This window comes from Mesorhizobium sp. M8A.F.Ca.ET.218.01.1.1 (genome assembly GCF_004791165.1).
Classification (GTDB): domain Bacteria; phylum Pseudomonadota; class Alphaproteobacteria; order Rhizobiales; family Rhizobiaceae; genus Mesorhizobium.
In genome coordinates, this window is the sequence record NZ_SRUZ01000004.1 from 56,464 (window position 1) to 171,806 (window position 115,343).

Below are 115,343 nucleotides of genomic sequence, written 5' to 3' on the forward strand. Positions count from 1 at the left end.
TCGTCTGGTTTTCCTCCGAGGGCGAGAAGGACAGCGCCTCGTTCGCGCAGGAAACCGGCGAGTTCGTCGCCAATCTGGTCAGCCGCGACCTTGCGGAGAAGATGAACTACACGTCCGTCGCCGCGCCGCGCGGGGTCAACGAGTTCGTCTATGCCGATCTCGCCATGGCGCCGTCGCGTCTCGTCAGGCCGCCGCGCGTGGCGGCGGCACCCGCGGCGCTCGAATGCCGGGTGACGGAAGTGTTTCGCCCAAAGGCGCTCGACGGATCGCCGACGAGCGCCGTCGTCGTCGCAGGTGAAGTGATCGGCGTGCACATCGACGATGCCTTCCTGAAGGATGGCCTGTTCGACATCACCAAGGCCGGCAATGTCGCTCGTCTCGGCTATATGGACTATGCCAGCGTCGACGAGGTCTTTTCGATGCGCCGACCGCGCTGGGAACAAAAGTAGCTGTCAGACGTGTATACCGGCCGCCCTTGCGCGCGCCAGTAGGCGTTCGGCCAGCCGCAGATGCGGGCGGTCGAACATCTTGCCGTCGATGCCGACGACGCCGGGATTTCCCGCTGCCTCGAACGCCGCAACGATGGCCGCCGACTGTTTCACCGCCGCGGCCGAGGGCGTGAAGGCGGTGTTGATGACGGGCACCTGATCCGGGTGGATCGCCATCTTGCCGGTGAAGCCGTCGCGTTCGGCCTCGGTGCATTCCACGGCGAAGGCCGCCATGTCGCGAAAATTCGGAAACACGGTGTCGATCGCGGCGACCTCCGCGGCCCCGGCCGCGAGGATGGTTGTCAGGCGGGCGTGACGGAAGAGGTCGGTGTAGTGGCCGCGCTCGTCGCGGGCCGCACGCGCGCCGACCGCGGCCGACAGGTCTTCCGCGCCCCAGGTCAGGCCGGCAAGCCGCACGCTTGCGCCGGCATAGGTCGCGGCCGCCAGCAGGCCCGCCGGAGTTTCGGTGATGATTGGCAGGATTTTTATCGAACCGTCGGGCAGATCGTTCTCGGCCTCGCGGACCCGGAGCTTGGCCGCGAGCTGCTGCACATCCTGGCCGCTGTTCGATTTTGGCAGCATGATGCCGTCCGGCCTTGCCGGAACGAGCTTGGCAAGATCATCGTCCGTCAGCCCGGTCGAGAGGTCATTGACCCTGACATAGATCGCCGGGTTGGTTTGCCCCCTGCGTTCGAGGATGAAGCGCGCCGCTATCTCGCGCGCCTGCGCCTTGTTCCGCGGCGCCACGGAATCCTCGAGATCGACGATGACCACGTCGGCGCCGGCGCCGAATCCCTTTTCCAGCTTCCGCTCGGAATCGCCGGGAACGAACAGCAGCGAGCGCATCAGGCCGCCTTCTTCAGCATCATCGCTTGCCTGGTGCATTTGGCGACCAGATCGCCATGCTGGTTGTAGGCGCGGTGCTCGAATTCGACGATGCCACGGTCGGGCTTCGACTTGGACTCGCGCACCGAGACGACCGATGTTTCGACACGGATGGTGTCGCCATGGAAGACCGGGTGCGGAAACACGGTTTCCTTCATGCCGAGATTGGCGACCGTGGTGCCGACCGTGATGTCGTTGACCGAGATGCCGATCATCAGGCCGAGCGTGAACAGCGAGTTGACCAGCGGCTTGCCCCATTCGCTCTTGGCGGCGAAATCGAAGTCGATATGCAGCGGCTGCGGGTTCAGCGTCATCACCGAAAACAGCATGTTGTCGCTCTCGGTGACGGTCTTGCGCAGCGTGTGCTGGAAGACATGGCCGACAACAAACTCCTCGAGATATAGCCCGGCCATTTCCGTCTCCTGCGCTGTCTGACGGTTGATAGGCGCTGCATCCAGCGCTCGCAAGCCAGTTAATGAACATGGTGAACCGTTCGTAAACCATTTCTGCCTACCGTCCTCACGGGGCCGGAAACCTTCCGGCTAGGGGCGTAAGCAGACGGGCATGGTTGTTGTTTCGCATTTTCTGAAATGGATCTACACGGCCAGGGTGTCGGAGCGCGCCGCCGCGGCCAATGCGCTGGCCCGGGCCTATGTCAATTCCGAATTGCCGTTCGAGGACCGCTGCGCCGCCGAAGCGGCGCTGACGCTGCTGCTCGACGACGCCTCGTCGAAGGTGCGCCTGGCGATGGCGGAAGCGCTCTCGATGAGCCACCACGCGCCGCTGCAGATCATAAGCGTGCTTGCCGCCGACCAGCCGGAAGTCGCCGGTGTCGTGCTGGCGCGCTCGCCACTGCTCACCGACGCCGATCTGATCAACCGCGTGGCGGCGAGCCAGAAGGCAACGCAGAAACTGATCGCCGATCGGCCGCTCGTCTCGATGGCGCTGTCGGCGGCCATCGCCGAGATCGGCGAGGCGGAGGCCTGCGCCGTGCTTCTCGCCAACACCGGTGCCGCCATCGCTTCGATGAGTTTCCGCCGCATGGCGGAGCGCCATGGGCATCTGCCTTTGGTGCGCGAGGCGCTGATATCGGATATCAGGCTGCCCGCCGACTGCCGGCACATGCTGCTCATCAAGCTTGGCGAGACATTGAAGACATCGCCGCTGGTCATGGCGTTGATGGGAGCCGCGCGTGCAGAACGCGTCATGCGGGAGGCCTGCGTCAAGGCCTCGGTGACGCTGATCGAAGGCACGCGCCAGGAAGAGCATGCGGCGTTGATCGAGCATCTCAGGCTGCGTGGCGATCTGACCGCGAGCTTCCTGATCCGCACTATCGCGCACGGCAAGGTCGATTTCTTCGGCTCGGCGCTGGTCGCGCTCAGCCAGCAGTCCGAGCCACGGGTGAGGGCGCTGCTGGCCAGCGGGCACGACGTGGCCCTGCAGGCGTTGTTCCGCAGTGCCGGCCTGGCTGCCGCCACGCATGCGGTCATCCTGCGCGCGCTGAAGATCTGGCGTGAGGTTGCCAACGGCAAGCGCGTCGCCGGCGTTCAGGAGGTCAGCTGGCTGATGCTCAAGGAGTTGGGCGGGCAATCCGCCGAAGGCGATCTTGCCGCTCTGGTCAAGTCGATCCATCTCGATGCCCTGCGCGAGAACGCGCGCGGCCACGCGCTGGCGATCGCCGCAGCCTAGGTTTTATCCCTCGCGAAGAAATCCGGGAAATCCTCCATCGCCGCGGCGATGATGCGCAGGGACGCCGCGATTTGCAGCATGTCGCCGGTGGCGTTTCGCTGGGCGATGGCCGCCGCGTACTGCCGGGCAACAGCGACGGTCGCTGTTTGCGGATCGCCAGGGGCACGGAAAAGCAGCTCGCGCGCCAATCCCCTCAGGAAGTTGGCGATTGAAAGCGCCGTTTCCGATGGGATGGCGTGGTTTTGGCTGGCACTGCGCAGCCGCAGGATTTCCAGGCCGACCGTGACCGAGGCGACCCCGCCGCCCAGCACAGCCTCGCCCTTCCCGCCGGAATTCTGCACCAACGGCATCAACTGGTTGACCCGGTCATAAGCGAGGCTCTCGAAAGCCGAACGTCTCGGCACGCGCTCATGCAGGCAAAGCCGCGCCAGATCCTCGCGCATGGCCCGTACGATGCGGTCGGCCGCGAGCCACGGATCCGCCGGCAACACGACGATGAAGACGCCGATCGCCAGCAGGATGCCGACCAGGATCGATGCCGAGCCGGCGAAGAAGGGGCCGGGATCATAGGTCATCGCCTGATGCGGGCTGAGGAAAGCCAGGAAATTGATGGCGAAGGCCGTCGCCACGCCGACATAGCGCGGATTGGCCATGGCGAGTGCCGCCGGCACCATGATGGGCACCACGAACAGCATGAACCACCCGAAGCCGGGCAGGGCGGGAAGCGCGATCTGGCCGACGAGAAAGGCGAACGGCAAAGCGAGCAGCGTTCCCTTGAAGAAACCCCATGATACCTGCACGGGATCGGGGCGAGCGGCAAACAGGCTCGACACGACGGCAACCAGGATGACGGTGCCGGCCGCCTCCGACCACTTCGTCGTCAGCCAGAAAGCCGCGACCAACAGCGTGGCAACGGCCGCGCGGATGGCGTTGCGTGCGGCACCGGGATAGTCGCGATGCACCACCAGGGCCGGCTGCTGGCTGCCAGGACCTGGTCGGCGGGTCACCGGCGCGCGCAGCGCGTCCAGGCCACGAAGCACCTGTTTCAGCGCCTCGGCGAAATCGGCCGCTATGGTGAGGCGGGTGATGGTTCCGACCCTGTCCTCACCCTGATCGACCGAGGCATCGGGCATTTGCCGGGCCTTGGTTGAGATCGCGTCGAGCCGCGCCAACCAGGGCGAGGTATCGTCCAGCGCTCCCGGCTTGGTTGCCAGTTCGCCTACAAGGGCTTGCAGCTCCGAGCGCACCGGGATGAGGGCCGCGTTTTTCGGAGCGGCATGCGAATAGAGCGCGCGCGCCGCCGAAAGAGCCGAGAGCAGTTGTCCGATCGTGCGTCGCACCGGATGCGCGCGCGGTGCGAAACTCGGCGCTTCGAGCCTGGCATAGGCGCGCATCTCGCCAAGCGTCTGGGTGTCGGCGACAAGCTTCCGGTGCAGGCCGATCAGCGTTGCCCGATCCCCGCCGGAAAACGCTCCGCCGGCGTAAGTGGCGAGGTCGAGAATGCAGCGTTTCAGCCGCGAGATGATGGCGTCGCTGGCCAGTTTGGGCAGGATCAGCCGGCTGGTGAGGCCGGCGCAGACGATGCCGAGCACGATCTCGGCACAACGCGCGACCGCTAGGTCAACGACCAGATGCGGTTGCCCGAAAGCGGGCAGGCCGATGATCATGGCGGTGTAGCCGGCAAGGGCGGCGCCATAGGCTTCGGGATTGCGCAGCAGCGACGAGACGAAGGTGCAGATGCCTATCCAGACGGCAAGCACCGTCACCAGAATCCAGGGGCCGGTGCCGAACGCCGTGGTGATGCCGATTGCCGCGACACCCCCGGCAAGCGTGCCGAGCAGCCGGTAGAAGCCTTTCGCCAGCACCATGCCGGCAACCGGCTGGGCGACGATGAACACCGTCATCATCGCCCATTGCGGATGGTCGAGCTTCAGCGCATAGGCGGCGAGAAGCGCGATCATGCCAGCCGAAACGGTGCGCAGGGCAAAGATCCAGTCCGATCGCGTCGGTTGCGTCAGGCCGGCCAGGCTCGTCTCGAAATAGGTTTTCAGCCGCGCCCAGGTCACATGCCGGTCTCCATGTCAGGGACGCAAGCTAAACTCGCCAGCGGCTAGATATCCAGCACTTCCGTCTCGGCGAATTCGGCGCGTTCCTGGATGAAGCGGAAGCGGGCTTCGGGCTTGGTGCCCATCAGTGCATCGACCGCATCCTTGGTCGCCGCCTCGGCGTCGATCACGTCGACCCTGAGCAGCGTGCGCTTCCTGGGGTCCATGGTGGTCTCCTTGAGCTGCGAGGCCATCATTTCGCCCAGGCCCTTGAAGCGGCCGAGCTCGACCTTGCCGCGCCCGGTGAATTCGGTGCGCAGAAGCTCGTCCTTGTGGGCGTCGTCGCGGGCATAGGCGACCTTGCCGCCTTGCCTGATCGAGTAAAGCGGCGGCACCGCCAGATAGAGATGGCCGCCGCGTACCAGCGCCGGCATCTCCTGGTAGAAAAAGGTGATCAGCAGCGAAGCAATGTGGGCGCCGTCGACATCGGCGTCGGTCATGATGATCACGCGGTCGTAGCGCAAATCCTCGTCGCGATACTTTGACCGCGTGCCGCAGCCAAGCGCCTGGATCAGGTCCGATATCTGCTGGTTGGCGGCCAGCTTGTCATTGCCGGCGCTGGCGACGTTGAGGATTTTTCCGCGCAGCGGCAAGACGGCCTGGCTGGCACGGTCGCGCGCTTGCTTGGCGGAGCCGCCGGCGGAATCGCCTTCGACGATGAAGAGTTCGGCACCTGCCGCCGCGTTCTGCGTGCAGTCGGCGAGCTTGCCCGGCAAGCGCAGCTTGCGCACCGCACTCTTGCGCGACACCTCTTTTTCCTGGCGGCGGCGCACCCGTTCGTCAGCGCGCGCGATCACCCAGTCGAGCAGTTTCGAGGCTTCTTGCGGATTGTCTGCCAGCCAATGGTCGAACGGGTCGCGTATCGCGGTCTCGACGATGCGTATCGCTTCGATCGTCGCCAGCCTGTCCTTGGTCTGGCCGACGAATTCCGGCTCGCGGATGAACACCGACAGCATGCCGGCGGCCGAGATCATGACGTCTTCCGACGTGACGATCGAGGCGCGCTTGTTGCCGACGAGGTCGGCATAGGCCCGCAGGCCGCGCGTCAGGACATTGCGGAAGCCGGCCTCGTGCGTGCCGCCTTCACCGGTCGGAATGGTGTTGCAGTAGGAATTGATGAAGCCGTCGCCGCCGAACCAGGTCACCGCCCACTCGAGCGAGCCATGGCCGCCTTGCCTGTCGCTCTTGCCGGCGAAGATTTCGCGCGTCACCTGGAATTCGTCGCCTAGCGACGCTTTCAGATAATCCTTGAGGCCGCCGGGAAAATGGAATTCCGCCTTGGCCGGCGTCTGATCCTTTTCCTTGATGAGGGAAGGATCGCAGGTCCAGCGGATTTCGACGCCGCCGAACAGATAGGCCTTGGAGCGCGTCATGCGGTAGAGCCGTGCCGGCTCGAAGGCCGCACCCTTGCCGAAGATCTGCTCGTCGGGATGGAAACGCGTCCTGGTGCCGCGGCGGTTGTGCACCTCGCCGAGGTGCTCCAGACCGCTTACCGGAATGCCGCGTGAAAACCGTTGGCGATAAAGCTGGCGGCCGCGCGCGACTTCGACCTCGAGATGGTCCGACAGGGCGTTGACGACGGAAACGCCGACGCCGTGCAGGCCACCGGAGGTCTCGTAGACCTTGGAATCGAACTTGCCGCCCGAATGCAGCGTCGTCATGATCACTTCGAGCGCCGGCTTCTTGAATTTCGGATGCGGATCGACCGGGATGCCGCGGCCATTGTCGGTGACGGTGAGATAGCCGTCGGCCGAAAGCTCGACATCGATGAAGGTGGCGTGGCCGGCAACCGCTTCGTCCATCGAATTGTCGATGACCTCGGCGAACAAATGGTGCATCGCCTTGTCGTCGGTACCGCCGATATACATGCCAGGCCGGCGGCGCACCGGCTCCAGGCCTTCGAGCACCTCGATGTCGGCGGCGCTGTAACCCTCGCTGCCATCCTTGGCCGCGGCCGGGCGCCTGGCGGCCGCTTGCACCAGCGGATCCGCTGGGCGCGCCGGCGCGCGAACCGGCTGCGGCTGCTTGTCGATGTTGCCGAAGAGATCGTTGTTGTCGTCCATGCCAACCATAAGGGTCCGGTGCTGCGAATCACCCGTCGATACTGCCACGCTTTTCGGCGCCAAGCGACGGAGGTTCCTGTTACGTTCGGGGATTTAGCCCTTCTTACCCTAAAACCATTCGATAACCAAGCGGGCGGAAATAGGTCGAATGCCACCGCACAAGATTCCTGATTCTTTAACAATGCCGACTAGCGTGAGCCCAACATAACAAGAAACTGCAGGCGTCAGGGGTTTAGGTGTGAGGGGCAAGGCCATAACGATGATCGGCATCGCCGCCGTTTTCGGCGCGATCTCGATCTTTGCCGCGGATTTCTGGGTCAAGAGCCAGGCCCAGGCCGATGCCCAGGAAAAGACGGCCTCGATCGCCGCTCCGGCCTCACCCAGGATCGAATTCAAGACGATCGTGGTGGCGACCGCGCCATTGCGTTATGGCATGGAGCTCGATCGCACCAAACTCAGCGAAATCCCGTGGCCGCAGGATTCCCTGCCGCAGGGCGCCTTTGCGACCATCGACGGGTTGCTCGGCGAAGGTGGCCGGGTCGTGCTGTCGCCGATCGAGGTCAACGAGCCGGTGCTGCTCACCAAGCTGTCCGGACCGAACGGCCGCGCGACGCTGTCCAATATGCTGACGCCCGGAATGCGGGCGGTCACCATCCGCACCGACGAGATCGCCGGCGTCGGCGGCTTCGTCACGCCGGGCGACCGGGTCGATGTCGTGCTGACCCGCGATGCCGGCGAAATCCAGGAAGTCGCCAAGAACGCGCAAGGCGCGGCCGGTTCGACCATCACCTCGGAAATCGTCGTTGCCGACGCCAAGGTGCTGAGCGTCGGGCAGGGCGCCGACGAGCGCCAGACGACGCCGCAGGTGGCCAATTCCGTGACCATCGAGGTGACGAGCGACGGCGCGCAGAAAGTGGCGCTGGCCCGCACCGTCGGCACGCTGTCGCTTTCGCTGCGCTCCGCCAGCGAAGGCGGCGACGGCAAGAACGGCGTCACCACCATCTCTTCCTTCGGCGGATCTGTGGCTTCCAAGGCCCAGGCGGCGGCCGGCTCCCTGTTCGATGCCGTCGCAAAGGAGCCGGAGAAGCCGAAGTTCAAGACGGTCATCGTGACACGCGGCACGCAGGCCGAGGAATACAAGGTTCCTTCGCGGGATCAGAAGTAAAGACCGGTGGGGACCGGGCGGGACGGGATAATGGCGATGCATACCCTATATCGAATGACGGATCGGTTGCGTTTGGTGCGCGCCTTGGCGATGGCGGCTTCACTGGCCGCGAGCGGCATGCTCGCCTTCGTCGGCGCGGCCAACGCGGACAACGACATCGTCCATGTCTCGTCGACCAGGAATGCGTCGATCAAGGTCGCCAAGGGCAAGCCCAAGACGATCATGACGAGCGCGGCCTTCTACCAGATCGTCATCGGCGATCCGGAGATCGCCAACGTCAATCCGCTGACCGACAAATCCTTCTATGTGCTGGGCAACAATCTCGGCACCACCGGCATTGCGCTGTTCGACGAGAACAAGCAACTCGTCGGCACCATCGACATCGAAGTGACGCTCGACACCGACCAATTGGCGAGCACCATCCGCGCCAGCGTGCCGGACGCCAAGATCAAGGTCGGCTCGGCCAATGGACGCGTGGTGCTTTCGGGCGAGGCGGATGACGCGGTCGCCGCCGAAAAGGCAAACAAGATCGCCACCCGCTTCTCCGGCAATGAGGAGGTGATCAATTCGGTCAATATCTCCTCGTCGCAGCAGGTCCAGCTCAATGTCCGCTTCGTCGAGATCAATCGCCAGGCCGGGCAGGATCTGGGCGCGAAATACAGCGCCAATTTCGCTTACGGCTTCGGCGGTCGCGACGTCTCTATCAATCCAGGCCCGGTCCCGGCGGCCGGCACCGGCGAGATCATCGGCCGGCTGCTGTCCAATGGCGTCTCGATCGATATCGCCATCAAGGCGCTGGAGGAGCGCGGCCTTGCCCGAAGGTTGGCCGAACCGAACCTGATTGCTCGCTCCGGCGAAACGGCGAGCTTTCTCGCCGGCGGCGAATTTCCCATCCCGGTTTCCGAAGACAATGGCAATATCTCCGTCAGCTACAAGAACTACGGCGTCAGCCTGGACTTTACGCCGACCGTGCTGAAGGACGGATTGGTCAGCCTCGACATCGCGCCGGAAGTCTCCTCGATCGATGCGTCGGCATCGTACAATATCGGCAACATTTCGGTGCCGGGGTTCATCGTGCGCCGCGCCAAGACTTCGGTCGACCTGAAGAACGGCCAGAGCTTCATGATCGCCGGGCTGCTGCAGTCCCAGAACGACATCATCACGTCTCGCATACCCGGTCTCGGCAAGATGCCGGTGCTGGGGTCGCTGTTCTCGTCGAAATCCTATCAGCGGCGCGAGACCGACCTGGTCATCATCGTCACGCCCTATCTGGTCAAGCCGGTCGATCCGTCGAAGAAAATGGCTGAGCCGACCGATGGCACACAGCCCGCCAGCAATGTCGACTATTTCCTCAACAACACCGAGGAAGTGAAGGCGCCGGACACCAACCGTGCGCTGGCGCTGGCTGACGGCAGCGCTGCGCGGGGCGCTTCCGCGACCAAAGTCGGCCATTTCCTCGACCTGCCGAAGGACTGAAGCCATGCGTCTGGTCCTGAGATCGAGCATCGCACTGCTTCTTGCCGGTTTGGCAAGCGGCTGTACCAGCGACGACTATGTGCGCAGCGAAGGCGTGACGACAGCCGCCGGTGAGGCGCAGGCCGCCAACACCGTCATGCAGATGGTCGACCCGTGGAAGTACGGCGTCCAGAACACGAGGCTTCTCGTGCCTGCCAAGCGTGGCGATGCCGGGGCCGCCACGCCCGATCAGGCGGCCGGTGCCAAGGCAGCGCAAACGACCACCGGCAACTGATCCAGACGGCGATCGACCTCATAGGCGGCAAGAATGGCAAACAGCACCAAGAAGATCCTGCTCGTATCGACAGACCGGACCTTCGCGCAGGACACGAAGACGGCCTTTGCCGCCTCCGAGATCATCCAGCTCATGACGGTCGAGAAGAACGTCACCGAACTGCGCGGCGAGGTTCAGGAGGCCGAGTTCGGCGTCGTTATCGTCGATATGGATGCGGCGAAGCTGGAAGAAATCGAGTCACTGCAACGTGTGATGCGCCGGCTCGAGGGCAAGGCACCGGTGGTCGTGGTCACGCAGGAGTTCAACGCCGCCGCTGTCCGCATCCTGGTCCAACTCAAGGTCGCCGACTTCCTGGTCAAGCCGATCACCACGGCCGACCTCGTGCGTTCGGTCGTGCGAGCGTTGCAGGGACCCGGCCGCGAGGAAAACACCGAGTCGCAAATCTACACCTTCATGCCCGCCGCCGGCGGCGTCGGCACCACGACACTGGCGCTGCAGACCGCGTTCCAGCTGCATCATTCGGTGACGCGCGGCGCCTCGACCTGTGTGGTCGACCTCAATTTCCAGCAAGGTGCCTGCGCCGAATATCTCGATCTGGAGCCGCGTTTCGACATCACCGAAATCGAGAACCAACCCGAGCGCCTCGACCGGCAGCTGCTCGATGTGATGCTGTCCAAGCACGCCAGCGGACTTTGCGTGCTGGCGGCGCCGACCCATCCGGCCGAAATGCGCTCGTTCAAGACCGATGTCGTGGTGCGCATGCTGGACCTCGTCTCGGCCTATTTCGACAATGTCGTCATCGACATGCCGCGCACCTGGTTTCCGTGGACGGAAACGGTGCTGCTCGGTTCCAACAAGCTCTACATCGTTGCTGAAATGACGGTGCCGTGCCTGCGCCATACGCAGCGGCTGATCCAGGCCGTCTATGAGACCGCCGGCAAGGAAGTGAAGCCGAACGTGATCGTCAACCGTTTCGAGCAGAAGATGTTCGACAACGGCATCAAGCAGGCGGATGTCCAGGAAATCCTTGGCGAGCATTTTGTCGGCGGCATCGCCAACAACTACCGGCTGGTGCGCGAGGCGGTCGACCGCGGCGTGCCGCTGCACGAGATCGATCCCAACGCCAATGTCGTCAACGACCTGAAGAAGATCATCCTTCCGGAAGAGTCGGTGGCGACCGCGAGCAAGTCGAAGTCGCTATTCGGTTTCGGCAGGGGCCTGTTGAAAAGGAAAGCTGGATGACCAGCCGTTTTTCCACCCTGCAGAATCGCGACGCCCGCCCGCAGCGACCGGCGGAATCGACACCGGTCGCGCATCATGCCGTCGTTATCCCGACCAGCCGAAAGGCTTTGCCGGCGAAACCGGAAGCGGCACCGGCAAAGAATGCCAACAAGGTGCTCGATGCCCGGGTGCGCATCCATCGGATGCTGCTCGAGGAGATCAACCTCGTCGCGCTGGAGCGCTTGCCCAAGGACGAGATGCGCCGGCAAGTGCATGATTTCGTATCGGAAAAAACCCGCCAGGAGCGGATGGCGATCAATACCGCCGAACTCGACGCGCTGGTCGACGATATCGTCGACGAGATGGTCGGCCTCGGCCCGCTCGAGCCGTTGCTCAAGGACCCCGACATCAACGATATCCTGATCAACGGCCACCAGAACTGTTTCGTCGAAAAGAAAGGCAAGCTGCAGCAGGTCCACATCCCGTTCAAGGACGAGGCGCATCTGCTCAGAATCGTCAACAAGATCGTGGCCGCCGTCGGCCGCCGCGTCGACGAATCGCAGCCGATGGTCGACGCACGCATGCTGGACGGCTCGCGCTTCAACGCAGCCATCCGCCCGGTGGCCGTCGACGGTCCGCTGGTGTCGATCCGCAAGTTCTCCAAGAACAAGCTTGGCCTGCACAGGCTGGTCGAATTCGGCGCCATCACGCAGAACATGGCCGAAGTGCTGGCCGCGGCCGTGCATGCCCGCAAGACGACGATCATTTCGGGTGGCACCGGCACAGGCAAGACGACGATGCTCAACGCGCTGTCGGCCTTCATTCCGGAAGACGAGCGGCTGATCACCATCGAGGACGCGGCGGAGCTTCAATTGCAGCAGCCGCACGTCGCGCGCATGGAAACGCGCCCGGCCAACATCGAAGGCCATGGCGAGCTCAAACAGCGCGACCTGGTCAAGAACGCGCTGCGCATGCGTCCCGACCGCGTCATCCTCGGCGAGTGCCGCGGCGAGGAGGCATTCGACATGCTTCAGGCGATGAACACCGGCCATGAAGGGTCGATGGCGACCATCCATGCCAACACGCCTCGCGATGCCATTTCACGCCTCGAGCAGATGCTGGGCATGACCGGCATGCCGATGACGGTGCAGTCGATCCGCAGCCAGATCGCCAGCGCCATCGACATCATCGTCCAATTGACCCGGCTTTCCGACGGCAAGCGCAAGGTGACGAGCGTCGCCGAGGTGACCGGCATGGAGGGTGATGTCATCCAGATGCAGGAAATCTTCCGCTTCGTGCGCACCGGCATGGATGCCGACGGCAGCATTCTCGGCTACTTCGAGGCAACCGGGATCCGGCCGCGCTTCCTCGAGGACCTGCGCGCCATGGGCATCGACTTTCCGGGACGCTATTTCGAACCCGGCCGGCCGCAGGAGTAGCCGGGGTGTTCGACGGGTTCAGCGCGATCTATGTCGTCTATGCCGGGGCCGCACTGACCGGCATCATGGTCGCCGAGGCGGTCTACCTGCTCTATGCCGGCCGCAGCGACAAGCGCACCGCCATCAACCGGCGCATGAAACTTCAGGAAAACAAGATCAGCCAGGAGCAGGTGCTGATCCAACTGCGCAAGGAGCGCGGTCTCGACGCGGGAACGTCGCTGTTCTCGCCGGACCGGTTCCGTGCCTTGCGCACGCAGTCGGGCATGGTGATGCCGCTGTCGAAATTCCTGACGATCACCTGCGGCGTGGCGATGGCCATGACGCTGTTCGCCATCTCGCGCGGCTTGCCGTTGTTGATGGGGCTCATTCTGTTCGTCATGCTGGTGCCGCTGCTGCCGGTCATGGCGATGCGCTCCATGCGCAAGCGCCGGCTGAAACGTTTCGGCATGCAGTTGCCGGAGGCGCTGGAACTGATCACGCGGGGCCTCAAGGCCGGTCATCCGGTTCCGGTGGCGATTGCCATGGTGTCGCGCGAGATGCCCGATCCGATCGGTACGGAATTCGGCGTCATTGCCGACGAAGTCACCTATGGTTCCGACCTGGTCTCGGCGCTGAACTCGCTTTTCGACCGGGTAGGCCACGAGGACCTGCCGTTGTTCGTCACCGCCGTGTCGATCCAGACCAGTTCGGGCGGCAATCTGCGCGAAATCCTCGATGGGTTGTCGACGACGATCCGCGAACGCGGCAAGCTGCGCCGCAAGGTGCGCGCGATTTCGACCGAAGGCCGCCTGTCGGCCTACATTTTGACTGCCGTGCCGGCGCTGCTGTTCACCGCCATCATGGCCATGATGCCGGGATATTACAGCGACGTCTGGGGCGTGCCGAAGACGTGGTACATGATCGGCGGCTCGGTTACCTGGCTGATGCTGGGCAATCTGATCATGTTCAAGATGTCGAACTTCAGGTTCTGACATGCAGAGCGTCATCGAATTCCTCGCCTCGCTCGCGCCGGCCTCGCTGATGCCGGTTGCGGTCCTCTTGCTGCTCGTCGGAGTCGCCGCGGTCGCCTGGCCGATGGTGGCGGCGAAGGGTGACCGCAATGAAGTCAAGCGCCGGCTCAAGGTCGACCACGGTCCGGTGGCGGCCAAGCCCGAACCGGTGCAGAAGAAGAATAGCGGCGTCGTGCGCGAGAAGGCGGTGAAGAGGGCGCAGGAATTCTACGCCAAGAGCGACCCGGAAAATGTCGCCCGCCTGCGTTTGAAGCTCATCCAGGCCGGTTACATGGAGCCGCGCGCCGTTGGCATGTTCTTCCTCATCCGGTTCACGGCAATGATCGGCACGACGTTCGCCGTCTTCGTGCTCAACCGGTGGATGGCCAGCCCGGACGCTACCATGACCAGCCGGTGGACCTTCATCATCCTGTCGGGCGCTGCCGGCTATTTCTTGCCGGGTCTGGTGCTGACCCAGAAGGTTCGGGAAAAGATGCGCGAATACCGCAACGGCTTCCCCGATTTCATGGACCTGATGATCGTCTGCTCCGATGCCGGCATGAGTATGGAAGCGGGCGTCGAGCGCGTTTCGAAAGAACTCGCCAAGACCTATCCGTCGCTCAGCCAGAATTTGCAGCTCGTGTCGCTGGAGCTTCGGGCGGGACGCAGCCTCGACGACGCGCTGAAGGCGCTCGCCGATCGCCTCAGCCTGGACGAGGTGCGCTCCTTCGCCACGCTCCTGCAGCAGTCGAAGGAACTCGGCACCAGCCTGTCGGGCGCGCTCAGGGTGTTTTCAGATGAAATGCGCCACAAGCGCATGTCGCTGGCCGAGGAGAAGGCGCACGCCTTGCCGGCAAAGATGTCCGTGCCGGTCGTGGTCTGCATCCTGCCGGTGGTGCTGATGATCGCCGTCATTCCCATCATCGTCAAAATGACGGGTCACTAAAGCGCGCCGGTCGCGACCGATTCGCGCGACATGCACGCAATCTGGACCTGTAACGTCCGTAATCAGCGAGAAGTCCATGCGAATACTGTTGCCCCCCCCTGTTGCTGGGCCTCGCCGCGGCGGGCTTGTCACCCGCCCAGGCCGCGGCTGGCGATTGCGGCGATGCCGCCGCGTTGGTGCAGCAGGCCTATCCGAAGGCTCTCAAGAGCGCCGATGGCGCCTCATTCACGCTCGAGCCCCACACCAGCATCGCCTTGGCGCCTCAGGACAGCGATTCGCCATTCCGCCTGATCTGCAAGATCTGGCCCGCCCATGACGATCTGCTGCTGGTCGCGGTGCCGCTGACCGACAGCGCCCAATCCAGGGACGACGGGCATGTTGGCGATATCGAGCTTCTGGTCGTCGACAGGAACAGCAAGCAAGTGCGCCAGCGCTTGCTCCAGCCCGGGCTGATAACCGACGATGCCATCGCTATCCGCAAGATCGAATTCGATACCGGCCGCTATGGGTTGGCGCCCGGTGTCACCGCCTTTGGCCTGCGTATCGAGATGGCCAATCATTCGCAGGCCAATCCCTTCAGCGAAACCGACCTGCGGCTCTATGCCGTCGCCGGCGATGCACTGCGCATGGTGCTCGATGGCCTTGTCGTTGCCGGTAATGGTGGCGAAGGCGATACCAATTGCGCGGGATCCTTTCATTCCAGTCGGGTCAGCCTGACGATGGGCGCGGCGAGACATCACGGCTATCGTGACATCACCGCGGTCGAACGGACGGATACCGACGAGCCGTCCCCCGACACGGATGGCGAGTGCCAGTCTCATCCCGGCAAACCTGTGAACCGAACCTACCGGCTGCGCTATGACGGCAGCCGTTATCCGGTTCCGGGCGAGCTCAGGGCCATGGAGCCGTAAGAACCCTGCGGTATCGAGGGCGTCGCGACCCGTGGTTAATGGCCGGTATTCGGGACACTAAAAGTTAGCCGCATTTCGGCACCGAAGCTTAATCGCTGTGCTGTAGTGTCTTTCCCTGAAGAACGACCCGGCAAATCGGGCGACGGGGCAGGGCATGCGTCAGATAAAATTTGCGGCGGTGGCCACGATGGCAACCGTCCTGATGATCACCGGGTGCACGACGAACACCAACGTCGACACGACCAAGACAACCGCCATCCAGCCGACTGCCAAGGATGTCGACACATCCGACCTGGCGGAAGGCAAGGCGCAGTTTCGCGACGCCAATTATGGTCTTGCCGAACAGCATTTCCGCAAGGCCGTCGAATTGAAGGCCGACAATGCGGAGGCCTGGATGGGGCTTGCGGCTTCCTATGACGAACTCGGCCGCTTCGACTTCGCCGACCGCGCTTATGGCCAGCTTTTGAAAGTCGCCGGCCGCAAACCGCGGATCGTCAACAATATGGGCTATTCGCAATTGTTGCGCGGCAACAAGACGAAGGCCAGGGCACTGCTGCTGGAGGCGAAGGCCGGCATGGCCGATCCCACCGTTGTCGATGCCAACCTCGCCTTGCTCAACAAGGGCTGATGCCGGTTGATCCGCGCGCCGGCCAGGGGTGCGGTTTCGGCACAGGTGGCATCGACGCTTTGTAAACCCTATCCGCAGGTTGGGTCGAGAGATTGCCTGAAAACCATGTCCGAGGGCTGCCGCTGACCTAGAATGCGGCGCAACCGCCGACGCTCGAGAGGCCCCCGCCCGATATGCTGGATTTCAGTTCGCTCCTGCTCGCAGCCGCGCTGTCGGGCATCTGTCTCAGTGTGACCATGTTCGCGATCTGGGCCACCGCGCCGCGGGCCGGATTCGTGCTGACGGTGGCATGCGGCATTCTCGTGCTCGTCGCGCATGTAATCCTGTTTTGGCGCTATACCAGGGAGCCCGATCCGCTGCTTTGCCAGATCGCGCTGGCGCTGCTCAGCCTGGGTTTTCTGATCATCTGCATTTCGGCCATGCAATATCTCGGTGTGCCGGACCACAGGCGTGTGATTGCTCCGACATTTGCCGCCATGGCCGTCTGTGCGGCCGTGACCTTCATGAGCCTTGACGGTATCGGTTTCGTGATCACCTACGCGACGGTTACCGTGCTGCTCTCGACGATCGGGGCCATGTTCTGGATCAATGGCAGTCACGATCGCCGCATCCTGCTGGTGGTTTCGTTCCTGAGCGGCACCTGTGCGCTGTCGTTTGCCCTTTGCGGCGTGGTTCTGATGGCCAAAGGGCAGTGGACGCTCGGTGTCGCGCCCGACAATTGGGCTGAACGCCTCAACTCTGTCGTGGCGGTGGCCTGTATGACCGGCCTCGGCGCTTTGACGCTTTCGCTCCACCATTTGCAGGCGCAGATCGAGCTGAAGGCCGAGACCATGACCGATCCGCTGACCGGGCTGATGAACCGCCGGGGCCTGACGTCGCTTTATGGCGAGCGCACCTTCGGCCCGTTCATGGCGATCGTCATGTTCGATCTCGATCACTTCAAACGGACGAACGACATCTATGGACACCCGGTCGGGGATCAGGTCCTGTGCCGTTTCGGTGCCGTCATCCGGAAATATGCCAGGACCGGGGTCGACGCCTTTCGCCTGGGCGGCGAGGAGTTCGCGATCGTCATGTCGCGGGTGACGGAAGAGCGGGCCTATGATCTTGCCAGCAAGATCGGTGTCGCTTTCGGCACGGAAGTCGTGCCCACGCCGCTCGGCCCCTTGCGCAGCACGGTCAGCGGCGGGATCGGGTTCGGCGAGGCCGACGGCAGCACCCTCGACGAGGTGCTGGCCAGGGCCGACTCCACGCTCTACGCGGCCAAGCGCGCCGGCCGAAACTGCGTCATCAGCCACAATAGGATGGGCAAGGCCGAACCGATCAAGCCGGCCTTGCGCTCCGCGTAGCTATTCCGCAGCACCCAGATAATCCGACAGCGGCGGGCAGGAGCAGACCAGGTTGCGGTCGCCGGCGACATTGTCGATGCGCGATACCGGCGGCCAGTACTTTGCGGCGGTGTCGGCGTCGCCGGCGGGATAGGCCGCTTCCAGGCGCGAGTAAGGGTGGGTCCATTGACCGGCCAGCGCCTCGGCTGACGTATGCGGTGCGTTGACCAGCGGATTGTCGGCCAAGGGCCATTCGCCTTTGGCCACTTTCGCCGCTTCGCCGGCTATGGCGATCATGGCCTCGCAGAAACGGTCGAGTTCGCGCTTGGGCTCGGACTCGGTCGGCTCGACCATCAGCGTGCCGGCGACCGGGAACGACATGGTCGGCGCGTGGAAACCATAGTCGATCAGGCGCTTGGCGATGTCCTCGACACCGATGCCGGCGCTCTCCTTGAGCACGCGGGTGTCGAGGATGCACTCATGGGCGACACGATCGCTCCTGCCCTTGTAAAGCAGCGGGAAGTGCGGGGCGAGCCGCGTCGCCACGTAGTTGGCCGAGACGATCGCCGTCTCGGTCGCCTGCTTGAGGCCGGAAGCGCCCATCATGCGGATGTACATCCAGGTGATCGGCAGGATGGAAGCGCTGCCGAACGGGGCGGCCGCCACGGCATGCGCCGAGCCTTCGCTGACATGGCCGGGCAGATAGGGCTTCAGATGCGCCCTGACGCCGATCGGACCGACGCCCGGTCCGCCGCCGCCATGCGGGATGCAGAAGGTCTTGTGCAGGTTCATGTGGCAGACGTCGGCGCCGATGTCGCCGGGACGGGCAAGTCCGACCAGCGCGTTGAGGTTGGCGCCGTCGAAATAGACCTGGCCGCCATGCTCATGGATGAGCGCGCAGAGATGGCGCGCGCCTTCTTCGTAGACGCCATGCGTGGAGGGGTAGGTGAACATCAGCGCCGCGAGATTCCTGGAATGCTCATTGGCCTTGGCGCGCATATCGTCCATGTCGATGTTGCCGTCTTCCAGGCAGCGAACGACGACGACGCTCATGCCAGCCATCGCGGCACTCGCCGGATTGGTGCCATGCGCGGAAGAGGGGATCAGACAGACGGTGCGATGGCCCTCACCGCGCGAGCGGTGATAGGCGCGGATGGCCAGCAGCCCGGCATATTCGCCCTGGCTGCCGGCATTGGGCTGCAAGGTCACGGCGTCGAAGCCGGTGATCTCCGCCAGCCAGCCTTCCAACTCGCCGATCATGGCGCGGTAGCCGGCCGAATGCGCTGCCGGCGCAAAGGGATGCAGGTTGGCGATTTCCGGCCAGCTCACCGGCATCATCTCCGCCGCGGCATTGAGCTTCATGGTGCAGGAGCCCAGCGGGATCATGGCGCGGTCGAGCGCCAGGTCCTTGTCGGCCAGCCGGCGCAGGAAGCGCATCATCTCGGTTTCCGACTTGTTCTCGTGGAAGACCGGCTGGGTCAAAAACTCCTTGCCGCGCGGCTTGCCGGGCACCGTGCTGTCGGCCGAAGAAGCAGCCTTGGCGTCGAACAGGGCTGCGATCGCCTCGAGATCGGCATTGGTCGAGGTTTCGTCGAAACTGATGCCGACATGGTCGGCGTCGAGCACACGCAGCAGCCGGTGGGTCTTTTCGGCGGCGGCGGCGATCTGGGCGGCCTTGCCTTTGGTCTCCACCGTCACCGTGTCGAAACGGCTGGAACCGAGCACCGATACACCCGCAGCCTCGAGGCCGCTTGCCAGGCGGTTGGCCAGCGCGTGGATGCGCCCGGCGATTGCCTGCAAGCCGACCGGACCATGCCAGATGGCGTAGGCGGTCGCCATATTGGCAAGCAGCGCCTGCGCGGTGCAGATGTTGGAGGTCGCCTTGTCGCGGCGGATATGCTGTTCGCGCGTCTGCAAGGCGAGGCGGTAGCCCGGCCGGCCCTTGCTATCGGTCGACTGGCCGACCAGGCGACCGGGCATCAGGCGCGTCAGCTTGTCGGAGACGGCGCAATAGGCGGCGTGCGGGCCGCCAAAACCCATCGGCACGCCAAAGCGCTGCATCGGGCCGACCGCAATGTCGGCGCCGAGCTTTGCCGGCGCGTCGGTCAGCGTCAGGCCAAGCGGATCGGCGACGAAAACGACCAGCGCGCCGGCAGCGCGAGCCTTGGAGATCGCCGCCTTGTGGTCGCCATAGACGCCGAAGGTGTCAGGCCATGAGACGAGCAGGGCGGCGGTGTTGTCGTCGATCTCCTCGCCGTCAATCTCGATGCCGAGCGGCTCGGCGCGGGTGCGCACCACGTCCAGTGTCTGCGGATGCGGCGTGCCGGCGAGCGCCACCTTGGTGCGCCTGTCGCGATGGTGGCGCAGGGCAATGCCGACCGCTTCGGCGACTGCTGTTGCCTCGTCGAGCAACGAAGCCGACGCCACCGGCAGGCCGGTCAGTTCCGTGACCAGCGTCTGGAAGTTGAACAGCATTTCCAGCCGGCCCTGGCTGATCTCGGCCTGGTAAGGCGTGTAGGCAGTGTACCAGGCCGGATTCTCGAACAGATTGCGCTGGATGACCGGCGGCACGTGGACACCGTGGTAACCGGCGCCGATGAAGCTCTTCAGCACTTTGTTCTTCGCCATGGTCGCGGACAATTCGGCAAGCGCTTCGGCTTCGCTGGCTGGCGCTGGCAGGTCGAGCGGCTGGTCGAGGCGGATCGATCTCGGCACGGCCTGACTGATCAGCGTCTCCACCGAGGGAACACCGATGACGGTGAGCATGGCTCGAACGTCGGCAAGGCTGGGTCCGATGTGGCGGGCCGAGAACGGGTAGGGGGCAGCGGTCATGTCAACAAGTTCCTGATGTCAGGCGATATGGGCTTTGTAGGCGGCCTCATCCATGAGGCTGGCGAGCTGGCTTTCGTCGGCGAGCTTCATCTTCCATAGCCAGCCGGCGCCGGTCGCCGCCGAATTGACCAGTGATGGGTCGGAAGACAGCGTGCCGTTGGCCTCGGTGACTTCACCGTCGACCGGCGCGTAGACGTCGGAGGCCGCCTTGACGGATTCGACCACGACGGCGGTATCGCCCTTGGCGAGCTTCTTTCCCGTTTCCGGCAGTTCCACGAAGACGAGGTCGCCGAGCTGCTCCTGCGCATAATCGGTGATGCCGACGGTAGCGGTGCCGCCTTCGACGCGGAGCCATTCGTGGTCTGATGTGAAATAGGTTGTTGCCATGGAATTCATCCTTTGCGGTAGCGATGAGGGGTGAAGGGCAGGGAACTGATTTCGACTGGGATCTTCGTGCCGCGCACATCGGCGAAAACTCGCGTTCCCGTCTTTGCCAACGATGTGGTGACATAGCCCATGGCCACGGGATGGCCGGCGGACGGGCCGAAGCCGCCCGAGGTGACATGGCCGACCGGGTTGCCGTCGGCGTCGAATAGCGCCGCGCCCGCGCGTACCGGCTGGCGGCCTTCGGGCTTCAACCCAACGCGCTTTTGCGCCGGGCCCCGCTCCACGGCGGCGCGCAAGGCGTCGGCACCGATAAAGGCGCCGGAAGCCCTGGTATCCCTTGGGATTGCCCACATCAGCGCCGCCGCGGCCGGGTCGGTCTCCGGTGTGATGTCCTGGCCGTGCAGGCAGAGGCCGGCTTCGAGCCGAAGGCTGTCGCGCGCGGCAAGGCCGATCCAGAGCACGCGCTCGTCCTCGAGCAGTTTGGCGACCAGGTCCCGTGCGTCCGCCTCCGGCAGGCCGATCTCGAAACCGTCCTCGCCGGTATAGCCCGACCGGCTCATGAACCAGTTTTTCCGTGGCTCGACGCCGTGCATGAACAGCAGCGAGCCGGTCTCGATGCCTGCGCGGGAAAGGGCGGCCCAGGCTTCAGGGCCCTGGATGGCCAGGAACACACGGTCGAGCGGCTCGACCTGCACATCGAAATCAGCCGCCAGCGCGCGCAGATGCTTTTCATCGGCGATGGCGTTGCCGGCATTGGCGACGACCATGAAGCGGTCGTCGCCAAGTCGGGTGACGATCAGATCGTCGAGAATGCCGCCTGCCTCATTCAGGAAGAACGTCAGTTTGGACTGCGAAATCTCGAGCGTGCCGGCGTCCAGCGGGCAAGCGCGGCTCAACAGCGCAGCCGCTTCCGGCCCGCCGACCTCGAACAGCTTCATATGCGAGATGTCGAACAGCCCCACATGTTCGCGGGTGTGAAGATGCTCCTTCATGACGCCGGCCGGATAGGTCAACGGCATCGACCAGCCGGCAAAGGCGCCGAAGCGCGCACCGGCGGCTGTATGGATGTCTTCGAGGGGAAGGTGTTTGTCGTCGCCCGTCATGTCGTCTCCAGAGTCGCACGCAATCGGCCGCTGATGGCGACCAGTCCGTGCCCCTCTGTCTGAAGCCTGAGAGACTCGCGCAGCCGGAACTCTGTCAGCGGCGCTTACACCTTCGGCGCGGGGGCAAGCCCCGACTTTCCAGAGTGTCTTTCCCGTCTACGGTTCTTTTGCCTGAGAGATTTCGGGCGATTTCCCCTTCGGCGGCAGCTCTCGCTGCTCTCTCCCGCAAACAGGTAGGACTCAAACCCTGAGCCCTCGACGCGCCATCCATAGCCCGTCGGCGACACCTTGTCACCTCCCAGCGACATCTAAGCGCGTCCCGCGCTTTAGATCTTTGTTGATGCATGTCGTTCTCCCAAAACCGCTGCACACTTTTGGTCGACATTGATCTCACAAGTCTTCGCTAACCACGCCATTTGGCGGTTTTTCAAGACACTCCTGATATAGCAGGCCGATGTGACGCGTTGGGCGGACGGGGACGACAGATGGGCGAATTGATCATGAGCGCTCCGGTGGCGGGGCTGACGTCGAAGAACCGGATTACTGCGGAGGATGTCGTGATGCTGCGCCGCGACGTGTTCGCCGACGGCGTGGTGACCCGGGGCGAAGCCGAGGCCTTGTTCGCGCTCGATCAGACGGCGCGAGACAAATGCGCGGAATGGGCACCGTTCTTCGTCGAGGCGGTCACCGACTACATCGTCCACCAGGAAAAGCCCTCGGGCTATATTTCGCAGGAAAACGCCGATTGGCTGGTCCGCACGATTTCGCGCGACGGCATGGTCGACAGCCGGACCGAACTCGAATTGCTGGTCCACGTGCTGGAAGAGGCGAAATCATCGCCGAGCCGGCTTTGCGTCTACGCGCTGGAGCAAGTCGCCCACGCGGTCGTCGACGGCAAGGGGCCGCTGATGCTCGGCGGTGTGCTGGTGCCCGGACTGATCGCCAAAACGGAAGTCGAGCTTCTTCGCCGTATCCTCCATGCCCATGGCGGCGATGGCAACATCGCCATCACCCGGGCCGAGGCCGAGGTGCTGTTCAGGATCAACGAGCGGACAGCCCAAGCCAACAACGATCCGTCCTGGAACGACTTGTTCGTCAAGGCGATCGCCAATTTCGTCATGTGCTCGGCCGGTTACGAGGCGCCCACCCGCGAGGTGGCGCTGCGCCACGAAACCTTCCTCGATCACGCGGGCCCGGAAATCGGCGGTTTCTTCAGCCGCATGGTCTCCGGTGGTCTTGCCGGCATTATCGAGGCCTATCGGTCACCTGACGACATAGAGACCGAGTGGGAGGCGAAGAACAGGGCCACCGAGGCGCTGGCCCGACGCGCCGAGACGATCGATGCCGGTGAAGCCGGCTGGCTGGTCGGACATATCGGGGTGAACCGGCCTCTGTACGAGAATGAGCGTGCACTGCTGACTTTGATCAAGCATGCCTCGCCGGAAATCCATCCGGCGCTGAAGCCGTTGCTCGACAAGGTTGCCTAAGCCGCGCCGGCCGCCGCTACCGTTTTACAAAGGATGATGTTGGAATGGCCTTCGGGCCATCCCGCCAGTTCGGCCATGCGCTCGAAGCCGGCCTTTTCATACAGGCCTGGTGCCTGGAAGTCGTGGCTGGCGACCCAGATCTTCTTGACGCCGCGATCGGCCGCCTCGGCGACAAAAGCGTCGAGCAATCGCCTTGCGTGGCCGCGGCCTCGGTGAGCCTCGTCAATCCACATCAATGTGAGCTCGCACGTGCCCGCCCAGGAATAGCCGGCGGCTACTCCGATCGCGTGTCCCGCATCATCACGGATGACAAAGGCCAGTTCCCGGTCGTCGTCGCGGTCCGTCATACGCCGGTTGTCGCGATGGAGACGCTCCTCGAGCGAACTCAACTCGATGGGCGACAGATCGTGCTCGGCCTCTATGCGGGCGGCCATCAAATCCCGCCGTACCAGTCGTAGCCGTTGTCCTCCCAATAGCCGCCGCGGCCGCCGCCAATATTGGCGAAGCCGTCGACCAGTTCGATCTTGTAGAGATATTTCGGCATCTTGTAGCCGAGCTGGCGCTCGACACGGACGCGCAGCGGCGCGCCGTTCTCTACCGGCAGCGGCTTGCTGTTCAGGCCATAGGCAAGGATGGTCTGGGGATGGCGGGCATCGATCAGGTCGATCGTCCCGTAATATTTGATGTCGCCCGACAGGCTGCGGTCGATCGTGTCGAGGCAGTGGAACATGACATAGCGCGCCTGCGGCTTGACCACCGCCTGGTCGAGCAGCAGCGACAGCGGCGTGCCGGTCCATTTGGCGATGCAGCTCCAGCCCTCGACGCAGTCATGGCGCGTGATCTGGGTGCGGCTCGGCATGTTCATGAGCTGCTCGCGGGTGAGCGACAGCGGCTTTTCGACGAGGCCTGAAACCTCTAGGCGCCAATCGGCGAAGTTGTTGGCGAGCAGGGCCTTGTATGCGTCGTCATCCGGCGCGGTGACGCCGTTCGGCCGCATTGGCTGACGAATATCGGCTTCAGTGAATTCCGGCGCCAGCGAACTGCCACCGCCCAGCAACCGTTGTGCCCTGTGGGTCAGGCCATTGGCGTTTTCGAGGAAACCGCGCAGGCCGCTGCCGATGCTGAGCTGGCTGTCGAAGGCGTCGCAACCCGACAGCATGATGCCGGAAGCGCCAAGGCTGGCGGCGGTGAGGAATTTCCGGCGGCTGATCTCGAATTTTGCCATGTCAGGCACTCCTCTCGGATGTGTTGTCGTCATGCGCGGGAGGATCGGTGCGGTACCAGCCGGTGATGATCGAACGCAGCTCATTGATCGGGCCGGCGGCCAGAATCATCAGGATGTGAATGATGAAGAAGGCAACCAGCAGAGCCATGACGGTGAAATGAATAGTGCGTGCCGTCTGCCGCCCGCCGAGCAGATCGTTGAGGAAGGGCAGCACCGAATCCATGCTCGGCGACATGGCGAGGCCCGTGATAATCATCAGAGGCAAGAGCACGAACAGCACGCCGCCATAGGCCATTTTCTGCAATGTGTTGTATTCGCGCGTGTGGTGGAATTTGAGCCTGGCGTGATTGGCGATGTCCTGTGGCAAGCGTTTGAGGTCATCCAGGCGCGGCGCCAGATCGCGGCGGATGTGGCCGTTGATCAGGCCGGCGACCAGCCAGACCAGCAAAGTCGCAGTCAGGATCCAGGCAAAGAAGAAATGGATCACACGGGCGGTGCCGAGGTCATAGTAGGAGGGGATCGTCGCCCAGGATGGGAAACCGCGCGCCGTCTCGTTACCGGCAGGACCCGACCAACCGAGGACGCCTGTCGTGTCGAAGCGGTGCCCGAAGATTTCGGTGTAACCGCGCGGACCGGCATTGGTGTTTTCGGCGCCTATGGCGAAAATGGTGTTGCTGTAGCCGAAGCCGGATTGCTTGCCGATGTAGAGCTGCGGCCGGGCATTGAAAATCTGCAGGCCGGATAGCAGCATGAAAAACAATGAGATGGCCCAGAGCCAGTGTGTCAGCCGCGTCCATCGCGACTGCCGGTAGATCAATGTTTTCTCTTTTGAAGCGGGGACACCCGGTCCAATTTCGGATTGGCTTCTGGCAACCGATTCCATCTTGTCTGGTCTCCCGGCCTTGCGGCTTGGCCTACGTGTTCATTGTCCTCCTGATACGTCGCGATCCAAACCGATGTTTCATCCGATCACGGATTTATTACGGACCGCCCAGGCTGACGGCGAGATTGACGGCCGCGGCCACGATGACGGTGTTGAAGAAGAACGACAGGACCGAGTGGACAAGCACGACACAACGCATGTGCGTCGTGGAAATGTTTGTGTCGGCGGTCTGTGCCGTCATGCCGATGACGGTCGAGAAATAGAGGAAATCCCAGCCCTCGGGGCGTTTGTCGCCCGGGAACAGCAGACCGCCGACCGGGATTTTCTTGTTGGTCTCGGCGTCGACCGCATCGCCGTCCATCCAGTAGACATGGGCATAGTGGAGCGCCGCCATGGCATGGATGGTGAACCAGCCGAGCGGGATCGACAGCAGCGCGAAGCCGAGTTGGATCGGGTGATCCCCATCTTTCCGATTGATCAGCAGGAACAAGGAGACAACGGCAAAGCCGACGACAACGAGCGTCACCGCGAAGATGACCAGCACCGGCTGATCGGTGGCGCGTGCATTCTTGCTGAGATACTTGCCGGTGAGTTTGGGCATCTGGCTGACGACAAGAACGACGTAAGCGGCAAAAAATGCGTTGGCGCCGATCGAATAGGCGAGCGGGGCGTGCAGCAGCAACGCCACAAGCAGCGCAAACGCACCGAGACACGCCGATACCGCAAACAGCATGTGGCGCTGCATGGGTTTCTCGATCGGGGTTTCGGCGGCCATGGCGGTCTCCACCTGGATGGCGCTTTGTTGCTAGTCCGGTGTGGCGGATTTCAGCGCGCGCCGCAAGATACGGTCGAGTTCGCCGAGGAAGCGCGAGCGGTCCTGCGGCGCGAAGGAGGCATTGTAGCCCTTGCTTTCGCCGGTTTCGCGCAGATGCTGCTTGAGGTCCCGCATCGCTACCGCCATGCCGATCGTTTCCGGTGTGAAGGGCCGCCCGGTCGGTCCCAACACATGCGCGCCGAGCGCCACCGTGCGGGCGGCAAGCGGAATATCCGCTGTTACCACGATGTCGTTTGATTTCGCGTTGTCGACGATCCAGTCGTCAGCGGCATCGGCGCCCTTGGAGACGACGACATTGCGGATCATCGGGTCGCGCGACGGCCGCAGGCCGCCATTGGAGACGTAAGTGACCACGACGCCATGGCGTTCGGCGACCTTTTCGACCTCGGCCTTGACCGGGCAGGCGTCGGCGTCGACGTAGATGGCGGGTGCGGGCATCGTCTCTCCAGAAACAAGCAGGGGCCGGAAACGCAACCGGCCCCATACCTGAAATGTCACAGTTGTCAGGCGGGCAGCGCGCCGGACTTCTTGGCCGTCCAAGTGGCGATGTAATCCATCAGGCCCGGATTGAGGCAGTCATAAGGCTCCAGCCCGATTGTCTTCAGCCGGGCCCGGATGCCGTCCATACGCTTGGGATCAACTCCGGATTCGATGATCGACGAGACGAAGGCGGTGAAGCCCGGTGGCGACCAGCCATCCTCCTCGAAGCGCTCGGGATGGATGAAGGACAGGCCCTTGAATGGATGGTCGCGCTCGACCGGCCCGTGCATGTGGACGCCGCAGCCGGTGCAGGCATGGCGCTGGATCAGCGCAGAGGGGTCGACCACTTTGAGCTTGTCGCCGTTCTCGGTGACGGTGACGTCGCCGGTGCCGGCAACCGCCACCACCGAGAACACCGCGCCGTCAGGCTTCCAGCATTTGGTGCAGCCGCAAGCATGGTTGTGGGCGATCTGGCCCTTGACCTTCACCTTGACCGGCTTGCTGGTGCAGGCGCAGACCAGCGTGCCGCCGGCAAAGCTCGCGCTTTCCCTTGGCAGCCCATTGTCGATTTTCGGATGCAGTTTTTCCGCCATTCCATTTCCTCCCATGTTTCACCACAGAGGTCGCTGGCCGATTGGCAGGCGGCATGTGGCCGTCTTCAGTAAACCACGACACTCCGGATCGACTTGCCCTCATGCATCAGGTCGAATCCCCTGTTGATGTCCTCTAGCTTCAGCGTATGGGTGATCATCGGGTCGATCTGGATCTTGCCGTCCATGTACCAGTCGACGATCTTGGGCACGTCGGTGCGGCCACGCGCGCCGCCGAAGGCGGTGCCCATCCAGCTGCGGCCGGTGACCAGCTGGAACGGTCTTGTCGAAATCTCCTGGCCAGCGCCGGCGACGCCGATGACGACGGACTTGCCCCAGCCGCGATGCGAAGCCTCCAGCGCCTGGCGCATCACCTTGGTGTTGCCGGTGCAGTCGAAGGTGTAGTCGGCGCCACCGATCTGGTCGGCGCCGCGCTTGGTCATGTTGACGAGGTGGGGAACGATGTCGCCCTCGATCTCCTTCGGATTGACGAAATGCGTCATGCCGAAGCGCTCGCCCCAGGCCTTCTTGTCGTTGTTCAAATCGACACCGATGATCATGTCGGCGCCGGCAAGTTTCAGGCCCTGGATGACGTTGAGGCCGATGCCGCCGAGGCCGAAGACCACTGATGTGGCCCCTTGTTCGACCTTGGCGGTGTTGATGACCGCACCGATGCCTGTGGTCACGCCACAGCCGATGTAGCAGATCTTGTCGAAGGGAGCGTCGGGGTTGACCTTGGCGACCGCGATCTCGGGCAGCACGGTGAAGTTGGAGAAGGTCGAGCAGCCCATATAGTGAAAGATCTTGTCCTTGCCGATCGAGAAGCGCGACGAGCCGTCGGGCATCAGGCCTTGCCCCTGGGTGGCGCGGATGGCGGTGCAAAGGTTTGTCTTGCGCGACAGGCAGGACGGGCACTGCCGGCATTCGGGCGTGTAGAGCGGGATGACATGGTCGCCCTTCTTGACAGAGGTAACGCCCTTGCCGACATCGACCACCACGCCGGCGCCTTCATGGCCGAGAATGGCCGGGAAAATGCCTTCGGGATCGGCGCCAGACAGCGTGAATTCGTCGGTGTGGCAGATGCCGGTCGCCTTGATCTCGACCAGCACCTCGCCATCGCGCGGTCCCTCGAGGTCGACCTCCATGATCTCCAGCGGCTTTCCGGCGGCGACAGCGACTGCGGCGCGGGTTTTCATCGGGCAATTCCTCCAAGGCGATTTTTGTGTCCAAGTTTTCAGGTTTTGGGCTGCTCATCAACTGTCAGATGAGACGAAATGTCGGCTTTGTTGACGCAGATAGCACACCATTCGACAACCGGTTCGGCAGAGAGCGCAATGGCGCGTCGCTGGCGCGGCTTTCATGTCGTCCATCGCGGTACTTGAGACATGGCGACATAGTCCATAGAACTGAACCGTTCGCCGGAGGGGAATTCTGCCCGCATGTTCACCAAGATCCTGATCGCCAACCGTGGCGAGATCGCCTGCCGCGTCATCAAGACGGCGCGCAAGATGGGCATTGCCACGGTCGCCGTCTATTCCGACGCCGATCGCGATGCCGTGCATGTCGAGATGGCCGACGAAGCCGTTCATATCGGGCCATCGCCCGCTGCGCAGAGCTATCTCGTGCCGGAAAAGATCATCGCCGCCTGCAAGGCGACCGGCGCCCAGGCCGTGCATCCGGGCTACGGGTTCCTGTCGGAACGGGCCGCCTTCTGCGAAGCGCTGGAAGCGGAAGGCATCGTCTTCATCGGGCCGAAACCCAAAGCCATCAAGGCGATGGGCGACAAGATCGAATCGAAGAAATTCGCCAACGCCGCCAAGGTTTCCACCGTGCCCGGCTGGCTCGGCGTCATCGAAAATGCCGACCATGCCGAAAAGATCGCCGGCGAGATCGGCTATCCCGTCATGATCAAAGCCTCGGCCGGCGGCGGCGGCAAGGGCATGCGCATCGCCTGGGACCAGTCTGAAGTGCGCGACGGGTTCGATCGGGCACGCTCCGAGGCCAAGAGTTCGTTTGGCGACGACCGGGTGTTCATCGAGAAATTCGTCGTCGATCCCCGCCATATCGAGATCCAGGTGCTGGCCGACGCGCATGGCAACGCGCTCTATCTCGGCGAGCGCGAATGCTCGATCCAGCGCCGCAACCAGAAGGTCGCCGAGGAGGCGCCATCGCCCTTCCTCGATGCCAAGACCAGGAAGGCCATGGGCGAACAGTCGGTGGCGCTGGCAAGGGCCGTCGACTACCAGAGCGCCGGCACCGTCGAGTTCATCGTCGACAAGGACAAGAACTTCTATTTCCTTGAAATGAATACACGATTGCAGGTCGAGCATCCGGTGACGGAACTCGTCACCGGCATCGATCTGGTTGAGCAGATGATCCGCGTCGCCGCCGGCGAAAAGCTTGGCCTCAAGCAGGGCGACATCAAGCTGGACGGCTGGGCGGTGGAAAGCCGGCTCTACGCCGAGGATCCCTATCGCAATTTCCTGCCTTCGATCGGCCGGCTGACGCGCTACCGGCCGCCGGAGGAAGGGCAATTCGGCGACATCGTGATCCGCAACGACACCGGCGTCACCGAAGGCTCTGAGATTTCGATGTTCTACGATCCGATGCTCGCCAAGCTGTGCACCTGGGCACCGACGCGGCTCGAGGCCATCGACGCCATGTCGGAAGCGCTCGACAGCTTTGTGGTCGACGGCATCGAGCACAACATCCCTTTCCTGGCGGCACTGATGCAGCATCCGCGCTGGCGGGAAGGGGCGATATCGACGGGCTTCATCGCGGAGGAATATCCCGACGGTTTTGGCCCCGTCGTGCCGAACAGCGGGGAAAGGGCCGTGCTGGCGTCGATCGCCACCGCGGTGGAACTGCTGCGCCGCGACCGTCTCGACCGGCTGGGCGGGCGGCTGGCGCCGCATTCGGGAGCGCTCAAGCGTGATTGGGTGGTCAAGATCGGCGAGGACTATCTCTCGGCGTCGATCCTCGAAGGCATGATTTCCATCCCGATGGAGATCGACCTGTCGATCGACGGCGGCAAGGCGCTGACCGTTGCATCTGACTGGCGGCCCGGCGACCTGATCTGGCGCGGCACGGTCGGCAAGCACAGGGTCGCCGCCCAGATCCGGCCTGTCGCCAATGGCCTGCGCATCGCCTGGAAAGGCATGTCGGTGACGGCGCGTGCCATGCTGCCGCGCACCGCCGAGCTTGAACGGCTGATGCCGGAAAAGGTGGCGCCGGACACGTCGAAACTGCTGGTCTGCCCGATGCCCGGCCTAGTGGTGTCGATTGCCGTTGCCGTGGGCCAGGAGGTCAAGGCCGGCGAAACCTTGGCCGTGGTGGAGGCAATGAAGATGGAAAACGTGCTGCGCGCCGAGCGCGATCTTGTCGTCTCGAAACTCAACGCCAAGCCGGGCGACAGCCTGGCTGTCGACGCGGTAATCATGGAATTCGCGTGAGCGGGCTGGAAGCCTGTGGTCAGTAGTCGTTTGTGCTGGACTGGTATCGCCCGGTCCCGGACAATACATTCTCATCGACTCAAAGACCTTCGGCAGCTCGAAAAACCATGGCGGACGACAGACTTCCACGCGACCCACTGAAGCGCGAAGCCGCGATTGCTGCCGCGCGGCCTGAAATACCGGCACGGCCGTTCGTCCATCTGCGCGTGCATTCGGCCTATTCGCTGTTGGAAGGCGCGCTGCAACTCGGCAAGATCGTCGGCCATGCCGTCAAGGACGAAGCGCCGGCCATCGCCGTCACCGATACCAACAATCTGTTCGGCGCGCTGGAGTTCTCGCAGAAGGCGGTGAAGGACGGCATCCAGCCGATCATTGGCTGCCAGATCGCTCTCGCCTTCTCCGGCGAAAACAGCGATGGCCAGCGCGACCGCCGCCGGCAAGGTCCCGACATGCGGCCGGTCGTGCTGATCGCGGCCACCGAAGCCGGCTATTCCAATCTGGTCCGGCTGGTCAGCCGCGTATACCTCGAAACACCGCCCGGCGAAGCGGTGCACCTGACCACCGAAATGATGGACGGCCAATGTGACGGCCTGATTTGCCTCAGTGGCGGGCCGCGCGGTCCGATCGGCATAGCCCTGAAGGAAGATCGCCGGGATCTCGCCGAGGCGCGCCTGCTCACGCTCAAGGCGATGTTCGGCGACCGCCTCTATGTCGAACTGGACCGGGTTTCGGGTTATGATCGCATGATCGAGAAATCCTCGATCGATCTCGCCTATTCCCATGAATTGCCGCTGGTCGCCACCAACGAGGCCTTCTTCTCGTCGCGCGACGAGTATGAGGCGCACGATGCGTTGATCGCCATCGCCGAAGGTTCGGTCGTCGCCGTCGACACCCGCCGCCGGCTATCGCCGGACAATTTTCTGCGCAGCCAGGCCGACATGGCGAAATTGTTCGCCGACCTGCCGGAAGCGATCGACAACACGGTCGAGATCGCGTTGCGCTGCTCCTACTATCCGAAAACCCGTAGCCCGATCCTGCCGCGTTTCACGGGCGGCGATGCCTCCGACAAGGACGCCGCCGAAAAGGCCGAGGCCGAGGAACTGGCCCGCCAGGCGCGCCAAGGGCTCGATGCCCGGCTTGCCCTGCACGGACCGACACCGGGCTACACGGTCGAGCAATATCGTGAGCGGCTCGAATTCGAGCTTGGCATCATCGAGAAGATGAAATTCCCCGGCTATTTCCTGATCGTCGCCGACTTCATCAAATGGGCCAAGGCACAAGGCATTCCGGTCGGGCCGGGGCGTGGTTCGGGTGCCGGTTCGCTGGTCGCCTATTCGACGACCATCACCGACATCGATCCGCTGCGTTTCTCACTGCTGTTCGAACGCTTCCTCAATCCGGACCGCGTGTCGATGCCCGATTTCGACATCGACTTCTGCCAGGATCGCCGCGAGGAGGTGATCCGCTACGTCCAGCAGAAATACGGCCGCGACCAGGTCGGCCAGATCATCACCTTCGGTACGCTGCAGGCGCGCGCGGTGCTGCGCGACGTCGGCCGTGTTCTGCAGATGCCCTATGGCCAGGTCGACAAGCTCTCAAAAATGGTGCCTCAGAACCCGGCCAATCCGGTCAAGCTCGCCGATGCCATCGCCAACGAGCCACGCTTTGCCGAGGAGGCCGAGAAGGAGCCGATCGTCCAGACGCTGCTCGACATGGCGCAGAAGCTGGAAGGCCTCTACCGCCATGCCTCAACGCATGCCGCCGGCATCGTCATCGGCGACCGACCATTGTCGGAACTGGTGCCGATGTACCGCGATCCGCGCTCGGACATGCCTGTCACCCAGTTCAACATGAAATATGTCGAGCAGGCCGGGCTGGTGAAGTTCGACTTCCTCGGCCTGAAGACGCTGACGGTGCTGGAGACCGCCGTAAAGCTGATCCGTCGCCGCGGCATCGACATCGATCTCGCGACCATCCCGCTCGACGATCCCGAGACCTACGCGATGCTCTCGCGCGGCGAGGTGGTTGGCGTGTTCCAGGTGGAAAGCGCCGGCATGCGCAAGGCGCTGATCGGCATGCGGCCCGACTGCATCGAGGACATCATCGCGCTGGTCGCGCTCTACCGGCCGGGCCCGATGGAAAACATCCCGACCTACAACGCCAGAAAGCATGGCGAGGAGGAGATGGCCTCGATCCATCCCAAGATCGACCATCTGGTGAAGGAGACGCAAGGCGTCATCGTCTACCAGGAACAGGTGATGCAGATCGCGCAGGAGCTGTCCGGCTATTCGCTCGGCGAAGCCGACCTTCTGCGCCGCGCCATGGGCAAGAAGATCCGCGCCGAGATGGACAAGCAACGCGAGCGCTTTGTCTCCGGCGCGGTCGAGCGCGGCGTCGCCAAGCCGCAAGCCGACTTCATTTTCGACCTGCTGGCCAAGTTCGCCGACTATGGTTTCAACAAGTCGCACGCGGCCGCCTACGCTGTCGTCTCGTACCAGACCGCCTATCTCAAGGCGCATTATCCGGTCGAGTTCCTGGCAGCGTCGATGACGCTCGACATGGGCAACACCGACAAGCTCGCCGACTTTCGCCAGGATGCGCTGCGCCTCGGCATCGAGGTCCTGGCGCCGTCGGTGATGACCAGTTTTCGTGCCTTCGAGGTCGGCGAGAACCGCATCTATTACTCGATGGCTGCCCTCAAGGGCGTCGGCGACGCCGCGGTGGAGCACATCGTCGCCGTTCGCGGCGAAAAGCCGTTCAAGAGCCTGGCCGATTTCTGCGAGAGGGTCGACCCGAAGATCGTCGGCAAGCGGGTTTTCGAAAGCCTGATCATGGCCGGCGCGCTCGACTGCTTCGGCCACGATCGCGCCCAGATGTTGGCTGGCGTCGAGCGGATGATGGGGCTGGCGTCACTCGCCCAGCAGAACGCCGTTTCCGGCCAGGCCGATATTTTCGGCGCCTCGCTCGGCGCCCAGTCGCAGGCGCTCAACCTGCCGCCGACCGATCCGTGGCTCGCCGCCGACCGGCTGCACCGCGAATTCCAGGTCGTCGGCTTCTATCTCTCGGCGCATCCGCTCGACGAGTACAAGGCGGCGCTGCAGAAGATGCGGGTGCAGAACTGGGCGGAGTTCTCCGCTGCCGTCAAGCGCGGCGCTTCCGCAGGCAGGCTTGCCGGCACCGTTACCAGCAAGCAGGAGCGCAAGACGCGCACCGGCAACAAGATGGGCGTGGTGGCCTTTTCCGACACCTCCGGCCAGTACGAGGCCGTGTTGTTTTCAGAAGGATTGGCCCAGTACCGCGATCTCCTCGAAGCCGGCCGCTCCGTTGTCATCACCGTCGCGGCGGAAGACAGGCCCGAGGGTGTCAACCTGCGCATCAACTCCGTCCAATCGCTGGAAGACGAAGCAAGCCGCATCCAAAAGGCGCTGCGCATTTTCGTCCGGAACGATGGGCCTGCCTCGATGATCCAATCCCAGCTCACCCAGCGCGGTGAGAGCCAGGTGAGCATCATCGTGATCAAGGAAGAGGCGCAGGGCGAGGTCGAGATTGCCTTGCAGGGCGGCTATCGCGTCTCTCCGCAGATCGCCTCGGCGATGCGCGCCGTGCCGGGCGTGGTCGAAGTGGAACTGGTGTGATCTGCGCACTTGCCAGACGGCAATCCCAGGGAAGGCATCCGCTGCTCACGCTGTCGCGATCGGCATGACAGGCGCCGACAGCAAGGCACCGCAGGGTCTCTCCGTGACGGCACAGCTGCGCGACACGCTGCGCAGGCTCTATCATGGACGCTCGCCCGCCGCGTTCCGGTTCCAACTGATCGCTGTCATCATCGACCTCGCCATCATCGCCTTCTTCATCGCCACGCCGGTCATCCAGCAATCGGCCTCGTTTCTGTGGCTGGACTATGCCGTGGCGGCCCTCGTCGCCGCCGATCTGGGCGCCAGGCTGCTGGCCTCAAACGACATGCTGCGCCTGATGAAGCAGCCGACCTTCTGGGTGGATGCCTTCATCCTTCTGACGTTGCTGATGCCGACGGCGCTCGCAAATCTAGGCTTTCTGCGCATACTGCGGCTGTGGTCGCTATCGCGCAGCGGTTCGATCTGGCGGCATTTCGAGATGCGCGGCCTGAGACCCTGGCGCGAGGCAAGCCACGCGGTCATCAATCTTTTGACCTTTCTCTTTGTCATCACGGGCTTCGTCTACACATTCTTCTTCCGCAACGGAGCCGGGCTGGAAAACTACATCGACGCGCTCTACTTCACCGTCGCGACCGTAACGACGACCGGCTTCGGCGACATCGTGCTGCCGGGCATCGCCGGCAAGCTGACGGCGATCGTCACCATGATCGTCGGCATATCGCTGTTCGTCAGGCTGGCGCAGGCGATCTTTCGGCCGGCCAAGGTGTTCTTTCCATGCCCGCAGTGCGGGTTGCAGCGGCATGAACCGGACGCCGTGCACTGCAAGGCCTGCGGACACGTCCTCAACATACCGAACGAGGGCGACTGATCGGCGGCGGTTTTACGAAGCGGCCACTTCCGCCGGCCTTGCCGGTTTCCGCTGTAGATTGAGCAGGTTGCCCATCAGGATGAGCAGTGCGCCGCCGGCGGTGAAAGCGTCGATCTGTTCGCTGTAGAGCAGCCAGCCGATCAGCGCCGACAACGGCACGCGCAGGAAATCCATCGGCGAAATGACGGTGGCGTCGGCATAGCCAAGCGCGCGGGCCATGCAGAAGTGGGACGACATGCCGGTGAAGGCAATCAGCACGATCCACGGCCACAGTTGCAGTGGCGGGTTGCGCCACTCGTAAAGGGCTGGAACGAGGCCGACCACCGACTGGATGATCAGCATCCAGAAGATGATGCGTACGACGCTGTCCGTCCGCGTCAGCGATTTGACCATGACCACCGAGATGCCGAAGCAGACCGCGGCGCCGAGCACGACGAGATGGCCCGGATCGACCGAGCCCACACCGGGCCGAACGATGACCACCACGCCGATCAGGCCCAGCACGATCGCGGCAAGCTTTGGCCTGGACAGCCTTTCACCAAGAAAAGTCACCGCCAGGATAGCCGTCCAGATCGGTGTGGTGAATTCGATCGAAATCAGCACGGCCAGCGGAATCAAGGTCAAGGCGTAGAGCCATGCCGCCTGCCCGGTATAGTGGATGACGTTTCGGGCGAGATGGGCGAGGGGACGTTGCGTGCGCATCGCCGCAAACCCGCCGCTCGCAAACACCAGCGGCAAGAGGATAAAGAAGCCGATCACCGAGCGCAGTTCCAGCACCTGGAAGACGTTGAGTTCGGCCGTGGTGGCGCGGCCGGCGACGGACATCGCCAGGAACGACGTGATCGACAGCGCCATCCAGAACGCTGCCTTGGGGATCGAAGGGGTGGGTGCCATGTCCGCTATGTCGCAAGCCGGGGTTTTTGCCGCAACCACTAGCCGCCCCATTTGACTGGGCCAGAGACTTTGCGCGCTGTTGCAAAACAGTCTTGTCGGAACCTGACATGGCAAGGTGCGTTGAGTCGCGGTATCCGCCTGAGCATCGCCGATTGCCCTTCCACCCGTCACAAGGAGACCTTCGATGACATCACTCACGCGGTTTGCGCTTGCTGGATGCCTGCTCGTCGCGGCCACTGCCGCGCGTGCCGACGACAGCAAATTTCTCCAGTCCTTCCAGGGCAGTTTCGCCGGCAAGGGAACTGTTCAGGTGACGACGCAGGCGCCGACGGTCAGCGTTTCCTGCACATTCAAATCGGATGCGACATCGTCTTCGCTGTCGCTCGACGGCAACTGCCGCGGCCTGATCCTGGTGACACGCGCCATCAGCGCCCGTCTGAAGACCAGCGGCGCCAAATACAGCGGCGTCTATGTGGGATCGCGCACCGGACCGGCGCAGCTGAACGGAAATCGTTCTGGCAATGCCATAAACCTCGCCATCCGCTGGGCCAAGGAGGTCAATGGCGACCGCACCGCGCAGCTTACCGTACAGAAAAACGGGGCGGACGGCATTGTTTTGACCGTGGTCGACCGTGATCCCAAGACCGGAAAGAGCGTCGTGACCAGCCGCATCGACCTTCGACGCAGCTGATCTGGTTCAATCCTCAAGCGGCTCCGGCGGATGGGCGTCGCGGCCCTTGCCGAAGGTGTAGCCGGTTTGCACCGCCTTGCGCCCGAATTTGTCGCGCAACGCATCGATGGCGCCTTCGGCCATGGCGCGCTTGCGCGACTGGACATCGACCAGATCCGGTGGGTCGGCCTTGTCGTCATCCGAAAGGTCGCTGACGCCGATGCCAAGCAATCGAAATTTTGTCCCGTCCGTCTCCTTGCGAAGAAGCTCCACGCCGGTCGAAAAGATGCGGTCCGCGAGCCGGGTCGGGTCGCCAAGCTGACGGTTGCGCGTGCGCAGCTTGAAATCCTGGGTCTTCAGCTTCAGCACCACGGTGCGACCCGCAATGCCTGACTTCTTCAGCCGCGCCGAGACTTTTTCAGAAAGGCCCCTCAGCACCGAGGTCAGCTCGTCCAGCGAGGCGATGTCGGTGTCGAAAGTGGTTTCGGCCGATACGCTCTTGGCATCCTGGTCGGGGTCGACGCGGCGGACATCCTCACCGCGCGAAAGCCGGTAGAGCCGTTCGCCCATCACCCCGTAGCGACGCATCAGGTCGCTACGCTCCATCTTCTGGAGCTGACCGATGGTGCGGATGCCATCCTGTTCCAGCGTGGCGTTGAACGCCTTGCCGACGCCCCAGATCATGGTCACCGGCTGCGTTGCCAGGAAGCCGACCGCCTCGGCCTCGCCAATTACCGAAAAGCCGCGCGGCTTGCGGAAGTCCGATGCAATCTTGGCGAGGAACTTGCAATAGGACAGGCCGGCCGACACGGTGATGCCGATTTCCTTCTCCACGGCCAGCGCGAAGCGCGCCAGCACCACCGCCGGCGGCAGGCCGTGCAGCCGCTCGGTGCCGGCGAGATCGAGGAACGCCTCATCGATCGACAGCGGCTCGACCAACGGCGTCAACGCCTGCATCATGGCGCGCACCTCGTGGCCGACACGCACATATTTTTCCATGTTGGGCGCGATTACCACCGCCTCGGGGCAGGCCTCGAGCGCCTTGAACATCGGCATGGCGGAACGCACGCCGCGAATGCGCGCTATATAGCAGGCGGTGGAGACGACCCCGCGCTTGCCGCCCCCGACGATCAGCGGCTTGTCCTTGAGCGAAGGGTTGTCGCGCTTTTCGACCGCCGCGTAGAAGGCATCGCAATCGATATGGGCGAGGTGCAGCCGGTAAAGCTCGGGATGGCGGGCCAGGCGAGGGCTGCCGCAGCGTTCGCAGCGGCGCGTTTCACCACGCTGAAACGTCAGGCAGTCACGACAAAAACCGTGATCGGGATTGTTGACAGGAGCCGCCATCACTGCGAACATAAAGAGAACAAATGCAATGGTACGACAGCGCAGGGCCAGCGACAAGCCTGGCCTGGGGAGAACGCATGAGCACGACCATAGTGCCGCTGGCGCCAGAGCTCTGGCCTGATTTCGAGGACCTTTTCGGCAAGCAGGGCGCCTGCTACGGCTGCTGGTGCACGCATTTCCGGCTGGCGCCGGCGGCGCGGCGCGAGAGCAGCCGCGAACGCAACAAGGATCACATCAAGGCGCGCATCGAGGCCGGCCCGCCGCCCGGGCTACTGGCCTTCGAGGACGGCAAGGCGGTTGGCTGGATGCAGATCGGGCCACGCGCCGACGTGCCCGAATGGAACAACAAGGGCAGGGGTTCGGCGCCGATCGAACCCGCCGACGCCTCCGATCCGGCCGTTTGGGCGATCTCATGCTTTTTCATCCGTGCCAAGGCGCGTGGCCGTGGCATCACGCACCGCCTCGTCGAAGGCGGCATCGATTTCGCCCGCAGGAACGGGGCACGGCTTGTCGATGCCTGTCCGATCGACCTGTCCCGCGATTCGCGCTCGATCGGCCTGTTCGTCGGCTCATCCGGGGTGTTCGAGAAGGCCGGGTTCGAGAGGCTCGTGGAGCGCAAGGCCGGTCGGCCGCTGATGCGGCTGACGTTGAAGCCGATTGCCTGACTGTCATCGTCTTGCAGTCGGGATGGTATTTCCGTACCAGAGATGCGAAACGATTTTTGCCTTCGACCGAACGGAGAATTCCCGTGAACCCTATGTTGCCAATTGCGTTTACCGCGCTTCTGCTCAGCGCACCTGCTTTCGGCCAGACCGTCGACAGCCAGGGCGCCAAGCAATTGTCCGATGACCTGTCGCGCTATGTCGGCAAACAGGCGCTCGACAAGGGTATCCTGAAGGTTTCGGCCGAAGGCGACGCCTACAAGATCGTGTTTGATTTCAAGGCGCTTGCCGCGACCTTCCCCGACCAGAAGATGGTGAAATTCGACTTTGCGCCCTACGCCCTGCTGGTCAAGCCGCGCAGCGACGGGTCCTGGGATGTCTCGATGGACTTTTCGCAGAGCGCCTCATTCGAGTTCAACGGTCCCGAGGGAAAGCAGAGCACGCGGTTTTCGATCAAGGACGGCAAGGGCAGCGGCGTCTACGACCCCAAGCTGGCGGCGTTCAGCAGCGCCACCAGTTCGATTGCCGGGATGACGATGTCGTCGCAGGACGCCAAGCAGCAGATGGATGCGAGCGCCGGTGCCGGCACCGCGACCCTGTCCGCGGCCAAGGCAGCCAATGGCGGCGTCGATTTCACGACGACGCAAAAGATTGCGAACTTCGTCGAAGCGATAAAATTCAATGATCCCGAGAGCGGGTTGAATTTTCCCGTTACCGTGAAGTCGCCGGAATTGTCGGTGGAGGCCAGCGGCAAGGGCGTCGAGACCAAGCCACTGCTCGATCTCCTGGCGTTTGCCGTGGCCAATGAGGACGAGAAGACGCTGAAGGCAAACCAGGCGCAGCTCAAGTCGCTTCTGCTTGCCGCGCTTCCGGTGTGGGAGCGTATCGACGGAACCTATGGCTTCAAGGATTTCGCCGTCGACAGCCCGATCGGCACGTTCGGGGCGACCCAGCTCGGCATAGCGTTCGGCTCCGACGGCGTCGCCCAGAATGGCAAGATCAGCTATGGCATCAAGGCTTCGGGACTGACCGTGCCGCAGCAGCTCTTGCCAAGCTGGAGCGTGGCACTGCTGCCCACCGATATCGACCTGAACTTCGGCGGCGCCAGCATCGATCTCGACAGCATGGCGAAGAAGGCGATCGAAGCCTTTGATCTCAATCAGGATCCGCCGCTGCCGGCCGAGTTCGGCGACCAGCTCAAGGCCGACTTCCTGGCCAAGACGCCGAAGGTGGTCATCGGCCACAGCACCGTGAAGAACAAGGACATGGAGATCGCGCTCGAAGGCGAGATGACGACCTTCGGCCAGAAGCCCGATGCAAATCTCACTGTCGACGTCGCCGGCTTCGACAAGATCATGGAGCATCTGCAGGAAGCGGCGAAGGCGGAGCCGGAGGTCGGGCAGTACGTGCCTGTCGCTCTCATGGCAAAGGGTTTTGCCAAGACGCTGCCGGACGGCAAGCTGGAATGGGCTATCAACACCAAGGCCGACGGTTCGGTCACTGTCAACGGCGTCATGCTGAAGCCCGCCGATCCGGCGGTGGATGACAGTGTCGATGATGGTGGCGGCGCGGACGATGAGAGCGGCGATGACAATGGCGGTGGCGCTAACGGCGGTAGCGCTAACGAAGGCAGCAATAGCGGCGGCACCGATAATAATGGCGGGGCAGGGGCCAAGCTGAACCCTTGAGGGGGTAGCCCTCCAGCAATTCCCCCCGGAATTGCGTCAAAGCGCCTGTAGTCCCAGAGCGTTCGCGATCTTCGGCGCGGCTTCGTGCCAGTCCTGGACGACGATGACATCGTCCGAGACCGGGGGCAGGAACGCGCGCAGCGAATTGTCGGCCATCAGGTGGAAGAGATTTGCATCGGCGATCGATTCCCGCACCGACGCCAGATTGTGTGGCTGGTCGTCGACGAAGACCACGGGCCGCCCGGTCTTGCCGCGCAGCCTGGCCACCGCCGGGCCCTTGGCCATCTCGGTGGTCAGCAGCGGATAGGCTAGTCCCAGCGCATCGAGATGGGCGCGGCGCGCGGCGCGATGCCTGTGCGGCATGGCCGTCAGCAATATGATTTCCGCGCGACCTCCAAGTCCCGTCAGGGCCTCCGCGGCGCCATCGGTGATGCTTTGCCAATCAGCTTGCGCGTCGAAGAAATCGCCCAGGAGTGCCGTGACTTCGGGTTGTTCGATCAGGCGGCCGCTGGCCGTTTCGGCAATGTTGCCGGTCAGCCGGAAGGAAGCCAGTGTCAGGCCATAGCCGCGTGCCTTGAGGAAATGCGGAAACGGGCGGATGAATTCGAGCACCACATCGTCGACATCGAGCACCAGCAGCGGCCGGTCGTCGGCCGCAAGTTCCCCGATCTGGCGCGCGGTTTCGGGATCATCGCTCATGTGGAACGCTCGTGATTGTCGTCGCCGAGCGGCAAGGCGCGCAGCGCCTTGCCGACTGCCGCCGGCGGGGTGCCGGTTTCCTCCGCAAAACGCATCAAGGTCGGCTCGTGGGCGAGAATGAACTGCAGGACGCCGGCCAGGAAACCCGGCTCGCCTGCCGCCCGGCGGATCGAATGCGCCTCTATTCCCGTGATCGCCAGAAAGCGCGGTAGAAGCTCGGGATCGGCGGCAACGAAGCCCAATGCCTTCACGGCAATGTTTTCCGCCTCTTCGCGCATTGACGCTGCGTTTGCCATCACTACCTTCGGTGTGTGGAATGAGTCTCTCCCGCAGTAATGGCAAGAGTTGCTTGCGGCAAGCCATTAGAGTGTGGCGCGCCTTTTGGACGCGCAGGGAGGCGAGGCGGAATTCGTGCTGCTTTGCAGGCCGCGGGTTTCCGTTTCGTCAATCATATTGCCGTATAGTGAAGCAGGGTTTGGTGCGTTCAAGGAAAGAGCGCATGACGGCCACCTCCGGGCGGAGGATGGCCGGGACGGGATGTCGATGCCTAAGAAGGTCATGATCGTCGAGGACAACGAGCTCAATATGAAGCTCTTTCGGGACCTCATCGAAGCAAGCGGCTACGAGACGGTGCGCACCCGCAACGGTCTCGAGGCGCTCGACCTGGCGCGCCAGCACCGGCCGGACCTTATCCTGATGGATATCCAACTGCCCGAAGTGTCGGGGCTGGAAGTGACCAAATGGCTGAAGGAGGACGATGATTTGCACGTTATCCCGGTCATTGCCGTGACTGCCTTCGCGATGAAAGGCGATGAGGAGCGCATCCGCCAGGGTGGCTGCGAGGCCTATATTTCGAAGCCGATCTCGGTGCCGCGCTTCATCGAAACCATCAAATCCTATCTGGGCGATGCCTGATGTGCCCTTCCAGCCGAGCCGGAGCCTTGTGAAATGACCGCGCGGATCCTCGTCGTCGACGACATCCCTGCCAATGTGAGGCTGCTGGAAGTCCGGCTGCTGGCCGAATATTTCGAGGTGCTGACCGCCACCAACGGACCCGACGCGATCGAGACCTGCGAGAACGGCAAGGTCGATGTCGTGCTGCTCGACGTGATGATGCCCGATATGGACGGGTTCGAGGTTTGCCGGCGGCTGAAGAGCGATCCGGCGACGTCGCACATTCCGGTGGTGATGATCACCGCGCTCGACCAGGTCTCCGACCGCGTGCGCGGGCTCGAGGCCGGCGCCGACGATTTCCTGACCAAACCAGTCAACGACCTGCAACTGATGACGCGCGTCAAGAGCCTGGTCCGCCTGAAGTCGCTGACCGACGAGCTTCGGCTGCGCGCCTCGACCACACGCAACATAGGCATCGAGGAACTTTTGAGCCGCAATTTCGCGTCCGAGGACACGACGCCGAAAGTGCTTTTGATCGATGAGCGCAAATCGTCGGTCGAGCGCATCCAGAAGATGTTGCGCGACCGTGCCGATCTCGACGTCACCGGCGATCCGCATGCCGGGTTCTTCCAGGCCGCCGAAACGCCCTATGAATGTGTGTTGATCTCGACGGCCTTCGCCGATTTCGATCCGCTCAGGCTCTGCTCGCAACTGCGCTCGCTCGACCGCACCCGTTTTGTGCCGATCATCCTTTTGGCGGAGGAGGGCGAGGAAGAGCGCCTCATCCGAGGGCTCGAACTCGGCATCAACGACTATCTGATGCGGCCGATCGACCAGCAGGAACTGACGGCGCGGCTGCGCACCCAGGTGCGCCGCAAGCGCTACAACGACCAATTGCGCGCCAGCGTCACCCAGACCATCGAAATGGCCGTGACCGACGGCCTGACCGGGCTGCACAACCGCCGCTATCTCGACAGCCATCTGCAGACGCTGTTCGACCGCGCAGTGGCGCGGCGCCGGCCACTGTCGGTGATGATCACCGATCTCGACCGCTTCAAGTCCATCAATGACGCGCACGGCCATGATGGCGGCGACGAGGTGCTGCGCGAATTCGCGCGGCGGCTGCGCAAGAACGTCAGGGGTATCGACCTTGCCTGCCGGTTCGGCGGCGAGGAGTTCGTGGTGGTGATGCCGGACACCGACGGCACCGTGGCCGAGAAGGTGGCCGAACGCATCCGTGCCGAAATCGCCCAGAAGCCTTTCGCCATCGGCGCCGACGGCAAGACGATCGAGGTCACCGTCAGCGTTGGCGTGTCATCGGTGCTGAAGGGCGTGGATACGGCGGCCGCGCTGATGAAGCGCGCCGATCTCGCGCTCTACGAAGCCAAGAGCGGCGGCCGCAACCGCGTCGTTGCCAAGGCGGCCTGACGGTCCGGGCCCGATTATCCGGTCAACCCAACAGGGTTACCCATTTACCTTAATCCAAGCGATTCGCGAGCCTTGGTTAAGAAACTGTTGATTTTCATAAGCTCTTGCGCAAATGTGCAGGCCAAGACGAAGCCGGCACGAGGGTAGACAGCCGGCTCGGTCCCTCAGGAATACCCCATGATGCTCAGGTCCGCCGCATCTCCTGGGTCCGTGGGGTCGGCCGGCCGGCGCTGGCACATAGTGGCCTCCTCGTACCGCTGCCAAACGCCGACCGGCCCCCTCTTGTCCGACATGACATCAGGATTCCGCGCCAAGCCCCGGAAGTGCCGGGGCTTTTTTGTGCGCGGCAGGATCTGAAGAACGCTTTCCTGGGTTCTAACGGCACCTCGCGCGCTATCGCTTCGCAACGCGCGACCTTTTCACTGCCGTATGCAGAGGGGAAGGCGAGAGGCTACCCCCTCCATTTCATACATATGGCGTACAAGGGGCTTGCGGCAAGACCTGGCTGTTCCCGTAAAACCACGACCCAAGTTAACCGAAACGGGAGTGGCGAATGCCGGAATTGTTGCCAAGAGGCCAAGTAGGTCGGGACCGTGCAGTGGTGATCGCCGGAGGCGGTCCGACCGGGTTGATGCTGGGTGGCGAACTCGCATTGGCGGGCGTCGATGTGGCCATTGTCGAGCGGCGGCCCAACCAGGAACTCATCGGCTCGCGAGCGGGTGGCCTGCACGCACGCACCATCGAGGTACTCGACCAGCGTGGAATTGCCGACCGGTTCCTGTCACAGGGACAGCTATCGCCGTCCGTGGGCTTCCACATGATCCGGTTGGACATCAGCGATTTTCCCACGCGGCACAATTATCTGCTGGCGCTGCGGCAAAACCATATCGAGCGGCTGTTGGCCGACTGGATCAGCCAGTTGGGGGTGCCGATCTATCGCGGACAGGACGTCACGGGCCTCGCACAGGATGACGATGGCGTCGACGTCGAACTGTCCGGTGGTCGGTGCCTGAGAGCGCAATATCTCGTCGGCTGCGACGGAGGACGCAGCATCATCCGCAAGGCGGCGGGCATCGCGTTCGACGGGTGGGATCCGACGATGAGCTGGATGATCGCCGACGTCGAGATGTCTGAGGAACCTGCATGGGGCTTTCGCAGCGACGCCTACGGTATTCATGCGATAGGCAAGATTGAAGAAAGCGACCGCGTGGGTGTGGTGTTGACCGAGAGGCATCTGACCATTGGCGGCGAACCTACGCTGCGCGATCTCAGCGAGGCGCTTGTCGCGGTTTACGGCACCGATTACGGGGTCCACAATCCGACCTGGATTTCCCGGTTCACCGACATGACACGCCAGGCCGCGTCTTACCGCAACAAACGTATTCTGCTCGCCGGCGATGCTGCGCACATCCATCCCCCAATGGGCGGACAGGGCCTCAATATCGGCGTGCAGGACGCGGTGAACCTGGGATGGAAGCTGGCCCAGGTGGTCAAGGCGACGTCCCCTGAAAGCCTGCTCGACAGCTACCATGCCGAACGCCATCCGGTTGCCGCCCGCGTGCTGCGCAATGCGATGGCGCAGGTCGCGCTTCGTCGCAGGGACGACCGCACCAAGGCTCTGGGCGACACGTTTGCCGAACTGCTCGCCATGGACGGGCCACGCAAACGAATCGCCGCCGAGATGTCCGGCCTGGGTGTCCACTACGACCTCGGGGAAGGGCACGCGCTGCTTGGGCGGCGAATGCCCGACCTCGATCTGCTCACCGCCAACGGGCCGTTGCGGCTGTTTACCTTGCTGCACGACGCGCGGCCGGTGCTCCTCCATTTCGGTGAACCAGGCAGACTGGACAGTGCGCCTTCGGCCGGCCGGATCCGGCAGATCGACGCCAGGTATGCCGGTGCCTGGGAGCTTCCCGTACTCGGAACGGTCGCTGCGCCCGACGCGGTTTTGATCCGGCCCGATGGATATGTGGCCTGGGTAGGAGTTGGGACTCCACAGGGATTGGCCGATGCGCTGACCAGATGGTTCGGACCGGCTGCCGCAGCCGGGTGTCCTTCCGAACGCAGCGCGTCACACTCTTCCACGGACTGAAGGCTGGCTTCCACAGGCTGAAGGCGGCTGCCTCCTGACAAGCGATTGACAGGAGGCTCCATCTATGCAGAAATTGGTTGGACCATTGGACCACTTGGAGGAAGTGTGGACCAGAACAGCCTGCCACCCATTCAGACGACGGCGCGCGACGACGCCGTGCTGAAGGCATTGGTGGGCTTCGTCCGCGCCGAGGCCTTGCAGCCTGGTGAGCGACTGCCGACCGAGCGCATCCTGGCCGAGCGGCTCAAGGTCAGCCGCAACACGGTGCGCGAGGCGCTGACGCGGTGGGAGGGATTGGGCCTGGTCGAGCGCCGGCAAGGCAGCGGCACCTATCTCAAGGCGGCCGTATCGCCCGATATGCTGCATCTGCCGCTGACGCTGGCGGGCGGCAATGATTTCACCAGCCTGATGCAGACGCTGGAAATCCGCCGCGCACTGGAAGCGGAAGCGGCGGCACTGTGCGCCGAGCGGGCAAGCCCCGCCGACATTGCCGAGATCGAACGCAAGCTCGATATCATGGAGCAGGCGTTTCGCACCCTAGACGGCATGTCATCGGAAGAGGACTGGGAATTCCACCAGGCGATCTACCGGGTCTCCGGCAATCCGCTGTTCGAACAGATCATCGCGGCCATGCACGAACTGTTCCACCGTTTCTGGGAACATCCACTCGGCGTGCGCGATTTCGGCCATGCCAGCTTTCCCTATCACCGCACCATCTACGAGTGCATCGCCGCGCGTGATCCGCAAGGCGCCCGCGGCGAGGCGCTGAAGCTCATCGCCACCGTCGAGGACGACCTGAAGCGCGGTGCGGCCAAACTCAAACTTTCGGACCTGAGATGAACGAGCACCCAGCCGGTTTCGATCAAGACTATCTCGCCGAGGCGGCGACGCTTTTGGCGCATGATGAACCGTTCCCCGGCGGCGCCGTCGTGCCGCCTATCTACCAGACGTCGCTGTTCACCTTCGCCAATTACGCCGAAATGGCCGATACCTTTGCCGGCAAGCGAAAGCAGCCGATCTATTCGCGCGGCGACAATCCGACGGTCATGGAGTTCGAGGCGCGTGTCGCGGCGCTCGAAGGCGCCGAGGCCGCGCGCGGCTTTTCAAGCGGCATGGCAGCGATCAGCGCCACCGTGCTTGCCTTCGTCGGGGCGGGCGAGCGCATCGTCGCGGTACGCAATTGCTATGGCGATGCCTACCGGCTGTTCGAGCGGCTCCTGCCGCGGCTCAACATCAAGGTCGATTATGTCGACGGCTCGGACCCGGATGCGGTGGCGGCGGCATTGCCCGGCGCAAAGCTGCTTTATCTGGAAAGCCCGACCTCGATGATGTTCGAGCTTCAGGACCTGCCGCATCTGACCCGGCTGGCCAAGGAGCAGGGCATCATCACCACCATCGACAATTCCTGGGCGACGCCGGTGTTCCAGAAGCCGATCTCGCACGGCGTCGATCTCGTGCTGCACTCGGCCTCGAAATATCTCGGCGGCCACAGCGACACCGTTGCCGGCGTGGTGGCGGGCTCGGCCGCGCACATCAAACACATCAACGAGCAGACCTATTCCTATCTCGGCGGCAAGCTGTCACCGTTCGAGGCCTGGCTCTTGCTGCGCGGCCTGCGCACGCTGCCGCTGCGCCTGCCGCACCACATGAAGAGCGGGCTCGCCATCGCCGAACGGCTGAAGGCGCATGGCAATGTCGAGCGGGTCAACCACCCCGTCTATTCGAACCATCCGGGCAAGGCGACGCTTGCCGGCTATGGCGGGTTGTTCTCGTTCGAAGTTACCGACGATATCGACATTCCCGTCTTCGTCGACGCGTTGAAATATTTCCGCATCGGCGTCAGCTGGGGTGGGCATGAGAGCCTGGTCGTGCCGGCCAAGGCGTCGCTGGAGCAGACGCCGGGACTGAATTCGATGGCGCGCTTCGGCGTCAGCCCCCGAACCATCCGCTTCAATGTCGGATTGGAAAGTGTCGAGGATCTTTGGGCGGATGTCGCCCAGGCCTTCGAAAAAGCCAGAAAATAACAAGCGGGTTCAAAATGGGAGTCTTGAACATGAAAAAACTGACCGTCATGCTTGCCACCGTCGCGGGGCTGGCAATTTCCGCCGGGGGCGCGCTCGCCGATTCGACCCTGAAAATGGTCGAGGTCATCACCAGCCCGCCGCGCACGGAGTTCCTGAAAAAGCAGATTGCCGAGTTCGAGGCGGCCAATCCGGGTGTCAAGGTCGAGCTGGTCTCGCTGCCCTGGGGGCAGGCGTTTGAAAAATTCCTGACCATGGTGCAGGCCGGCGATACGCCCGATGTGGTCGAGATGCCGGAACGCTGGATGGGGCTTTACGCCAACAACGCTCAGCTCGAGGATCTCGGCCCCTATATGGCCAAGTGGGACGACGCCAAGACGCTCGGCGACCGCGCCAAGCAGTTCGGCTCGACGGTCAACAACACCCAGTTCATGATCCCCTACGGCTACTATGTGAACGCGCTGTTCTGGAACAAGAAGCTGTTCAAGCAAGCCGGCCTCGACGGTCCGCCGGCGACGCTTGACGAATTCGTCGCCGATTCCAAGAAAATCTCGGCCATTCCCGGCAAATACGGCTACTGCCTGCGCGGCGGGCCGGGCGCCTTCAACGGCATGCACATGTTCATGAACATCGCCGCCGGCAAGGGTGGCTATTTCAACGAGGACGGCACCTCGACCATCAATGAAGAGGGCTCGGTCAAGGGCCTGCAGATGCTGGCCGACATGTACAAGGACGGCCTGGCGCCGAAGGATGCCGTGAGCTGGGGTTTCAACGAAACGGTCACCGGCTTCTATTCCGGCACTTGCGCCATGCTCAACCAGGATCCGGATGCACTGCTCGGCATCGCCGACAAGATGAGCGCCGACGACTTCGCCGTGGCGCCGATGCCGACCGGTCCGAGCGGCAAGTCCTATCCGACGCTCGGTTATGCCGGCTGGGCGATGTTCGCCAACTCGCAGCACAAGGATGATGCCTGGAAGTTGATGGCGACGCTGCTCTCGCCGAAGGACAATCTGGAATGGGCCAAGGAAGTCGGCGTCATCCCGATCCACAAGGGCGCCGACCAGGACGCCCACTTCAAGACCGAGCAGTTCAAGGGCTGGTTCACCGAGCTCAGCGACGGCGCCAAATATGAGATGGTGACGCCGCCGACGCACCTCGAAAACCTTGGCAACTTCGTCGACCAGGTGGCGATCAAGAACTTCCAGGAAGTGCTGCTCGGCCAGAAGACGGCCAAGGACGTCGCCGACCAGTGGGCTGCCTTCCTGACCAAGGAACAGCAGGACTGGCTGGCGAAGAACAAGAAGTAAGCGCAGGCTTTTCCTTCTCCCCGTTCACGGGGAGAAGGTGGCCCGACAGGGCCAGATGAGGGGCAGCGCTGAGTTCTCAGAAGCTGGCGCCGCCCGTGATCTGCCTGCCGGCATCTTCTCCCCGTTGAACGGGGAGAAGGACGCTTGTCGCCAACGCCGCGCTCCTAAAGGACGTTCCACAGCCAATGACCTATGCCGTGTCCGAAATACGATCTGTCGGCAAGCCGCGACGTAAGTGGCTCACACACGCTGCCATCGAGCCCTGGCTCTATCTCAGCCCGGCGATCATCCTGCTGGTCGTGGTGCTGCTCGTGCCGCTGGTCATCGGCATCAGCTATTCCTTCCGCAAGTTCTCCGCCTTCAAGTCGGAATATGTCGGGCTCGGGCAGTATCAGGCGATGTTTTCGGACCAGGTGCTGGGGCAGGCGCTGGTCAACACGCTGTGGTGGACGGTCGCCAGCCTGTTCTTCCAATTCTTCCTCGGCCTTGGCCTGGCGCTGCTGCTCGACAAGCCGTTCCCAGGCCGCAAGGCGGTGCAGGCGCTGGTCTTCCTGCCCTGGGCGGTGCCGTCCTTCCTGTCGGGCCTGACCTGGGCCTGGCTGTTCAACCCGATCATCGGTCCGCTGCCGCACTGGCTGTTCGCCTTGGGGCTGAAAGCCGAGCCGACCAACGTGCTTTCCGATCCGGCCACCGCCATGTGGGGGCCGATCGTCGCCAATGTCTGGTTCGGCATTCCGTTCTTCGCCATCACGCTGCTGGCGGCGCTGAAGTCGATTCCCTCGGAGCTGCATGAGGCGGCGGCGATCGACGGCGCTTCGCCCTGGCAACGCTTCACCAAGGTGACGCTGCCGTTCCTGGCGCCGACCATAGCCATCACGGTGATGCTGCGCACGATCTGGATCGCCACCTTCGCCGACCTGATCTTCGTCATGACCGAGGGCGGGCCGGCCGGCTCGACCAACACGGTGCCGGTCTACATCTATGTCAGCGCCTTCAAGTCGCTGGACAAGGGCTATGCCTCGGCTGTGGCCGTGCTGCTGCTCGTCCTGCTTATCGCCTATGCGATTGCGCTGATCGCCATCCGCCGCTCGCTTGTGAGGCACGTCTGATGATCGCGGGACGCTCTGCTTCACAACGGTTTTTCGGCGGCGTCGGTCTCTACGCGGCAATCGCGGCCTATGTGGTCTTCGCACTGTTCCCGATCTACTGGACGCTGAAGATCTCGGTCACGCCGGAGCGGCTTCTCTATTCCGAAGGCATAACCTTCTGGCCGTCGCACATGACGCTACAGAACTTCATCACCGTGCTCGAAGCCACCGATTTCCCGCGCTATTTCATCAACAGCGTCATCGTCTCGGTGTCGACGGCTGCCCTGGTGACGGTGATCGCCACGCTTGCCGGCTACGCCATGTCGCGCTTCACCTTTCGCGGCAAGGCGGCGCTGGCGCTGATGCTGCTTTTGACCCAGACCTTTCCGCTGGTGATGGTCATTCCGCCGATCTACCGCGTGATGGGCCAGATCGGCCTGATCAACAGTCTGACCGGGCTGATCATCATCTACACCGCCTTCAACACTGCCTTCGCCACCTTCCTGATGCAGTCCTTCTTCGACGGCATCCCGAAGGACCTCGAAGAGGCGGCGATGATCGACGGCTGCACGCGTGCGCAGGCAATGCGCCGGGTGATCGTGCCGCTGACCCTGCCAGGCATGGGCGCGACACTGGGCTTCGTCTTCACCGCGGCATGGAGCGAGCTTCTGTTCGCGCTGATGCTGATTTCCAGCGACGACCAGAAGACCTTCGCCGTCGGCCTGCTCACCTTCATCGGCAAGTTTGCCGTCGACTGGGGGCAGATGATGGCGGCGTCGATCCTGGCGCTGATCCCGGTCTGCATCTTCTTCGCCTTCCTGCAACGCTATCTCGTCACCGGCCTGACCGCCGGCGCCGTCAAAGGATGATCGATGGCCTCTGTCACGCTCGAAAAGGTTCGCAAGGATTACGGCGCCGTGCGCGTCCTGCATGCGGTCGATCTCGAGATCGCCGACGGCGAGTTCGTCGTGCTGGTCGGACCGTCAGGTTGCGGCAAGTCCACGCTTTTGCGGATGATCGCCGGGCTGGAGGAGGCCTCCGGCGGCGAAATCCGCATCGGCGAGCGGCTGGTCAACGATGTCGCGCCGAAGGATCGCGACATCGCCATGGTGTTCCAGTCCTATGCGCTCTATCCGCATATGGACGTATCGAAGAACATGGGCTTCAGCCTGATGTTGCGAAAGGCCGAGAAGCCGGCGATCGATGCTCGCGTCGATGGTGCTGCCAGGCGGCTGGGGCTGGATACGTTCCTGCAACGCCTGCCCAGGCAATTGTCAGGTGGCCAGCGGCAGCGTGTCGCCATGGGCCGCGCCATCGTGCGCGATCCCAAGGTTTTTCTCTTCGACGAGCCGCTGTCGAACCTCGACGCCAAGCTGCGCGTCCACATGCGCGCCGAGATCAAGGCCCTGCACCAGCAATTGAAGACCACTTCGGTCTACGTCACCCACGACCAGATCGAGGCGATGACCATGGCCGACCGGATCGTCGTCATGCATGACGGGCTGATCCAGCAGGTCGGCGCGCCGCTCGATCTCTATGACCGGCCGGCCAACATGTTCGTCGCCGGCTTCATCGGCTCGCCGGGCATGAATTTCCTGCCGGCGGTGGTGGAGAAGGGTGGCAAGATGGACGCCGTATTGTCCGATGGCCAGAAGCTTCGGCTGCCGGACGGATTGCCGCTCGGGGATGGCGACGTCATCACCGTCGGCCTGCGGCCCGAGCATATAAGGCTGGCCGATGACGGTGCGCTGCAAGGCGAAGTCGGTGTGGTGGAGCCGCTCGGCCTGTCGACGCAGTTCTATGTCAAGCTGGCCGGCCAGCAGCTTTGCGTCTTTGCCATGGGCCGCGCGGGCGTGAAACCCGGCGACGTCGTGCGGCTGGCGGCCGATCCGGCGTCGCTGCATCTGTTTGACAGGGAAAGCGGCGACCGTATCGGCTGAATGAATTCAGTCAGGCTGAATGAATTCAGCCGGGCTGAGCGCACCCAGCCGTAGCCTTCCGCCTTGCAAACAAAAACGCCGCCCATCGGGCGGCGTTTTTGCATTCCAGAGGGAAAACCCAGATTACTTGATCTTGGTTTCCTTGAATTCGACGTGCTTCTTGGCGACCGGGTCGTACTTGCGGAACGACAGCTTGTCGGTCTTGGTACGGCTGTTCTTGCTGGTGACGTAGAAGAAACCGGTGTCGGCGGTCGACAGAAGCTTGATCTTGATGTTTGCGGCTTTGGCCATGATCTCAGTCCGTTATGTTCGTGGAGTTTTGGCCGCTGGAGCACGGGGAAAACACCCGGACGCGGGAAACTTGGCGCGACACATAAAGAACGTGCCTGGAAAGTCAAGCCCGGCGGACCCGATGTGGCCCGCTCAAGCTGCCCGGTATGCATAAATCAGACGGTTTGCGCCTCTGATACCGCGACCTTCTTCCAGTCTCCGGTCGTGTTCCACCAGCGATTCGGATTGGCGCGGTCGTCCAGCCCCTTGGAGCGGCTGGCAAGGATCGGCTGGATGCGGATCACCGGCTCCTGATAGGAATGGGCCTGGAAAATCGCCTCGACGACGCGGGCCGCCAGCGCCTGGTCGTCGGGTAATTCGAAGGAAACCTCGACCGTGCCCGGGCGGCGGCGCAATTCGGTTTCGGCGCCGGCCGCTTCCCCTTCAAGGGGCCTGTAGCGCTCGATGCCGCGCGCCGACTGATAGGCATTGCGGTCATACTTGCCCATGGCAAGCGGTGCGATCGCCACAACCGCGTCCATGATGCGGTCGACGTCGGCAGCCGGAGCCTGGAAGCTGACGAGCAGCAGGAGGGTCATTCGCAGCGAAGTGGTTTCAAAGCCGCTGTCGATCATCGGAGTGTCCTCGGTTCAGGTGTTTTAGGACACCCTTTTAACCGGTGGCTGCTGACACGGTTCTGTCAGCAGCCTGTCGCTGGGCAGTGCCGATAAGCGACGGGTTGGGCTCTACAGCAGGATCTTGCGAACGAGCCTGAAGCAGACCAGGGCGATGTAGGCGCCGAAGAAAAGGCCGAGCGACCAGCCGAAGCCGGAAGGCCCGAAACTGTCCATGCCGATGCCGATCGCCTGCGGCCCAAGCACCATCCCGACGCCATAGCACAGCACGAAAGCAGCATTGGCCGACGCCAGTTCGTGGCCGGAGAGCTGCGATCCGAGATGGGCAAGACCGATCGTGTACATGGCAGCAACGACACCGCCCCACACGAAGAGAAGCGCTGCCATCAAATGCCAGTTCGCGGCAAAGAACGGCATGAATATCGTGCCGACGAGACCAACCGTGGCACAGGCGAGCAGCAGATAGCGCCGGTCCGAGACGCGGTCGCTGATCATGCCGATCGGGATCTGCAACAGCACATTGCCAAGGCCGATCATGGTCAGCAGCAACGCCGCGTCGGCCTCGGAATATCCGATGCGGTTGCCATAGACCGGGAACAGCGCGAAGCCGCCGGTCTCGACCGCGCCGAACACCAGCACGGCGAAAGTCGCGGTCGGCACCAGCCAGATGTAGCGCAGGAAGTGGCTGGTCTCGCTCTCCGCCACGATGGTAGGGCTTTCGTTGCGGGCGGCCAGAACCGGTATGGCGGCGAGCGTCACCAGGGCGATGATGACGCCAAACGGCCTGAAGCCGGAACTGCCGAGATGGGCGAACAGCCACGGCCCTGCGGCAAAGCCGAGCGACAGGACGGTGGCGTAGATGCCAAGCACAAGGCCGCGCCGGTGCGGCGGCGCCGATGTGCTGATCCAGAATTCCGACAGGATGAACAGCACCGTCAGCGCGATGTGCAGCACGACGCGCAGCGGAAACCACATCCAGAAATCAGGCGCGAAATGGAAACCGACGAAAGCCAGCGCGCCGGTAGCAATCATGGCGATCATGGTCCAGGCGACGCCAAAGCGCATGGCGAGCGGCGTGGCGAGCGGCGCCCCGGCGATCGAGGCCAGGCCGGCGACGGCCGTGTTGAGGCCGATCATCGAGGCCGAATGGCCGCGTGTTTCCAGGATGACGCTGAGCAGCGGCATGCCGAGGCCGATGGCAATGCCGACGACGCTGATCGACGAGATCGCCGCCACCATCGGCAGCCAGTGTACGCGTTCGTCGCCCTGTGGTTGGGTATCGACCGTCATGAGATGCTGAATACTCTGTCTGTTTGATCTTACGCAATTCCCAAGGGCAAGTGCTTCGCTCTTGTCCCGGGAAAACCGGGTCACACTTTTCCTGGAATTGCTCTAGAGAAGTTCGCGGGTGAAGCGGTTGCGGACAAGCCGGTAGAAGGGGACGGGGCCACCCGGACGCAGCAGCGGATCGTGGGCGAGCCGCCTTTCCAACTCGTCCAGGATCATTCGGGTGATGTCGGGTATATCAGCCTGCTTGGCCTTGGCGAGCGGCAGCCAGACCAGTTCCTCCAGCTCGTTGGTCGGGCCGCCATCGGGCAATTCGATGGCGACGTCGCCACGCCAGGCGCTGAAGAAGCGGGTGTCGAATCGGCGCACCCGGTTCGGCGGCGTGATGGCGCGCGCGACGAAGCGCAACGCCTCCAGCGACGGTGCCACGCCATGTTCGACGAAACCCTGCCAGTCGCGCCTGGTCGTCGCAAAGGCGCCTTTGCGGCCGATCAGCAGGCCGGCTTCCTCATAGGTTTCGCGGACCGCCGACAAAGCGATGGCACGGGCTCGGGCGTGGCTGGTGCGGCCGGGGCCGGCCGTCAGCTTGGCTTCTTCGTGCTGGTTAAGGGCGGTCGCCGTCGGGATGCGGCTGTCGGCAGGGTCGGTACGGCCGCCCGGGAAAACGAATTTCCCTGGCATGAAGGCGTGCGCGGCGTGGCGGCGTCCCATCAGCACCAGGACGTCGTCGCCTTTGCGGTCGAGCAGGATGAGCGTCGCGGCATCACGCGGACGCAGGGGCCGGCCGTCATGCACGGCCAGGCCCTTGTCGATCTTGTCGACGTCCGCCTTGGTCATAGCTTCCATGCGCGGGACCTAGCGGAAACTTCTTGCATGCGAAAGTGGCCTTAACGATTGGCATGTTGCGCCAGCCAACACCTCAGGCCCCGGGATGCGGCTCGATCACATCCTTTTCGCCACCAAATCCGTGCATATAGAACGCCCATTGCAATCCGATGACGGCGCCTTTGACAGGCTGCAGCAACGCGATCGAGAGAAGGATGGTCAAGGGCACCCAGATGAGGATGTGTTGCCAGGTGGAGAGCGTCGAGGTCGCCTCGACACCCATGAAGGCGCCGAGCACGATGTGGCCGACGATGACGATGACGAGATAGGCGGGCAAATCGTCGGCGCGATGGTGATGAATCTCCTCGCCGCAGACGCTGCAGGTTTCGACGGTCTTGGTGAAGCCGCGGAACAGCTTGCCTTCGCCGCAATTCGGGCAGCGGCCCAAGAGCCCCCGCTTCATCGCCGTCCACAATGGGCGGGCAATCCGGCCCGAGTGATGTTCGCCACCAAAAACCTGTTGTTCCATTATCGTCTCCTGCCGCGCGACCCCGGTCGCGATTGCGACGCACGGGCGCGGCCCTTAGCCTTGTGAAACGACCTGCTGGAGCCTGGCAGGGGCTTTGGGTCGGTCAACATCTCGAAGCGCATCGCGCCGGCCATTGGCGCCACCTCGACGAGCCGGACCTCGACGCGGTCCGCCAGTTGGTAGCCTTTGCCCGAGCGTTCTCCGAACAGGGAGCGGGCCGTTTCGTCGTATATATAGTAATCGCCGCCCAGAGTTGACACCGGGATGAAACCATCGGCGCCATACTGCGGCAATTGGACAAAAAGTCCTGATTTGGTGACGCCGGAGATGCGGGCATCGAAGCGGTCGTCGATGCGCTCCGCGAGATAGGCGGAGATCAGCCGGTCGACCGTGTCGCGCTCGGCAGCCATTGCGCGCCGTTCCGTGCCGGAGATCAGCACCGCAACGTCTTCGAGGCGCGCCTCCTCATCTTGCGTCAATCCTCCGGGGCCAAGACCCAGTGCGGCAATAAGCCCGCGATGGACGATCAGGTCGGCGTAGCGGCGGATCGGCGAGGTGAAATGCGCGTAGCGCCTGAGGTTGAGGCCGAAATGGCCGATGTTCTTGGGTGAATATTCGGCCTGGCTCTGCGAGCGCAGCACCACTTCGTTGACCAGCGCCTCATTGTCGGCGCCGCGTACGCGGTCCAGGATGCCGTTGAACTGGCTGGGCCGCATCTGGGCGCCGCGTGCCAGTGACAGGCTAAGCGTCTGCAGGAATTCGCGCAGCGATTCCTGTTTGGCCAGCGACGGCGCGTCGTGGATGCGGTAGACCAGCGCCTGCTTTTTGCCCTCCAGCGTTTCGGCCGCGGCGACATTGGCCTGGATCATGAACTCTTCGATCAGCTTGTGGGCGTCGAGCCGCTCCGGCACGATGACGCGGTCGACCGTGCCATCCGGTTTGAGCAGGATCTTGCGCTCCGGCAGGTCGAGTTCGAGCGGCTGGCGGCTGTCGCGGCCGCGCTTGAGGATAGCGTAGGCGTCCCACAACGGCCTCAGCACCGTGTCGAGGATCGGGCCGGTCTTGTCGTCCGGCACGCCGTCGATCGCCGCCTGGGCTTGGCTGTAGGCGAGCTTGGCCGCCGACTTCATCATGACGCGGTGAAAGGAATGCCTGATCTTGCGGCCATCGGCGGAGAAGGTCATGCGCACCGCTAGCGCCGGGCGATCCTGGCCCTCGCGCAGCGAGCAGAGATCGTTGGAGATGCGCTCGGGCAGCATCGGCACGACGCGATCCGGGAAATAAACCGAATTGCCACGCTTCAGGGCCTCGCGGTCGAGCGCCGTGCCGTAGCGGACATAGGCGGCGACATCGGCGATCGCGACGGTGGCGATAAAGCCGCCGAGATTTCTCTCGTCGAGGTCAGGGGTGGCGAAGACGGCGTCGTCATGGTCCTTGGCATCAGCCGGATCGATGGTCACCAGGGGCAGGTCGCGCCAGTCCTCGCGATGGGCAAGCGTCGCCGGCTTGACGGCTTCGGATTCGGCTATCACCTCGGCCGGGAAGATATGCGGAATGTCGTGCGCGTGGATGGCGATCATCGAGACCGCCTTTTCGCTCGTCAGCGAACCCAGCACGTTGAGCACCTTGGCTCTCGGCAGCCCATAACGCGAGGCTCGCGCGGGCTCGACCTCGACAAGGTCGCCGTTTTTGGCGCCGTTCTGGAATTCCTTGTCGACGATCAGCTCGGGCTGGCGCCGTTCCACCGGCTCGATGCGGAAGCTGCCGTCCTGAAGCACGCGAAAGACACCGAGGACGGCATCCGTGCGCTTCTCGAAGATCTTCATCACCCGGCCGGTATAGGCAGGCCCTGACGGATCGTCGGTCGGGAAGGTCTTGGCCAGCACACGGTCGCCGATGCCCGGCGCCGGTCCGTTCCCCCCGCGCGAAACACGGATCGAGACCACGGGAGGTTCGCCCGGGCCGACCGCTTCGGCCGGATGCGCCAGCAAGACCCCGTCGCCATCGCGGCCAAAGATGTCGAGCACTGCGACATGGGGCAGGGCGCCGACGCGGGCCAGCCGCTTGCGTTCCTTGGTCAGAACGCCTTCGTCCTGCAGGTCGCGCAGGAGATCCTTTAGCCAGATTCGGTCGTCGCCGCGCAGCGCGAACGCCTTCGCGATATCGCGCTTTCCGGCACGATCGGGGTTTTCGGCGATGTAGCGCAGGATTTCATCGCGCGAGGGCCGGTAATCGTCCTTGACCTTGGCCCTGGTGTCGGCGGTGCGCGGATCGCCGTGGCTTCTTCCGGTGATCCTGCGCGCCACGCCGTCCTATCCTTTTTTCTTCGCGGCCGGCTTCTTGGCGGCTGCCTTCTTGGTCGTGGTTTTCTTGGTTGTGGGGGCCTTGGCCGCGGCCGCCTTGCGGAACGGCTTCTTGCCACCGCCGCCCTTGGCTTCCTTCTCGGCAATCAGCGCCAGCGCATCCTCGACGGTCACCGATTGCGGATCCTTGCCCTTGGGCAGCGTGGCGTTGACCTTGCCGAAATTGACATAAGGGCCGTATTTGCCGTCGCGCACGACGATCTTGCCGCCGCCGTCCGGATGGTCGCCAAGCTCCTTCAGGGCTGCCGGCGTGCCGCCGTTGCGGCCGCCCTTGCCCTTCGACTGCTTCTCGGCAATCACGGTGACCGCGCGGTTGAGGCCGATCGAGAACACGTCCTCGATGCTGTCGAGATTGGCGTAGGTGCCATCGTGCAGCACGAATGGGCCGTAGCGGCCAAGACCGGCCGAGATCATCTTGCCGCTTTCCGGATGCTGCCCCACGTCGCGCGGCAGCGCCAGCAAGGCGAGCGCCTTCTCGTGATCTATGGATTCAGGCGTCCAGCCCTTGGGCAGGCTCGATCGCTTGGCTTCCTTGCCGTCACCGCGCTGGATGTAGGGGCCGAAGCGGCCCGAGCGCAGCGTGATTTCCTCGGCCGTATAAGGATCCTTGCCAAGCAGCTTGGTGCCGTCCTCGCCACCGCCGTTCTCCCCATTGGGATTGGCGGCGTCGCCGAGCTGGCGGGTGAAGGAGCATTCGGGATAGTTCGAGCAGCCGACGAAGGCGCCGAACTTGCCGAGCTTCAGCGACAGATTGCCGGTGCCGCATTTCGGGCAGATACGCGGATTGGAGCCGTCCTCGCGGGCAGGGAAAACCAGCGGCGCCAGTTCTTCGTTCAGCGCATCGAGCACGTCGGTGACGCGCAGCTCCTTGATGTCGGCGACGGCACCGGAAAAATCCTTCCAGAAGTCCCGCAGCACGTCCTTCCAGGCGAGCTTGCCGTCGGAAATCTCGTCGAGCTTTTCCTCCAGCGAGGCGGTGAAGTCGTATTCGACATAGCGCTCGAAGAAGCTTTCGAGGAAGGCCGACAGCAGGCGGCCCTTGGCCTGCGGCACCAGCCGGCGCTTGTCGATCGTGACATAATCACGGTCCTCGAGCGTCTTCAGGATCGCCGTATAGGTAGAGGGACGGCCGATGCCGAGTTCTTCCAGCTTCTTGATCAGCGACGCCTCGGAGTAGCGCGGCGGCGGCTCGGTTGTGTGCTGGGTGGCATTGATTGCGCGGCGGGCAAGCTGCTCGCCGGCGCGGATTTCGGGTAGACGGCGGTTTTCCTCGTCTTCCGCGTCGTCGTCCTTCTGGTCGGTGTAGGCGGCGATGAAGCCATCGAAGCGGACGACCGAGCCAACGGCGCGGAGCTCGGCGGTGCGGGCGCCGTTCAGCGCCTCGATTTCGACGGTGGTGCGCTCGATCTCGGCCGACTGCATCTGGCTGGCGATGGCGCGCTTCCAGATGAGTTCATAGAGCCGTGCCTGGTCGGCATCGAGATATTGCCGGACCGACGCCGGGGTGCGCATGAAATCCGTCGGCCGGATCGCTTCGTGCGCTTCCTGGGCGTTCTTGGCCTTGGCGGTGTATTGGCGCGGCTTTTCCGGCAGGTATTTCGGGCCGAATTCCTTGGCGATGGCGTCGCGAGCGGCGTCGATCGCCTCGGGGGCCATCTGCACGCCGTCGGTTCGCATATAGGTGATGAGGCCGGCGGTCTCGCCGCCAATGTCCATGCCTTCATAGAGCCGCTGCGCCACCTGCATGGTACGCGTGGCCGAGAAGCCGAGCCCCGACGAGGCGGCCTGCTGCAGCGTCGAGGTGGTGAAGGGCGGGCCGGGGTTGCGCTTCGTCGGCTTGGCTTCGACGGACAGCGCCTTGAAGGTAGCCCCCTCGAGCATCGCCTTGATGTCGTCGGCCTGCGCCTTGTTGGCAATGTCGAGCTTTTGCAGCTTCTTGCGCTCGAATGCGGTCAGGCGGGCTTCGAAGGTCTCGTTGCGCGGTGTGCCGAGGATGGCAGCGATCTGCCAATATTCCTCGCGGATGAAGCGTTCGATTTCGGATTCGCGGTCGCAGACCAGGCGCAGCGCCACCGACTGGACGCGGCCGGCGGAGCGGGCGCCCGGCAATTTGCGCCACAGCACCGGCGACAGCGTGAAGCCGACGAGATAGTCCAGCGCCCGGCGGGCGAGATAGGCATCGACGAGAGGCGCATCGATCTGGCGCGGATTGGCCATCGCCTCCAGCACCGACGCCTTGGTGATGGCGTTGAAGACGACGCGGCTGACGGGCTTGTCCTTCAGCGCGCGCTTCTGCTTGAGCACCTCCAGCACATGCCAGGAGATAGCCTCGCCTTCGCGATCCGGGTCGGTGGCGAGGATCAGGCCGTCGGCATCCTTGACCGCATTGGCGATGTCGGTAAGGCGCTTGCCCGAGGCGGTGTCGACCGCCCAGGACATCGCGAAATCCTCATCCGGGCGCACCGAGCCATCCTTGGCCGGCAAATCGCGGACGTGGCCGAACGAGGCAAGAACCTTGTAGTTCCTGCCGAGGTATTTGTTGATTGTCTTCGCCTTGGCCGGCGATTCGACGACGACGACGTCCATGAGGTCTCATATCAGCTGTGATGCGGCAGAAGAATTCCGCTGCGCGCGACGAAATCTCGGTTCTGTTCGTCGCTCACATGGCCGCGCTTTTGCATCCGGTCAAGGGGAAGGGGCCAAATTGCGGGGGTGCCGCCAGCAATACACTCTAAGAGTGTATGGAGAAATCACAGAATTTCGGTCAGGCTGGATGATCGTCACCAGTCTCGAAAGATGACCCGGTTCATTTTTCGGTGAGTCGAGGAAAGATCCGCCGGAATGCCGGACCGGGGCGCGCCATGGTTCACAAAAAAGCCAATCGCCGGATCGGGCAAGGATGCCGGCGACCAACCCATGTCCCCCAGCGGGCAGGATATGGCGTTGAGGGGTTCAGTCGGCTTTGGCGATGTGCCAGACGCCGGCGACGCCATCGCCGCTCACATCTCCGGCTTTCTTGTCCTTGATGAAGGTGTAGACCGGCTTGCCGTCATAGGCCCACATCTTGGTGCCGTCGGTGCGCTTGACGGTCGTCCATCCTTCGGAGGCCTTTGCGCCGGCTTCGGCCTTCAACGGTGGCCAGTTCGCGGCGCATTTGTCGTCGCAGTTCGACTTGCCCTTCTCATCCTTGTCGTAGGTATAAAGCGTCATGCCCTTGGCGTTGGTGTAGATCTTGGTGCCTCCGACATTGGCTTCCTTCCACGCATCGGCGGCGAGGGATGCGACGGTGCTGAGCAAAAGCGCGGCTAGCCCTACAGTTATGGTCTTCATGGAAATCTCCCTGGCTAATATGTGGAGGTGCGCGGGAAATCGCGGCCTCGTCGTGTCAACGCCTGCCGGTCGGGTTTTCTTCCCGAGAGGCTTGAGGACATTGGCAGCTGGCGGGCCTCGTTGCCCGTAACAATTCTCTCGGTTCGGTCGTACTAAGATGGGTGGCGCAGCTGAATTCGGGGCGAGTGCGATTGCCCGAACGGCGACCGGTTGCCACACATTGGTGATTGGCGCACAGGTCGGCGCGTCGCTATATCGGCGCCGGAACAGTAGGAGCTTTGGAATGGCATTGGACATCGGCTATGTCAGCGCGGTCGGGGCGGGGGCCATCTCGTTCCTGTCGCCATGCGTGCTGCCGCTGGTGCCGCCCTATCTCTGCTACATGGCCGGCATATCGGTCGACGATTTCCGCGGCAATGCGGGCGCGACCGCAAGTCAGGGCGCACGCGGCGCGCTGCTCTACTCCTCGATCGCCTTCGTGCTCGGCTTTTCGACCGTGTTCGTCGCGCTCGGCGCCGGCGCCTCGACCATCGGCCGGCTGCTGCGCGTCTGGCAGGAGCCGCTGGCGATGGGCGCCGGGGTGCTGATCATCCTGATGGGCCTGAATTTTCTGGGCATCCTGCGCATCCCCTTGTTGTCGCGCGAGGCGCGCTTCCAGTCGCAGGGCAAGCCGGCCAGCGCCGTCGCCGCCTATGTCATGGGCCTTGCCTTCGCCTTCGGCTGGACGCCCTGCATCGGCCCGGTGCTGGGACCGATCCTGACGCTGGCCGGCGGTCGTGAAACCGTGGGCGAGGGCGCGCTGCTGCTCGCCGCCTATTCGCTCGGCCTCGGCATCCCGTTCCTGATCGCCGCGCTGTTCTCCGGCGCTTTCATGCGCTTCCTCGGCAAATTCCGCGTCCATCTCGGCCGCGTCGAAAAGGCGATCGGCGCGCTGCTGGTCGTCGCCGGCGTGTTTTTCCTCACCGGCGGCGTGCAGGCGGTGTCTTATTGGCTGCTGGAGAATTTTCCGCTGCTGGGGCGGCTGGGGTAAGCCTACTGATTAGAAGTCAGTTGCTCTTCCGTCTGCATCTCACCGGAATTTAACCGCATTGGTGCAGCATCGCGCCACTGCTAGCATGATTTGATTCCCAACCCTTTTCATATGGTTGCATTCATGAGCCAGAGAACCTGCCTGTCCGTCATCCTCGCCGCCGGCGAAGGCACGCGCATGAAGAGCGCGCTGCCGAAGGTGCTGCACCAGATCGCGGGGTTGCCGATGGTAGCTCATGTGGTGAAGGCGGCCGAGGCCGCTGGCGCCAGCGGCCAGGCGCTGGTCATCGGGCATGGCGCGGATGAGATGCGTAAGGCGGCGGCGAAATTTGCACCGAAGGCGGAGACCTTCGTTCAGGACAAACGCCTTGGCACGGCGCATGCCGTCCTCGCCGCTCGCGAAGCGATATCAAAGGGTTATGACGATGTCCTCGTCATGTTCGGTGATACGCCGCTGATCGATGCGGATGCCCTGACGGTGGCGCGACTGAAACTGGCTGAAGGTGCCGCTGTCGTGGTCATCGGTTTCCGACCGCCCAGCCCGACCGGCTATGGCCGGCTGATCGAAAAGGGAGGCAAGCTGATAGCGATCCGCGAGGAAAAGGATTGCTCCGAAGAAGAGAAGAAGATCGGCTTCTGCAATGCCGGCATGATGGCGGTGGCCGGCGCGCACGCGCTCAAACTGCTCGACGCCGTCGGGAACAAGAATGCCAAGGGCGAGTATTATCTCACCGATATCGTCGAGATCGCCAGTGCACAGGGCCTTGATGTCGTTGCCACCGAAGCCAGCTTCGAAAGTGCGCTGGGCATCAACAACCGCGCCGAACTGGCGCAAGCCGAAGCCATCTGGCAGGCGCGTCGGCGCCATGAGGCGATGCTGTCGGGCGTGACGCTGATTGCTCCGGAAACCGTCTATTTCTCGCACGATACCGAAATTGGCGCCGACACGATCGTCGAACCCAATGTCTGGTTTGGACCGGGTGTCAGGGTTGCCTCGGGCGCCAAGATCCATGCCTTCAGCCATATCGAGGGCGCCACCATTGCTTCCAATTGCGATGTCGGGCCATTCGCACGGCTGCGGCCGGGCGCCGATCTCAAGCAGAAGTCCAAGGTCGGCAATTTTTGCGAGGTCAAGCAGGCCGTTATCGAGGAGGGCGCCAAGGTCAACCATTTGACCTATATCGGCGATGCCCGCGTCGGCGCCGGGGCCAATATCGGCGCCGGCACCATCACCTGCAACTATGACGGCTATTCGAAATTTTTCACCGACATCGGCGAGGGCGCCTTCATCGGCTCGAATTCCTCACTGGTGGCGCCGGTCACCATCGGCAAGGGCGGCTATATCGCCTCGGGCAGCGTCATCACAGAAAGCGTGCCCGACGATGCGCTGGCCTTCGGCCGCGCCCGCCAGAAGACGATTCCCGGCAAGGCCAAGGAATTGCGCGAACGGTTTGCTTCCGCAGCGGCGGCGAAGAAAAAGGCGGCTGGCGCCGACCATTAGCGATTGGTCGACGGGGCTGCTTTCTCGCCGAAGCAATCGAAAAACCGAGCGATTGCAGTAACCGGATTGCAAGGGCGGGCTGTCATGGTGCATGCCTGCAGAAGCGTCCGTTACACGGGACGAAATGCAATGTGACTTTCGCGGCAGGCCGGCCACCCCTAAATAGCGCTGGTTTTCCATGGGCAATCGGGGACTGTCTGCATGTGCGGTATCGTTGGAATCGTCGGCCACTCCCAGGTTGCGCCGCTTATCGTCGATGCGCTGAAGCGGCTCGAATATCGCGGCTATGACTCGGCAGGCGTCGCCACCATCGAAAAGGGCGTGCTCGGCCGCCGCCGCGCCGAAGGCAAGCTGGTCAACCTCGAACGCCGGCTCAAGGACGAGCCGCTCGACGGCATGATCGGTATCGGCCACACGCGCTGGGCGACCCACGGCGTGCCCAACGAGACCAACGCGCACCCGCATTTTTCCGACGGCGTCGCTATTGTCCACAACGGCATCATCGAGAATTTTGCCGAATTGCGCGACGAGCTGATCCGCGACGGCTATTCCTTCTCGTCGCAGACCGACACGGAGGTCGTTGCGCATCTGGTGGCGCGGGAGCTCGCCAAGGGGCTGAAGCCGGTCGAGGCCGCGCACAAGGCGCTGAAGCGGCTGGAAGGCGCTTTTGCGTTGGCCATCATGTTCAAGGGCGACGAGGACCTGATCGTCGGCGCCCGCAACGGCCCGCCACTGGCGGTCGGCCATGGCGATGGCGAGATGTTCTTGGGGTCCGACGCCATCGCGCTCGCTCCGTTCACCAACTCGATCACCTATCTCGAAGACGGCGACTGGGCGGTGGTGCGCCGCGACAGCGTCGCCATCTTCGACATCGACGGCAGACAAGTCGACCGCAGGCGCCAGCAGTCGCTGTCGACCAGCTTCATGGTCGACAAGGGCAACCGCCGCCATTTCATGGAGAAGGAAATCCACGAGCAGCCCGAGGTGATCTCGCACACGCTGGCGCATTATGTCGATTTTGTCTCCGGCGTGTCCAAGCCGCTCGACCTGCCATTCGATTTCGCCAAGATCGGCCGCTTGGCCATCTCCGCCTGTGGCACTGCCTATCTCGCCGGCCTTGTCGGTAAATACTGGTTCGAGCGCTATGCGAGACTCCCGGTCGATATCGATGTCGCATCGGAATTCCGTTACCGCGAGATGCCGCTGTCGGCGAACGATGCGGCCTTCTTCATCTCGCAGTCCGGTGAGACCGCCGATACGCTGGCCTCGCTGCGCTATTGCCGCAAGGCCGGCATGAAGATCGGCGCCGTCGTCAACGTGCGGGAATCGACCATGGCGCGCGAATCCGACGTGGTGCTGCCGACGCTCGCGGGGCCGGAGATCGGCGTCGCTTCGACCAAGGCTTTCACCTGTCAATTGTCGGTGCTCGCGTCGCTTGCCGTGCGCGCCGGCGTGGCGCGCGGGGCGATCTCGACGGAGCAAGAGAAGACGCTGGTGCGAGCGCTTTCGGAAGCACCGCGCTATGCCAACCAGGTGCTGAAGCTCGAAGAGCAGATCGAACGGATCGCGCGCGAGCTGTCGCGCTACAAGGACGTGCTCTATCTCGGGCGCGACACCAATTTCCCGCTGGCCATGGAAGGCGCGCTGAAGCTCAAGGAAATCTCCTACATCCATGCCGAAGGCTATGCGGCGGGCGAGCTGAAGCACGGGCCTATCGCGCTGATCGACGAGAACATGCCGGTGATCGTGATTGCGCCACATGACCGCATCTTCGAAAAGACCGTGTCCAACATGCAGGAAGTGGCGGCGCGCGGCGGCAAGATCATCCTGATCACGGACAGCAAGGGCGCGGCACAGGTGAGCGTCAAGACGATGGAGACGATCGTGCTGCCGGATGTGCCGGAAATCATCTCGCCGATCATCTATGCGCTGCCGATCCAGATGCTCGCCTATTTCGCCGCCGTGTTCATGGGCACCGACGTCGATCAGCCGCGCAATCTGGCGAAATCGGTGACGGTGGAATAGGCACTCTTAAACAGGCGCCTTTAAAAACTTCGCAGTTCCAAACCGTCTTCCGGTTCACTAATGTTGCGGCGCAATCCGCGCGCCCGGTGAACCATGTCCGATGCTCCGAAGACCTCCGGCATGACCCGGCTGAGGAACTATTTCCTCACGGGCTTCGTCGTCTGCGCCCCACTGGCGATCACCGCCTATATCGCATGGTCGTTCATCGGCTGGGTCGATTCCTGGGTCAAACCCTATATCCCGGCGCGTTACAGCCCCGATACCTACCTGCCGTTCCCGGTTCCGGGGTTCGGGCTGATCGTCGCGCTGATCCTGATAACGCTGATCGGTTTTCTCGCCGCCAACATTGTCGGCCGCGCCATCGTCGGATTTGGCGAGCGCCTGCTTGGCCGCATGCCGCTGGTGCGCGGCATCTATGGCTCGCTGAAGCAGATTTTCGAGACCGTGCTGTCGAACAAGGGCGACATGTTCCGTCAGGTTGGGCTGGTCGAATATCCACGCAAGGGTGTGTGGTCGCTGGTGTTTGTCGCCAGCGAGAAGGAAACCGAGATCAATCAGAAGCTCGACCAGGAAGGCGATCCGCTGATCGCCGTGTTCATGCCGTGCACGCCGAACCCGACGACCGGTTTCCTGATGTATGTGCCCAAATCCGAAATCGTGCCGCTCGACATGACGATCGAGGACGGGGCCAAGCTGATCGTGTCGGCCGGGTTAGTGGCCCCTGAGGTAAAGACGAAATTGGTGACGCTGAACGGTGAGCCGATCAACGGAACCCTGGCCAATCCGCCGCTAGGCCCTCATCCGGCGCGCAGGAGCCGGACGGCCTCGTCGCGGCCAAACAAGTAGAGCAGGAGCCGCAGCGCCTCGCCGCGATCCGATTGCAGTTCGGGGTCGCGTGACAGGATCAGCCTGGCATCGTCTCGCGCGGCTTCGAGAAGGTCGGCATGCGCCTCGATCCGCGCCACCTGGAAACCCGGCGTGCCGGACTGGCGCGTGCCGAGCAATTCGCCTTCGCCGCGCAATTTCAGGTCCTCCTCGGCGATCAGGAAGCCATCCTCGGTCTCACGCATCACCGACAGCCGGCGTTTGGCGGTTTCGCCGAGCGGGTCCTTGTAGAGCAGCACGCAGGATGACTTGATATCGCCGCGCCCGACCCGGCCGCGCAGCTGGTGCAATTGGGCGAGACCGAATCGCTCGGCATGCTCAATGACCATGATCGTGGCGTCAGGCACGTCGACGCCGACCTCGATGACCGTGGTGGCGATCAGGATGCGCGTCTCGCCCTGCTTGAAGGCGCGCATCGCCTCGTCCTTCTCGGCACCCTTCATGCGGCCATGGACAAGGCCGATGCGGTCGCCGAACAGCGGCTTCAGCGAGGCGAAACGATCCTCGGCCGACATCAGTTTTATCTCTTCGGACTCCTCGACCAGGGGACAGATCCAATAGATTTTCTGGCCATCCGCGACGGCATCGAGCATACGGCCGACCAGTTCGTCGAGCCGTTCGAGCGGCAGCGTGACGGTGCGGATCGGCTGGCGGCCGGCTGGTTTTTCCGTCAGCTTCGACACATCCATGTCGCCGAAAGCGGTCAGCACCAGCGTGCGCGGGATGGGGGTCGCGGTCATCACCAGCATGTCTGGCGCGTCGCCCTTGGCGGTGATGGCAAGCCGCTGGTGGACGCCGAAGCGATGCTGCTCGTCGATGACGGCCAGGACCAGATCGTGGAAGCTGACCGTTTCCTGAAACAGCGCATGGGTGCCGACGACGATGTCGATTTCGCCGCTGGCGAGACCCGCCAGTGTTTCGACTCGCTCGCGGCCCTTTTCGCGGCCGGTCAGGATGGCGATGCGCAATCCGACCTTGGCGGCAAGCGGAGTGATCGTCGCCAGATGCTGGCGCGCCAGGATTTCGGTCGGCGCCATCAGCGCTCCCTGGCCGCCGGCCTCGACGGCGCGTGCCATGGCCAGGAGCGCCACGACCGTCTTGCCCGAGCCGACATCGCCTTGCAGCAGCCGCAGCATGCGCTCGGGGTCGGCGAGATCGGCGTTGATTTCGGCGAGCGCGAATTCCTGCGAGGGGGTAAGCGAATAGGGCAGGGCCGCACGCAGCTTCTCGACGATGCGGCCATCGCCGACGAGCGGTCGGCCTGACAGCCGTCGCACCTTTGCCCGCACCAGGGCCAGCGAAACCTGGCCGGCGAGCAATTCATCATAGGCGAGGCGGCGCCATGCAGCCCCTTCGACCGCGACATCGATCGGGTCGGCGGGATAATGGATGCGGGTCAGCGCGTCGCCGAAGGACGCAAAGCTCTGGCGGCGCATGAAGGCATCGTCCTGCCATTCCGGCAGGTCCGGCAGGCGGCCGAGCGCCTGGCCGATGGCACGGCGCAAAACCTTGCCGGACAGCCCCGCGGTCAGCGGATATACCGGTTCGACCAGCGGCAGGTTCTCGGCTTCATTGGCGAGTGCGATATGGTCGGGATGGACCATGGTCGGGCGCCCATTGAACCATTCCATGCGGCCTGACACCACGACATGCTCGCCCACCGGCATCGCCTTTTCGAGATAGGCGGCATGGGCATGGAAGAAGGTCAGGCCGATTTCGCCGGTATCGTCATGGGCGTAGACCCGGTAGGGCACTGATTTGTTGCCGCGCGGCGGCGGCTGGTGGCGGTCTATGCGCAGCTCAAGCGTCACGATGGCGCCTTCGGCCGCGAGTGCGATGCCTGGCCGGTTGCGGCGGTCGATGACGGTGTGCGGCAGCACGAACAACAGATCGCCGGCACGCGCTGCGCGATCGCCGAGGTCGGCCGCCACGACCTTCTCGATCAACGCACCGACCTTCGGTCCGATGCCGGCAAGCGAAGTGATCGGGACAAACAGGGGATCGAGGATGGAAGGACGCATGATGTCAGCTTATGTCGCGACGGCCGCAGCGCAAGGCTGACACCGCCCACTATCCACGCTATATGCGCCGCTTGAAGCGAGGATGCGGCACAATGACCGGAACGAAACGATCAAGCGAGGGTCTGGACGCCCATCGCCGCAAGCTGTTGTTCCGCTCCTGGCATCGCGGCATGCGCGAGATGGACCTCATCCTCGGCACCTTCGCCGATGCCGAGATAGGCACCTTGACCGCCGAGGAAATCGACCAATATGAGAGGCTCCTCGACATTTCCGACACCGAATTCCTGCCGCTGGTCACTGGCGAACGCCCGGTGCCGGCGGAGATCGACTGTGCCGTCCTGCAAAAGATCCTGGCGTCCCGCCGGACCATGACTTTCTGAACACAAGACTTTCTAAACACAAGCAATTCCAGGAAAAGTGAAGCGGTTTTCCCATGGGAATTGCGACAACCAAGACCGTGATTTGATGGCTCTCATTCCTACCATTGGCTTGCCGAAGGGCCGCACCGGCCAGTTCATCGTCGACGGTGTCGCCGATGGCTACGAGGCCTTCGCGCTGGTCCAGACGGCGCTCGAGATCGCACCCGACAAGCCGGTGCTGTTCGTGGCCCGCGACGGCCAGCGCCTGCCTTCCATCATCGAGGCGCTGTCCTTCGTCGCACCCGGCCTGCCCGTGCTGGAGCTGCCTGCCTGGGACTGCCTGCCATACGACCGTGTGTCGCCGGGTTCCGATGCCGCCGCCAAGCGCCTCGATGCGCTGACCGCCATGATCGCGCTGGCGAAGAAACCGCATCGTGCCGTCATTCTCACCACCGCCAATGCGTTGCTGCAGCGTATCCCGCCCGCGGAGCTTGTCGAGGCGCAGACCTTCCACGCCAGACCCGGCAACCAGATCGACATGAATGCGCTGATCGCGCGGCTGGAGACGTCGGGATTCGAACGCGTGCCGACCGTGCGAGGCATTGGCGAATTCGCGGTGCGCGGCGGCATTCTCGACCTCTTCGCGCCCGGCTGGACCGAGGCGCTGCGACTTGATTTCTTCGGCGACACGCTGGAATCGATCCGCGTCTTCGACGCCGCCACGCAGCGCACCACTGGCCAGCGCAAATCGATGGCGCTGCAGGCGATGAGCGAAGTGGCGCTGACGCCCGAAACCATCAGCCGCTTCCGCCGCGCCTATATCGAGGCCTTCGGCGCGCCATCGCGTGACGACGGGCTCTACGCCGCGGTCAGCGAGGGGCGGCGCTTCGCGGGCATGGAGCATTGGCTGCCGTTCTTCTATGAGCGGCTGGAGACGGTGTTCGATTACCTGCCTGACGCACCCGTGGTTTTCGACCATCTGGCGCATGAGGCGCTTGCCGAACGTCATACGCTGATCCTCGACCACTACGAGGCGCGCAAAAAGCAGGCTGACGGTGCGCTCAAGGATGCGGTGCCCTACAAGCCGGTTGCGCCGGACCTGCTCTACCTCTCGCCGGAGAATCTCAAGTCTTCGCTTGGCGAGCGCGAGGACATCGACTTTACCGTGTTCGATGCGCCCGACGTAGGGGGTAAGAAAGTCTTCCACGCCGGCTCGCGGCATGGCCGCAGCTTCGTCGAGGAACGTGCCGATCCGAACGTCAATGTCTTCGATGTCGTCGTCCGGCACATAGCCGACGAGCGCGCGGCGCGGCGCCGGGTCGTCATCGCCGGCTGGACCGAAGGCTCGCTCGACCGCCTTGGCCAGATCCTGGCCGAGCACCATCTCGGCAACCTCAAACAGGTCGAGACGCTGGCCGAGGCCGAACAGCTCGAGCCGGGCCAGGCCGCATTGGCGGTTTTGCCGCTGGAATCCGGCTTTGAGACTGAAAAGCTAGTCGTTGTCGCCGAACAGGACATTCTGGGCGATCGGCTGATCCGTCGCTCGAAGCGCAAGAAGCGTGCGTCCGATTTCATCGCCGAAGCCTCGGCCCTGTCGGCCGGTGACATTGTCGTCCATGCCGACCACGGCATTGGCCGCTTCATCGGCCTGCGCACCATCGAAGCGGTCGGCGCGCCGCATGACTGCCTGGAAATCCACTATGCGGGCGACGACCGGCTGTTCCTGCCGGTGGAAAACATCGAGCTTTTGTCGCGCTATGGCTCCGACACAGCCGAGGCAACGCTCGACAAGCTCGGCGGCGGCGCCTGGCAGTCGCGCAAGGCCAAGCTGAAGCGGCGCCTGCTCGATATGGCCGGGCAGCTGATCCGCATCGCCGCCGAACGGCAGATGCGCGCCGCGCCGGCGCTAGTGCCGGCCGAAGGCCTCTATGACGAGTTTGCCGCCCGCTTCCCCTACGAGGAAACCGACGACCAGCAGACGGCCATCGACTCGGTGCGCGACGACCTTGGCGCCGGCAAGCCGATGGACCGGCTGATCTGCGGCGATGTCGGCTTCGGCAAGACCGAAGTGGCGCTGCGCGCCGCCTTCATCGCTGCGTTGGAAGGATTTCAGGTCGCCGTGGTGGTGCCCACGACGCTGTTGTCGCGCCAGCACTTCAAGACATTCTCGCAGCGTTTCTCAGGGCTTCCCATCCGTGTCGCCCAGGCCTCGCGGCTGGTCGGCGCCAAGGAACTCGCCGAGACGAAGAAGGCCCTGGCCGAGGGGCAGGTCGACATCGTCGTCGGCACCCACGCGCTGCTCGGGTCGTCGATCTCGTTCAAGAATCTCGGCCTGCTGATCATCGACGAGGAGCAGCATTTTGGCGTCAAGCACAAGGAACGGCTGAAGGACCTGAAGAGCGACGTGCACGTCCTGACGCTGTCGGCGACGCCGATTCCGCGCACTCTGCAACTGGCCTTGACCGGCGTACGCGAACTGTCGCTGATCGCCACGCCGCCGGTCGACCGCATGGCGGTGCGCACCTTCATCTCGCCCTTCGATCCGCTGGTCATCCGCGAGACGCTGCTGCGCGAGCGCTACCGCGGTGGCCATTCCTTCTATGTGGTTCCGCGGATCAGCGATCTCGCTGAAATCCATGATTTCCTGAAGGAATCCGTTTCCGAGCTGAAGGTGGCGGTGGCCCATGGGCAGATGCCGCCTGGCGAACTCGATGACATCATGAACGCCTTCTATGACGGGCAGTACGACGTGCTTCTGTCGACCACCATCGTCGAATCGGGCCTAGACATCCCGACCGCCAACACGCTGATCATCCATCGCGCCGACATGTTCGGCCTGTCGCAGCTCTACCAGTTGCGCGGCCGCGTCGGGCGCTCGAAGGTGCGCGCCTATGCGCTGTTCACCCTGCCGGCCAACCGCAAGCTGACCGACACGGCCGAGCGCCGACTGAAGGTGCTGCAATCGCTCGACACGCTGGGCGCCGGTTTCCAACTCGCCAGCCATGATCTCGACATCAGGGGCGCTGGCAATCTTCTGGGCGAAGAACAGTCCGGGCACATCAAGGAGGTCGGCTTCGAGCTCTACCAGCAGATGCTGGAGGAGGCGGTCGCCGAGGTGAAGGATTCCGGCGAGGTCCAGGATGGCGGCTGGTCGCCGCAGATCGCCGTCGGTACGGCGGTGATGATCCCGGAAGGCTACGTGCCGGACCTGCAGCTCAGGCTGGCGCTTTATCGCCGTCTCGGCGATCTCGAAACCACCGAGGAAATCGACGCCTTCGGCGCCGAGTTGATCGACCGTTTCGGCCCGCTGCCGGACGAGGTGAAGCATCTCTTGAAGATCGTCTTCATCAAGGCGCTCTGCCGCAAGGCCAATGTCGAGAAGCTCGACGCCGGGCCGAAGGGCGTCGTCATCCATTTCCGCAAGCGTGAATTCCCCAATCCCGTCGGACTGGTCAAGTATATCGGCGAGCAGGGTTCGCTGGCCAAGATCAGGCCGGACCATAGCGTGGTCTTCGCGCGTGATTGGCCGAATGCCGAAAAGCGCCTGGCGGGCTCGGCTGTGGTCATGACGCAATTGGCGAAGTTGGCGGAGAAGGCGGCCTGATCCCGGCTTTCGGGTCGTCCAGGGGGCGTCAAGCCATTCGCCAGCATCGAAATCCGGTCTAGAATAGGAAATCGGCTTCGTGTATGGAGCCGCCACCCCATCTAGGGGCTGGAAATGGCGGGCAAGGGTGTTCGCCGGAAAGAGCGTTGGGTGCAGCGATGACGAAATGGTCGCCGAATTCGTGGAGAGCAAAGCCGATCAAGCAGGTTCCCGCCTATCCGGACCTTGCAGCGCTGAAGAACACGGAAGCCCAACTCGCCACCTTTCCGCCGCTGGTCTTTGCCGGCGAGGCGCGCAAGCTGAAGAAGCAATTGGCTACCGTCGCCGCCGGTGAGGCCTTCCTGCTCCAGGGCGGCGACTGCGCCGAGAGTTTTGCCGAACATGGCGCGGACAACATCCGCGACTTCTTCCGCGTCTTCCTGCAAATGTCGGTCGTGCTGACCTTCGCCGGCGCGCAGCCGGTGGTGAAGGTCGGCCGCGTCGCCGGCCAGTTCGCCAAGCCGCGCTCGTCCGACAACGAGACCAAGGGCGAGGTGACGCTGCCGAGCTATCGCGGCGACATCATCAACGGCATCGAATTCGACGCCAAGTCCCGCATCCCTGATCCTGCCCGCCAGGAAATGGCGTACCGCCAGTCGGCGGCGACCCTTAATCTTCTGCGTGCGTTCGCGCAGGGAGGCTATGCCAGCCTGGAGAACGTGCATCGCTGGATGCTCGGCTTCGTCTCCGACAGCCCCCAAGGCGAGAAATACGAGTCGCTTGCCAACCGCATCACCGAGACGATGGATTTCATGCGCGCGGTCGGCATTACGTCCGAAACCAATTTCGCGCTGCGCGAAACCGACTTCTACACCAGCCACGAGGCGCTGCTGCTCGGCTACGAGGAAGCGCTGACCCGTGTCGATTCGACCTCCGGCGACTGGTACGCCACGTCGGGCCACATGATCTGGATCGGCGACCGCACGCGCCAGCCCGACCATGCGCATGTCGAATATTGCCGCGGCATCAAGAATCCGCTCGGGCTGAAATGCGGTCCGTCGCTGACGCCGGACGGCCTGCTGGAACTGATCGACCTGCTGAACCCCGAGAACGAGCCGGGGCGGCTGACGCTGATCGCCCGCTTCGGTTCCGACAAGGTTGCCGACCATCTGCCGAAGCTGGTGCGCGCGGTGCAGAAGGAAGGCCGCAGCGTGGTCTGGTCGTCGGATCCGATGCACGGCAACACCATCGAAGCCGCCGGCTACAAGACGCGGCCCTTCGATCGCATCCTGAAGGAGGTGCAGACCTTCTTCGAGGTGCACCGCGCCGAAGGTACCCATCCGGGCGGCATCCATGTCGAGATGACCGGCAAGAACGTCACCGAATGCACCGGTGGCGCGCGCGCCATCACGGCCGAGGAGTTGCAGGACCGCTACCACACCCATTGCGATCCGCGCCTCAATGCCGACCAGGCGATCGAACTGGCCTTCCTGGTCTCGGATCTGTTGAAGAAGAGCCATCCGGTGCAGCACAAGCAAGTCGCGAACGGCTGAGCCTGGCAATTGGACCGATGAAGCAAAAGGCGCCTGGGAAACCCGGCGCCTTTTCCATTTTCGGCTTTTTTGTTTGTGCCTCCGACCGTGCTGGCGCGGCCGGCGAAAAGCGCAGGCTTCAGTCTTGCTTGTAAAGCAGCCAGCTCTTGCCGGCGCGGCCGGCCATGGCCGAATGCCTGGTGACGCGGTTGCGGCCACTGACTTTCGAGCGATAGAGCGCCCGATCCGCCTTGGTGTAGAGGTCTTCGGGGCCTTCGGCCTCGGATGCCATGCAGATACCCATCGATACCGTCACGGTGCCGTAATTCATGCCGGTCTGGCTGCTGGTGAAGGGGGTCTGCTCGATCAGCGTGCGGATGCGTTCCGCGATCTCGTAGGTCGCGTCCTCGCTGGCGCCCTCGATGATCAGCGCGAACTCCTCGCCGCCGGTGCGGGCGACGAACATGTCGCCGCGAATACTGGTCCGGAAAATCTCGGCGATGATCTGGATGATCTTGTCGCCGACGGGATGGCCGTAGCGGTCATTGATGTCCTTGAACCGATCGATGTCGACAAGCACCAGGGCATTGAACAGGATACCCTTGTTGCTGTTGTAGATCCTGGTGATTTCCTTGTCGAAGGCGCGGCGATTCCAGATCTGGGTCAACGGATCCGTGTCGGCCAGCCGCTTGTATTCCTCGAGCTTCGACTTGACGCTCTCGAGTTCGGCTGTCTTGTCGCTCAGCGTCGAGGCGATCTGCCGGCCGTGATCGATCGTCGAATTGGTCGCGATGGTCATTGCATTGGCGATTTTTTGCAGAAGATCCTGGGAGAGCAGGCTGCGGTTGGTCAGGCCGCTCGATGTCTCATCGAGGATTCTGCCGTATTTTTCGATGTGGCTGCGTTCGCTGCGCAGGAGCGACGCGACCTCTTCGAGCTCGTGGGCGATGACGTCCCTGGCATGCTCGACGATGCCGGGGCCATGGTTATGGGCGAAGAAGGTGCGTCCGATCTGATCCAGCTCGTCCTGCGTCGGCCGGTTGCTCAGCGATACGACGGCGAGGCTGAGTTCGCGGTTGGTGCCGCTCAAGGCCTCATAGAAAATCTCATAGTTGCGTGGCAGACCGAGGACGCCAAGCTGGCGCATGGTGGCGACAACGGTGGTTGCGATATCGGTGCTTCGTTCGGTCGAGGCTGCTGCCGGCTGCATGTCTGATTCACTCTTCCCCTCGGATCCCGGCCAGAATTCGCGGGTCCATTGATCACCGACCTGGGGAGCGCTACCCGGTGCGCCAGAACATCTTGCGAAGAGGCGCGTCCCCACCTGCGCCCTTCGCTTGGGAGGATCATAGTTGCGTCGGCGCTAAAGTTTCCTTAATCCGCCCGACTTCCAGAGGCGTTCTCTACCTGTGGCTGTAATCGCATGAATTTTTGCACAACCATCCCGGGACAACCCGCTGTTCGGTGGTCTTGAATGCGAAACTCCGCGGTGTGTTGCCGCAAATGAAACTGAATTTCGAATTCGCCGCGCCAATCGATGTCGTATTTGCTTGCGCGTAACCACCGCGAAGCTGGAATCCTGACAAGGATGCTGGAGACGAGGTTTCTTCGAGGAGTGCCGAAATGAGCAACAACCACCAGGGATCATGCCTGTGCGGAGCGGTCCGCTTCCGGACAAGCGGGGCGCTGCGTGGCGTTGTCTACTGCCATTGTTCGCAATGCCGTAAACAGAGCGGGCATTTTTATGCCGCGACCAATGTCGCCGATACCGACATCTCGATTGAAGGGACGGAAAGCATCACCTGGTATGAAGCGTCCGCTTTCGCCAGGCGCGGCTTCTGCAAGGCATGCGGATCGGTGCTGTTCTGGAAGGCAATGGATCAGGACTATATTTCGGTCATGGCGGGATCGTTCGACAAGCCGACCGCGCTCAAGGGCGAATGTCATATCTTCGTCGGCGACAAGGGCGACTATTATTCGATAGACGACGGGCTGCCGCAGTTTGAAAAGTCGACGCCATCCATACCGGTCGCCGAATGAAATTTGGACGATCCGCCTTATTCCATTGATCGGAGCATTGCTTTATCCCGGGCCGGTGATTCCGAGAGGGGCCTTGGCATGCAACGGCTGATCGATGCTTTTATCAATTCGGTGCGGGCGTTTCGCAAGCTGGCCGCTCATGAGAAGGCATTCCAGCAGGAGCTGATGCTGCTGGCGCTCGCCTTGCCGGCCGGATGGTTCATTTCGGTCTCCTGGCGTGGTTATGCCTTGCTGATCGGCGCGGTGCTGCTGCTGATCATGGTCGAGGTTCTGAACACCGGCATCGAGGCGGCATGCGACGCGTTCAGCCGCGAGTTCAATGTCGACATCCAGCTGGCCAAGGATTGTGGCTCGCTGGCGGTGCTGATTTCGGTCGTGATCGCTGGCGGCGTCTGGGGCATTGCCCTGATCGAACGCATTACCGGGGTGCCGATCTGAGACTTTGATCCCTATATGACAGTCACCAAAGGAGACCGTCATGGCAGAGGTCACGAATTCCTCGCTTCTCGAACGCCGGTGAGCATGCCGCCGAGTTCGCGGAACATGTCGTGCCGCTGCAGCCACGGCATTGGCAACTATCGCGAAGGCAGACTGCCTGCTCCCGATTTCGCGCGCTGGTTCGCACCGCGCCTCAACCATTTTCTCGGGATCTCGATGGGCACCACAATGTCGAGGACTACCAGTATTTCCCGGCCTTCGCCAAGGCGGAGCCCCGTCTGAAACGCGGCTTCGACATTCTCGATGCCGATCACCACACGATCCACGAAGGACTGGAGCGCAACGCCGAGGCGGCGAATGCCTTCATCCGCACACTTCAGGAGAGTGAGGACAAGCAGCGCTTCGCCGCCGATGCCTACGCCGACGAAAACAGCCGGCTGATCGCGATGCTGACCCGGCATCTCGCCGATGAGGAGGACCTGATCATCCCGCTCATTCTCGATCGGGGTGATCGGGCGCTCGGCATCGACTAACCGGTCAAACCTCCTTGGCGCGCTCCCGCTTGGCGATGTGGCGGGCGGCAAGCCAGGCAAGCACGGCCACGGCAAGGCCGATGCCAAGCCCGACGAACAGCCGCTCGTGGCGCATCAGCGCCTGGCCGATCAACTGTTCGGCTCCCAATCCGAAGACATAGCCGATCGTGCTGAACAGCACTGCCCAGATCACCGATGAGATGGCGTTGAGGATGACGAAGCGGGGCGCCGCTATGGTCGAAAGGCCGGCCGCGACGCCGCCGACCAGGCGCATGCCGTAAATGTAGCGGTTCGACAGCACGAATATGTTGGGATGGGTGTTGAGCAGACGGTAGGCGCGGCGAAAGCCGGGCCGCCGACGCAGCCTGACGACATGGCGATTATCGGCGAAACTCCTGCCGAGGATGAAGAAGAAGGTATCGCCGGCGAAGGCGCCCAGCGCTGCCGCGGCAAAGGCATGCCACAGCACGAAAACATGTTGGTGAGCGAAGAAGCCACCCAGGATCGCGGCACTTTCGCCTTCGGCCACGCAGCCGAGAAAAACCGCCAGCAACCCGTATTGTTCGATGAAATGGTGGATCGCCTCGGTCATGACGCCGACTGCTGTGACAGTCTTTCATCGATCCGCTTGACCACTTCCGCCAGCCGCACGATCTCGTCGCGCATGCCGATGATCTGGCTGTGGCGCAATTCGTCCAGTTTCTCATGCAGCGCCATGATCTCGATCTCGGCCTTCAGATTGACCTCGTAGTCGTGGGCGGCATCGATGCGGTCGCGTTCGGTCTGGCGGTTCTGCGCCATCATGATCACCGGCGCCTGCAGGGCGGCGATCATCGACAGCACGAGGTTGAGGAAGATGAAGGGGTAGGGGTCGAACGCATCGCGTGACAACAGCCAGACATTGCCTGATGTCCAGACGACCAGGAAGGCGATGAAGGTCAGGATGAAGGACCAGGAGCCGCCGATGCGGGCAATCGTATCGGCAAGGCGGTCGCCAAAGGTCTGATGGAAGGCGACGGCCTTGTTGGTGTCCCTGGTGATGGTGGTACGCTCGATGGTGCTTTGCAGCACCCGGCTTTCCAGCTGGCTCAGTCCATCCGGCTTACGCTTCAGCCAGCGGTTCGCCAGATCGTCGATCGTCTTGTTCATGGCTGTCTCCAAGCGCTTTGCTGCGCTAGAGGTAGAGGCTGCCGGCCCAGGCGGGAAGTGCTAGATTGAGGCGAACCGAGAGGGACCGATGGCCGACTTCAAGAAAATTCGCGCTCGCGCGGCAAATCGCAAGGGCGGCGAGGCGGAACTGACCTCCCTGTTGGGGCCGATGCCCGACAATGCGGCGGTGGCCGACATCACCGATGACCGCATCCTCTCGACGATGGCCGAGCGCGTCTTCGCAGCCGGTTTCGTCTGGCGGGTCATCGAGCAGAAATGGCCTGGATTCGAAGAGGCGTTCCTGCGCTTCGAACCCAAGCGGTTGCTGTTCCAGCCTGACGATTTCTGGCACGACCTGGCTTCGGATCAACGCATCGTGCGCAATCCGCAGAAGATCAAATCCGTTCGCGACAACGCCGCCTTCGTCGAGCGCGTGTCCAGGGAGCATCGCGGTTTCGGCCGGTTTCTCGCCGACTGGCCCGCCGACGACCAGGTCGGGCTGATGGCCTATCTCGGCAAGCATGGCAGCCGGCTCGGCGGCAACACCGGCCAGTATTTCCTGCGCTGGCTGGGCTGGGACGCTTTCGTCATTTCGGCCGATATGGCCGCCGCCCTTCGCGACGCGGGCCTCGACATCGCCGAGAACCCGACATCGAAGAAGGATCTCGACAGGATCCAGGCCCAGATCAATCGATGGGTGAAGGAGACGGGCCTGCCGCGCCGGCACATTTCGCGCATCCTGGCGATGTCGATCGGAGAGAACCATTCGCCGCAATCGCTGCGCGAGTATATGGGCGACGATTGACGGTCTGAATTGGTCCAAGCGAACGCCATTGCGGGGCGAATTCCGCCGCGCTAAGTCAGCAGGCATGACCAAAAAACTCGACATACTGCGTATCGCCATTGCCCAGCTCAACCCGACGGTCGGCGATGTCGCTGGCAATCTTGCCAAGGCGCGAGAGGCGAGGGCGGATGCTGCCCGCCAGGGCGCCGATCTCGTGCTCTACACCGAGCTTTTCCTCGCGGGCTATCCGCCGGAGGACCTGGTGCTGAAGCCGGCCTTCCTCAGGGCATGCGAGCGGGCGGCACAGGATTTTGCCGCCGATACCGCCGACGGTGGTCCGGGCGTCATCATCGGCACGCCGCTGAAGCGCAAGAGCGGCACGCATAATTCCATCGTCTTCGCCGATGGCGGCAAGATCATCGCCGAACGCTACAAGCTCGACCTGCCCAATTACGGCGAGTTCGACGAGAAGCGCGTTTTCCAGGCCGGGCCCGAGATCCAGGGGCCGGTCAACTTCCGTGGCGTGCGCATCGGTGTCCCGATCTGCGAAGACATCTGGGGCGAGGTCGGCATCTGCGAGACGCTGGCCGAAAGCGGCGCGGAAATCCTGCTGGTGCCGAACGGCTCGCCCTATTATCGCGCCAAGATCGACGTTCGCCACCAGGTCGTCATCAAGCAAGTCATCGAATGCGGCTTGCCGATGATCTATGCCAACCAGCTCGGCGGCCAGGACGAGCTGATCTTCGACGGCGCCTCCTTCGCCATCGGTGCGGACAAGACGCTCGCCTTCCAGATGAGCCAGTTCGAGGACGCGGTCGACGTCACCACCTGGAAACGTGCGGACAATGGCTGGGTCTGCTCGGAAGGACCGATGTCGAAAATCCCGGACAAGGAGGAGGCCGACTACCGCGCCTGCATGCTTGGCTTGCGCGACTACGTCAACAAGAACGGCTTCAAGAATGTGGTGCTCGGCCTGTCCGGCGGCATCGATTCGGCGATCTGTGCGGCCCTTGCGGTCGACGCGCTCGGCGAGGAGCGGCTGCGCGCCGTCATGATGCCTTACCGCTACACCTCGAAGGACTCGCTCAAGGATGCCGAGGACTGCGCCCGCGCACTTGGCTGCCGGTATGACATCGTGCCGATCTTCGAGCCGGTCGAAGGATTTTTGCACACGCTGACGCAGTTGTTCGAAGGCACCAAGGAAGGCATCACCGAGGAGAATTTGCAGAGCCGCGCCCGCGGCACCATCCTGATGGCGATCTCCAACAAGTTCGGCTCGATGGTCGTCACCACAGGCAACAAGAGTGAGATGTCGGTCGGCTACGCCACGCTCTATGGCGACATGAACGGCGGCTTCAATCCGATCAAGGACCTCTACAAGATGCAGGTCTATGCGCTGTCGCGCTGGCGCAACAGCCATGTGCCGCCGGGCGCGCTCGGGCCTTCGGGCGAGGTGATCCCGAAGAACATCATCGACAAGGCGCCGTCGGCCGAATTGCGCGAGAACCAGACCGACCAGGATTCGCTGCCGCCCTATCCGGTGCTAGACGATATTCTGGAATGCCTGGTCGAGAACGAGATGGGCGTCGACGACATCGTCGCGCGCGGCCATGACCGGGCGACGGTGACACGCATCGAACATCTGCTCTACATCGCCGAATACAAGCGCCGGCAGGCGGCGCCGGGTGTAAAAATCACCAGGAAGAATTTTGGCCGCGACCGCCGCTATCCCATCACCAACCGTTTTAGGGATCGTGGATAGGCGTCCTTTCGCCTGCTGAGCGAGAGTGCGCGATACCGCGGCGAGAGTGCCATCATGCCGGATTGTGAGATCAGCTTCGACCTGTCACGCATCGATTTCCGCGCGACCTCCGACCTGTTGATGGCGAGCTACTGGGGAGCTGGACGCAGCGATGCGTTTCATCACCGAGCCTTTGCCAACTCGTTCTGCGCCGCCGCTTACATCGCCGGCAAGCAGGTCGGTTTCGGCCGGGCGATCACCGACCGCACGGTATTCGCCTATCTCGCCGACATCATCATCTGGCCCGAGCATCGCGGGCAAGGCATCGGCTTGGGGCTGGTGCGGGCACTCATCGATCATCCTGAACTCAGCACCGTCTCGCACTGGAGCCTGTCGACCAGCGACGCGCATGGGGTCTATGAAAGACTGGGCTTCAAGGCATCGACGGATGGACGATACATGCGCCTCGATCGTGCGGTGTCTGCCGGGTAAGCAACGCGACGACGAGAGGCACCAGTCGCGACTGTTGCAAAATCGCCTCATCGGCTGGTCCAGCACTGCTTTTGGCCAGGCTTGCCTTGGCGAACGATCGAAGCGTCCCTATAACGACGTCTCCGCGATTCTCTTCAGGGAGGACCGAATGCCAGGATTTGACATCGTTATGCGAGGCCGCGAAGCCTAGGTCTGCGCCGGTGTTCCGAAATATCGGAACCATTCCGGACGCAGAAAAGGCATTTACCGCTGCCGGTCGCCGCCCATTGGGCGGGCGACCAACCATAGCCGAACCTCCGCATTCATGGGCAATTGCCCGGCGCGGTTTATCAATTTTCGACCTTACTGGGATCGGGCTCGTTTGCGCCCGAATGACATCATGGCTCGTTTTAAGATCGATTTGCGCGCCAGCGCCTTTCGCAGTGTTCTTGGGTTCACGCTCATCCATTGGCGGCGCCAGCCCTGGCGGCTTTCGCTGATCATGGGCGGTTTCCTGCTGTCGACGCTGGCCGACGTGCTGACACCGCTCTATTCCGGCCGGCTGGTCGATGCCGTCGCCAGCAGCGCCGGCGCGGACGCGATTGCCTGGAATGCCGCGATGACGGCATTCCTGATTCTGATGGCGCTGGCGCTCACCGGCGTCGTGCTGCGCAACCTTGCCTTCATGGCGATCGTCGAATTGACTCTGAAGATGATGGCCGACATCGCGGCGGACGCCTTCCATCGCGTCCAGCGCTTTTCCACCGACTGGCATGCCAACTCGTTTGCCGGCTCGACCGTGCGCAAGGTGACGCGCGGCATGTGGGCGCTCGACCTGCTCAACGACACCATCCTGATCGCGCTGCTGCCGTCCGTCGTCATGCTCCTCGGCTCGACGCTGCTGCTCGGCTGGTTCTGGCCGCTGATGGGCGCGGTGGTCGCGGCTGGCTCCGTGCTGTTCATCATGGTGACGGCGATGCTGTCGCTTGGCTATGTGGCGCCGGCGGCAAGGCTTGCCAACACGTGGGACACGCGCCTCGGTGGCTCGCTGGCCGACGCGGTGAGCTGCAACGCCGTGGTCAAGGGCTTCGGCGCCGAGGAGCGCGAGGAGCGCCGCCTCGCCAGGGTGGTTGCCAAATGGCGCGCCCGCACACGGCGCACCTGGGTGCGCGGCACCATTAACGGCACCACGCAAGGAGCGCTGCTGCTGGTCATGCGGGCCGCGGTGATCGGCCTGGCGCTGATGCTGTGGTCGTGGGGGCAGGCGAGCGCCGGCGATGTCGCCTTCGTGCTGACCTCGTTCTTCGTGCTGCAAGGCTATTTGCGCGATATCGGCACGCATATCCGCAATTTGCAGCGTTCGATCAACGACATGGAGGAACTGGTCGATTTCCAGTCCGAACCGCTCGGCATTGAAGATCGGCCCGGCGCCGGACCGATTGCCATCACGCAGGGCCACATCGCCTTCGACAACGTCACCTTTCACTACGGCAATCACCGGTCGCCGCTCTATCGCGACTTTTCGGTGGATATCGCGCCGGGTGAACGTGTCGGGCTCGTCGGTCACTCGGGCTCGGGCAAGACCACCTTCGTCAAGCTCATCCAGCGGCTCTATGACGTGAACGCGGGAAAGATCGTGATCGACGGCCAGGATATCTCGCAGGTCGCCCAGGCGTCGCTGCGCGGCCAGATCGCCATCGTCCAGCAGGAACCGATCCTGTTCCACCGTTCGCTGGCCGAAAACATCGCCTATAGCAGGCCAGGCGCCAGCCAAGAGGAGATCGAGCATGCCGCGAGACTGGCGAGCGCGCACGATTTCATCGCCAACCTGCCGAAAGGCTATGGCACGCTGGTCGGCGAGCGTGGCGTGAAACTGTCGGGCGGCGAGCGTCAGCGCGTGGCGATCGCCCGCGCTTTCCTGGCCGATGCGCGCATCCTGATCCTGGACGAGGCGACATCGAGCCTCGATTCGGAATCGGAGGTGCTGATCCAGCAGGCGATGGAACGGCTGATGGTCGGCCGCACGACGCTGGTCATCGCGCACCGGCTTTCGACGGTGAGGGCGCTCGACAGGCTGCTGGTGTTCGATCGCGGCAAGATCGTAGAGGAAGGCTCGCATGACGAGTTGATCCGCCTGAAGGGCGGCATCTACCGCCGCCTGTTCGAGCGCCAGGCGCTGGAACTGACCAAGGGCCTCATGGTCTGACCCGAGATGGCCTCCGGCTTAGGCTGGAGGCCATCTCCATCACGCGCTGCGAGACTTCCGAGCCCCTGTCACCCGGCTTATGCGGGCTGAGCAAATCCGCCTGTGAAGCCGTTTTTTCAGATATCGGGTTGCGATGTCTGTTTACGTTACCGACCGAGATTCGTTGCCTCTACTTTTGGTTGTTGTATGGTGCACAAGCAACCTAAACGGTCTTCGCAATGCATCTTGCTTCCGGAACTACTGGCGTGGAAAAGGTGGCTGCGCCATCGGTGCTGGAATCTCAGCATGGCTCGGTTCGGCCGCTCGCCGCCGAAGATCTCGAACGCGTCGCCGCACTCTTCCTGACGCAGTTTCGCCGGCGTCGCCGTCACCTCCTCGATCGCGCGATCGCGGAGACGGCCGAGTATATGAGAAAGATCTATCTTGACCCTGCCGGCCAGTCCGGTGAGAGCAGTGCCCTTGTCCAGATCAATCCGCAGGGCGATCTGGGTGGGTTCCTCGGCGTTCTGAAAACCCGTTACGAACTCAACGGAGCGGCATTGAATGCGGCGATCATCGGTCCGTTCATGGCCGACCCTGGCGCCGATCACGGCTCGGCCGGACCGCAATTGCTGCGCGCCTTGCATCAAGGCGAATTCGATCTGCAGCTGACGGATTCGGCCAACCGGGTATCCCTGGCCTTCGCGCGGCCGATGAAATACCAGCTCCTGCCGGTCCATTGTCTGGGATGGACCTATATCTTCCGGCCAGCCGCGATGGCGGCCGCCGCACTGCACCGCAAATGGCCCCGCCTGCCTCGCCTTGCACTCGAACCCTGCGCGAGGGCGTTCGATGCTCTCACGAAGCGAAGGTTCGAACCGCCCGTCCAGCCTTCATCGTCGCATCGGGTCCATGCCGAGCCGATCAACGCCGCGCAATTTGCCGAGCGGCTGCCAGCCCTCCTGTCGGATTACGCTCTTCGGCCGAGTTGGAGGGATGGCGAGCTGCCGCGGCTGCTCGCATTGGCGGCCGAGAAGCGGGCCGACGGCCCGCTTCATTTTGGCGGGACTTACGACGGGACCGGCAGAATGCTCGGCTGCTATGCCTTCTACGGTCAAGCCGGCGACATGGCGAACCTGTTGCAAATCCAGGCGTCCGGACCTCACTGGGGCGCGACGCTGGATGGCCTTGTCGCCGCAGCGCGGGATATGGGCCGCGTGGGCATCAGCGGGCAGACCCAGGGCAGGTTCATGTCCCACCTCTTCGGTTATAGGAATCTCATCTTCCGCTATGCCGGGGGGACGATGGTCCGCTCGCGAATCGCCGAGGTCACGGAGGCGGTCCGCTCCGGCGACATCGCTATCGGCGGCTTGATGGGCGACCGCTGGACCCGCCTCAGTTCCGACGACTTCGGCCGCTGATCGCCTTCGACTTATCTCTTCGGGGGCGCCGCCGGCCATGCGCGGCCTGAGGCGCGCCCCGGCCCGGTCTTTTCATTCCAGCCGCCATGTTCTATGTCTGCGGCAAGGTGCGGGGGCGCATCTTGTCAATCACAAAGGCATCCGGTACGCCCCGCTCATGACAGTTACCGTTCGTTTCGCCCCGTCACCGACCGGCCGCATCCATATCGGCAATGCGCGCACCGCTCTGTTCAACTGGTTGTTTGCCCTCAACAACAAGGGCCGTTTCATCCAGCGCTTCGACGACACCGACGTCGCCCGCTCGAAGCAGGAATTCGCCGACGCCATCCTTTACGACCTGCACTGGCTGGGCATTTTCCCGGATGCCACCGAGTATCAGTCGCGACGCTTCGAAATCTATGACGCGGCGGTCGAGCGGCTGAAGGCTGCGGGTGTCCTTTACGCCTGCTACGAAACGCCGGAAGAACTCGACCTCAGGCGCAAGGTGCGCCGCACGCGAGGCTTGCCGCCAGTCTATGGCCGCGAAGCACTGGCGTTGACGACGGAGCAGGTGGCCGAATATCAGGCCGACGGGCGCAGGCCCCACTGGCGCTTCCTGCTGCCCAATTTCTCCAGCGATCCGCTGCAGCCGGAGCGCACCGAGATCCACTGGGACGATCTGGTGCGTGGCGAGGAGACGGTGGATCTGGCTTCGCTGTCCGATCCGGTGCTGGTGCGCGAGGACGGCACCTATCTCTACACGCTGCCCTCCGTCGTCGACGATATCGAGATGGGCATCAGCCACGTCATCCGCGGCGACGATCATGTCACGAACACCGGCGTGCAGATCGCCCTGTTCAAGGCGCTGGGCGCCGAGCCGCCCGTTTTCGGCCACCACAATCTCCTGACCACCGTCTCGGGCGAGGGACTCTCGAAGCGCACCGGCGCGCTTTCCATCGAGAGCCTGCGCGAGGACGGCATCGAGCCGATGGCCGTCGCTTCGCTGGCCGTGCTGGTCGGCACATCGGAGAATGTCGCGGCCGCGCATGACCTGGCCGAACTCGCCGGCCATTTCGACCCGGCCGCGACCTCGAAATCGTCGTCCAAGTTCGACCCGGCCGAGCTGTTCGTGCTCAACCGGGTGCTGTTGCACCGTATGCCGTTCGCCGAGGCGCGGGACCGGTTGATGGTGCTGGGTATTTCCGGCGAACACGCCGAGCCGTTCTGGCTGGCGGTGCGCGGCAATCTCGACCGGCTGGCTGATGCGATTGCCTGGTGGCGTGTCCTGCGCGAAGGGCCGCAGGAGATGCCCGAATTTTCCGATGACGACCGCGATTTTCTCCACCAGGCACTCGATCTCCTGCCTGAGGAGCCGTGGAACGGGACGGTCTGGAAGGATTGGACCGGCAAGATCAGGGAAGCGACCGGCCGCAAGGGCAAGGCGCTGTTCATGCCGCTCAGGCTTGCCCTTACTGGACGGTCTTCGGGGCCGGAGCTTGCAGATCTATTGCCGCTGATGGGTCGGGAAGGAACGTTGGCCCGACGACCCTGACCTTACGCTGTTCCGGGGGCAGGGCCGAAACGGGCGATGTCACCGGCCTGGCCGAAAGACGTTTGATGGCTTCACGGTCGAGCCCGCCTTGCATGTTGGCCAGGGTCTCGGGGTCGGCACCCGGATCGGGCTTCGAGGGCGGTACCGGAACAGACGGCGCCGCGTCCGGTTCGGGCTGTGATTGTTGCTGGCTTGGCGAGTTGCCGCCAATGATCTGGAAATTCTGCGCGGCATTGCAGCCGCAAGCGGGTGGCCGCGACATGTTGGGCTGTTTGTAGAGATAGGCGGTCGGCAACTCGCCGTAGGGCCTGCCGGTGACCGATGACGTCATCGATGCCGAATCGTCGTCCATGCCGCGCGAATAGAAGACCTGCATCTCGGTACCGGGGCAGGCCGATTCGCAATTCTTCTGGTCGCGCTCGAAATCGCCGGCCGAGGCGGCGTTCGACATGGGGAAGAAATAGCCGTCGCAAGTGCGCACGCAACTGGTGTGGAATTCGCCGCCGCTGCCCGCAACGTCCGGAATGCCGGGCTGGTTCAGGACGCGGCTGACATCGCTTTCTTCGCCCGAATCGTCAGGCTGGTCCAAGGTATCGATCCGCCGGTTGTCGGCGCCGAAAAGCTGGTCGAAGAGGTTGGCATTGTCCCCATCTTCACGATTGGCTTCCTGCGGAGGCGCGCGACGGGGCCCCACCGCATCGTCACGGCAGTCATTGGCATCGAGCGCCGCCAGGATGCGGCCGCGGTCGCGGCGTGAGCCGCCGCCGGCGAGCTGGGCACGCTTGGCCTGTAGACTGTCGAGATTGGCGTTCATGCGCTCGATGGTGGCGTTCAGCCCGGCACACTGGTTGATGTTGCGTGAAAACAGCGAGAACCCGCAACCGGCGCTGCTCGCCTGACCGCGAGCCTTCGAGATCTGGTCGCGCTGCCTTTCGATCGCGGCGTCGTATTTCCGCACCAATGCCGGGCCTCCGCCACCGCCGCGTGAGGTCGCGGCGAGGTCAGCCTCCAGTTGACGGCAGACCCGCGAAGCGGCCTGCGGCTCGCTGACCGCCGCGCCGGACAGCAGGAGGCCGAGCAGCACGGCAGCATGCGCCTGCTTCAAACCTCCGCTTGCCATCCGCCTCGATCCCGCTTGCCAGTAATGGCCAAGGCTACGCCGTTCGCGGTTAATCGTCCATTTCGGAAGTCATCTTGTGTCGGCTGAAAAGCGGCGCGCATTCGATGGTGCCCGTCAGCCGCGGCAATGGGCATGGCCGGCCGTCAGAACTTGTAGTTCATCCCGATCCTGACGGTACTGAACGTATTGTCGAAGGTCGTATTGGAGTTGGGCGCGTAGTTGATCGTCTGGTCCCGCAGGTCGACATATCGATATTCGGCATTTGCCGACCAATGATCGGTGATTGCCTGCTCCAGCCCTGCGCCAATCGTCCAGCCAACGTTGGTGTTCTTTTCGGAATAGCTGTTGGCGGGTCCGTCGAGATATTGGTTTTCGACGCCTCCGAAAGCAAGGCCGCCAGTCCCGTAGACAAGGGTGCTGTCGAAAGCATAGCCCGCCCTGGCGCGGATCGTTCCGAACCAATCCACCTTGGTGTCGTAGACATCACCTCCGCCGACATTGATCTCGTCGGAATGTCCCTTGATATCGGCGCCCGAAATATCGGCCTCGATTCCAAGAACCGCGGAATTGACCTGGTAATTGTAGCCGATCTGGACACCGCCCAGAAAGCCGTCGGTGTCATAATCCTGCGTGCCCCGGATCGTTGGCGTGTTTGGCAGGTTGTAGGTCGCGTCTGTGCTGCCAAAACCATAGCCGAGATGCCCGCCGACATAGACGCCGGACCAGTCATGCACGGTCGGCTCCGACCCGATGGCGTCGGCGGCAAACGCCTCTGCGCCAGTCACAATCAGCATTGTCGAAGCGAGCAACAGGGCTCTCATGACATTCTCACGGCCTAGTCAGACGGCCTGACCATATCAAATTGATCCGTTCCGTGAAATCGGCATTCGTCCAGTGCGGGATTTCTCGGTTAAGAGTTGTGGGCTCGCAACACTTCATCCGCCCACGCGAGGCTGGATCAATCGGGTCGCGCGAGCCCGTTCAGTCCAGATTGGCGACGGCCTGCGCCTTGTGCGCGGCCTCGACCACGGCCAGCGCCGTCATGTTGACCACGCCGCGCGAGGTCACCGAGGGCGTCAATATGTGCGCTGGCTTGTCGGTGCCGAGAAGGATGGGGCCGACATGCAGGGCATCCATCATGGCGCGCAGCGCCGTCAGCGTGATGTTGGCCGAATCGAGGTTCGGGAACACCAGCAGGTTGGCTTCGCCCTTCAGACGTGAATGCGGATAGACGCGCTGGCGCAAATGTTCCGACAAGGCAGAATCGGCGTGCATTTCGCCATCGCACTGCAGTTCCGGCGCGATGCGCGCCAGAATGGCTGCGGCCTGACGCATCTTCAGAGCACTGGGCGAATCGCGCGAGCCGAAATCCGAATGCGACAGCAGCGCCGCCTTCGGCTCTATGCCGAAGCGCTGGATTTCCTCGGCCGCCAGCACGGTCATCTCGGCGATTTCGTCGGCCGTGGGGTCGACGGAGACGTGAGTGTCGGTGAGGAAGATGATGCCGCGCTGCGAGATCAGCATGGAAAGGGTCGACAGGTCCCGGTCCTTGATGCCGGTGCGCGGCCCAATGATCAGCGTCACATTGCGCAGATGCCGCTCGAAACGGCCTTCGAGGCCGCAGATCATGGCGTCGGCGTCGCCGCGCTTGAGCGCCAGCGCCGCGATCACCGTGTTGTCGGTGCGCACCATGGTGCGCGCGGCCTCCGTCGTCACGCCACGGCGGCCGGCGAGTTCGATCAGGAGGTCGACATAGTGGCGGTAGCGCGGATCGTCCTCCGGGTTGATCAGGCCGAAATCGACACCGGGCTTGATGCGCAGGCCGTAACGCTTCAGCCTGACCTCGATGACATGCGGGCGGCCGATCAGGATCGGCTCGGCTATGCCTTCCTCGAGCACAACCTGGGCGGCACGCAGGACACGCTCGTCCTCGCCGTCGGCGTAGATGACGCGCTTGGCGCTGGAAGCCTTGGCGGAGGAGAACACCGGCTTCATCACCAGGCCGGAACGGAAGACGAAGCGGTTGAGCTTGTCGATATAGGCGGCGAAGTCGGTGATCGGCCGCGTCGCGACACCGGTGTCGCAGGCTGCCTTGGCGACGGCCGGCGCGATGCGCAGGATGAGGCGCGGGTCGAAGGGCGAGGGAATCAGGAATTCGGGGCCAAAGATCGGCGTTTCGCCGGAGTAGGCGCGCGCGGCGACATCGGAAGGTTCCTCGCGGGCAAGGGCGGCGATTGCCCGCACCGCCGCCATCTTCATCTCCTCGTTGATGGCGCTGGCGCCGCAGTCGAGCGCACCCCTGAAGATGTAGGGGAAGCAAAGCACGTTGTTGACCTGATTGGGAAAATCGGAACGGCCTGTGCAGATCATGGCATCCGGACGCGCCGCGCGCGCCACTTCCGGCATGATCTCCGGATTGGGATTGGCCAGCGCCAGGATCAACGGCTTCGGCGCCATGTGCTGCAGCAGTTCCGGCTTCAACACGCCGGCGGCGGATAGCCCCAAGAACACATCGGCGCCCGGGAGGACGTCGGCCAGCGTGCGCGCCTCGGTTTCCTTCACATAAGGGTCTTTCCAGCGGTCCATCTCGTCGACACGGCCCTTGTAGGCGACGCCGAAACGGTCGGTGACCCAGATGTTCTCGACGCGCACGCCGAGCGAAACGAGCAGATTGAGGCAGGCAAGGGCGGCGGCACCTGCTCCGGAGGTGACGACCTTGATGTCCGAAATGGTCTTGCCGGCGAATTCCAGTCCATTGAGCACGGCGGCGGCGACAATGATGGCGGTGCCGTGCTGGTCGTCATGGAACACCGGTATGCTCATGCGAGCCTTCAGGCGTTCCTCGACCTCAAAACACTCCGGCGCCTTGATGTCCTCGAGGTTGATGCCGCCGAAGGTCGGCTCCAGTGCGGCGACGGTCTCGACCATGCGCTCGATTTCCGGCGCGTCGATCTCGATGTCAAAGACATCGATGCCGGCGAACTTCTTGAACAGGACCGCCTTGCCCTCCATCACCGGCTTGGAGGCAAGCGGCCCGATATTGCCGAGGCCGAGCACGGCCGAGCCGTTCGACACGACGCCGACCAGGTTGGCGCGCGCCGTGTAGTCGGCGGCAGTCGCCGGATTGTCGCGGATCTCGAGGCAAGGGGCGGCGACGCCAGGCGAATAGGCGAGCGCCAGGTCGCGCTGGTTGCCGAGCGGCTTGGTCGCCTGGATCTCGAGCTTTCCCGGCGTAGGATGCTTGTGGAAGTAGAGGGCGGCTTCGTCGAGGTCCGAACGTGCCGTTTTCTTGTTCTCGCCTTCCATGCGGCCGCTCCTCGAAACCTGCTTCGGGAGTCCTTTTAGCATGAGGCCAAGGTTTTTCGCGACGCTAATTGACGCGCCGGCGGCTTTAAATGCCGGCGCGTCAAAATCCATTATTTATCAGTTTGTTACGGATGTTTCATGCGAAATCAGGTTGCGCTGCTTCGCAGGCTCGCCGGTCAAAACGCGCTAACGTAGAGGCCTCCGTCGACGGGTATATTCTGTCCGGTCAGATAGCCGGCATGGACAGAGCACAGGAAGGCGCAGATCTGGCCGAATTCCTCCGGCGTGCCGAGCCGCTTGGCCGGTACGTCGGCGCTGATGCGGGTCTTGCGCGCCGCGGCCGCCTTGGGATCCTCCGGCGTGCCGGCCTCATGCGGGCCGCGCAGCCGGTCGGTGTCGAGCTTGCCCGGCAGCAGGCTGTTGATGGTCACGTTGCGCTCGATCACCGTGCGCGCCACGCCGGCAAGGAACGACGTCAGGCCGGCGCGCGCACCCGATGAGAGGTCAAGGCCGGGGATCGGGACGTAGACCGACAGCGAGGTGATGTTGACGATGCGCCCGAAGCCGCGCGCCGCCATGCCGTCGATGACCGCCTGCACCAGTTCGATCGGTGTCACCATGTTCTGGGTAACGCCTTCGAGGATTTTTCCACGATCGAGCTCGCGGAAATCGCGGAGCGGCGGCCCGCCATTGTTGTTGACGAGGATGTCGGGTTCCGGACAGGCGGCGAGCAACGCCTTTTGTACCTCCGGCTTCGAAACGTCGCCGACGACTTCCGTCACCGTCACGCCATGGCGTTGGCGCAGCTCCGCGGCGGTTTTGGCGACCAGCTCCGCATTGCGCCCATTGACGACGATGTCGCAGCCTGCCTCGGCCAGCGCCATGGCGCAGCCACGCCCGAGCCCCTTGCTCGAAGCGCAGACGATGGCCTTCTTTCCGCGGATACCAAGATCCATGACGATTTCTCCTTTGATTTGCCCGGCAGGCTAGCGCCAGCGCTGGACCAATCGCAACCGTCATACGGTTGTTGCATGAATCGGGGCATAGGCTGCTCGAAAGCAAGGGTGAATCCGATGTCAGGCCAAGGGCCCCGCACTTTCCGCAGCATGTTCATTTCCGATGTCCATTTGGGCTCGAAAGCGGCGAAGGCCGATTTCCTGATCGATTTCCTGCGCTACCACGATGCCGACATCATCTATCTGGTCGGCGATATCGTCGACGGCTGGCGCCTGAGGCGCAGCTGGCACTGGCCGCAAAGCCACAATGACGTCGTGCAGAAACTGCTGCGCAAGGCGCGCAAGGGCGCCTCGATCACCTATATCGCCGGCAATCACGACGAATTCGCCCGCCAGTTCCAGGGCGTGCATTTCGGCGGCATCGTCGTGGCCGACCGCGCCATCCACGAAACCGCCGATGGTCGGCGACTGCTGGTCATCCATGGCGACCAGTTCGATACCGTCGTCCACAACCAGCGTTGGCTCGCTTATCTCGGCGACCATGCCTATGACGCCGCCATGCAGGTCAACCGGGTGATCACGCGGTTGCGTCAGCTGCTCGGCCTGCCTTACTGGTCGTTTTCGTCCTGGGCCAAGGTCAAGGTCAAGAAGGCCGTGAACTTCATCGGCTCGTTCCAGACGGTGCTCAGCGAGGAAGCGCGACGCTCGCATGTCGACGGCGTCATCTGCGGGCACATCCACCATGCCGCCATCGAAAGCTATGGCGACGTGCAATACATCAACACCGGTGACTGGGTGGAGAGCTGCACCGCCGTGGTCGAGCATTTCGACGGCCGCATGGAGATCCTGACCTGGGCGCATGTGCTGCCTGAGGCGCCTGACGAGCCCTTCATCCCGATGCTGATCGAGGACAGGGTGGTGCAGGCCGCCTGAGGCGGAAGCCGGCCCTGTACTTTCTGGTGTTAATCGACTGGTCCAGCCGGTTTCGCCCGGTTTTTCCTCATGTTAAGGATCGGCTTGCGCTGCTCGCCGGTCGTTGAGCGCAGCGTCATTGGATCGATTCATGCCGCTGCCGCCGCTTTCGCCCGAACAACTCGTGAAGCCGAGCCGTTTTGAGCTGCGCATGAGCCTCATCTTCGGCACGTTGTTCATATCGCTTGGCACCCATTTGCCCTATTTCCCGCTTTGGCTGCAGGCCAAGGGGTTTCACGCCGAGCAGATCGCCGTCATCCTTGCGGCGCCCATGTTCCTGCGCGTGGTGACGACACCGCTGCTGACCACGCTTGCCGATCGTGCCAGGGACCGCGCCGATGTCTATGTCGTGCTCGTCGCGGCCTCGTTGCTGTTGTCCGCGGGGTATTTCCTGACGCCGACCTACGCGACGGTGCTGGCGGTGTCGTTGCTGCTGACCATTGTCTGGACCCCGCATTCGCCGATCGCCGATTCGCTGGCGCTTTCGGGCGTGCGCCGCTTCGGATCCAACTATGCGGGCATGCGCAAATGGGGATCGATCTGCTATCTCCTGGCCAACGTCGCGGGCGGCTTCATCCTGGCGGCTACTGGTCCCCGGGCCGTTCCGGTGATCATATTCCTTGCCCTTGGCGCGGCACTCGCCGCAGGCCTGATGGCGCCGCGCCTGGGGAAGCCGCGCAAGGCCTCGCCGCTGTCGGCGGCGGAAATCCAGCAGGCGGCGCCGGGCCTGTTCAATGCCTATTTCCTCTATTTCACGCTTGGTGTCGGCATCATCACCGCCAGCCACGCCTTCCTTTATGGCTTCGTCTCGATCTATTGGAAATCGATCGGCATCAGCGATTCCGTCGTCGGCCTGCTATGGGCATGGGGGGTGGTGTCCGAGGTCTGCATGTTCCTGTTTTTCAATCGAATATTCGCCTCCGTACCCGTCGTCCGGGTCATGCTCATTGCCGGCATCGGCTCGATCGTGCGTTGGATCGCCTTTCCGCTGGTGTGGCCGCTCGGCCTTGGCGTCGGCGGCTTTTTCGCAGTGCAGTCGCTGCATTCGGTGTCTGTCGCAATGGTGCTGATCGGCCTGCAGAAGATGATCGCCGAAACCGTCTCAGAAGAACGCACGGGCGCCGCGCAAGGCATCGCCTATTTCTTCAATGGCTTCTTCATGGCCGCCGTCACGCTTGCCTCCGGTCCGCTCTATGACCGTCTCGGCGTCGATGGCTTCCTGGCGATGATCCCGATCGCGATCATTGGCCTCGTGCTGATCGGGCTTGCGGCGCGCTCAGCCCCACAGCGCCCGGTCCGGGGGTGAGACGAGCGATCCCTGGTAGACGAGACCCGGCACACGATCCCGGGCAAGCAGCAGCGGGCCGTCGAGGTCGACGAAATCGGCTCCTTGCGCGAGCAGAACGGCCGGCGCCATTGCCAGCGAGGTGCCGACCATGCAGCCGACCATGACGCCGAAACCCAGCTCACGAGCGCGGTCGCGCAAGGTGAGCGCCGCCGTCAGCCCGCCGGACTTGTCGAGCTTGATGTTGACGGCATCGTAGAGCCCGACAAGCGCTTCGAGGTTCCCTGCTTCATGAATGCTCTCGTCTGCGCAGGTCGGCACTGGATGCGCGATGTGGCGCAGAATGCCGTCACGGCCCGCCGGCAGCGGCTGCTCGATCAGGGCGATGCCCTGTTCGGCGGCAAAGGCGAGGTTCGCGACGATATTGTCGTCGGTCCAGCCTTCATTGGCATCGAGGATCAACCGGCTCTCGGGCGCGGCCTGTCTCACCGCCCGGATGCGGGCGATGTCGTTGTCGCCGCCGATCTTGACCTTGAGCAGCGGCCGGCCGGCGTTGGCGCGGGCCTGCGCCGCCATCGCCTCGGGTTCTCCGAGCGACAGCGTGTAAGCGGTTTCGAGCCGATGCAACGGGTCCGGCCAGATTGCGTTCGCCACCGGATTGCCGCTGATCTTGGCTTCAAGATCCCAAAGGGCACAGTCTACAGCGTTGCGCGCCGCCCCGGCAGGCATTGCGTCGAGCAGGGCGATGCGGTCCATCCCGCCGGCGATCCGGTCACTCATCGCCTGGATCGCGTCATGGACACCAGCCATGGTCTCGCCATAGCGCCTGTAGGGAACGCATTCGCCACGCCCGCTATGGCCACCCTGGCTGATCGTGCAGGTGATGACCTCGGCCTCGGTCTTGGAGCCGCGCGAAATGGTGAAGGTCCCGGCGATCGGAAAACGCTCGGCCTCGACCGAAATGACACGCGCCATATTTTTCTGCTCCGGCTATGCGAGAAGGGTTGTCGGCAAATCGACAAGGTCGGACCCATCAGGCTAAACAGGACGCCATGTTGACCATCGGTAAACGCGACGCAAGCGGTACGACCGCCTCGGGGGCTGATCACGACCCGCGCGTGGCGGTCGGCGAGGAGGGTGGCGTCCTCGGCTGCGCGTTTTCCGGAGTCTGGACGACACGGACCGTGGCGCTGATCGACGCCGAGATGCGCAAGATCGAGAAGCGAAGCGGTTTCAAGACGTTGGCGCTCGATCTTTCGAAAATCGAGAAGATCGATACCGCCGGCGCCTGGCTGATCGACCGGCTGGTCAGCGTCTTCGAGAAGAAGAATGTCGAGGTCCGGCTGCAAGGCCAAAGTGACGTCGCTTCCATATTGCTCGAAGCAGTCGGCGAAGCCGTCCGGCGCGAGCCCGAATCCGGACCGGCGCGGCCGCCCAACATTGTCATTCGGGCGCTGGAGGCGGTTGGCCGGCGCGTCTACGAGATGCGCGACGATTTCCTCGCCTCGATGAACATATTGGGCGCCACCATCCGCGGCGCGCAGATGAAGCTCGGCCGCGGCCATGCGGTCAACCCGGCAGCGATCTTCAACCAGATCGATCGCATGGGCGTCGGCGCTATCCCCGTGGTGGTGCTGATGTCGGCGATCGTCGGGGCCATCGTCGCCCAGCAGGGCGCCTATCAGCTCAGTTATTTCGGCGCCGACATCTTCGTCGTCGATCTCGTCGGCGTGCTGATCCTGCGTGAACTCGGCGTGCTGATGACGGCAATCATGATCGCCGGCCGCTCCGGCAGCGCGATCACTGCCGAAATCGGCTCCATGAAGATGCGCGAGGAGGTTGATGCGCTGAAGGTCATCGGCCTCAATCCGATCGGCGTCCTGGTCTTTCCGCGGCTGGTTGCCCTGGTGATCGCCTTGCCCTGCCTGACGATCATCGCGAATTTTGCCGCACTTGGCGGCGGCATTGTCGCCGCCTGGCTTTACTCCGATATCCCGCCCGCTGCCTTCATCGACCGGTTGCGTGTCGCAATCGATCTCAGCACGATTTTCGCCGGCCTGATCAAGGCGCCGTTCATGGCCATGATCATCGGCACGATCGCCTCCGTCGAGGGCATGAAGGTTGGCGGCAGCGCCGAATCGCTCGGCCAGCACGTGACCGCTTCGGTGGTGAAGTCGATCTTCGTCGTCATCATCCTCGACGGGCTTTTCGCCATGTTCTACGCAGCGATCGAGTTCTGACAAGATGGCGAAGGGCAATGGGGTCGAGGTGAAGGACGAGGTCGACAGCGAAATCGTCCTTTCGGTGCACGACGTCACCGTTGCCATTGACGACAAACTGATCCTCGACAAGCTGTCGCTCGACATCACGCGCGGCGAAATACTGGGGTTCGTCGGGGCCTCGGGCGCCGGCAAGTCCGTGCTGTTGCGCACCATTCTTGGGTTGATGCCCAAGCAGTCGGGAACAATCAAACTGTTCGGCGTCGACGTCGACAAGGCAAGCGACATCGAGCGGTTGCGCATAGACATGCGTCTTGGCGTGTTGTTCCAGCATGGTGCGCTGTTTTCGGCGCTGACCGTGATGGAGAACGTGCAGGTGCCGATGCGCGAATATCTCGACCTGCCGAGGAAGCTGATGGACGAGCTGGCACTGCTCAAGATCGAGCTGGTCGGGCTGCCGCCGGATGCGGCGCAGAAGTTTCCCTCCGAACTCTCCGGCGGCATGATCAAGCGCGCCGCGCTTGCCAGGGCGCTGGCGCTCGACCCCGACATCGTCTTTCTCGACGAGCCGACGTCGGGCCTCGACCCGATCAGCGCGGCCGAGTTCGACGAACTCGTCGTCAAGCTGCGCGACACCATGGATCTGACCGTCTACATGGTGACCCACGACCTCGATACGCTGTTTACAGCCTGCGACCACGTGGCGGTGCTGGGCAAGAAAAAGGTCCTGGTCGAAGGCACTATCGACGACATGCTGAAGAGCGAGGAACCGTGGGTGAAATCCTATTTCCGCGGAAAACGCGCACGGCAACTTGATCTTGCCGCTCGTGCATAGCCATAAGTGAAGCAATGGAAACCAGAGCCAACTACGTCATTGTCGGCATTTTCACGCTGGTTGCGATCCTGGCGGCTTTCGGCTTCGTCTATTGGACGGCCGCGATCGGCGACAGGGGCGAGACGACGCTGCTGCGGGTGCGCATTCCGGGCTCGGCCTCTGGTCTCGGCCGCGGCAGCTTCGTGCTGTTCAACGGCGTCAAGGTTGGCGACGTCAAGCGTGTCTATATCGACGTCGACAATCCGACTGTCGCCATCGCCGACACCGAGATCGACCGGATGACGCCGATCACCAAGTCGACGCAGGCCGATATCGGCCTTGCCGGCCTTACCGGGCAGGCCAATATCGAGCTCAAGGGCGCCGACCCCAAGGAAGTGAAGCTGCTCGACCAGGCTGAAAAGGAGGGCAAGGTTGCCGAGATTATCGCCAATCCTTCGGCCGTGACCAATCTGCTGCAGACGGCGCAGAACATCTTTACCCGCGCCGACAAGGTGCTGACGGAGCTGGAGGGCTTCACCAAGGATGTCCGCGGGCCGCTGACGCAGACCGTGCAGAACGTACGGACGTTTTCCGATGCACTGGCCAGGAATTCCGACGGCATCGACAAGTTCTTGTCCGCCGTCAGCGCGCTGTCCGATGAGCTGAAAGGCGTTTCAGGCAAGCTCGACGGCACGTTGAAGGCAGCGGAGGGCCTGCTCAATGCCGTCGACAAAGACAAGATCAAGAGCATCGTTGCCAATGTCGACACGGTGACGGGGAACCTCAAGGAAACCTCGCGGCAGCTGGATGGCGTGATCAAGAACGTCGATACGGCTGTCGGATCGGTCAACGACTTCGCCAAGCAGACGCAAGGCACGCTGGCCAAGGTCGATGGCGTACTCGACGGCATCGACCCGGCGCAGGTGCGCCAAGCGCTCGCCAACATCCAGAAGGCCAGCGACAACGCCAACAAGGCGGCTGCCGATATCGCTGAGGTGACCGGCAAGATCGCCAATCGGGCCGACGACATCGACCAGACAATCAAGGACGCCAGGCAATTGGCGCAACGGCTCAACGACGCCTCGGTGCGGGTCGACGGCATCCTCGCCAAGGTCGACAAGCTGCTCGGCTCGGGTCAGGCCGACGGCGTGATGGCCGACGCAAGGGATACGCTGAAATCCTTCAAGCAGGTCGCCGATACGCTGAACGCCCGCCTTGGGGTCATCACCGACAATCTGGCGCGCTTCTCGGGCCAGGGGCTGCAGAATGTCGAGGCGCTGGTGCAGGACAGCCGCCGCTCGATCAACCGCATCGAGGAGGCGGTGACGGATCTCAGCCGCAATCCGCAGCGCATCCTTTCGGGTGGCGAGGGCGAGGTTCGTCAGTTCGACGGCAGGGCGCGGCGTTGACTTCGGCGCCGCCCCGCCGCAAGAACAGTGCTCGTGAATGCGGGTTTGATCTTACGATCGGGGACAGCGGGGATCACGCGTGGCGTTGAGTAGGCTTGGAACAGGCGGGTTGAAATCAGCTGCGCTGCTGGCTGTCCTGGCGGTTGCCGGTTGCGCGGCTCTCGGCGGCAAGCCGGCACCGCTCGACACGTTCGAACTGTCGGCGCCATCGGTCGACGCGCATGGCCATAGCCGCAAGCAAATCCTGATCGCCCAGCCTTCGGCGTTGAAGGCGCTGGACAGCCAGAACATCGTCATCAAACCCTCCGACCGCTCGATCCAGTATCTGAAGGGCGCGCAATGGGCCGACCGCCTGCCGCTGATCGTGCAGGCGCGGCTGGCCGAGACGTTCCAGCGCTCGGGCAGCTTTGCCGGCGTCGGCAAGCCGGGCGAGGGGCTGGCGATCGACTATCAGGTGATCGTCGAGGTCCGGTCCTTCGAGGTCCGCGTCAATGGCGGCGAACATGCCGAGGTCGACCTGTTCGTGCGCCTGCTCAACGACCGCAACGGCGAAGTGAAGGCTTCCAAGAACTTCACCGCATCCGCACCCGTATCAGGCAGCGGCAACCCGGCCTATGTCGGCGCGCTCGACGCGGCCTTCGGCGATGCGGCCAAGCAGATCGTCCGCTGGACCGATTCGGTGATCTGAGCGCCAGACGCGCAGGAGTTCCATCTTTCGGGCTACGGACGGTCGAAGACGTCCGGCCGCAGCTTTCCAGTCTTCATCAGGTGCTGCAGGGTGTAGGTGACGGACAGCGCATCGTCTAGCGCGTCATGCCCCTGCAATGGCGGGTGTTCGACGCCGTAATATTGCGCAAGCTTGTTGCTCGGTGTCCTTGCCAGGTCCTCGATCGGCATGCCGGCCGCGATCAGCAGTTTCACGGCGTTGTCGAACCGGGTGGCCGGGATGGGCGGCTTGATGCCCGCGACATAGCAACTGATGGCGATCATGTTCAGTTCGTCCTTGCCCCAGGACCAGAACCGAGCTCCATCGGAAAACCGATCGACGCCGGCAAGGGCTTCTTCCAGCCCGACGCCTTCGGCCTCGATGATTTCTTCGGTGATGCCGGTCAGCCCGGTGAAGAACGGATCGAGCGCGTATCTCTCGCCGAATCAGTCTTTCGGCGGGATGTAGGCCTTGTGCGTGCCCAGCACGGGGAAGTCGCCTTCGAGGCCGAGCCTTGCAGCCCCGATCTGGGCGATGACCGGATCCGGGTCATGGGCCGCGCACCAGTATCTGCGTTGTGAGCCCTCAAGGCAGAGAAACTCGCAGTCGAAGATGATTGCCGTCTTCACAAGTCAGTATCCGGTTCCGGAAAAGCGAGACCAAACCCGGATGCGTCTTCCAGGTGCGAGATCAGTCCCTTCAAGAAAAAAGGCGGGAGACAAATCCCCCGCCTTTTTCGTTTTGGCTTGGCGACCGCTTAGTGCAGGCGGCCGCTGGCATGGGCCAGCATGGTGTAGACCTTGCCGGTGTCCGACGTGAGATAGGTCTGCGCCATGATGTTGTCGCGGTCGTTGCGCGAGACATCCTTGAGCAGCTTCTCGAAATCGTCGCAATAGCGGTCGACGGCGGCGCGGAATTCGGCCTCCGCCTGGTACTTGCGGCGGATTTCGTCGAACGTCTGCTGGCCTTTCAGCGTGTAGAGCCTGCGCGTGAACACGTCACGCTCGCCACGACGGTAGCGGTTCCACAGCTCGATCGAGGCATCGTGATCGATGGCCCGCGCGATATCGACGGACAGCGAGTTCAGCGATTCCACGACATGCAGCGGGGAACGCTGGGCAGGGGCCGGGCGCGGTGCTTCCGCGGGCGCTTGGGGGGCCGCCGGCCTGAGGTCGGCATCGTTCGACGCGGCGGTCAGCAGATCACGCACCCAGCCGCCTTGCGGCGCGCGGGCACCGGCGTCAGCGGCACGCTGGCGTGGTGCTGCCTCCGCCGGACGCTCCAGATCGAGCGTGCCGCGCAGTCCCGCGCCGCCCAGCGGTGCCTGCGGCGGGCGCAGATCCGCCTGCTGCGGTGCCGGAGCGCGACGGGGCGGCTCGGTGGCGCGTGCCGCCGGTGCCTGCGGCGCCGGACGCAAGGGACGCGGTTCCGAGGAGTCGCCGCCACGACCGGATTTCGCAACGATATCCGAAAGTTCCTTCAAGGCGTTGATCTGCTCGGAAACGGCGCGGCGGATGGCCGAGGTCGATTCCTTGGCCTCTTCCGGCATCTCGATGACGCCTTTCTTGAGCTCGGCGCGGGTGAGGTCGAGCTCGCTCTTGATCGAGCCCGCCGTGCGCCGCATCTCCTCGGTGGCATCGGCGAAGCGCTTGGTTGCCGACTCGACGACCTCGGTGATGGCGTTGCGGATCTTGTCGGCCGATTCCAGCGTCTTGCCTTCGGCGTTCTGCAGCGTCTGGCCGACGAGGTTTTCGAAAGAACGCATGACCCTTTCGAGATCTTCCGACTTCTTGACCAGGCCAACGGCGAGATCCTCGAGCGACGACTGTCTTTCCAGCGTGTGTTCGAGGTTGCTCTGGGCCGAGCTCAGGAGGTCCGAGGCGCCGGCGAGCAGGCGGCTGTGTTCGTCGAACTTGGTGGCGATCGAGGCGACCTCACGCAAGGTCGACGACGACAGTTCCGTCAGCCTTGTCGTGTTCGAATCGACCAGACGCGCCGAGCTGGCAAAGGTCTGCGCCGCCTTTTCGGTGGTTGCCGCGAAGCTTTGCGTGCTGCCGGTCAGACGTTGGTCGACCTCGCCGAGGTTGACCGCGGCCTGCTCGATCAACTGACCGAGCTGCGAGCTGGACTTGGTCATCCGGCCGATGAGATCGGCGACGCTGTCGGACAGCGACGAACGGGCGCCTTCGACCGCCGACAAGGTTTCGGCGGTGCGGCTGGCCAGCGCGTTGACCAGCGTCGCATTCTCGCTGCGCAGCTTCTCGGCCGCGCGTTCGGTGACCTCTTCCATGCTCTTCTGCAGGTCCGAGCCGCCCTGGGCGAAGCGCTCGACCAAAGGCCGCGCGGTTTCGTCGAGGATCTTCGACATCTCGGCGGACCGCGCCGCGAGCATGGTGTTGAGCTCGCGGGTGTTGGCGCCGATCGTCTTGGCGGCATCGTTGGTGCTCTGGCCGATATGCTGGCCGACCGCGGTGAAGGTCTCCGCGATCACATTGGCACGCGTTACGAGTTGCGCCTCGGCGGTCGATATCTGCTCGTTGAGCTTCTGGCCCATCGTCTCGGCCGTGTAGGCGAGCCGGTTTTCGACGCCGGCGATCTGCTCTTCGACACGGGCGGCCGCGGCCGCCGCGCTCGATGCAAGACGCTCGTCGGCGCCGGCAAGCGCCTGCTCGATTTCGCGCGCATGCACGGCCAGTTCCTGACCGGTCTGGCGGGCACGATCGGCGACCCTCTGCTCGGTGCTGGCGAAGGCGCCGACAATGGTCTGCGCATGCTCGCCGATCGTCGAGGTGCTGTCGGCGATGCGCGAAACCAGGCGCTGGTCGGCGTCGTCGAAGATGCGGGCGATTTCGGACGCCCGGCTGGACAGCGCATCCGAACCCTCGGCGATGCGCGAGACCAAATGCTGGTCGGCGGCGTCGAAAATGCGGCCAAGGTCCGACGCGCGGGCGGCGAGCGCCTCGGCGGATTCGCCGATGCGCATGCCGAGCCGCTGGTCGGCGCTTTCGAAGTTGCGCAGGATGTCGCCGGCGCGGGCGGCCAGCGATTGCGCCGTTTCCACGGCCCGGGCGACGAGCTTCTGGTCGGCCGCGTCGAATGTGCCGGCAATCTCGCTTGCGCGGGCGGCCAGCTGATCCGCAGTCTCCTGGGCACGGGCGGCGAGCTTTTGGTCCGTCATGTCGAAGGTGCCGGCGATCTCGCCAGCGCGAGCGGCGAGCTGATCGGCGGTTTCATGGGCGCGGGCCAGCAGCGAGCTGGACGTGTCGTCGGCGCGGGCGAGCAAGGCGTTCGACGTATCTTCCGCGCGGGCGTGGAGGCGACGATCGGCCTCCTCGAAGGTGCGGGCAATGTCTTCGGCCCGTGCCAGCAGGGCGGCGGACGTCTGTTCGGCGCGCTCGGCGATCTTGCGATCGGCGTCGCTGAAGGCCGCACCGGCCTGCTCGTGCAGCGTGCTGGTGACTTCCAGGACCTTTTCGCGCAAGGCGCCGGCGACGAAGACCGCGCTCTTCTCGAGGACGCTGCGGACGTTGTCGACACCAGTCGACAGGGCGCGCTCCATGGTGCCGGCGCGTTCCTCGATGATGCCGGTCTGGCGGCTGAACGCCTGCTCGATCTTGTCGACATCGGCGGCGATGGCGGCGGAAATGTCCGTGCTCCGGGCCGCAATCTGGTCGATATGGCCGGACAGCGAGCGATCGACGTCCTTGCGGGTCTCGGCGAGCTTGCCGAGATCATCTTCCAGCGCCCGGCTGAGCATATTGCGGCCTTCGGACAACTTGCCGACATGCCCGGCGATGATGTCGTCGATATCGCCGCGGCTTTCGGTCAGCCTCTGCAGGTCGGCTTCGAGAGCGCGCTTGAGAATGTCGCGGCCCTCGGCGAGCTTCTCGACCTGGCCGGCCACCAAGCCGTCGATGCTGGAGCGGCTCTCGGCCAGCTTGGCGAGATCGGCCTCCAGCGCACGCTTGAGGACATCACGGCCTTCGGCGAGCTTCTCGACCTGACCGGCGACCAGCCCGTCGATGCTGGAGCGGCTCTCGGCTAGCTTGGCAAGATCGTCTTCGAGCGCCTTCGACAAGGTCGAACGCTCCTGGACAAGCCGTTCCGCGTGATTGTTGACGTGGCCGCTAACGGTCAGCAGGTCCGCCTCGAGCGCTCTCGACAAGGTCGAACGATCCTGGGCGAGCCGCTCGGTGTGGCTGTTGACGTGGCTGCCGACAGTTTCGAGGTCGGCCTCAAGCGCCTTCGACAGTGTCGAACGCTCCTGGGCAAGTCGGTCCGAGTGGCTGTTGACAAGGCTGTTGACGGTTTCGAGATCGGCCTCCAGCGCGCGGGCGAACTGGGCGCGGTCGTCGACCAGTTTCTGGGACTGGTCGGTAACGGTGTTCCTGACCGTGTTGAGGTCGGCCTCCAATGCGCGGCGCAGGATGTCGCGACCTTCGGCGAGCTTCTCGACCTGGCCGGCGACCAGCCCGTCGATGCTGGAGCGGCTTTCGGCCAGTTTCGCGAGATCGTCCTCCAGCGCTTTCGACAAGGTCGAGCGATCCTGAACCAGCCTGTTCATGTGGTCGGCGATGACGCTGTTCACGTTCTGCAGATCGGCTTCCAGAACGCGCGAGAGCTGCCCGCGATCCTCGGCAAGTTTGTCCGACTGGCTCGATATGACGTTCTTGATGGTGTTGAGGTCGGATTCCAGCGCACGCTTGAGAATGTCGCGGCCTTCAGCGAGCTTCTCGACCTGGCCGGCGACCAGCCCGTCGATGCTGGCGCGGCTTTCGGCCAGCTTGGCGAGGTCGGCTTCAAGCGTCTGCGACAGCAGCCCGCGGTCTTCCGCCAGGCGTCCCGAATGGCTGTCGATCAGGCCGCGTATGCCCGACAAGTCGCTTTCGAGCGAACGGCCGAGCTGCGTGCGGTCTTCGGCCAGTTTCGCCGAATGCGCCTCGATCAGGTTCTTGATACCGGCAATGTCGTTTTCCAGCGCCTTGGCGAGCACCGCGCGGCCCTCGGCGATTTTCTCGACCTGGCCGGCGACAAGGCCGTCTATGTCGGCGCGGCTGTCGGACAATTTGCCGAGATCAGCTTCCAAAGCGCGCGACAGGATGTTGCGGCCTTCAGCCAGTTTTCCGACATGTCCGGCGACCATTTCATCAATGATCGTACGAGCTTGCACCAATTTACCAGAGTCTTCGTTGAGGGCCAGAGAGAGCCGGTTGCGGCCTTCTTCCAGCCTTTCGAGGTGGCTGCCGAGCGACGCATCGATGGCGGCGCGCGATTCGTTGACCTTGCGCAGGTCTTCTTCGAGCGCACGCGCTATCAGGCTGCGGCCTTCGGCCAGCTTCTGCACCTGGTTGGTCACCGCGGCATCGATGCCGGCGCGGCCCTCGGCGAATTTCGCCAGGTCCGCCTGCATGGCTTCCGCCATGCGCTCGCGGCTCTCGGAAAGCTTGCGGCTGTGGTTTTCGACGGCTTCCTCGATACCGACGCGGGCGTCGGCAAGTCTCTGGATGTCGGCGTCGAAGGAGCGCGACACGACGTGGCGGGCTGCCTCCATGCGGCCGGCGAAATCGCTGGCGCGCGCTTCGAGCATGGACGAGGTCGAGGTGACGATGTCGGCCATGTCGGCGCCGATCTGGGTCTTGCCCTGATCGATCATGGCCGACAGCGTGTCCTTGCTCTCGGCGAAGGTGTGAGCGATTTCACGGGCACGCTCGACCAGCGTTTCGTTGATCTGGCGGGCGCGGGCTTCCAGCGCTGCATTGAGCTTCTGCGTGCCGGTATCCAGCGCTTCGGCGCGGGTCTGGAATTCGCTGATCAGCGCCTGGCCGCGTTCGGCCAAGGTGCGCTCGATGCCGTTGAGGCTGGCTTCGAACTCGGAATTGAGGGTGCGCGCGGCGCCGCCGAGCAGCGACACCATGCCGGTGGTGCGGTCGTCGAGCAGGTCGGTCAACGAGCGGGTCAAGCCGTCCGTGGTGTCCGTCAGCTTGGCGATGCGGGTATCGAGCAGGCTGGCGAACGCCTCGCCGGAGGTCGAAAGCCGGTCGGTGATGTTGTCGAGCCGGCCTTCGACCGAGTCGAAGATCGACATCGAGCTTTCATTGATGCGGTCGATCAGCGTGTCGCCGGAATTGGTGATCGTCATCGACAGCTTGGTCGACGCATTGAGGATGCTGTCGCGGATGATGTCGCTTGCCGCGCCGATTTCATCGCGCAAGGTCTCGTGCGCGCCGGAGATCGAGGCGCGGACACGTTCGGCATGGGAAACCACGGCTTCGCGTTCACTGCCCAGCCCATCGACCAGCGACCGAATCCGGGTTTCGTTTTCCGAATAGGAGCGTTCGATCTGGTTGACCTCGCTGTGGACCAGCGTTTCCAGCTCCACGGCACGGGCAAGCGTGCGTTCGATGCCCTCGCCCATGGCGGCCACCTCGCGGCGGACGGCCTGGCCGATCATCATGACGCGATCCTGGGCCATGTTTTCCGGCTCGGTCAGGCGGAAGGCCACTTCCGTCATCGATTGCGCGGCGATGCGCATGTCCTGGGCGCGGCGGATCATCGCCGCGAAGGCCCAGAACAGGATGACGGGCACGATTGCCGCGACCGCGAGGCCGATCAGTTCGGGGCGGGCGAAAAACTGGTCCAGCGTGCGTATCCGCCAGATGCCCGGTCCAAAAAGCAGGTTGGCCAGTCCGCCGGCGCCCGCTATCCAGGCGAGCGAGACAAAGGCGATGACCCAGTAGATGGTGTTGGAGGCGCGCCTGTTCAGGCTGTGCAGAAGGGTCTTGTAATCTTTCTGGCGATCGTCGTTGGCTGGCGCGAAACCAGCGGGCTGGCCACCATTGCGCGTCTCCACCGGGCGAAGTTCGGCCGGCTTGGCCTTCGGCGCGGGCTTCGCGGCCTGAGCCTGATTGACGACGGGCGCCGGCTGCTGATTGCGTCCCTCGCGTGCCAACTCGTCGGCGGCCTGCGATATCTGCGCTTCCAGATCTTCCATCGAAGCCGCGATATCGAGGTCGCCGCTGTCGGTATCGCTGCTCAGGTCGAGATCGAGCGCTTTTTCGAGTTCCCTGGCTACGTCGCTGTCGAGAGTTCTGGTCGTTGTTGGTTTCTTCGCCATGCCTTCGCTACCCTGTACTAGCTGCCGCGGGGGCTTATTAATTCTGGTTATCTTACCCCCGCGCAGGAGGCTGAAAATGGACCCTCGTATCGTAATGACACAGGGGGGTAAAGAAAACATGCATTCCGCGGGATACGTAAAACTTTAAATATAAGGTTAACGGAACCGTGATTTGGGCGCCGTTTTCGCAACATTTTTCCCGGCCATTCATTAACCCGTTGTCCACTGGAATCGCCTAGTTTTTCAGGCGGCCGAAGAAAATGGAGTTCGAGTTCATGCGTGGCGAAAGCGGCATTGCCTTCTCAATGCCCGGGGGCGACGTATCGGGAACGAGGCAGTCCCGGCCGGTCGATTTGGCACACCTTGCCCGGCAAACGATGGGCGACCGCGCCCTTGAGCAGGAGGTGCTGGCGCTGTTTGTACAGCAGGCATTGGCGGTGCGCGACAAAATAGTCGATGCCGACATCAAGGACCGGCTGCTGCTGGCCCATGGTTTGAAAGGATCGGCCCGCGGCGTAGGCGCCTTCGCCATCGCCGATTGCGCCACCGATATCGAGCGCCGTCCGGAGGACGTCCAGACCCTCAAGCGGCTCGGCCGGCTGATCGACGAAATGCGCGACTTCATCGCCGCCATCAATCGCTGATTCCGGTTTGCGACAAAAACGTCACGGAGCGCCGCTTTCGCGCGGCAGTTGACTTGTTTGCAGGAGTGATTATCTCGGGCGAAACTCTCTTTCGTCCCAGGCGAAAGGCTCTTCGTCCCGGGCGAAACTCCCTTCAGGTGACAAATGACCAAACTGACCTTCATCGCCCATGACGGCACACATTTCGACGTGGATGCCGAAAACGGCTCGACGGTCATGGAAAACGCCATTCGCAACGCCGTTCCGGGCATCGAAGCGGAGTGCGGTGGCGCCTGCGCCTGCGCGACCTGCCATGTCTATGTCGACGAGGCCTGGACGGCCGAAGTCGGCGAGCCCGAGGCGATGGAAGAAGACATGCTGGACTTCGCCTATGAGGTCCAGCCGAACTCGCGCCTGTCTTGCCAGATCAAGGTGCGCGACGCACTCGACGGTCTGATCGTGCGGGTGCCAGAACGTCAGGGCTGAAAGCCTGCATCGGCGATTTTTGCCGCTGACGCTTGGCAGCGGGGCAATGGTCATGCAGTCTCGCCGGGACTTTCGCAGCGAGGCGCATCATGACCGGCATCATCAGCACAGACGTCCTCATTGTCGGGGCAGGGCCGGTCGGCCTGTTCGCCGTGTTCGAACTCGGCCTGCTGGACCTCAAGTGCCACCTGATCGACATTCTCGACAAACCGGGCGGCCAATGCGCGGAACTCTATCCGGAAAAACCGATCTACGACATCCCCGGCTGGCCCTCGATTTCGGCGCAAGGGCTCGTCGACAAGTTGCTTGAGCAGGTTGAGCCGTTCAAGCCTGACTTCACCTACAACCGCATGGTCTCCAGTCTCGAAAAGTTGGACGACGGCGGCTTTCGCGTGACCACGGACGAGAACGAGGTGTTCGAAGCCAAGGTGGTGGTGATCGCCGCCGGCGGCGGCTCATTCCAGCCGAAGCGCCCGCCAATTCCCGGCATCGAGGCCTATGAAGGCACGAGCGTCTTCTATTCGGTTCGCCGGATGGAGGATTTTCGCGACCATGACCTGGTCATCGTCGGCGGCGGCGACTCGGCGCTGGACTGGACGCTGAACCTGCAGCCGGTGGCAAAGAGCGTGACACTCGTTCACCGGCGGCCCGAGTTTCGCGCAGCGCCCGACAGCGTCAACAAGATGTACGCCATGCAGGAGATGAAGCAGCTGGAATTTCGGGTCGGCCAGGTGACCGGGCTCACCGGAGCCGATGGCCAGCTGGCATCGGCCACCATCAAGGGAGGCCCGGATGGCGACATCGAGGTGCCTTGCACCCGCATGCTGCCGTTTTTCGGCCTGACCATGAAGCTCGGCCCGATCGCGGAATGGGGGCTCAATCTCCATGAGAACCTGATCCCGGTCGATACGGAGAAATTCCAGACATCGGTGCCCGGCATCTTCGCGGTGGGCGACATCAACTGGTACCCGGGCAAGCTGAAGCTGATCCTGTCGGGTTTCCACGAGGTGGCGCTGATGGCGCAGGCCGCCAAGCGCGTCGTCAGCCCCGGCGAACGAATCGTGTTCCAGTATACGACTTCGTCCACCAGCCTGCAGAAGAAGCTCGGCGTCTCCGGCTAGCTATTCCGCCAGGATGGGCGCCGGATCGTCGACGTGGCCTCGAAGTTCTTTCTCGGGCATCAGCGTAAGCGTGATGAGGCCCAGTCCCAGAGTGCCGGCCGCGACGAGAAAGATCATCACGAAGGGCTGGGCCGATGCGACATGTCCAGCCACCGCAACGCCTTCACCGGCCAGCGGCAACCCAAAGCCCAGAGCGATGGCCCCGAGCATCGCGACCCCCAATGCACTGCCCAGCGACCGCAGAAAGGTAAGCACCCCCGTCGCCACACCAAGATGCATGCGGTCGACGGCATTCTGCACGGAGACGGTGGTTACCGGAAATGTCGTCCCGGTCCCCAGCCCGATACAGATGGTCAGGACTTCGACGACCAGCAACGATGCATGGCCGGCGACAAAGGCCAGCAGGCCCATGCACAGGATGGCGAAGAGGACGCCGACCATGGCGATGCGCTTGTAGTGGGTGAAGCGCGGTATCAGGCGGCCGCTGGAAGCGGCGCCGCCCACGGTTCCAAGCAGAAGGCCGAGCATTGCAATGCCCGACTCGCTGGCCGTCAGGCCAAGTATCGATTGCAGATAGACCGGCAGATAGACGGCAAGGCCGACGCTGGAGGCCTGGAGCAGGAACATCGACAGAGTGCCGGCCAGGACGATCGGGTTGCCCAGCACTTCCAGCGAAATGAGCGGTTCGGCCGCCCGCATCAGCCGCAGGGCAAAGGCTCCCCAGAAAAGCGCGGAGCCGGCCAGGACGCCGACGACTTCCGGCGACATCCACAGGTAAGCGCTGCCGCCCCAGTTCAGCGCCAGCAGCAACAGCGCCGTGGCCACGATGAGCAGCAATGCGCCAAGACCATCGATGCTGTGATTCTTGGCCGCGATCGGCAGCTTCTTGAGCGGCGTGTTGATGATCGCCATCGCAACAAAGCCCAGAGGGATATTGATCCAGAAGATGAGGGACCAATGCAGATGTTCGGCAAAAGTGCCGCCCAGCAGCGGCCCGGCGACGCTGGCGACGGCCCATGTGCCGGAAAACCACGCCGCATAGCGCGCCCGCTCGCGCGGCGGGACAAGGTCGCCGACCACGGTCTGCGTCAGCGCGAAAAGGCCGCCGCCACCGGCCCCCTGGATCGCGCGCCCCAGGATAAGGACGAACATGTTGGGAGCCAGTGCGCTGACCAGCGATCCGACAAGAAAGATGAGAATTGCCGCATAGACGGTCGGCCGACGCCCATAGACGTCGGAAATCTTGCCGTAGAGCGGTGCCACGGCGGTTGCGGTCAAGAGGTAGCCGGTGACAATCCAGGGCAGGTATTCGGCATGGCCGAGCGAGCGCCCGATGGTCGGCATGGCGGGCGCGACGATGGTCTGGTCGAGGGCCGCCAGCAGCATCGACAGAAGGACGCCGCCGATAATGGCGTTCTTTTCGCTTTCGGTCAGCGGCGCGCTCGCGGCCGCCACGGCCTGCTTGTCGACTGCCTGGTCCATATTTCTCGTCCATGCGCCTTGCGCTGCCGCATCACCATCGGGTCTTTGTGGTGCATTCGCGGCGCGATCGATCGTGATGGTCGTGCTTCCAGCTTGTGCCCGAGGCAACCCTGGATATGTCGTTCCCTATAGACCGATTTCGAACGCCGCTCGAAAAAAATTCGAAGCTGGCACTACGCTTCCGCCCGGTTGGCTTGCATCCAGGCGAACGGAGCCGGCGAGGAAACTCAGGTTGGCGGCGGCAATTGGCCACTCTCGATGCGTTGCATCCGGTAGCGCATCAGCCGCAGGATGCGGCTTTCGAAATTGACGCCTTCGACACGGTCGAACCGCAACTGGTCCTGGTCGTGTCTGGCAAGCTCGGCCGCCGTTATCTCGGCGGCCTTGGCCTTTGCAGCATTGCAATCCTTCTGCGGATGGGTTGCCTTCAGCGCGTCTTCCAGTGCGCGGCCGTGGTTCTTGGCGATCTCGACATGGCGGTCTTCATGGCGCTTGATGTCGGCGGACAATGTATCCCAGAACAGCCGTACATCGGCATCGGCTTTGCGTGGGCGGCGCCATTCGGGAAGGATCACCTTGACCTTGACGGTCACGACCGCGTCGGCGATCCGGCAGGAGCCGGACTGGCTGGCGTAGCTGATGCGTGTCGTGAAGGCCATCTGGGTGGCGCCCGGGTGGCGCGACCCCGTGCTTTTGACCTGCGGCCCGTGTTTGGCGAGTTGCTGCTCGATATCCTCCAGCGTTCTGCCGCCAATGGCGAAATAGCTGTATGTCTTCACCAGATTGGCCGCATCCGCCGGAACGGCGACGGTAAGCAGCAGTGCGCAGAGCAGGGATCGTGTCATCATGTTGCCTCTTCGGTCACCTTGCTTTACGGCCTTTGCCGGCGCAACGGAACTGATCCGATGCGGATCACACATCGTTGATGACCCCCTTGGTTGATGAGCCCATGGTTGATGCGCAATGACGGCGAGGCGATGGCAGCTGGCGCATGGGCGTCATCTCGAGCTTGGCGGCAAGGCCGTGGTAGTTGGCATCCTCAATGTCACGCCCGACAGCTTTTCCGACGGCGGCCTGTTTGATGCTCCCGAAACCGCGCTGGTCCATGCGCGCCGCATGATCGGGGAAGGCGCCGCGGTCATTGATATCGGCGGCGAATCGACCCGGCCCGGCGCGGCGGCGATCTCGGCCAGCGAGGAGCAGGCCCGTATCCTGCCGGTGATCGAGGCGCTGGCGCGTGCAGGCGACGTGCTGATCTCGGTCGACACCTATCGTGCGGAGACAGCACGGCTCGCGGTGGCAGCCGGCGCGCACATCGTCAATGATGTCTGGGGTCTGCAGCGCGAGCCAGGCATTGCGCGGGTGGCGGCCGAAACCGGCGCCGGGCTCGTCATCATGCATACCGGCCGCGACCGCGAAAAGCTGCCCGACGTGATCGCCGACCAGTTGGCGTTCCTGGGAAAATCGCTGGAGATCGGGCGCGGGCAGGGTGTCGCCGACGACCATGTCGTGCTCGACCCCGGCTTTGGTTTCGCCAAGGAGACGGCGGCGGAAAACCTCGATCTGATGGCGCGGTTTTCCGAGCTTGGCGCGCTCGGCTTCCCGCTGATGGCCGGTACGTCGCGAAAACGCTTTATCGGCACCGTCACCGGCCGCGACGCAGCCGACCGGGCGGCCGGTACGGCGGCGACCAGCGTCATACTCAGGCTCAAGGGCGCGCATCTGTTTCGCGTCCATGATGTCGCAATCAACGTGGACGCGCTGGCCGTGGCGGATGCTATGCTGGCGCGGGACACCGGATCGGAACGCTGAGCCATGTATGTCATCCGCATGAAGAATTGCGCCTTCTTTGCCCGGCACGGCGTGCTGGACGAGGAAGAAGCGCTCGGGCAGCGCTTCTATGTCGATGCCTCGCTCACCGTCGAGCCCGGACGTGCGCTCGTCGATGACGCCATCGGGGAAACCGTCAATTACGGCGTTGCCTTCACCGTCATCGAGGAGATCATTACCGGACACAGGCGCTTCCTGATCGAGGCCCTGGCCCTGGAAGTCGCAAAGGCCCTCACCGGGCGCTTTCCCCAGATTCGCAAAGCCGAGGTCACCGTTCGCAAGCCGAATGCGCCGGTGCCTGGCGTGCTCGATTACGTCGAGGTGACCGTTGTCTGGCCCGAGTAACACCGTCTATCTGAGCCTCGGCGGCAATCTCGGTGATCCGGCCAAGTCGATGGGGGCTGCATTGCGCCTGCTCGACGCCGATGCCGACACTGACATGGCCGCCGTTTCCTCGCTCTACCGGACGCCGCCCTGGGGCAAGCTCGACCAGCCGGATTTCCTCAACGCGGCCGCAGCACTGTCGACGCGGCTGTCGCCGCGGGCATTGCTCGACCTCTGCCTCGATGCCGAGCGAAAGCTCAAGCGCGTGCGCGAGGAGAGGTGGGGGCCGCGCCTGATCGACATCGACATCCTGGTGTTCGGCGACCGCATCATCCATGAAACGGGCCTGGAAGTGCCACACCCGCGCATGCTGGAGCGCGCCTTCGTGCTGGCACCGCTGGCCGAGATCGCGCCGGACCTCACCATTGGCGGCAAACGCGTTGTCGATCGCCTGGGCTCGGTCGATGCCGCCGGCATCGAGCGCCTGCCGTCAGGCCAGGATTGGTGGCTGCGCTAGACCGCTGGTATCAGCCGGAGAAACCACCGTCATCCAGGAATGCTTTTTCCTCAGCGGTCGTTTCGCGCCCAAGCATCTTGTTGCGGTGCGGGAAACGGCCGAAGCGCTGGATGATGTCACGATGTTCCAGGGCGTATTTCAGATTGAACTCGGCCCTGGCTGTGTGAAGTTCAACCGACCGGTCCTGGTCGGCAAGATTTTCCGAATGCTCGAACGGCAAATAGAGGAATACGCGGACCTCCGGTTCCAGCGCCAAATCGTGGCCGGCAGCGACCGCCTTTTGCGCGAAATGCTTTGCCAGGGGGTCGGTCGCGAACATATGGCCGGTGCCGCGAAAGCAATTGCGCGGAAACTGGTCCAGCAGGATCATCAGCGCCAGCGAGCCTTCGGCATGTCCTGACCAGTCGTCGCATTCGCGCCGCGCGGCGGCGTAATGGAGGTCGAGGAAGCGGGCGCGGAAATCGGCATCGAATGCGTCGTTCTTCTCGAACCAGGCATCCTCGCCGGCGTCGCGCCAGAACTTGGTGACCGAGAGGGCTCTGCTGTTCAGTTCCATCGTTGATTTCCCCGTTCAATCCGCCGGTTCGGATTTATGCAGGACGCCGGCCGTTTCCTCGTTGAGCGCCTGGCCAGGACGGCGGGGCGTGGAAAGCGGGGTCGGGATCGGCGTGCCGATATTGCCTTTCAGGAAACGCTGTCCCGAGCGGATGCCTTCGGCGAGCTGGGTCTCGAAGCGGGCCGTGTCGCGACGCCTGACGTCCTCGATCGTTTCGGCGACGTCTTCGGGATCGACGCCCAGCGCCTCGAGGGTCGAGCCACCAAAGACGAGCGCCGATTCGAAGGTTTCGCGCAGCTGATAATCGACGCCGGCGCGGATGAGCTGCAGCGCCGTGCCGCGGTCGAACGCACGTGCCAACACCGTAAGCAAGGGAAACTCCGCCTTGACGAGTTCGGCGATGCGGATGGCGGCGTCGGGCTTGTCGACACAGATCAGCACGGCCCGCGCCCGGCCGGCCCCGGCCGCGTGCAGGATGTCCAACCGCGTGCCATCGCCATAGTAGACCTTGAAGCCGAAATCGGCGGCCGCCTGGATCATCTCGACATCGTTGTCGATGATCGAGACGTCGATACCGCGCAAGAGCAGTGGTTGGCTGGCGATCTGGCCGAAGCGGCCGAAGCCGATGATCAGCACGCTGCCGGTCAGGCCGTCGGCGATTTCGACGCCGTCCAGCGACTGCTCGTCGCGCGGCGTCAAATGGCGCAAGGCGATGATCGCCAGCGGCGTCAGCACCATGGAGATGATGACGATCGCCGTCAGCGTCGCGTTTGCCTGGCCGTCGATGATGCCGACGGCGGCGGCCGCGGAATAGAGTACGAAGGCGAATTCACCGCCTTGCGCCATGAAGACCGCGCGCTCCAGTGCCTCGCGGTGGCCTGATTTCAGGATGCGGGCGACGATGTAGATGCCGAAAGCCTTCATCACCATGTAGGCGACGACATAGATGGCGATCAGCTTCCAGTTCGCGGCCACCACATGCAGGTCGAGCGACATGCCGACCGCAAGGAAGAACAGGCCGAGCAGGATGCCGCGGAACGGTTCGATGTCGGCTTCGAGCTGATGGCGGAAGGTCGATTCCGAAAGCAGCACCCCGGCCAGGAAGGCGCCCATCGCCATCGACAGGCCGCTGAGCTGCATGGCGAGCGCCGACCCGAGCACGACCAGCAGAGCCGCGGCCGTCATCACCTCGCGCGCACGGGCATCCGCCAGGATGCGGAAGAAGGGATTGAGCAGGTAGCGTCCCGCCACCACCAGTCCGACGATCGCGGCGAGGCCGATACCGACCTCGGTCAGCCGCTCCGACAGGCTGGTATCGGCACCGCCGGGCGCCAGGAAAGCGATCAGGGCGAGCAGCGGCACGATGGCCAGATCCTCCAGCAGCAGGATGGAGACGATGCGCTGGCCCTTGGGAGAGGCGATTTCGCCGCGCTCCTCCAGAAGCTGCATGACGATGGCCGTCGAGGTCAGCACGAAACCGGCCCCGGCGACGAAGGATTGCGCGATCGGAAACCCTCCGGCCATGCCGACACCAGTCAGCAGCACCGCGCAGACCCCGACTTGAAGCGCGCCAAGCCCGAAGATCTCGCGGCGCAGGCCCCAGAGCCGCGATGGCTGCATTTCCAGGCCGATGATGAACAGGAACATGACGACGCCGAGTTCGGCGACATGCAGGATGGCTCCCGATTCGGAAAAGACACCGATGCCGAACGGGCCGATCACCACGCCTGCGGCGAGATATCCGAGGATCGAGCCGAGACCCATGCGCTTGAAGATGGGGACGGCGACGACCCCTGCGGCAAGCAGCGCCACCACCTGAATGAGATCGCTGCCTGATGCTTCCGCTGCCATGCCTCTTGTCCCTGTGTCCGAAATCACTCCTTGCATGCAGTTGGAGCGGGAGGCAAGGGCGGGGAGCCTGC

General features: G+C 63.4%; 96 protein-coding genes, 1 pseudogene and 1 riboswitch (1 of these 98 running past the window's edge). Of the genes and pseudogenes, 56 read left to right on the forward strand and 41 right to left on the reverse strand.

Translation table 11 applies throughout. The annotated features are described in order from the left end of the window. Positions 1-449 carry the 3' portion of a flavin reductase family protein gene (locus tag EN861_RS16325; RefSeq protein WP_127277448.1) on the forward strand. 160 nt of this gene lie to the left of the window's left edge, so only the last 449 of its 609 coding nucleotides appear in the window; its start codon lies beyond the left edge, outside the window; the stop codon is at positions 447-449. Positions 450-452: 3 nt separating this feature from the next. Here the strand turns inward: EN861_RS16325 and EN861_RS16330 are convergent, their stop codons facing one another. Continuing rightward, positions 453-1,334, reverse strand: coding sequence for a CoA ester lyase (locus EN861_RS16330; RefSeq protein WP_135864361.1), 882 nt, complete (start codon positions 1,332-1,334; stop codon positions 453-455). Further along, entirely contained in the window at positions 1,334-1,786 is a 453-nt protein-coding gene (locus tag EN861_RS16335) for a MaoC family dehydratase (protein ID WP_056572267.1), read from the reverse strand. The genes EN861_RS16330 and EN861_RS16335 overlap by 1 nt, the downstream gene beginning before the upstream one ends. Before the next feature lie 151 nt (positions 1,787-1,937). Between EN861_RS16335 and EN861_RS16340 the strand changes: the two genes are divergently transcribed. Then, positions 1,938-3,062 carry a DUF2336 domain-containing protein gene (locus EN861_RS16340; RefSeq protein ID WP_127872622.1) on the forward strand — a complete coding sequence of 375 codons (1,125 nt, stop codon included), beginning with the start codon at positions 1,938-1,940 and terminating at the stop codon, positions 3,060-3,062. On the opposite strand, the gene EN861_RS16345 is transcribed toward EN861_RS16340, so the two are convergent. Together EN861_RS16345 and parE are read right to left on the reverse strand one after the other, a co-directional pair. After that, the gene (locus tag EN861_RS16345; RefSeq protein WP_135864363.1) at positions 3,059-5,128 is read right to left on the reverse strand and encodes an FUSC family protein; all 2,070 of its coding nucleotides are present in this window, start codon (positions 5,126-5,128) and stop codon (positions 3,059-3,061) included. The genes EN861_RS16340 and EN861_RS16345 overlap by 4 nt on opposite strands. A 44-nt stretch (positions 5,129-5,172) precedes the next feature. Next, positions 5,173-7,230, reverse strand: a complete 2,058-nt coding sequence (gene parE / locus EN861_RS16350) for a DNA topoisomerase IV subunit B (RefSeq protein WP_127872620.1) — start codon at positions 7,228-7,230, stop codon at positions 5,173-5,175. A gap of 238 nt (positions 7,231-7,468) precedes the next feature. On the opposite strand from parE, the gene cpaB reads away from it, so the two are divergent. The 10 genes from cpaB to EN861_RS16400 all read left to right on the forward strand — a co-directional run bounded on the left by cpaB (position 7,469) and on the right by EN861_RS16400 (position 17,628). Further along, the gene (gene cpaB / locus EN861_RS16355; protein ID WP_245511795.1) at positions 7,469-8,395 is read left to right on the forward strand and encodes a Flp pilus assembly protein CpaB; all 927 of its coding nucleotides are present in this window, start codon (positions 7,469-7,471) and stop codon (positions 8,393-8,395) included. A gap of 90 nt (positions 8,396-8,485) precedes the next feature. After that, a complete protein-coding gene (locus EN861_RS16360) occupies positions 8,486-9,871 on the forward strand; it encodes a type II and III secretion system protein family protein (protein ID WP_245512062.1) in 1,386 nt (461 codons plus the stop codon). Between the two features lie 4 nt (positions 9,872-9,875). Next, positions 9,876-10,145, forward strand: coding sequence for a hypothetical protein (locus tag EN861_RS16365; RefSeq protein ID WP_127280814.1), 270 nt, complete (start codon positions 9,876-9,878; stop codon positions 10,143-10,145). A 33-nt stretch (positions 10,146-10,178) separates the two neighbouring features. Continuing rightward, positions 10,179-11,387: a response regulator gene (locus tag EN861_RS16370; protein WP_127280813.1), complete on the forward strand. Its 1,209-nt coding sequence runs from the start codon at positions 10,179-10,181 to the stop codon at positions 11,385-11,387. Continuing rightward, positions 11,384-12,805 carry a CpaF family protein gene (locus tag EN861_RS16375; RefSeq protein WP_127872618.1) on the forward strand — a complete coding sequence of 474 codons (1,422 nt, stop codon included), beginning with the start codon at positions 11,384-11,386 and terminating at the stop codon, positions 12,803-12,805. The genes EN861_RS16370 and EN861_RS16375 overlap by 4 nt, the downstream gene beginning before the upstream one ends. Before the next feature lie 5 nt (positions 12,806-12,810). Further along, positions 12,811-13,776, forward strand: coding sequence for a type II secretion system F family protein (locus EN861_RS16380; protein WP_127872617.1), 966 nt, complete (start codon positions 12,811-12,813; stop codon positions 13,774-13,776). 1 nt (position 13,777) lies between these two features. Further along, the gene (locus EN861_RS16385; protein ID WP_127279841.1) at positions 13,778-14,740 is read left to right on the forward strand and encodes a type II secretion system F family protein; all 963 of its coding nucleotides are present in this window, start codon (positions 13,778-13,780) and stop codon (positions 14,738-14,740) included. 125 nt (positions 14,741-14,865) lie between these two features. Then, positions 14,866-15,651, forward strand: a complete 786-nt coding sequence (locus tag EN861_RS16390; RefSeq protein WP_245511796.1) for a hypothetical protein — start codon at positions 14,866-14,868, stop codon at positions 15,649-15,651. Positions 15,652-15,805: 154 nt separating this feature from the next. Beyond that, positions 15,806-16,279: a hypothetical protein gene (locus EN861_RS16395; RefSeq protein ID WP_127279842.1), complete on the forward strand. Its 474-nt coding sequence runs from the start codon at positions 15,806-15,808 to the stop codon at positions 16,277-16,279. A gap of 173 nt (positions 16,280-16,452) precedes the next feature. Then, positions 16,453-17,628, forward strand: coding sequence for a GGDEF domain-containing protein (locus EN861_RS16400; protein WP_135864368.1), 1,176 nt, complete (start codon positions 16,453-16,455; stop codon positions 17,626-17,628). On the opposite strand, the gene gcvP is transcribed toward EN861_RS16400, so the two are convergent. From gcvP to gcvT, 3 genes are read right to left on the reverse strand one after another with little or no spacing between them, the layout of a single operon-like run. Further along, positions 17,629-20,439, reverse strand: coding sequence for an aminomethyl-transferring glycine dehydrogenase (gene gcvP, locus EN861_RS16405; RefSeq protein ID WP_127872614.1), 2,811 nt, complete (start codon positions 20,437-20,439; stop codon positions 17,629-17,631). It lies immediately after the preceding gene. 18 nt (positions 20,440-20,457) lie between these two features. Then, positions 20,458-20,826: a glycine cleavage system protein GcvH gene (gene gcvH, locus EN861_RS16410; RefSeq protein ID WP_127277662.1), complete on the reverse strand. Its 369-nt coding sequence runs from the start codon at positions 20,824-20,826 to the stop codon at positions 20,458-20,460. A 5-nt stretch (positions 20,827-20,831) separates the two neighbouring features. Beyond that, positions 20,832-21,929 carry a glycine cleavage system aminomethyltransferase GcvT gene (gene gcvT / locus EN861_RS16415; RefSeq protein WP_127277661.1) on the reverse strand — a complete coding sequence of 366 codons (1,098 nt, stop codon included), beginning with the start codon at positions 21,927-21,929 and terminating at the stop codon, positions 20,832-20,834. Between the two features lie 149 nt (positions 21,930-22,078). Next, a riboswitch (glycine riboswitch) is annotated at positions 22,079-22,165 on the reverse strand. Positions 22,166-22,414: 249 nt separating this feature from the next. On the opposite strand from gcvT, the gene EN861_RS16420 reads away from it, so the two are divergent. After that, positions 22,415-23,416, forward strand: a complete 1,002-nt coding sequence (locus EN861_RS16420; RefSeq protein WP_135864370.1) for a hypothetical protein — start codon at positions 22,415-22,417, stop codon at positions 23,414-23,416. Here EN861_RS16420 and EN861_RS16425 read toward each other — a convergent pair. From EN861_RS16425 to EN861_RS16455, 7 genes are all read right to left on the reverse strand, one after another. Then, the gene (locus tag EN861_RS16425; protein WP_135864871.1) at positions 23,413-23,850 is read right to left on the reverse strand and encodes a GNAT family N-acetyltransferase; all 438 of its coding nucleotides are present in this window, start codon (positions 23,848-23,850) and stop codon (positions 23,413-23,415) included. The two genes, EN861_RS16420 and EN861_RS16425, sit on opposite strands and share 4 nt — an antisense overlap. Continuing rightward, a complete protein-coding gene (locus EN861_RS16430) occupies positions 23,850-24,641 on the reverse strand; it encodes a molybdopterin-binding protein (protein WP_127277657.1) in 792 nt (263 codons plus the stop codon). Before EN861_RS16430 ends, EN861_RS16425 begins: the two co-directional genes overlap by 1 nt. A 1-nt stretch (position 24,642) precedes the next feature. Beyond that, entirely contained in the window at positions 24,643-25,524 is an 882-nt protein-coding gene (locus EN861_RS16435; RefSeq protein WP_127872612.1) for a cytochrome b/b6 domain-containing protein, read from the reverse strand. A 97-nt stretch (positions 25,525-25,621) separates the two neighbouring features. Continuing rightward, a complete protein-coding gene (locus tag EN861_RS16440) occupies positions 25,622-26,299 on the reverse strand; it encodes a DUF1345 domain-containing protein (RefSeq protein ID WP_127277653.1) in 678 nt (225 codons plus the stop codon). Between the two features lie 30 nt (positions 26,300-26,329). Continuing rightward, positions 26,330-26,797 carry a YaiI/YqxD family protein gene (locus tag EN861_RS16445; RefSeq protein ID WP_135864373.1) on the reverse strand — a complete coding sequence of 156 codons (468 nt, stop codon included), beginning with the start codon at positions 26,795-26,797 and terminating at the stop codon, positions 26,330-26,332. A gap of 65 nt (positions 26,798-26,862) precedes the next feature. After that, entirely contained in the window at positions 26,863-27,432 is a 570-nt protein-coding gene (gene gfa, locus EN861_RS16450) for an S-(hydroxymethyl)glutathione synthase (protein WP_127872609.1), read from the reverse strand. A 65-nt stretch (positions 27,433-27,497) separates the two neighbouring features. Further along, a complete protein-coding gene (locus tag EN861_RS16455) occupies positions 27,498-28,625 on the reverse strand; it encodes an S-(hydroxymethyl)glutathione dehydrogenase/class III alcohol dehydrogenase (RefSeq protein WP_127872608.1) in 1,128 nt (375 codons plus the stop codon). Positions 28,626-28,868: 243 nt separating this feature from the next. On the opposite strand from EN861_RS16455, the gene EN861_RS16460 reads away from it, so the two are divergent. From EN861_RS16460 to EN861_RS16470, 3 genes are all read left to right on the forward strand, one after another. Further along, positions 28,869-30,881 carry an acetyl/propionyl/methylcrotonyl-CoA carboxylase subunit alpha gene (locus EN861_RS16460; protein ID WP_135864375.1) on the forward strand — a complete coding sequence of 671 codons (2,013 nt, stop codon included), beginning with the start codon at positions 28,869-28,871 and terminating at the stop codon, positions 30,879-30,881. 107 nt (positions 30,882-30,988) lie between these two features. Then, on the forward strand, positions 30,989-34,516 hold the full coding sequence (dnaE, locus tag EN861_RS16465) for a DNA polymerase III subunit alpha (protein ID WP_135864378.1): 3,528 nt from the start codon (positions 30,989-30,991) through the stop codon (positions 34,514-34,516). Between the two features lie 64 nt (positions 34,517-34,580). Beyond that, on the forward strand, positions 34,581-35,384 hold the full coding sequence (locus EN861_RS16470) for a potassium channel family protein (RefSeq protein WP_135864380.1): 804 nt from the start codon (positions 34,581-34,583) through the stop codon (positions 35,382-35,384). 12 nt (positions 35,385-35,396) lie between these two features. Here EN861_RS16470 and EN861_RS16475 read toward each other — a convergent pair whose 3' ends face one another. Continuing rightward, positions 35,397-36,278 carry a DMT family transporter gene (locus EN861_RS16475; protein ID WP_127872604.1) on the reverse strand — a complete coding sequence of 294 codons (882 nt, stop codon included), beginning with the start codon at positions 36,276-36,278 and terminating at the stop codon, positions 35,397-35,399. 184 nt (positions 36,279-36,462) lie between these two features. On the opposite strand from EN861_RS16475, the gene EN861_RS16480 reads away from it, so the two are divergent. Beyond that, positions 36,463-36,969 (forward strand): hypothetical protein, encoded by a 507-nt coding sequence (locus tag EN861_RS16480; RefSeq protein ID WP_135864383.1) that lies wholly within the window; start codon positions 36,463-36,465, stop codon positions 36,967-36,969. Between the two features lie 6 nt (positions 36,970-36,975). On the opposite strand, the gene EN861_RS16485 is transcribed toward EN861_RS16480, so the two are convergent. Next, positions 36,976-38,304, reverse strand: coding sequence for a DNA polymerase IV (locus EN861_RS16485; protein WP_135864385.1), 1,329 nt, complete (start codon positions 38,302-38,304; stop codon positions 36,976-36,978). A 65-nt stretch (positions 38,305-38,369) separates the two neighbouring features. On the opposite strand from EN861_RS16485, the gene EN861_RS16490 reads away from it, so the two are divergent. Beyond that, positions 38,370-38,957 carry a GNAT family N-acetyltransferase gene (locus tag EN861_RS16490; protein WP_127872601.1) on the forward strand — a complete coding sequence of 196 codons (588 nt, stop codon included), beginning with the start codon at positions 38,370-38,372 and terminating at the stop codon, positions 38,955-38,957. A gap of 92 nt (positions 38,958-39,049) precedes the next feature. Beyond that, positions 39,050-40,642 carry a hypothetical protein gene (locus tag EN861_RS16495; RefSeq protein WP_245512063.1) on the forward strand — a complete coding sequence of 531 codons (1,593 nt, stop codon included), beginning with the start codon at positions 39,050-39,052 and terminating at the stop codon, positions 40,640-40,642. A gap of 36 nt (positions 40,643-40,678) precedes the next feature. Here EN861_RS16495 and EN861_RS16500 read toward each other — a convergent pair whose 3' ends face one another. Next, positions 40,679-41,341 carry a hypothetical protein gene (locus EN861_RS16500; RefSeq protein WP_135864386.1) on the reverse strand — a complete coding sequence of 221 codons (663 nt, stop codon included), beginning with the start codon at positions 41,339-41,341 and terminating at the stop codon, positions 40,679-40,681. Next, positions 41,338-41,637: a DUF3572 domain-containing protein gene (locus EN861_RS16505; protein WP_127278639.1), complete on the reverse strand. Its 300-nt coding sequence runs from the start codon at positions 41,635-41,637 to the stop codon at positions 41,338-41,340. The genes EN861_RS16500 and EN861_RS16505 overlap by 4 nt, the downstream gene beginning before the upstream one ends. A gap of 247 nt (positions 41,638-41,884) precedes the next feature. On the opposite strand from EN861_RS16505, the gene EN861_RS16510 reads away from it, so the two are divergent. From EN861_RS16510 to ugpC, 9 genes are all read left to right on the forward strand, one after another. After that, a complete protein-coding gene (locus EN861_RS16510; protein WP_006334976.1) occupies positions 41,885-42,256 on the forward strand; it encodes a response regulator in 372 nt (123 codons plus the stop codon). Positions 42,257-42,289: 33 nt separating this feature from the next. Next, positions 42,290-43,663 (forward strand): PleD family two-component system response regulator, encoded by a 1,374-nt coding sequence (locus EN861_RS16515; protein ID WP_135864388.1) that lies wholly within the window; start codon positions 42,290-42,292, stop codon positions 43,661-43,663. A gap of 553 nt (positions 43,664-44,216) precedes the next feature. After that, positions 44,217-45,755, forward strand: coding sequence for an FAD-dependent monooxygenase (locus tag EN861_RS16525; RefSeq protein ID WP_127278637.1), 1,539 nt, complete (start codon positions 44,217-44,219; stop codon positions 45,753-45,755). A 105-nt stretch (positions 45,756-45,860) separates the two neighbouring features. Next, entirely contained in the window at positions 45,861-46,595 is a 735-nt protein-coding gene (locus EN861_RS16530) for a FadR/GntR family transcriptional regulator (RefSeq protein WP_127872597.1), read from the forward strand. After that, positions 46,592-47,779, forward strand: a complete 1,188-nt coding sequence (locus EN861_RS16535) for a PLP-dependent transferase (RefSeq protein WP_127280537.1) — start codon at positions 46,592-46,594, stop codon at positions 47,777-47,779. Before EN861_RS16530 ends, EN861_RS16535 begins: the two co-directional genes overlap by 4 nt. Before the next feature lie 29 nt (positions 47,780-47,808). Continuing rightward, positions 47,809-49,086, forward strand: coding sequence for a sugar ABC transporter substrate-binding protein (locus EN861_RS16540; RefSeq protein WP_127280536.1), 1,278 nt, complete (start codon positions 47,809-47,811; stop codon positions 49,084-49,086). A 185-nt stretch (positions 49,087-49,271) separates the two neighbouring features. Continuing rightward, the gene (locus EN861_RS16545) at positions 49,272-50,195 is read left to right on the forward strand and encodes a sugar ABC transporter permease (protein WP_127872594.1); all 924 of its coding nucleotides are present in this window, start codon (positions 49,272-49,274) and stop codon (positions 50,193-50,195) included. Next, entirely contained in the window at positions 50,195-51,043 is an 849-nt protein-coding gene (locus EN861_RS16550) for a carbohydrate ABC transporter permease (RefSeq protein ID WP_135864390.1), read from the forward strand. The genes EN861_RS16545 and EN861_RS16550 overlap by 1 nt, the downstream gene beginning before the upstream one ends. 3 nt (positions 51,044-51,046) lie before the next feature. After that, the gene (gene ugpC, locus EN861_RS16555; protein ID WP_127280747.1) at positions 51,047-52,114 is read left to right on the forward strand and encodes a sn-glycerol-3-phosphate ABC transporter ATP-binding protein UgpC; all 1,068 of its coding nucleotides are present in this window, start codon (positions 51,047-51,049) and stop codon (positions 52,112-52,114) included. Positions 52,115-52,237: 123 nt separating this feature from the next. Here ugpC and rpmG read toward each other — a convergent pair whose 3' ends face one another. The 8 genes from rpmG to EN861_RS16595 form a co-directional block, all read right to left on the reverse strand. After that, on the reverse strand, positions 52,238-52,405 hold the full coding sequence (rpmG, locus tag EN861_RS16560; protein ID WP_006201775.1) for a 50S ribosomal protein L33: 168 nt from the start codon (positions 52,403-52,405) through the stop codon (positions 52,238-52,240). A gap of 155 nt (positions 52,406-52,560) precedes the next feature. After that, a complete protein-coding gene (locus EN861_RS16565) occupies positions 52,561-53,019 on the reverse strand; it encodes a hypothetical protein (protein WP_135864392.1) in 459 nt (152 codons plus the stop codon). A 111-nt stretch (positions 53,020-53,130) separates the two neighbouring features. Beyond that, positions 53,131-54,309, reverse strand: coding sequence for an MFS transporter (locus EN861_RS16570; protein WP_127872590.1), 1,179 nt, complete (start codon positions 54,307-54,309; stop codon positions 53,131-53,133). A 102-nt stretch (positions 54,310-54,411) separates the two neighbouring features. After that, positions 54,412-55,152, reverse strand: a complete 741-nt coding sequence (locus EN861_RS16575; protein ID WP_135864394.1) for an NUDIX hydrolase — start codon at positions 55,150-55,152, stop codon at positions 54,412-54,414. Between the two features lie 73 nt (positions 55,153-55,225). Further along, positions 55,226-55,660, reverse strand: a complete 435-nt coding sequence (locus tag EN861_RS16580) for a DUF983 domain-containing protein (RefSeq protein ID WP_135864396.1) — start codon at positions 55,658-55,660, stop codon at positions 55,226-55,228. Next, positions 55,660-57,966: a ribonuclease R gene (rnr, locus tag EN861_RS16585; protein WP_135864399.1), complete on the reverse strand. Its 2,307-nt coding sequence runs from the start codon at positions 57,964-57,966 to the stop codon at positions 55,660-55,662. Before rnr ends, EN861_RS16580 begins: the two co-directional genes overlap by 1 nt. A gap of 6 nt (positions 57,967-57,972) precedes the next feature. Continuing rightward, positions 57,973-60,609 (reverse strand): type I DNA topoisomerase, encoded by a 2,637-nt coding sequence (topA, locus tag EN861_RS16590; protein ID WP_135864401.1) that lies wholly within the window; start codon positions 60,607-60,609, stop codon positions 57,973-57,975. Between the two features lie 366 nt (positions 60,610-60,975). After that, complete coding sequence (locus EN861_RS16595; protein ID WP_135864404.1) at positions 60,976-61,353, reverse strand: hypothetical protein; 378 nt, start codon at positions 61,351-61,353, stop codon at positions 60,976-60,978. Between the two features lie 283 nt (positions 61,354-61,636). Between EN861_RS16595 and EN861_RS16600 the strand changes: the two genes are divergently transcribed. The 4 genes from EN861_RS16600 to EN861_RS16615 all read left to right on the forward strand — a co-directional run bounded on the left by EN861_RS16600 (position 61,637) and on the right by EN861_RS16615 (position 66,754). After that, positions 61,637-62,383 carry a cytochrome c biogenesis CcdA family protein gene (locus EN861_RS16600; protein ID WP_127279536.1) on the forward strand — a complete coding sequence of 249 codons (747 nt, stop codon included), beginning with the start codon at positions 61,637-61,639 and terminating at the stop codon, positions 62,381-62,383. A 123-nt stretch (positions 62,384-62,506) separates the two neighbouring features. Further along, positions 62,507-63,883, forward strand: coding sequence for a bifunctional UDP-N-acetylglucosamine diphosphorylase/glucosamine-1-phosphate N-acetyltransferase GlmU (glmU, locus tag EN861_RS16605; RefSeq protein WP_135864406.1), 1,377 nt, complete (start codon positions 62,507-62,509; stop codon positions 63,881-63,883). Between the two features lie 201 nt (positions 63,884-64,084). Then, positions 64,085-65,908, forward strand: coding sequence for a glutamine--fructose-6-phosphate transaminase (isomerizing) (gene glmS / locus EN861_RS16610; protein WP_135864408.1), 1,824 nt, complete (start codon positions 64,085-64,087; stop codon positions 65,906-65,908). Positions 65,909-66,001: 93 nt separating this feature from the next. Continuing rightward, positions 66,002-66,754 (forward strand): DUF502 domain-containing protein, encoded by a 753-nt coding sequence (locus tag EN861_RS16615; protein WP_135864410.1) that lies wholly within the window; start codon positions 66,002-66,004, stop codon positions 66,752-66,754. Here the strand turns inward: EN861_RS16615 and recG are convergent. Then, positions 66,706-68,814 (reverse strand): ATP-dependent DNA helicase RecG, encoded by a 2,109-nt coding sequence (gene recG, locus EN861_RS16620; RefSeq protein ID WP_135864412.1) that lies wholly within the window; start codon positions 68,812-68,814, stop codon positions 66,706-66,708. The two genes, EN861_RS16615 and recG, sit on opposite strands and share 49 nt — an antisense overlap. Before the next feature lie 92 nt (positions 68,815-68,906). Between recG and EN861_RS16625 the strand changes: the two genes are divergently transcribed. From EN861_RS16625 to EN861_RS16635, 3 genes are all read left to right on the forward strand, one after another. After that, positions 68,907-69,194, forward strand: coding sequence for a succinate dehydrogenase assembly factor 2 (locus EN861_RS16625; protein ID WP_135864415.1), 288 nt, complete (start codon positions 68,907-68,909; stop codon positions 69,192-69,194). Positions 69,195-69,279: 85 nt separating this feature from the next. After that, positions 69,280-72,777, forward strand: coding sequence for a transcription-repair coupling factor (gene mfd / locus EN861_RS16630; protein WP_135864417.1), 3,498 nt, complete (start codon positions 69,280-69,282; stop codon positions 72,775-72,777). Positions 72,778-72,935: 158 nt separating this feature from the next. Continuing rightward, entirely contained in the window at positions 72,936-74,309 is a 1,374-nt protein-coding gene (locus tag EN861_RS16635) for a 3-deoxy-7-phosphoheptulonate synthase class II (RefSeq protein WP_127872585.1), read from the forward strand. A gap of 118 nt (positions 74,310-74,427) precedes the next feature. Here EN861_RS16635 and EN861_RS16640 read toward each other — a convergent pair whose 3' ends face one another. Next, positions 74,428-75,498: a diguanylate cyclase gene (locus tag EN861_RS16640; protein ID WP_127278688.1), complete on the reverse strand. Its 1,071-nt coding sequence runs from the start codon at positions 75,496-75,498 to the stop codon at positions 74,428-74,430. Positions 75,499-75,911: 413 nt separating this feature from the next. Between EN861_RS16640 and EN861_RS16645 the strand changes: the two genes are divergently transcribed. The 3 genes from EN861_RS16645 to EN861_RS16655 all read left to right on the forward strand — a co-directional run bounded on the left by EN861_RS16645 (position 75,912) and on the right by EN861_RS16655 (position 77,299). Then, positions 75,912-76,328 (forward strand): GFA family protein, encoded by a 417-nt coding sequence (locus EN861_RS16645; RefSeq protein ID WP_127278687.1) that lies wholly within the window; start codon positions 75,912-75,914, stop codon positions 76,326-76,328. Positions 76,329-76,406: 78 nt separating this feature from the next. Then, positions 76,407-76,766: a diacylglycerol kinase gene (locus EN861_RS16650; RefSeq protein ID WP_127278686.1), complete on the forward strand. Its 360-nt coding sequence runs from the start codon at positions 76,407-76,409 to the stop codon at positions 76,764-76,766. 110 nt (positions 76,767-76,876) lie between these two features. After that, positions 76,877-77,299 (forward strand): hemerythrin domain-containing protein, encoded by a 423-nt coding sequence (locus EN861_RS16655; protein WP_335930805.1) that lies wholly within the window; start codon positions 76,877-76,879, stop codon positions 77,297-77,299. Positions 77,300-77,303: 4 nt separating this feature from the next. Here the strand turns inward: EN861_RS16655 and EN861_RS16660 are convergent, their stop codons facing one another. After that, on the reverse strand, positions 77,304-77,891 hold the full coding sequence (locus EN861_RS16660; protein WP_127278685.1) for a DedA family protein: 588 nt from the start codon (positions 77,889-77,891) through the stop codon (positions 77,304-77,306). After that, positions 77,888-78,448 (reverse strand): DUF1003 domain-containing protein, encoded by a 561-nt coding sequence (locus EN861_RS16665; protein WP_127872581.1) that lies wholly within the window; start codon positions 78,446-78,448, stop codon positions 77,888-77,890. The genes EN861_RS16660 and EN861_RS16665 overlap by 4 nt, the downstream gene beginning before the upstream one ends. An 88-nt stretch (positions 78,449-78,536) precedes the next feature. Here EN861_RS16665 and EN861_RS16670 point away from each other — a divergent pair, with 88 nt between their 5' ends. The 6 genes from EN861_RS16670 (at position 78,537) to gltX (ending at position 86,581) form a co-directional block, all read left to right on the forward strand. Then, a complete protein-coding gene (locus EN861_RS16670) occupies positions 78,537-79,253 on the forward strand; it encodes a DNA-3-methyladenine glycosylase I (protein WP_127278683.1) in 717 nt (238 codons plus the stop codon). 64 nt (positions 79,254-79,317) lie between these two features. Beyond that, a complete protein-coding gene (locus EN861_RS16675) occupies positions 79,318-80,994 on the forward strand; it encodes an NAD+ synthase (protein ID WP_127278682.1) in 1,677 nt (558 codons plus the stop codon). A 54-nt stretch (positions 80,995-81,048) separates the two neighbouring features. Then, positions 81,049-81,465: a GNAT family N-acetyltransferase gene (locus EN861_RS16680; protein WP_135864418.1), complete on the forward strand. Its 417-nt coding sequence runs from the start codon at positions 81,049-81,051 to the stop codon at positions 81,463-81,465. Positions 81,466-81,844: 379 nt separating this feature from the next. Continuing rightward, the gene (locus EN861_RS16685) at positions 81,845-83,650 is read left to right on the forward strand and encodes an ABC transporter ATP-binding protein (RefSeq protein ID WP_135864420.1); all 1,806 of its coding nucleotides are present in this window, start codon (positions 81,845-81,847) and stop codon (positions 83,648-83,650) included. A gap of 245 nt (positions 83,651-83,895) precedes the next feature. After that, on the forward strand, positions 83,896-85,050 hold the full coding sequence (locus tag EN861_RS16690; RefSeq protein ID WP_245512042.1) for a hypothetical protein: 1,155 nt from the start codon (positions 83,896-83,898) through the stop codon (positions 85,048-85,050). Between the two features lie 157 nt (positions 85,051-85,207). After that, the gene (gltX, locus tag EN861_RS16695; RefSeq protein ID WP_135864425.1) at positions 85,208-86,581 is read left to right on the forward strand and encodes a glutamate--tRNA ligase; all 1,374 of its coding nucleotides are present in this window, start codon (positions 85,208-85,210) and stop codon (positions 86,579-86,581) included. On the opposite strand, the gene EN861_RS16700 is transcribed toward gltX, so the two are convergent. From EN861_RS16700 to EN861_RS16715, 4 genes are all read right to left on the reverse strand, one after another. Next, entirely contained in the window at positions 86,499-87,701 is a 1,203-nt protein-coding gene (locus tag EN861_RS16700) for a DUF2865 domain-containing protein (protein WP_135864427.1), read from the reverse strand. The genes gltX and EN861_RS16700 overlap by 83 nt on opposite strands. A gap of 143 nt (positions 87,702-87,844) precedes the next feature. Continuing rightward, the gene (locus EN861_RS16705) at positions 87,845-88,522 is read right to left on the reverse strand and encodes an outer membrane protein (protein ID WP_135864429.1); all 678 of its coding nucleotides are present in this window, start codon (positions 88,520-88,522) and stop codon (positions 87,845-87,847) included. A gap of 160 nt (positions 88,523-88,682) precedes the next feature. Next, positions 88,683-91,007 (reverse strand): NADP-dependent malic enzyme, encoded by a 2,325-nt coding sequence (locus tag EN861_RS16710; RefSeq protein WP_135864431.1) that lies wholly within the window; start codon positions 91,005-91,007, stop codon positions 88,683-88,685. Positions 91,008-91,183: 176 nt separating this feature from the next. Next, complete coding sequence (locus EN861_RS16715) at positions 91,184-91,963, reverse strand: SDR family oxidoreductase (protein WP_027146364.1); 780 nt, start codon at positions 91,961-91,963, stop codon at positions 91,184-91,186. 150 nt (positions 91,964-92,113) lie between these two features. Between EN861_RS16715 and EN861_RS16720 the strand changes: the two genes are divergently transcribed. Next, a complete protein-coding gene (locus EN861_RS16720) occupies positions 92,114-92,896 on the forward strand; it encodes a UDP-2,3-diacylglucosamine diphosphatase (RefSeq protein WP_188393844.1) in 783 nt (260 codons plus the stop codon). Between the two features lie 130 nt (positions 92,897-93,026). Beyond that, positions 93,027-94,241, forward strand: coding sequence for an MFS transporter (locus EN861_RS16725; RefSeq protein ID WP_135864433.1), 1,215 nt, complete (start codon positions 93,027-93,029; stop codon positions 94,239-94,241). On the opposite strand, the gene dgcA is transcribed toward EN861_RS16725, so the two are convergent. After that, a complete protein-coding gene (gene dgcA, locus EN861_RS16730; RefSeq protein WP_135864435.1) occupies positions 94,212-95,195 on the reverse strand; it encodes an N-acetyl-D-Glu racemase DgcA in 984 nt (327 codons plus the stop codon). The genes EN861_RS16725 and dgcA overlap by 30 nt on opposite strands. A gap of 77 nt (positions 95,196-95,272) precedes the next feature. On the opposite strand from dgcA, the gene EN861_RS16735 reads away from it, so the two are divergent. From EN861_RS16735 to EN861_RS16750, 4 genes are all read left to right on the forward strand, one after another. Then, positions 95,273-96,460: an ABC transporter permease gene (locus EN861_RS16735; protein ID WP_127872568.1), complete on the forward strand. Its 1,188-nt coding sequence runs from the start codon at positions 95,273-95,275 to the stop codon at positions 96,458-96,460. A 4-nt stretch (positions 96,461-96,464) separates the two neighbouring features. Further along, positions 96,465-97,274 (forward strand): ABC transporter ATP-binding protein, encoded by an 810-nt coding sequence (locus EN861_RS16740; RefSeq protein ID WP_127872567.1) that lies wholly within the window; start codon positions 96,465-96,467, stop codon positions 97,272-97,274. Between the two features lie 14 nt (positions 97,275-97,288). Beyond that, the gene (locus EN861_RS16745; protein WP_127279083.1) at positions 97,289-98,662 is read left to right on the forward strand and encodes an MlaD family protein; all 1,374 of its coding nucleotides are present in this window, start codon (positions 97,289-97,291) and stop codon (positions 98,660-98,662) included. Positions 98,663-98,771: 109 nt separating this feature from the next. After that, positions 98,772-99,350, forward strand: a complete 579-nt coding sequence (locus EN861_RS16750; protein ID WP_245511798.1) for an ABC-type transport auxiliary lipoprotein family protein — start codon at positions 98,772-98,774, stop codon at positions 99,348-99,350. Between the two features lie 32 nt (positions 99,351-99,382). Here EN861_RS16750 and EN861_RS16755 read toward each other — a convergent pair. Both EN861_RS16755 and EN861_RS16760 read right to left on the reverse strand, forming a co-directional pair. Further along, a pseudogene (locus EN861_RS16755) lies at positions 99,383-99,997 on the reverse strand (3'-5' exonuclease). A 128-nt stretch (positions 99,998-100,125) separates the two neighbouring features. Beyond that, on the reverse strand, positions 100,126-106,482 hold the full coding sequence (locus EN861_RS16760; RefSeq protein ID WP_135864437.1) for a kinesin: 6,357 nt from the start codon (positions 106,480-106,482) through the stop codon (positions 100,126-100,128). A 275-nt stretch (positions 106,483-106,757) separates the two neighbouring features. Here EN861_RS16760 and EN861_RS16765 point away from each other — a divergent pair, with 275 nt between their 5' ends. The 3 genes from EN861_RS16765 (at position 106,758) to EN861_RS16775 (ending at position 108,712) form a co-directional block, all read left to right on the forward strand. Then, complete coding sequence (locus EN861_RS16765; RefSeq protein ID WP_127280424.1) at positions 106,758-107,126, forward strand: Hpt domain-containing protein; 369 nt, start codon at positions 106,758-106,760, stop codon at positions 107,124-107,126. A 144-nt stretch (positions 107,127-107,270) separates the two neighbouring features. Further along, positions 107,271-107,591, forward strand: a complete 321-nt coding sequence (locus EN861_RS16770) for a 2Fe-2S iron-sulfur cluster-binding protein (RefSeq protein WP_027144910.1) — start codon at positions 107,271-107,273, stop codon at positions 107,589-107,591. Positions 107,592-107,680: 89 nt separating this feature from the next. Further along, the gene (locus tag EN861_RS16775) at positions 107,681-108,712 is read left to right on the forward strand and encodes an NAD(P)/FAD-dependent oxidoreductase (protein ID WP_127280422.1); all 1,032 of its coding nucleotides are present in this window, start codon (positions 107,681-107,683) and stop codon (positions 108,710-108,712) included. Here the strand turns inward: EN861_RS16775 and EN861_RS16780 are convergent, their stop codons facing one another. Both EN861_RS16780 and EN861_RS16785 read right to left on the reverse strand, forming a co-directional pair. Beyond that, the gene (locus tag EN861_RS16780) at positions 108,713-110,194 is read right to left on the reverse strand and encodes an MDR family MFS transporter (protein WP_135864439.1); all 1,482 of its coding nucleotides are present in this window, start codon (positions 110,192-110,194) and stop codon (positions 108,713-108,715) included. A 227-nt stretch (positions 110,195-110,421) separates the two neighbouring features. Then, positions 110,422-111,042, reverse strand: a complete 621-nt coding sequence (locus EN861_RS16785) for a DUF922 domain-containing protein (RefSeq protein WP_167531424.1) — start codon at positions 111,040-111,042, stop codon at positions 110,422-110,424. A 115-nt stretch (positions 111,043-111,157) separates the two neighbouring features. Between EN861_RS16785 and folP the strand changes: the two genes are divergently transcribed. From folP to folK, 3 genes are read left to right on the forward strand one after another with little or no spacing between them, the layout of a single operon-like run. Beyond that, a complete protein-coding gene (gene folP / locus EN861_RS16790) occupies positions 111,158-112,006 on the forward strand; it encodes a dihydropteroate synthase (RefSeq protein ID WP_127872555.1) in 849 nt (282 codons plus the stop codon). Between the two features lie 3 nt (positions 112,007-112,009). Then, a complete protein-coding gene (folB, locus tag EN861_RS16795) occupies positions 112,010-112,369 on the forward strand; it encodes a dihydroneopterin aldolase (RefSeq protein WP_023773903.1) in 360 nt (119 codons plus the stop codon). Continuing rightward, positions 112,353-112,865 (forward strand): 2-amino-4-hydroxy-6-hydroxymethyldihydropteridine diphosphokinase, encoded by a 513-nt coding sequence (gene folK, locus EN861_RS16800; RefSeq protein ID WP_127281141.1) that lies wholly within the window; start codon positions 112,353-112,355, stop codon positions 112,863-112,865. The genes folB and folK overlap by 17 nt, the downstream gene beginning before the upstream one ends. 10 nt (positions 112,866-112,875) lie before the next feature. On the opposite strand, the gene EN861_RS16805 is transcribed toward folK, so the two are convergent. Together EN861_RS16805 and EN861_RS16810 are read right to left on the reverse strand one after the other, a co-directional pair. Next, a complete protein-coding gene (locus EN861_RS16805; protein WP_127872554.1) occupies positions 112,876-113,421 on the reverse strand; it encodes a DUF924 family protein in 546 nt (181 codons plus the stop codon). A gap of 15 nt (positions 113,422-113,436) precedes the next feature. Continuing rightward, positions 113,437-115,272: a monovalent cation:proton antiporter-2 (CPA2) family protein gene (locus EN861_RS16810; protein ID WP_127279121.1), complete on the reverse strand. Its 1,836-nt coding sequence runs from the start codon at positions 115,270-115,272 to the stop codon at positions 113,437-113,439. Positions 115,273-115,343: the final 71 nt, after the last annotated feature.

Coding starts and splice junctions, on each gene's coding strand:
- EN861_RS16330 (WP_135864361.1), bottom strand. CDS start 1,334: ATGCGCTCGCTGCTGTTCGTTCCCGGCGATTCCGAGCGGAAGCTGGAA.
- EN861_RS16335 (WP_056572267.1), bottom strand. CDS start 1,786: ATGGCCGGGCTATATCTCGAGGAGTTTGTTGTCGGCCATGTCTTCCAG.
- EN861_RS16340 (WP_127872622.1), top strand. CDS start 1,938: ATGGTTGTTGTTTCGCATTTTCTGAAATGGATCTACACGGCCAGGGTG.
- parE (WP_127872620.1), bottom strand. CDS start 7,230: ATGGACGACAACAACGATCTCTTCGGCAACATCGACAAGCAGCCGCAG.
- EN861_RS16360 (WP_245512062.1), top strand. CDS start 8,486: ATGGCGGCTTCACTGGCCGCGAGCGGCATGCTCGCCTTCGTCGGCGCG.
- EN861_RS16365 (WP_127280814.1), top strand. CDS start 9,876: ATGCGTCTGGTCCTGAGATCGAGCATCGCACTGCTTCTTGCCGGTTTG.
- EN861_RS16370 (WP_127280813.1), top strand. CDS start 10,179: ATGGCAAACAGCACCAAGAAGATCCTGCTCGTATCGACAGACCGGACC.
- EN861_RS16375 (WP_127872618.1), top strand. CDS start 11,384: ATGACCAGCCGTTTTTCCACCCTGCAGAATCGCGACGCCCGCCCGCAG.
- EN861_RS16385 (WP_127279841.1), top strand. CDS start 13,778: ATGCAGAGCGTCATCGAATTCCTCGCCTCGCTCGCGCCGGCCTCGCTG.
- EN861_RS16395 (WP_127279842.1), top strand. CDS start 15,806: ATGCGTCAGATAAAATTTGCGGCGGTGGCCACGATGGCAACCGTCCTG.
- EN861_RS16400 (WP_135864368.1), top strand. CDS start 16,453: ATGCTGGATTTCAGTTCGCTCCTGCTCGCAGCCGCGCTGTCGGGCATC.
- gcvP (WP_127872614.1), bottom strand. CDS start 20,439: ATGACCGCTGCCCCCTACCCGTTCTCGGCCCGCCACATCGGACCCAGC.
- gcvH (WP_127277662.1), bottom strand. CDS start 20,826: ATGGCAACAACCTATTTCACATCAGACCACGAATGGCTCCGCGTCGAA.
- gcvT (WP_127277661.1), bottom strand. CDS start 21,929: ATGACGGGCGACGACAAACACCTTCCCCTCGAAGACATCCATACAGCC.
- EN861_RS16420 (WP_135864370.1), top strand. CDS start 22,415: ATGGGCGAATTGATCATGAGCGCTCCGGTGGCGGGGCTGACGTCGAAG.
- EN861_RS16425 (WP_135864871.1), bottom strand. CDS start 23,850: ATGGCCGCCCGCATAGAGGCCGAGCACGATCTGTCGCCCATCGAGTTG.
- EN861_RS16430 (WP_127277657.1), bottom strand. CDS start 24,641: ATGGCAAAATTCGAGATCAGCCGCCGGAAATTCCTCACCGCCGCCAGC.
- EN861_RS16435 (WP_127872612.1), bottom strand. CDS start 25,524: ATGGAATCGGTTGCCAGAAGCCAATCCGAAATTGGACCGGGTGTCCCC.
- EN861_RS16440 (WP_127277653.1), bottom strand. CDS start 26,299: ATGGCCGCCGAAACCCCGATCGAGAAACCCATGCAGCGCCACATGCTG.
- EN861_RS16445 (WP_135864373.1), bottom strand. CDS start 26,797: ATGCCCGCACCCGCCATCTACGTCGACGCCGACGCCTGCCCGGTCAAG.
- gfa (WP_127872609.1), bottom strand. CDS start 27,432: ATGGCGGAAAAACTGCATCCGAAAATCGACAATGGGCTGCCAAGGGAA.
- EN861_RS16455 (WP_127872608.1), bottom strand. CDS start 28,625: ATGAAAACCCGCGCCGCAGTCGCTGTCGCCGCCGGAAAGCCGCTGGAG.
- EN861_RS16460 (WP_135864375.1), top strand. CDS start 28,869: ATGTTCACCAAGATCCTGATCGCCAACCGTGGCGAGATCGCCTGCCGC.
- dnaE (WP_135864378.1), top strand. CDS start 30,989: ATGGCGGACGACAGACTTCCACGCGACCCACTGAAGCGCGAAGCCGCG.
- EN861_RS16470 (WP_135864380.1), top strand. CDS start 34,581: ATGACAGGCGCCGACAGCAAGGCACCGCAGGGTCTCTCCGTGACGGCA.
- EN861_RS16475 (WP_127872604.1), bottom strand. CDS start 36,278: ATGGCACCCACCCCTTCGATCCCCAAGGCAGCGTTCTGGATGGCGCTG.
- EN861_RS16480 (WP_135864383.1), top strand. CDS start 36,463: ATGACATCACTCACGCGGTTTGCGCTTGCTGGATGCCTGCTCGTCGCG.
- EN861_RS16485 (WP_135864385.1), bottom strand. CDS start 38,304: ATGTTCGCAGTGATGGCGGCTCCTGTCAACAATCCCGATCACGGTTTT.
- EN861_RS16490 (WP_127872601.1), top strand. CDS start 38,370: ATGAGCACGACCATAGTGCCGCTGGCGCCAGAGCTCTGGCCTGATTTC.
- EN861_RS16495 (WP_245512063.1), top strand. CDS start 39,050: ATGTTGCCAATTGCGTTTACCGCGCTTCTGCTCAGCGCACCTGCTTTC.
- EN861_RS16500 (WP_135864386.1), bottom strand. CDS start 41,341: ATGAGCGATGATCCCGAAACCGCGCGCCAGATCGGGGAACTTGCGGCC.
- EN861_RS16505 (WP_127278639.1), bottom strand. CDS start 41,637: ATGGCAAACGCAGCGTCAATGCGCGAAGAGGCGGAAAACATTGCCGTG.
- EN861_RS16510 (WP_006334976.1), top strand. CDS start 41,885: ATGCCTAAGAAGGTCATGATCGTCGAGGACAACGAGCTCAATATGAAG.
- EN861_RS16515 (WP_135864388.1), top strand. CDS start 42,290: ATGACCGCGCGGATCCTCGTCGTCGACGACATCCCTGCCAATGTGAGG.
- EN861_RS16525 (WP_127278637.1), top strand. CDS start 44,217: ATGCCGGAATTGTTGCCAAGAGGCCAAGTAGGTCGGGACCGTGCAGTG.
- EN861_RS16535 (WP_127280537.1), top strand. CDS start 46,592: ATGAACGAGCACCCAGCCGGTTTCGATCAAGACTATCTCGCCGAGGCG.
- EN861_RS16540 (WP_127280536.1), top strand. CDS start 47,809: ATGAAAAAACTGACCGTCATGCTTGCCACCGTCGCGGGGCTGGCAATT.
- EN861_RS16545 (WP_127872594.1), top strand. CDS start 49,272: ATGACCTATGCCGTGTCCGAAATACGATCTGTCGGCAAGCCGCGACGT.
- EN861_RS16550 (WP_135864390.1), top strand. CDS start 50,195: ATGATCGCGGGACGCTCTGCTTCACAACGGTTTTTCGGCGGCGTCGGT.
- ugpC (WP_127280747.1), top strand. CDS start 51,047: ATGGCCTCTGTCACGCTCGAAAAGGTTCGCAAGGATTACGGCGCCGTG.
- rpmG (WP_006201775.1), bottom strand. CDS start 52,405: ATGGCCAAAGCCGCAAACATCAAGATCAAGCTTCTGTCGACCGCCGAC.
- EN861_RS16565 (WP_135864392.1), bottom strand. CDS start 53,019: ATGATCGACAGCGGCTTTGAAACCACTTCGCTGCGAATGACCCTCCTG.
- EN861_RS16570 (WP_127872590.1), bottom strand. CDS start 54,309: ATGACGGTCGATACCCAACCACAGGGCGACGAACGCGTACACTGGCTG.
- EN861_RS16575 (WP_135864394.1), bottom strand. CDS start 55,152: ATGGAAGCTATGACCAAGGCGGACGTCGACAAGATCGACAAGGGCCTG.
- EN861_RS16580 (WP_135864396.1), bottom strand. CDS start 55,660: ATGGAACAACAGGTTTTTGGTGGCGAACATCACTCGGGCCGGATTGCC.
- topA (WP_135864401.1), bottom strand. CDS start 60,609: ATGGACGTCGTCGTCGTCGAATCGCCGGCCAAGGCGAAGACAATCAAC.
- EN861_RS16595 (WP_135864404.1), bottom strand. CDS start 61,353: ATGAAGACCATAACTGTAGGGCTAGCCGCGCTTTTGCTCAGCACCGTC.
- EN861_RS16600 (WP_127279536.1), top strand. CDS start 61,637: ATGGCATTGGACATCGGCTATGTCAGCGCGGTCGGGGCGGGGGCCATC.
- glmU (WP_135864406.1), top strand. CDS start 62,507: ATGAGCCAGAGAACCTGCCTGTCCGTCATCCTCGCCGCCGGCGAAGGC.
- glmS (WP_135864408.1), top strand. CDS start 64,085: ATGTGCGGTATCGTTGGAATCGTCGGCCACTCCCAGGTTGCGCCGCTT.
- EN861_RS16615 (WP_135864410.1), top strand. CDS start 66,002: ATGTCCGATGCTCCGAAGACCTCCGGCATGACCCGGCTGAGGAACTAT.
- recG (WP_135864412.1), bottom strand. CDS start 68,814: ATGCGTCCTTCCATCCTCGATCCCCTGTTTGTCCCGATCACTTCGCTT.
- EN861_RS16625 (WP_135864415.1), top strand. CDS start 68,907: ATGACCGGAACGAAACGATCAAGCGAGGGTCTGGACGCCCATCGCCGC.
- mfd (WP_135864417.1), top strand. CDS start 69,280: ATGGCTCTCATTCCTACCATTGGCTTGCCGAAGGGCCGCACCGGCCAG.
- EN861_RS16635 (WP_127872585.1), top strand. CDS start 72,936: ATGACGAAATGGTCGCCGAATTCGTGGAGAGCAAAGCCGATCAAGCAG.
- EN861_RS16640 (WP_127278688.1), bottom strand. CDS start 75,498: ATGCAGCCGGCAGCAGCCTCGACCGAACGAAGCACCGATATCGCAACC.
- EN861_RS16645 (WP_127278687.1), top strand. CDS start 75,912: ATGAGCAACAACCACCAGGGATCATGCCTGTGCGGAGCGGTCCGCTTC.
- EN861_RS16650 (WP_127278686.1), top strand. CDS start 76,407: ATGCAACGGCTGATCGATGCTTTTATCAATTCGGTGCGGGCGTTTCGC.
- EN861_RS16660 (WP_127278685.1), bottom strand. CDS start 77,891: ATGACCGAGGCGATCCACCATTTCATCGAACAATACGGGTTGCTGGCG.
- EN861_RS16665 (WP_127872581.1), bottom strand. CDS start 78,448: ATGAACAAGACGATCGACGATCTGGCGAACCGCTGGCTGAAGCGTAAG.
- EN861_RS16670 (WP_127278683.1), top strand. CDS start 78,537: ATGGCCGACTTCAAGAAAATTCGCGCTCGCGCGGCAAATCGCAAGGGC.
- EN861_RS16675 (WP_127278682.1), top strand. CDS start 79,318: ATGACCAAAAAACTCGACATACTGCGTATCGCCATTGCCCAGCTCAAC.
- EN861_RS16680 (WP_135864418.1), top strand. CDS start 81,049: ATGCCGGATTGTGAGATCAGCTTCGACCTGTCACGCATCGATTTCCGC.
- EN861_RS16685 (WP_135864420.1), top strand. CDS start 81,845: ATGGCTCGTTTTAAGATCGATTTGCGCGCCAGCGCCTTTCGCAGTGTT.
- gltX (WP_135864425.1), top strand. CDS start 85,208: ATGACAGTTACCGTTCGTTTCGCCCCGTCACCGACCGGCCGCATCCAT.
- EN861_RS16700 (WP_135864427.1), bottom strand. CDS start 87,701: ATGGCAAGCGGAGGTTTGAAGCAGGCGCATGCTGCCGTGCTGCTCGGC.
- EN861_RS16705 (WP_135864429.1), bottom strand. CDS start 88,522: ATGAGAGCCCTGTTGCTCGCTTCGACAATGCTGATTGTGACTGGCGCA.
- EN861_RS16710 (WP_135864431.1), bottom strand. CDS start 91,007: ATGGAAGGCGAGAACAAGAAAACGGCACGTTCGGACCTCGACGAAGCC.
- EN861_RS16715 (WP_027146364.1), bottom strand. CDS start 91,963: ATGGATCTTGGTATCCGCGGAAAGAAGGCCATCGTCTGCGCTTCGAGC.
- EN861_RS16720 (WP_188393844.1), top strand. CDS start 92,114: ATGTTCATTTCCGATGTCCATTTGGGCTCGAAAGCGGCGAAGGCCGAT.
- EN861_RS16725 (WP_135864433.1), top strand. CDS start 93,027: ATGCCGCTGCCGCCGCTTTCGCCCGAACAACTCGTGAAGCCGAGCCGT.
- dgcA (WP_135864435.1), bottom strand. CDS start 95,195: ATGGCGCGTGTCATTTCGGTCGAGGCCGAGCGTTTTCCGATCGCCGGG.
- EN861_RS16735 (WP_127872568.1), top strand. CDS start 95,273: ATGTTGACCATCGGTAAACGCGACGCAAGCGGTACGACCGCCTCGGGG.
- EN861_RS16740 (WP_127872567.1), top strand. CDS start 96,465: ATGGCGAAGGGCAATGGGGTCGAGGTGAAGGACGAGGTCGACAGCGAA.
- EN861_RS16745 (WP_127279083.1), top strand. CDS start 97,289: ATGGAAACCAGAGCCAACTACGTCATTGTCGGCATTTTCACGCTGGTT.
- EN861_RS16760 (WP_135864437.1), bottom strand. CDS start 106,482: ATGGCGAAGAAACCAACAACGACCAGAACTCTCGACAGCGACGTAGCC.
- EN861_RS16765 (WP_127280424.1), top strand. CDS start 106,758: ATGCGTGGCGAAAGCGGCATTGCCTTCTCAATGCCCGGGGGCGACGTA.
- EN861_RS16770 (WP_027144910.1), top strand. CDS start 107,271: ATGACCAAACTGACCTTCATCGCCCATGACGGCACACATTTCGACGTG.
- EN861_RS16775 (WP_127280422.1), top strand. CDS start 107,681: ATGACCGGCATCATCAGCACAGACGTCCTCATTGTCGGGGCAGGGCCG.
- EN861_RS16780 (WP_135864439.1), bottom strand. CDS start 110,194: ATGGACCAGGCAGTCGACAAGCAGGCCGTGGCGGCCGCGAGCGCGCCG.
- EN861_RS16785 (WP_167531424.1), bottom strand. CDS start 111,042: ATGATGACACGATCCCTGCTCTGCGCACTGCTGCTTACCGTCGCCGTT.
- folP (WP_127872555.1), top strand. CDS start 111,158: ATGACGGCGAGGCGATGGCAGCTGGCGCATGGGCGTCATCTCGAGCTT.
- folB (WP_023773903.1), top strand. CDS start 112,010: ATGTATGTCATCCGCATGAAGAATTGCGCCTTCTTTGCCCGGCACGGC.
- EN861_RS16805 (WP_127872554.1), bottom strand. CDS start 113,421: ATGGAACTGAACAGCAGAGCCCTCTCGGTCACCAAGTTCTGGCGCGAC.
- EN861_RS16810 (WP_127279121.1), bottom strand. CDS start 115,272: ATGGCAGCGGAAGCATCAGGCAGCGATCTCATTCAGGTGGTGGCGCTG.